92 protein-coding genes, 4 tRNA genes, 3 pseudogenes and 1 other annotated feature (2 of these 100 running past the window's edge) are annotated in these 115,343 nt (G+C 59.4%); of the genes and pseudogenes, 51 read left to right on the top strand and 48 right to left on the bottom strand.

Annotated elements, in window-relative coordinates; all coding sequences use genetic code 11:
* From ACSMDR_RS05345 to ACSMDR_RS05305, 9 genes are all read left to right on the top strand, one after another.
* Positions 1-249 carry the 3' portion of a phage tail assembly protein gene (locus ACSMDR_RS05345; RefSeq protein WP_436467497.1) on the top strand. Its footprint begins 123 nt before the window's first position, so 249 of the gene's 372 nt are visible here — the last part of the coding sequence; its start codon lies beyond the left edge, outside the window; its stop codon occupies positions 247-249.
* Positions 250-388: 139 nt separating this feature from the next.
* A complete protein-coding gene (locus ACSMDR_RS05340) occupies positions 389-2,161 on the top strand; it encodes a phage tail tape measure protein (RefSeq protein ID WP_436467495.1) in 1,773 nt (590 codons plus the stop codon).
* Positions 2,162-2,172: 11 nt separating this feature from the next.
* Complete coding sequence (locus ACSMDR_RS05335; protein WP_436467494.1) at positions 2,173-3,579, top strand: DNA circularization protein; 1,407 nt, start codon at positions 2,173-2,175, stop codon at positions 3,577-3,579.
* On the top strand, positions 3,572-4,651 hold the full coding sequence (locus tag ACSMDR_RS05330; RefSeq protein WP_436467492.1) for a phage baseplate assembly protein: 1,080 nt from the start codon (positions 3,572-3,574) through the stop codon (positions 4,649-4,651). The genes ACSMDR_RS05335 and ACSMDR_RS05330 overlap by 8 nt, the downstream gene beginning before the upstream one ends.
* Complete coding sequence (locus ACSMDR_RS05325) at positions 4,645-5,187, top strand: phage baseplate assembly protein V (RefSeq protein ID WP_336574331.1); 543 nt, start codon at positions 4,645-4,647, stop codon at positions 5,185-5,187. The genes ACSMDR_RS05330 and ACSMDR_RS05325 overlap by 7 nt, the downstream gene beginning before the upstream one ends.
* Positions 5,188-5,193: 6 nt before the next feature.
* Positions 5,194-5,646: a phage GP46 family protein gene (locus ACSMDR_RS05320; protein WP_223954549.1), complete on the top strand. Its 453-nt coding sequence runs from the start codon at positions 5,194-5,196 to the stop codon at positions 5,644-5,646.
* Complete coding sequence (locus tag ACSMDR_RS05315) at positions 5,636-6,703, top strand: baseplate J/gp47 family protein (protein ID WP_436467489.1); 1,068 nt, start codon at positions 5,636-5,638, stop codon at positions 6,701-6,703. The genes ACSMDR_RS05320 and ACSMDR_RS05315 overlap by 11 nt, the downstream gene beginning before the upstream one ends.
* A complete protein-coding gene (locus ACSMDR_RS05310) occupies positions 6,688-7,275 on the top strand; it encodes a YmfQ family protein (RefSeq protein ID WP_436467487.1) in 588 nt (195 codons plus the stop codon). The genes ACSMDR_RS05315 and ACSMDR_RS05310 overlap by 16 nt, the downstream gene beginning before the upstream one ends.
* A gap of 345 nt (positions 7,276-7,620) precedes the next feature.
* Positions 7,621-10,071 carry an SGNH/GDSL hydrolase family protein gene (locus ACSMDR_RS05305; RefSeq protein ID WP_436467485.1) on the top strand — a complete coding sequence of 817 codons (2,451 nt, stop codon included), beginning with the start codon at positions 7,621-7,623 and terminating at the stop codon, positions 10,069-10,071.
* 87 nt (positions 10,072-10,158) lie between these two features.
* Here the strand turns inward: ACSMDR_RS05305 and ACSMDR_RS05300 are convergent.
* A pseudogene (locus tag ACSMDR_RS05300) lies at positions 10,159-10,437 on the bottom strand (YbhB/YbcL family Raf kinase inhibitor-like protein); the annotation flags it as partial.
* Between the two features lie 269 nt (positions 10,438-10,706).
* Positions 10,707-11,963 (bottom strand): adenylosuccinate synthetase, encoded by a 1,257-nt coding sequence (locus ACSMDR_RS05295; protein ID WP_436467483.1) that lies wholly within the window; start codon positions 11,961-11,963, stop codon positions 10,707-10,709.
* Between the two features lie 147 nt (positions 11,964-12,110).
* On the opposite strand from ACSMDR_RS05295, the gene ACSMDR_RS05290 reads away from it, so the two are divergent.
* A complete protein-coding gene (locus tag ACSMDR_RS05290) occupies positions 12,111-13,082 on the top strand; it encodes a LysR family transcriptional regulator (RefSeq protein WP_436467481.1) in 972 nt (323 codons plus the stop codon).
* 157 nt (positions 13,083-13,239) lie between these two features.
* Here ACSMDR_RS05290 and ACSMDR_RS05285 read toward each other — a convergent pair whose 3' ends face one another.
* On the bottom strand, positions 13,240-14,502 hold the full coding sequence (locus ACSMDR_RS05285) for a TAXI family TRAP transporter solute-binding subunit (protein WP_436467479.1): 1,263 nt from the start codon (positions 14,500-14,502) through the stop codon (positions 13,240-13,242).
* A 48-nt stretch (positions 14,503-14,550) separates the two neighbouring features.
* Positions 14,551-15,693 (bottom strand): MalY/PatB family protein, encoded by a 1,143-nt coding sequence (locus ACSMDR_RS05280; protein WP_436467477.1) that lies wholly within the window; start codon positions 15,691-15,693, stop codon positions 14,551-14,553.
* A gap of 242 nt (positions 15,694-15,935) precedes the next feature.
* Between ACSMDR_RS05280 and ACSMDR_RS05275 the strand changes: the two genes are divergently transcribed.
* Entirely contained in the window at positions 15,936-17,108 is a 1,173-nt protein-coding gene (locus tag ACSMDR_RS05275; RefSeq protein WP_005899127.1) for an MFS transporter, read from the top strand.
* Positions 17,109-17,247: 139 nt separating this feature from the next.
* Here ACSMDR_RS05275 and ACSMDR_RS05270 read toward each other — a convergent pair whose 3' ends face one another.
* Both ACSMDR_RS05270 and ACSMDR_RS05265 read right to left on the bottom strand, forming a co-directional pair.
* The gene (locus ACSMDR_RS05270) at positions 17,248-18,141 is read right to left on the bottom strand and encodes a LysR family transcriptional regulator (RefSeq protein ID WP_005899124.1); all 894 of its coding nucleotides are present in this window, start codon (positions 18,139-18,141) and stop codon (positions 17,248-17,250) included.
* Positions 18,142-18,231: 90 nt separating this feature from the next.
* Positions 18,232-18,987, bottom strand: a complete 756-nt coding sequence (locus tag ACSMDR_RS05265; protein WP_436467474.1) for a YciK family oxidoreductase — start codon at positions 18,985-18,987, stop codon at positions 18,232-18,234.
* Positions 18,988-19,332: 345 nt separating this feature from the next.
* Between ACSMDR_RS05265 and sohB the strand changes: the two genes are divergently transcribed.
* Positions 19,333-20,340 carry a protease SohB gene (gene sohB, locus ACSMDR_RS05260; RefSeq protein WP_436467472.1) on the top strand — a complete coding sequence of 336 codons (1,008 nt, stop codon included), beginning with the start codon at positions 19,333-19,335 and terminating at the stop codon, positions 20,338-20,340.
* A 97-nt stretch (positions 20,341-20,437) separates the two neighbouring features.
* Here sohB and astB read toward each other — a convergent pair whose 3' ends face one another.
* Positions 20,438-21,775, bottom strand: coding sequence for an N-succinylarginine dihydrolase (gene astB / locus ACSMDR_RS05255; protein WP_436467470.1), 1,338 nt, complete (start codon positions 21,773-21,775; stop codon positions 20,438-20,440).
* Between the two features lie 362 nt (positions 21,776-22,137).
* Here astB and topA point away from each other — a divergent pair, with 362 nt between their 5' ends.
* Both topA and ACSMDR_RS05245 read left to right on the top strand, forming a co-directional pair.
* Positions 22,138-24,759 carry a type I DNA topoisomerase gene (gene topA, locus ACSMDR_RS05250; RefSeq protein ID WP_436467468.1) on the top strand — a complete coding sequence of 874 codons (2,622 nt, stop codon included), beginning with the start codon at positions 22,138-22,140 and terminating at the stop codon, positions 24,757-24,759.
* Positions 24,760-24,862: 103 nt separating this feature from the next.
* On the top strand, positions 24,863-25,030 hold the full coding sequence (locus ACSMDR_RS05245; RefSeq protein ID WP_005899115.1) for a hypothetical protein: 168 nt from the start codon (positions 24,863-24,865) through the stop codon (positions 25,028-25,030).
* 47 nt (positions 25,031-25,077) lie between these two features.
* On the opposite strand, the gene ACSMDR_RS05240 is transcribed toward ACSMDR_RS05245, so the two are convergent.
* The 12 genes from ACSMDR_RS05240 to ACSMDR_RS05185 all read right to left on the bottom strand — a co-directional run bounded on the left by ACSMDR_RS05240 (position 25,078) and on the right by ACSMDR_RS05185 (position 45,020).
* Positions 25,078-25,428, bottom strand: coding sequence for an MGMT family protein (locus ACSMDR_RS05240; protein WP_436467466.1), 351 nt, complete (start codon positions 25,426-25,428; stop codon positions 25,078-25,080).
* A 211-nt stretch (positions 25,429-25,639) separates the two neighbouring features.
* Positions 25,640-27,193, bottom strand: coding sequence for a methyl-accepting chemotaxis protein (locus ACSMDR_RS05235; protein ID WP_436467463.1), 1,554 nt, complete (start codon positions 27,191-27,193; stop codon positions 25,640-25,642).
* Between the two features lie 226 nt (positions 27,194-27,419).
* Positions 27,420-29,288, bottom strand: a complete 1,869-nt coding sequence (locus tag ACSMDR_RS05230; RefSeq protein ID WP_436467461.1) for a beta-N-acetylhexosaminidase — start codon at positions 29,286-29,288, stop codon at positions 27,420-27,422.
* On the bottom strand, positions 29,273-30,172 hold the full coding sequence (locus ACSMDR_RS05225; RefSeq protein ID WP_436467459.1) for a glucosamine kinase nucleotide-binding domain-containing protein: 900 nt from the start codon (positions 30,170-30,172) through the stop codon (positions 29,273-29,275). Before ACSMDR_RS05225 ends, ACSMDR_RS05230 begins: the two co-directional genes overlap by 16 nt.
* Positions 30,165-31,871 carry a glycoside hydrolase family 9 protein gene (locus ACSMDR_RS05220; protein ID WP_436467457.1) on the bottom strand — a complete coding sequence of 569 codons (1,707 nt, stop codon included), beginning with the start codon at positions 31,869-31,871 and terminating at the stop codon, positions 30,165-30,167. Before ACSMDR_RS05220 ends, ACSMDR_RS05225 begins: the two co-directional genes overlap by 8 nt.
* A gap of 134 nt (positions 31,872-32,005) precedes the next feature.
* Positions 32,006-32,998, bottom strand: a complete 993-nt coding sequence (locus ACSMDR_RS05215) for an ABC transporter ATP-binding protein (RefSeq protein ID WP_005899102.1) — start codon at positions 32,996-32,998, stop codon at positions 32,006-32,008.
* A 10-nt stretch (positions 32,999-33,008) separates the two neighbouring features.
* Positions 33,009-34,040 (bottom strand): ABC transporter ATP-binding protein, encoded by a 1,032-nt coding sequence (locus ACSMDR_RS05210; protein ID WP_436467454.1) that lies wholly within the window; start codon positions 34,038-34,040, stop codon positions 33,009-33,011.
* Positions 34,037-34,951, bottom strand: coding sequence for an ABC transporter permease (locus ACSMDR_RS05205; protein ID WP_436467452.1), 915 nt, complete (start codon positions 34,949-34,951; stop codon positions 34,037-34,039). Before ACSMDR_RS05205 ends, ACSMDR_RS05210 begins: the two co-directional genes overlap by 4 nt.
* A gap of 1 nt (position 34,952) precedes the next feature.
* Complete coding sequence (locus ACSMDR_RS05200; protein ID WP_436467450.1) at positions 34,953-35,936, bottom strand: ABC transporter permease; 984 nt, start codon at positions 35,934-35,936, stop codon at positions 34,953-34,955.
* Between the two features lie 117 nt (positions 35,937-36,053).
* Entirely contained in the window at positions 36,054-37,739 is a 1,686-nt protein-coding gene (locus ACSMDR_RS05195; protein WP_005902491.1) for an ABC transporter substrate-binding protein, read from the bottom strand.
* Between the two features lie 1,238 nt (positions 37,740-38,977).
* Complete coding sequence (locus ACSMDR_RS05190; RefSeq protein ID WP_436467447.1) at positions 38,978-40,657, bottom strand: ABC transporter substrate-binding protein; 1,680 nt, start codon at positions 40,655-40,657, stop codon at positions 38,978-38,980.
* 925 nt (positions 40,658-41,582) lie between these two features.
* A complete protein-coding gene (locus tag ACSMDR_RS05185) occupies positions 41,583-45,020 on the bottom strand; it encodes an ATP-binding protein (protein WP_436467444.1) in 3,438 nt (1,145 codons plus the stop codon).
* Positions 45,021-45,270: 250 nt separating this feature from the next.
* Here ACSMDR_RS05185 and ACSMDR_RS05180 point away from each other — a divergent pair.
* A tRNA-Gly gene (locus ACSMDR_RS05180) sits at positions 45,271-45,346 on the top strand.
* 59 nt (positions 45,347-45,405) lie between these two features.
* A tRNA-Cys gene (locus tag ACSMDR_RS05175) sits at positions 45,406-45,479 on the top strand.
* Positions 45,480-45,492: 13 nt separating this feature from the next.
* On the opposite strand, the gene ACSMDR_RS05170 is transcribed toward ACSMDR_RS05175, so the two are convergent.
* Positions 45,493-45,777: a hypothetical protein gene (locus ACSMDR_RS05170; protein WP_436467442.1), complete on the bottom strand. Its 285-nt coding sequence runs from the start codon at positions 45,775-45,777 to the stop codon at positions 45,493-45,495.
* A 210-nt stretch (positions 45,778-45,987) separates the two neighbouring features.
* On the opposite strand from ACSMDR_RS05170, the gene ACSMDR_RS05165 reads away from it, so the two are divergent.
* From ACSMDR_RS05165 to ACSMDR_RS05135, 7 genes and pseudogenes are all read left to right on the top strand, one after another.
* Positions 45,988-46,188, top strand: a complete 201-nt coding sequence (locus ACSMDR_RS05165) for a YbfA family protein (protein WP_005902496.1) — start codon at positions 45,988-45,990, stop codon at positions 46,186-46,188.
* Positions 46,189-46,410: 222 nt separating this feature from the next.
* Positions 46,411-46,668: a BufA1 family periplasmic bufferin-type metallophore gene (locus ACSMDR_RS05160; protein WP_436467440.1), complete on the top strand. Its 258-nt coding sequence runs from the start codon at positions 46,411-46,413 to the stop codon at positions 46,666-46,668.
* 66 nt (positions 46,669-46,734) lie between these two features.
* Positions 46,735-47,577 (top strand): MNIO family bufferin maturase, encoded by an 843-nt coding sequence (gene bufB, locus ACSMDR_RS05155; RefSeq protein WP_436467438.1) that lies wholly within the window; start codon positions 46,735-46,737, stop codon positions 47,575-47,577.
* Positions 47,570-48,370, top strand: coding sequence for an HvfC/BufC family peptide modification chaperone (locus ACSMDR_RS05150; RefSeq protein WP_436467436.1), 801 nt, complete (start codon positions 47,570-47,572; stop codon positions 48,368-48,370). The genes bufB and ACSMDR_RS05150 overlap by 8 nt, the downstream gene beginning before the upstream one ends.
* 22 nt (positions 48,371-48,392) lie before the next feature.
* Complete coding sequence (locus tag ACSMDR_RS05145) at positions 48,393-48,830, top strand: DoxX family protein (protein WP_005902502.1); 438 nt, start codon at positions 48,393-48,395, stop codon at positions 48,828-48,830.
* 139 nt (positions 48,831-48,969) lie between these two features.
* Entirely contained in the window at positions 48,970-49,953 is a 984-nt protein-coding gene (locus tag ACSMDR_RS05140) for a D-2-hydroxyacid dehydrogenase family protein (protein WP_436467433.1), read from the top strand.
* Positions 49,954-50,003: 50 nt separating this feature from the next.
* Positions 50,004-50,409: pseudogene (locus ACSMDR_RS05135) on the top strand (GNAT family N-acetyltransferase).
* On the opposite strand, the gene ACSMDR_RS05130 reads toward ACSMDR_RS05135, so the two are convergent.
* The gene (locus tag ACSMDR_RS05130) at positions 50,406-50,954 is read right to left on the bottom strand and encodes a cytochrome b (protein ID WP_005902510.1); all 549 of its coding nucleotides are present in this window, start codon (positions 50,952-50,954) and stop codon (positions 50,406-50,408) included. The pseudogene ACSMDR_RS05135 and the gene ACSMDR_RS05130 overlap by 4 nt on opposite strands.
* A 266-nt stretch (positions 50,955-51,220) precedes the next feature.
* Between ACSMDR_RS05130 and ACSMDR_RS05125 the strand changes: the two genes are divergently transcribed.
* Together ACSMDR_RS05125 and ACSMDR_RS05120 are read left to right on the top strand one after the other, a co-directional pair.
* Complete coding sequence (locus tag ACSMDR_RS05125; protein ID WP_436468199.1) at positions 51,221-51,778, top strand: DUF3332 domain-containing protein; 558 nt, start codon at positions 51,221-51,223, stop codon at positions 51,776-51,778.
* A 75-nt stretch (positions 51,779-51,853) separates the two neighbouring features.
* Positions 51,854-53,221 carry an HD-GYP domain-containing protein gene (locus ACSMDR_RS05120; RefSeq protein ID WP_436467431.1) on the top strand — a complete coding sequence of 456 codons (1,368 nt, stop codon included), beginning with the start codon at positions 51,854-51,856 and terminating at the stop codon, positions 53,219-53,221.
* A 51-nt stretch (positions 53,222-53,272) separates the two neighbouring features.
* Here ACSMDR_RS05120 and ACSMDR_RS05115 read toward each other — a convergent pair whose 3' ends face one another.
* The 4 genes and pseudogenes from ACSMDR_RS05115 to ACSMDR_RS05100 all read right to left on the bottom strand — a co-directional run bounded on the left by ACSMDR_RS05115 (position 53,273) and on the right by ACSMDR_RS05100 (position 56,709).
* A complete protein-coding gene (locus ACSMDR_RS05115; protein WP_436467429.1) occupies positions 53,273-54,334 on the bottom strand; it encodes an FUSC family protein in 1,062 nt (353 codons plus the stop codon).
* 367 nt (positions 54,335-54,701) lie between these two features.
* Positions 54,702-55,193 (bottom strand): annotated as a pseudogene (gene mobB, locus ACSMDR_RS05110) (molybdopterin-guanine dinucleotide biosynthesis protein B); the annotation flags it as partial.
* Entirely contained in the window at positions 55,190-55,834 is a 645-nt protein-coding gene (gene mobA, locus ACSMDR_RS05105; protein ID WP_436467427.1) for a molybdenum cofactor guanylyltransferase MobA, read from the bottom strand. The gene mobA and the pseudogene mobB, both read right to left, overlap by 4 nt.
* A gap of 287 nt (positions 55,835-56,121) precedes the next feature.
* On the bottom strand, positions 56,122-56,709 hold the full coding sequence (locus ACSMDR_RS05100; RefSeq protein WP_005902296.1) for a TMEM175 family protein: 588 nt from the start codon (positions 56,707-56,709) through the stop codon (positions 56,122-56,124).
* Between the two features lie 337 nt (positions 56,710-57,046).
* Here ACSMDR_RS05100 and ACSMDR_RS05095 point away from each other — a divergent pair, with 337 nt between their 5' ends.
* From ACSMDR_RS05095 to ACSMDR_RS05080, 4 genes are all read left to right on the top strand, one after another.
* On the top strand, positions 57,047-58,762 hold the full coding sequence (locus ACSMDR_RS05095) for an NAD-dependent malic enzyme (RefSeq protein ID WP_436467424.1): 1,716 nt from the start codon (positions 57,047-57,049) through the stop codon (positions 58,760-58,762).
* Between the two features lie 302 nt (positions 58,763-59,064).
* The gene (locus tag ACSMDR_RS05090) at positions 59,065-60,303 is read left to right on the top strand and encodes a uracil-xanthine permease family protein (RefSeq protein ID WP_436467422.1); all 1,239 of its coding nucleotides are present in this window, start codon (positions 59,065-59,067) and stop codon (positions 60,301-60,303) included.
* 156 nt (positions 60,304-60,459) lie between these two features.
* Positions 60,460-61,197, top strand: a complete 738-nt coding sequence (locus ACSMDR_RS05085; protein WP_436467420.1) for a dienelactone hydrolase family protein — start codon at positions 60,460-60,462, stop codon at positions 61,195-61,197.
* A gap of 106 nt (positions 61,198-61,303) precedes the next feature.
* Positions 61,304-61,870: a lipid-binding SYLF domain-containing protein gene (locus ACSMDR_RS05080; protein WP_005902305.1), complete on the top strand. Its 567-nt coding sequence runs from the start codon at positions 61,304-61,306 to the stop codon at positions 61,868-61,870.
* 91 nt (positions 61,871-61,961) lie between these two features.
* Here the strand turns inward: ACSMDR_RS05080 and pgl are convergent, their stop codons facing one another.
* Positions 61,962-62,975, bottom strand: coding sequence for a 6-phosphogluconolactonase (gene pgl / locus ACSMDR_RS05075; RefSeq protein ID WP_436467418.1), 1,014 nt, complete (start codon positions 62,973-62,975; stop codon positions 61,962-61,964).
* Positions 62,976-63,286: 311 nt separating this feature from the next.
* Positions 63,287-64,054: a helix-turn-helix transcriptional regulator gene (locus ACSMDR_RS05070; protein ID WP_005902309.1), complete on the bottom strand. Its 768-nt coding sequence runs from the start codon at positions 64,052-64,054 to the stop codon at positions 63,287-63,289.
* Between the two features lie 250 nt (positions 64,055-64,304).
* On the opposite strand from ACSMDR_RS05070, the gene ACSMDR_RS05065 reads away from it, so the two are divergent.
* From ACSMDR_RS05065 to ACSMDR_RS05045, 5 genes are all read left to right on the top strand, one after another.
* Positions 64,305-65,384 carry a substrate-binding domain-containing protein gene (locus ACSMDR_RS05065; RefSeq protein ID WP_005902311.1) on the top strand — a complete coding sequence of 360 codons (1,080 nt, stop codon included), beginning with the start codon at positions 64,305-64,307 and terminating at the stop codon, positions 65,382-65,384.
* 56 nt (positions 65,385-65,440) lie between these two features.
* Positions 65,441-66,925, top strand: a complete 1,485-nt coding sequence (locus ACSMDR_RS05060) for a sugar ABC transporter ATP-binding protein (RefSeq protein ID WP_005902313.1) — start codon at positions 65,441-65,443, stop codon at positions 66,923-66,925.
* Between the two features lie 17 nt (positions 66,926-66,942).
* Positions 66,943-67,923 (top strand): ABC transporter permease, encoded by a 981-nt coding sequence (locus tag ACSMDR_RS05055; protein ID WP_005902315.1) that lies wholly within the window; start codon positions 66,943-66,945, stop codon positions 67,921-67,923.
* A 29-nt stretch (positions 67,924-67,952) separates the two neighbouring features.
* The gene (locus ACSMDR_RS05050; protein ID WP_436467414.1) at positions 67,953-69,560 is read left to right on the top strand and encodes a glycoside hydrolase family 3 N-terminal domain-containing protein; all 1,608 of its coding nucleotides are present in this window, start codon (positions 67,953-67,955) and stop codon (positions 69,558-69,560) included.
* Positions 69,561-69,684: 124 nt separating this feature from the next.
* Positions 69,685-71,856 (top strand): carbohydrate-binding protein, encoded by a 2,172-nt coding sequence (locus ACSMDR_RS05045; RefSeq protein ID WP_436467412.1) that lies wholly within the window; start codon positions 69,685-69,687, stop codon positions 71,854-71,856.
* A gap of 93 nt (positions 71,857-71,949) precedes the next feature.
* Here the strand turns inward: ACSMDR_RS05045 and ACSMDR_RS05040 are convergent, their stop codons facing one another.
* The 8 genes from ACSMDR_RS05040 to ACSMDR_RS05005 form a co-directional block, all read right to left on the bottom strand.
* Positions 71,950-72,561, bottom strand: coding sequence for a LysE family translocator (locus tag ACSMDR_RS05040; protein WP_005903756.1), 612 nt, complete (start codon positions 72,559-72,561; stop codon positions 71,950-71,952).
* A gap of 208 nt (positions 72,562-72,769) precedes the next feature.
* A complete protein-coding gene (gene mscK / locus ACSMDR_RS05035) occupies positions 72,770-76,069 on the bottom strand; it encodes a mechanosensitive channel MscK (protein ID WP_436467409.1) in 3,300 nt (1,099 codons plus the stop codon).
* Between the two features lie 145 nt (positions 76,070-76,214).
* Entirely contained in the window at positions 76,215-77,627 is a 1,413-nt protein-coding gene (pykF, locus tag ACSMDR_RS05030) for a pyruvate kinase PykF (RefSeq protein ID WP_005903760.1), read from the bottom strand.
* A gap of 307 nt (positions 77,628-77,934) precedes the next feature.
* A complete protein-coding gene (locus ACSMDR_RS05025; RefSeq protein ID WP_436467407.1) occupies positions 77,935-79,140 on the bottom strand; it encodes a transporter in 1,206 nt (401 codons plus the stop codon).
* A gap of 74 nt (positions 79,141-79,214) precedes the next feature.
* The gene (locus tag ACSMDR_RS05020) at positions 79,215-79,877 is read right to left on the bottom strand and encodes a hypothetical protein (RefSeq protein WP_436467405.1); all 663 of its coding nucleotides are present in this window, start codon (positions 79,875-79,877) and stop codon (positions 79,215-79,217) included.
* Positions 79,878-79,884: 7 nt separating this feature from the next.
* Positions 79,885-80,562, bottom strand: a complete 678-nt coding sequence (locus ACSMDR_RS05015) for a C39 family peptidase (RefSeq protein WP_436467403.1) — start codon at positions 80,560-80,562, stop codon at positions 79,885-79,887.
* 58 nt (positions 80,563-80,620) lie between these two features.
* The gene (locus ACSMDR_RS05010; protein ID WP_436467401.1) at positions 80,621-81,730 is read right to left on the bottom strand and encodes a FapB/FapC family functional amyloid domain-containing protein; all 1,110 of its coding nucleotides are present in this window, start codon (positions 81,728-81,730) and stop codon (positions 80,621-80,623) included.
* A 127-nt stretch (positions 81,731-81,857) separates the two neighbouring features.
* Positions 81,858-82,439 (bottom strand): FapB/FapC family functional amyloid domain-containing protein, encoded by a 582-nt coding sequence (locus ACSMDR_RS05005; RefSeq protein WP_236611772.1) that lies wholly within the window; start codon positions 82,437-82,439, stop codon positions 81,858-81,860.
* A gap of 366 nt (positions 82,440-82,805) precedes the next feature.
* Between ACSMDR_RS05005 and ACSMDR_RS05000 the strand changes: the two genes are divergently transcribed.
* Positions 82,806-84,110 carry a sigma 54-interacting transcriptional regulator gene (locus tag ACSMDR_RS05000; RefSeq protein WP_436467398.1) on the top strand — a complete coding sequence of 435 codons (1,305 nt, stop codon included), beginning with the start codon at positions 82,806-82,808 and terminating at the stop codon, positions 84,108-84,110.
* 97 nt (positions 84,111-84,207) lie between these two features.
* Positions 84,208-84,396, top strand: coding sequence for a hypothetical protein (locus ACSMDR_RS04995; RefSeq protein ID WP_436467396.1), 189 nt, complete (start codon positions 84,208-84,210; stop codon positions 84,394-84,396).
* A 106-nt stretch (positions 84,397-84,502) separates the two neighbouring features.
* Here the strand turns inward: ACSMDR_RS04995 and ggt are convergent, their stop codons facing one another.
* Complete coding sequence (gene ggt / locus ACSMDR_RS04990; protein ID WP_436467394.1) at positions 84,503-86,284, bottom strand: gamma-glutamyltransferase; 1,782 nt, start codon at positions 86,282-86,284, stop codon at positions 84,503-84,505.
* Between the two features lie 136 nt (positions 86,285-86,420).
* On the opposite strand from ggt, the gene ACSMDR_RS04985 reads away from it, so the two are divergent.
* Positions 86,421-87,017 (top strand): GDSL-type esterase/lipase family protein, encoded by a 597-nt coding sequence (locus ACSMDR_RS04985; protein ID WP_436467392.1) that lies wholly within the window; start codon positions 86,421-86,423, stop codon positions 87,015-87,017.
* Between the two features lie 95 nt (positions 87,018-87,112).
* On the opposite strand, the gene rdgC is transcribed toward ACSMDR_RS04985, so the two are convergent.
* Positions 87,113-88,024, bottom strand: coding sequence for a recombination-associated protein RdgC (gene rdgC, locus ACSMDR_RS04980; protein WP_005908254.1), 912 nt, complete (start codon positions 88,022-88,024; stop codon positions 87,113-87,115).
* A gap of 180 nt (positions 88,025-88,204) precedes the next feature.
* On the opposite strand from rdgC, the gene ACSMDR_RS04975 reads away from it, so the two are divergent.
* The 5 genes from ACSMDR_RS04975 (at position 88,205) to ACSMDR_RS04955 (ending at position 95,716) form a co-directional block, all read left to right on the top strand.
* Positions 88,205-88,633, top strand: coding sequence for a GNAT family N-acetyltransferase (locus tag ACSMDR_RS04975; RefSeq protein ID WP_436467389.1), 429 nt, complete (start codon positions 88,205-88,207; stop codon positions 88,631-88,633).
* Positions 88,634-88,747: 114 nt separating this feature from the next.
* Positions 88,748-89,974, top strand: a complete 1,227-nt coding sequence (locus tag ACSMDR_RS04970; protein WP_436467387.1) for an exonuclease SbcCD subunit D — start codon at positions 88,748-88,750, stop codon at positions 89,972-89,974.
* Positions 89,971-93,723: an AAA family ATPase gene (locus ACSMDR_RS04965; RefSeq protein ID WP_436467385.1), complete on the top strand. Its 3,753-nt coding sequence runs from the start codon at positions 89,971-89,973 to the stop codon at positions 93,721-93,723. Before ACSMDR_RS04970 ends, ACSMDR_RS04965 begins: the two co-directional genes overlap by 4 nt.
* Before the next feature lie 138 nt (positions 93,724-93,861).
* Positions 93,862-94,482 carry a TetR/AcrR family transcriptional regulator gene (locus tag ACSMDR_RS04960; RefSeq protein WP_005906801.1) on the top strand — a complete coding sequence of 207 codons (621 nt, stop codon included), beginning with the start codon at positions 93,862-93,864 and terminating at the stop codon, positions 94,480-94,482.
* A 76-nt stretch (positions 94,483-94,558) separates the two neighbouring features.
* Complete coding sequence (locus ACSMDR_RS04955; protein WP_436467382.1) at positions 94,559-95,716, top strand: iron-containing alcohol dehydrogenase; 1,158 nt, start codon at positions 94,559-94,561, stop codon at positions 95,714-95,716.
* 261 nt (positions 95,717-95,977) lie between these two features.
* On the opposite strand, the gene crr is transcribed toward ACSMDR_RS04955, so the two are convergent.
* From crr to cysK, 4 genes are all read right to left on the bottom strand, one after another.
* On the bottom strand, positions 95,978-96,487 hold the full coding sequence (gene crr / locus ACSMDR_RS04950; RefSeq protein ID WP_005906805.1) for a PTS glucose transporter subunit IIA: 510 nt from the start codon (positions 96,485-96,487) through the stop codon (positions 95,978-95,980).
* 43 nt (positions 96,488-96,530) lie between these two features.
* Positions 96,531-98,258: a phosphoenolpyruvate-protein phosphotransferase PtsI gene (gene ptsI / locus ACSMDR_RS04945; protein WP_005906808.1), complete on the bottom strand. Its 1,728-nt coding sequence runs from the start codon at positions 98,256-98,258 to the stop codon at positions 96,531-96,533.
* 45 nt (positions 98,259-98,303) lie between these two features.
* On the bottom strand, positions 98,304-98,561 hold the full coding sequence (locus ACSMDR_RS04940) for an HPr family phosphocarrier protein (RefSeq protein ID WP_005303128.1): 258 nt from the start codon (positions 98,559-98,561) through the stop codon (positions 98,304-98,306).
* Between the two features lie 441 nt (positions 98,562-99,002).
* On the bottom strand, positions 99,003-99,971 hold the full coding sequence (cysK, locus tag ACSMDR_RS04935; protein WP_436467379.1) for a cysteine synthase A: 969 nt from the start codon (positions 99,969-99,971) through the stop codon (positions 99,003-99,005).
* 276 nt (positions 99,972-100,247) lie between these two features.
* On the opposite strand from cysK, the gene ACSMDR_RS04930 reads away from it, so the two are divergent.
* Together ACSMDR_RS04930 and ACSMDR_RS04925 are read left to right on the top strand one after the other, a co-directional pair.
* Positions 100,248-101,369 carry a beta-ketoacyl-ACP synthase III gene (locus tag ACSMDR_RS04930; RefSeq protein WP_436467377.1) on the top strand — a complete coding sequence of 374 codons (1,122 nt, stop codon included), beginning with the start codon at positions 100,248-100,250 and terminating at the stop codon, positions 101,367-101,369.
* A gap of 55 nt (positions 101,370-101,424) precedes the next feature.
* Positions 101,425-102,870 carry an HD-GYP domain-containing protein gene (locus ACSMDR_RS04925; protein ID WP_436467375.1) on the top strand — a complete coding sequence of 482 codons (1,446 nt, stop codon included), beginning with the start codon at positions 101,425-101,427 and terminating at the stop codon, positions 102,868-102,870.
* 52 nt (positions 102,871-102,922) lie between these two features.
* Here the strand turns inward: ACSMDR_RS04925 and tsaA are convergent, their stop codons facing one another.
* Positions 102,923-103,627 carry a tRNA (N6-threonylcarbamoyladenosine(37)-N6)-methyltransferase TrmO gene (tsaA, locus tag ACSMDR_RS04920; RefSeq protein ID WP_436467373.1) on the bottom strand — a complete coding sequence of 235 codons (705 nt, stop codon included), beginning with the start codon at positions 103,625-103,627 and terminating at the stop codon, positions 102,923-102,925.
* A gap of 166 nt (positions 103,628-103,793) precedes the next feature.
* Here tsaA and ACSMDR_RS04915 point away from each other — a divergent pair, with 166 nt between their 5' ends.
* A complete protein-coding gene (locus tag ACSMDR_RS04915; RefSeq protein ID WP_005902908.1) occupies positions 103,794-104,183 on the top strand; it encodes an MAPEG family protein in 390 nt (129 codons plus the stop codon).
* Positions 104,184-104,249: 66 nt separating this feature from the next.
* Here ACSMDR_RS04915 and rcsF read toward each other — a convergent pair whose 3' ends face one another.
* The 3 genes from rcsF to cydD form a co-directional block, all read right to left on the bottom strand.
* Positions 104,250-104,621, bottom strand: coding sequence for an Rcs stress response system protein RcsF (gene rcsF / locus ACSMDR_RS04910; RefSeq protein WP_005902910.1), 372 nt, complete (start codon positions 104,619-104,621; stop codon positions 104,250-104,252).
* Positions 104,622-104,760: 139 nt separating this feature from the next.
* The gene (cydC, locus tag ACSMDR_RS04905; protein ID WP_436467370.1) at positions 104,761-106,491 is read right to left on the bottom strand and encodes a heme ABC transporter ATP-binding protein/permease CydC; all 1,731 of its coding nucleotides are present in this window, start codon (positions 106,489-106,491) and stop codon (positions 104,761-104,763) included.
* On the bottom strand, positions 106,484-108,253 hold the full coding sequence (cydD, locus tag ACSMDR_RS04900; RefSeq protein WP_436467368.1) for a heme ABC transporter permease/ATP-binding protein CydD: 1,770 nt from the start codon (positions 108,251-108,253) through the stop codon (positions 106,484-106,486). Before cydD ends, cydC begins: the two co-directional genes overlap by 8 nt.
* A gap of 201 nt (positions 108,254-108,454) precedes the next feature.
* Here cydD and ACSMDR_RS04895 point away from each other — a divergent pair.
* Both ACSMDR_RS04895 and ACSMDR_RS04890 read left to right on the top strand, forming a co-directional pair.
* Positions 108,455-108,528, top strand: a tRNA-Gly gene (locus ACSMDR_RS04895).
* A 95-nt stretch (positions 108,529-108,623) separates the two neighbouring features.
* Positions 108,624-108,698 (top strand) — tRNA-Gly (locus tag ACSMDR_RS04890).
* Positions 108,699-108,876: 178 nt separating this feature from the next.
* On the opposite strand, the gene arcA is transcribed toward ACSMDR_RS04890, so the two are convergent.
* Positions 108,877-109,596: a two-component system response regulator ArcA gene (gene arcA / locus ACSMDR_RS04885; protein ID WP_005902917.1), complete on the bottom strand. Its 720-nt coding sequence runs from the start codon at positions 109,594-109,596 to the stop codon at positions 108,877-108,879.
* 874 nt (positions 109,597-110,470) lie between these two features.
* Between arcA and ACSMDR_RS04880 the strand changes: the two genes are divergently transcribed.
* A complete protein-coding gene (locus ACSMDR_RS04880) occupies positions 110,471-110,950 on the top strand; it encodes a putative 4-hydroxy-4-methyl-2-oxoglutarate aldolase (RefSeq protein WP_005902919.1) in 480 nt (159 codons plus the stop codon).
* A 3-nt stretch (positions 110,951-110,953) separates the two neighbouring features.
* On the opposite strand, the gene ACSMDR_RS04875 is transcribed toward ACSMDR_RS04880, so the two are convergent.
* Positions 110,954-111,436 (bottom strand): hypothetical protein, encoded by a 483-nt coding sequence (locus ACSMDR_RS04875; RefSeq protein WP_436467365.1) that lies wholly within the window; start codon positions 111,434-111,436, stop codon positions 110,954-110,956.
* A gap of 156 nt (positions 111,437-111,592) precedes the next feature.
* Here ACSMDR_RS04875 and ACSMDR_RS04870 point away from each other — a divergent pair, with 156 nt between their 5' ends.
* A complete protein-coding gene (locus tag ACSMDR_RS04870; protein WP_436467363.1) occupies positions 111,593-111,988 on the top strand; it encodes an META domain-containing protein in 396 nt (131 codons plus the stop codon).
* Between the two features lie 133 nt (positions 111,989-112,121).
* Here ACSMDR_RS04870 and aceK read toward each other — a convergent pair whose 3' ends face one another.
* Positions 112,122-113,897, bottom strand: coding sequence for a bifunctional isocitrate dehydrogenase kinase/phosphatase (gene aceK / locus ACSMDR_RS04865; protein WP_436467361.1), 1,776 nt, complete (start codon positions 113,895-113,897; stop codon positions 112,122-112,124).
* Positions 113,898-114,053: 156 nt separating this feature from the next.
* Here aceK and ACSMDR_RS04860 point away from each other — a divergent pair, with 156 nt between their 5' ends.
* The gene (locus tag ACSMDR_RS04860) at positions 114,054-114,746 is read left to right on the top strand and encodes a tRNA/rRNA methyltransferase (RefSeq protein ID WP_005902924.1); all 693 of its coding nucleotides are present in this window, start codon (positions 114,054-114,056) and stop codon (positions 114,744-114,746) included.
* A 67-nt stretch (positions 114,747-114,813) separates the two neighbouring features.
* Positions 114,814-114,948, top strand: a sequence feature (Thr leader region).
* Positions 114,949-114,973: 25 nt separating this feature from the next.
* Positions 114,974-115,343, top strand: partial view of a bifunctional aspartate kinase/homoserine dehydrogenase I gene (gene thrA, locus ACSMDR_RS04855; protein ID WP_436467358.1) — the 5' end (the start) only. The gene runs 2,090 nt beyond the window's last position; only the first 370 of its 2,460 coding nucleotides appear in the window; the start codon lies at positions 114,974-114,976; the stop codon falls past the right edge of the window.

The raw sequence follows: 115,343 nt of genomic DNA, 5'->3' as shown, positions 1-115,343 counted from the left end.
ATCGATGCCGAAAAGGTCGTGGTGCAAAGCGGCAAGGCGGTGGCGTATACCAGCGATGTGCTCTATGGCCTGAATCTGCTTTGCCGTCAGGTGGAATATATCGGTGAATTACCGGGGCCGCTCACCATCAATATGATCAAGAAATTGCATGTCGAAGATTTCGGGTTGCTGCAAAGCAAAGCCCAGGAGTTGGACATGGCACTGACCGAAGAATTAGCCAAGCGGGGGCGACAAGATTCAGCTGGCTGACCCGGTCATGGGGATCATGTTCGCTATGAGCAAATATATCCCCACAGCCGAGCTGAAATATTTGCCAGTGCGCCACTTGCTGCGCCGTTTTGACCAATTAAAGCAAGCCATCACGCCAAGAAAATAAACAGGAATCGCCATGGCCAAGCAACTCGTCACCGATATTGTCATCAACCTTGCGGGGAACTTGGCCACCAAGTCACGGCAATATTCTCAGAGCATGAGCCAGTTCGCCGCCAATAATCAGCGGGCCATGAACATGCTGAAGATGTCGACGGCGGCGGCTGGCCGGGGTATCGATGCCATTGGCAGCCGCTATGTGGCGCTGGGTGCGGCCGTGGCGGGTGGCGCAACGGTCAAAGGTTATGCCGAACTGGACCGCCGGATCTCCCGCATTGCCATCGCTGCCGACATCAGCCGCGACAAGGCCAAGGAGCTGAAAGAGGAGATCAACGCAGTCAGCAACACCAAGGGCCTCCGCATCGACCCGAGCGAGGCGACGGCCGCAGTTGAAGAGATCCTGACCAAGACCGGCGACCTGGAATACGCCATCGCCAACCTGCCCAACATCGCGGCGGTGATCCAGGCGACCGGCGCAGGCGGCACCGAGGTCGGCGGCATCTTCACCGAGTTCAAGAAGCTGGCTATCGACTCCAGCGAAGCGGCCATGCGGGCCATCGACACCCTCAACCTGCAGGGCAAGCAAGGCGCTTTCACTTTGGGCAATATGGCCAAAGAGGGCCCCAAGATCTTCGCGGCCTATGCCGCTACCGGGCGTCAAGGAGCCAGTGCCGTGACCGAACTTGGCGCCGCCTTGCAGGTGATCCGCCAGGGTGTGGGATCTGACGCCGAGGCGGTGACGGCCTTCGAGTCCGTCATCCGCGATCTGACTCGTCCTGAGACTGTCAAGAAGCTCAAGCAGCTGGGCGGCATTGAGGTGTTCGAACCCGAGCAGTTGAAGGAGGGCAAGGAGGTCATGCGCTCGCTGCCGGTGCTGATTGAAGAGATCGTCAAAAAATCAAAAGGTCTTTCTAGCAATCTGGCTGGATTGAATCTGACAGATGAAGCCAAGCGAGCATTGAAGCCAGTGATCGCCGAGTTCGTGCAGACCAGTGACGTCAAGGCCTTCGACGAGTTCCTGACCCTCTCCGGTGATGGGACCACCACCCTCAACGATGCCGCCGTGGCGGCTTCTGACTTCGCCGCCAGCCTGCAACTGGTCAGCAACAGCTGGAGCCAGTTCGCCAACCAGCAACTGGCCGAGCCCATCGCCGAGCTGGCCGATGCCATCAACAGCCTGGAACCGGATGCCGTCCAGAACTGGCTGGAGACCGGCAAGAACATCGCCCTGGTGGTCGGCGGCCTGGTGGCCGTCAAGAAGGGGATCGATGCGGTCAAGTGGACCAAGGGCGTCTGGGATGCAGCCAAGCCGGGCAAGGGCGGCGCCGGTGGGATGGATGGCGCCATGGCCGATCTCGGTGCGACACCGGTCTATGTGGTCAATATGCCAGGAAGTGGGTTTGGCGGTGGCATGGGACCCGGTGACATGCCAGGCACTGAGCCCGGCAAGGGTGGCAAGGGCAGCAAGCCTAGTCGATTCAGCCCTGCCGGTCTTGTTCAGTTCGGTACCGTGGCGGCGGGTATCAGCATGATCCCCGATTTCTCACCCATCAATATCAGCCGGGCCAATGGCATGTCGGTAAATGGCATCCCGCAAGCCCCCGGCATTCTCGATGTGTTCGATGAAATGAAGGCCTTTTTTACCAGGGACATAAGCGCCAGCCCTCGCCCGGATAATTTGTCTGGCACTCTTGATATCAACGTCAGGGATGATCGCATTACCGTCCGTACCCGTGACACTGCCCCAGGCCTCCAAGTGCGCGTGGATAACGGCCCGTCACTGATGCCGTAAGGAGGGTTTGAATGAGCTTTGAAGAGCGTTTGACCGCCTCCATCCGGGGCGTGGAATTCCTGCTGAATACCGTGGACGGCAAAGGTGGCCGCCGCGCCATCCCCCGCGAATACCCCAAGCGTGAAAGCGGCTGGACAGAAGACAACGGCGCCATCCTCACCAACGAGCAGATCACCGGCAAGCTGGTCGGCAACGATTACCTGGATAAGCTTCGCACCTTGCTGGCCGCCCTGAATCAGCCGGGTACCAGCGAGATGATCCACCCTTGGTGGGGCGTGCGCACCGTGCAAGTCGGTGATGTCAGCCATCGCCTGGACAACGAAGAAGATGGGGTGGCCTATGTCACCTTCACGGTGTGGGAGGCAGGCAAGCCGCTGTTCCCCTCTGCCGCCATCGATACCGCCGCGACCCTGGGCAATGCCGCCGATGCCGCCAATGGCGCCACCGAGCAATCCTTCCTGGACAGCTTCCTGACCGGCATCGACAACATGGGCCCCATGGTCGATACCCTGCTGGATGATCTGGACGAGCTGACCCGTGGCTTGCCCAGCCTGCCGACCCAGTTCCGAGAATGGACCGATCGCTTGATGCGGGCCAAAGACAGCGTGGGTACCTTGCTGGCTTACCCTGGCGAGCTGGCCCGCGAGGTGACAGGCATCGTCGAAGACATCAAGGGCGTCGTCACCGACCCCATCCGGGCGCTCTCTGTCTACGACCAGGTGATCCACCGGTGGGATGGGATGCGGGCAGAGCTGGCGATCACCGGTGGCCTGCCGAGCGGCATCCTCAGCGATGCCACGACAGGCAGCGCGTCGTCTGTTTCGACCCTCGATACTGCTGCCGAACAGAGCGCCGCCCTGGCCAATGGTGTGGAGTTCACCAAGCTGGTTATCCGGGCCTCGGCCACCGCCGCCACCAGTGCCATTGCCAGTGCCAACCTGGGCACAGATCGCGACTTCACCAACGACCCGGCAGGCACCGTCACAATCGGCCAATCGCTGACCGGTGACCAGGTCAACAACCCGCTGAGCCGTCCGGTCGTGATGAACGGCGTAGTGGGGGCTGATCGCAACGTGCAGCTCACGGCAGACGATCTGGAGCGCATGGCCAATGAATGGGCCAACCGGCTGGCCGAGCTGGCGGCCGAGGCCGTGGAAGCCGAAGAGAGCGAGATCTGGCGTGCCATGCGGGATCTGCGCCTCGCGCTGCTGAACGATAGCCGCGAGCGCGGTGCCCAATTGCCTCGCCGCCGCCAGTTGGTGCTGGCCACCACCACTCCGTCAGCCCTGTTGGCATGGCAGCAGTATGGCGATGCCGAATACCGCGATCGCCTGGTCAGCAGCAACGCCTTGCGTGATCCAGCCTTTATCACCCCCAGCACCCGGGTGGATGTGCTCGACGAGGTGACCAATGGCTGAGCCCATCACCCTGCGCGTCGATGGTCAAATCTATGGCGGTTGGCAGCAGGTGCGCATCACCCGCAGCCTGCGCGATATCGCCGGCGATTTCGAACTGAGCCTGACCCGAAAATGGGAAAACGCCGGCGAGATGGTCATCAAGCCGTTGAGCGCCTGCACCGTGCATATCGGCAATGAGCTGGTGCTGACCGGTTATGTCGATGACTTCATCCCCAGCTATGACGCCCGCGAGGTGAGCTGGGTGGTCAGTGGCCGCAGCAAGACCAGCGATCTGGTGGATTGCTCGGCCATCTTCAAAGTCGGTGCCTGGTCAGGTGTCAAACTCGACCAGGTGGCCCGGGATGTCTGCGCCCCCTTCGGTATCGAGGTGGTGGTGGAGTGTGACCTGGGAGATGTCTTCCCCCGCGTCACCATCGAGCAGGGGGAGACCTGTTTCGAGTTGCTCGATCGCTTGGCCAAGCAGCGGGCGGTGCTGCTCACCACCAACGAACGCGGCCAACTGGTGCTGACCCAGGCCAGCGATACCCCCATGGGGGCCAGCCTCATCCTGGGCGAAAACATCCTGGCCGCCCGGGGCAACTTCAGCATGCGTGACCGGGCATCGGAATGGATCGTCAAGGGCAGCAGCTATGCGGGCGGGGCAACCTGGGATAACGCGGCCCCCGCCACCATCGGCGGCCAGAAGGCCGTCATCAAAGACCCTGATGTCACCCGCTATCGCCCCCGCATCATCATCGCCGAAGATGTCACAACCGTGGCCGGGGCCAGCAAGCGCGGCCAGTGGCAGAAGCAGCGCAGCATCGGTGAAGGCACCCAGACCGAGATCACGGTCGCAGGATGGCGCACCCAGGGGATAGAAGGCGACCAGGGGCCGCTCTGGCGCATCAACCGCATGTGCCCCATCAAGGACGAGATCCAGGGCCTGGACGAGCGCTGGCTGATTGTCACCGTGACCCTGATGGAAAGCGACAAGAACGGCCGGGAGGCCATCCTCAACCTGACCCCGCGTGAAGCCATGCTGATCCCCGCTGAGGTCGTCAAGAAGCAGACCAAGGAGGTAACCACATGGTGACCCTGCGCGATGTGCAGAAGCTTATCGCCCCGCTCTGGCGCCGGGTGCGCTTGATCGCAGACCGGGCCATCGTCACGGCCGTGACTGACTCGTTCAACCGACAGGGGCTGCAGCTCAAGGTGCTGGCCGACGAGGCCGCCTCTGATGTCGAGCGTTTCCAGAACTACGGTCACACCAGCGTGCCGCCAGCAGGGTCTGAGGCCATCGTGCTGGGCATCGGTGGGGCCCGCGCTGGCCTTGTGGCCATCGCGGTCGAAGACAAGGGCGTGCGCCCCAAAGACTTGGAGGCGGGGGACAACTGCCTGTACCATCTGGAGGGTCACCGCATCATCCTGCGCAAGAACGGGGTCATTGAAATAGAAGCGAAAACCGTCACTCTCAACGCCACTGAAAAATTCACCATCATCTCCCCTGATAACGAAATTCAAGGTCCGCTGCATGTCACCGGCCCCATCACCTCTGATGAAGATGTGACGGCGTCAGGTATCTCACTCAGCGGTCATGACCATGAAGAGGGGGTTGGCGCCCCTGTGTGAGGGGCGATGACCACAGCAATCATCTGGAACAACGAAACCGGCCGAGGCGATATCGACATCACCTCGGCCGGTTTGCGTCAGGATGATGGCCTGGAAACCCTGGTCCTGCAGATCCTCTTCACCGATGCCCGTGCCGACGAGTCTGATGTGCTGCCTGATGGCACCAGCGATCGCCGTGGCTGGCCAGGTGATACCTTCGCGGACGAACCCTGGGGCAGCAAGCTCTGGCTGCTCGACCGCGCCAAGCTCACCACCGACGTGCGCAACAAGGCTGTTACCTACGCGCAAACCGCCCTCGACCGCCATTTAAAGCCCGATTACGCCAAGCTCGTCACCGTCACCGGGTCTATTCCGCAATTTCAGATGCTGCAGCTCGATATCGCCATCACTCGCCCAGATGGCAGCGAGCTGAGCCTGAGCATCAAGCAACGTTGGGAGGCGCAAGCCAATGCCGTATAGCGTGCCCACCCTGCGCCAACTCATCGCCAGCGGTGCGCTGGATCTCGAAGCCAGCCTGGGCGCCGTGCTGCCCAAGTTCGGTATCGAGCTGGCGCTGAACACGGCGGTCAGTGCCGCCATTCGCGACGCCTACGACCACCAGGCGTGGATCGTTCGCCAGATCATCCCGACCACCGAGTCAGACGATCAGACCATCATCGAGACGGCCCAGTCTGAAGGGGTTATCCGCAAGCAAGCCACCTATGCCGCAGGCCCCGCCACCCTCAATGGCACGGTGCCTGCGCCGGTCGGTACGGTGCTGCAACACAAGGATGGTCGTCAGTATGCCGTGACAGTCAGTGCCAGCCCCAGCAGCGGTACCGTCGCCGTGGAGGTGCAGGCCGTCGAGGTGGGTGCTGGCGGCAACCTTGCCGCAGGCGAGGTGCTGACATTGGTAACCCCCGTCCCCGGGTTGCAGTCCAACGGCGTCAGTGGCGACATCAGCAGCGGTGCAGACATCGAACCCATCGCCGAACTGCTCGAACGCCTGCTGTTTCGCAAACGCAACCCGCCCATGGGGGGGGCCGTGGCGGATTACGTGGCCTGGATGCGTGAAGTGCCCGGTGTGACTCGCGCCTGGGCTTATGACGCATGGCAAGGTGGCGGCACCGTGGGTATCGGCTGGGTTTATGATGACCGGGGCGATATCTTGCCGACCCCGACCGACAAGCTCGCCATGATGGAGTACCTCTTCCGCCATCCCGACCCGGCCACCGGTGTGCTGGTTGGTCGCCCGGGTGGTATCGAGCCGGTCGACATCGATGTCCAGCTCAAGAGCACCGATCTGGCGATCACCCCCATCCCGGATACTGCTGATATCAGGGCCGCTATTGCCGCCAACATCAGCGGTTACGAGCGCACCCTGCAGCCGGGAAACACCCTGCTGCTCAGCAGCATCAGAACGGCCATTGGGTCAGCGGCAGGCATCAAAGATTACACCCTGGATCTGGTGGTTGATGTGCCGGCCGACCCGGATGAGCTGAACGTCATCGGAGTGATCACATGGCCCACGCTGTAGAGCAATGGGGCGATGCCCTCCTGCAGCAGATGCCCCGTGGCCGCGCATGGCCGCGTGATCCTGATGCCAAGCTGCCCAAGTACGTCATGGGGTTCGCCAAGCGCCTAGCCCAGCTTGAACTCAGCGCCGACCAGCTGCTGCTTGAGATGCGCCCTGAGACGACCGTGCAACTGCTCCCGGAGTGGGAGGAATACCTCGGCCTGCCGGAGTGCGGCACCGTGAACCAGCCCTTTGAGATGCGCCGTGCGGCCGTGGTCGAGAAATACCACCGCAAGGGCGGTTTGCAGACCTGGATGGTCGAGCAGATCGCTTCCGCGCTTGGCTTCAACGTGAAGGTGTCAGAGCAGTGGCCACACCATGTTCTGCGCGGCGTTACTTATCCCATCTACCCAACATCCACCCGCTTCATCCTGCGGGTAGATGTCTACGACCTGCCAGAAGAGCGTTTCACCGTCCTGGACAACGTATTGAATCCCCTGCGCGGCAACGCCCCCCTGGTGCTCGAATGCGTGCTCAATCGCCTGAAACTGGCGGGTTTCTACTACGACGTTAACTATGTTGTTGATAATTAATGTCATCACGAATTGAAGGATATATCACTAGATTCCACCGCCATCTTGCCTGACAATGAGTGGATGTTTTACTTTTTGATGATTTTCAATGTCTTGCAAAGATCTACATCAATTTGGTGGATAAATGAAAATTAGCAGACGGAGCTTTCTTAAAATTGCAGCAGTTACCTTTGTGGCACCTTTAGGCACCATCAACAGGTTGGTCTATGCAAGTAATGATAGGAAGCAAGAATCAGAATTCTCAGTGCTGAGTTGTGTAACAACCCCGTTATCGATTCAATCGAATCCATTTTTGATAAAGCGAGATTCCTTTTTAGGTTTTAACATTTAATGTGAGGTGTAACTATGTATTGGCCTGACCGTGGAAGTGGTGTTCCTGTAGAACCGGATCGTAAGCCTGTTTTATCTGCTGTAAGACAGTTCTTCACCGAGGGTGGGCCTGGCGTCCCCCCTACGGTCCCCGGTGGTGATTGGTTTAACCAGATCACCAACGAGCTGCTTAACGTGCTGGCCGCTGCGGGTATAGAACCGAACAAGGTTGATGACAGCCAATTAGAGGCAGCGATCAGGTTTTTGTGTGAGGAGGCAAGCGAAACCCTTAAGTCTCGCCTGGCCAGTAATTCTGGTTCCTCTATTATCGGCGACTTTGATACTGCTATTGAGCTGCAAGCATCAGATGAACCCGTAAAGTTCTCTAGGGTGAAAACGCTTGGCTACCATCAAAAAAATGATGGTGGTGGCTGCGATTATGAAATAAATGACTCACCTGAATTTGGCTCAGTTACTCTTGCAAATGGCCTATTTGCTAATCCGATAAATCTCTCTTCGCCTAGGCAAATCGGTTGGACTGATATCGGAGGAGAGGACAACTACAACAAAATCTCAGCCTTTGTTCAGTCTGGGAATTGCGCTCCAAAGCGATACAAAACCTTGCTTACAATGCATCGCATTTATGCAGAATGGCTGGCTGGTCGAGGGTGTCCACTGGCGTTTTTTGGCGACAGTACTACCGATGGGGCAACCACTACAGGACATGTACCAAGTACTCCCAACGGCAATACTTGGGGGTCTTCTGTAACAATAAATCAGTCACCGAATAGCTATCCAAAGGTATTGGATTCATGGTGCAAGAAAAACGCGCCAGCAGCCAAGATATACAACGCAGGATTCGACTCAACCTCCCTAAGAGAGGGGGTGAGCATGTATGACGGCTTTGGGAACAAGTTCTTCCATCGTGTTTTCTTTGGATACCCGGACTACAACAATGTCGATTTCAGTGATGTCAAAGCGATAGCTTTGTCGTATGGCACATCGGACAGTATCAACCTGAACGACGTCAATACCATAATCGACTCTTATGAATGGAAAATGGAGCTGCTGATCGTCGAGTGTTTCGAGCGCGGTATCCAGCCCATCATCAATCACCCTGTGTTGAACACTCAGCGCCGAGGTTCTCTTGTTAACGGACGCGACAACGACGAATCTGTAACTATCATTCAATCCATCAATGAGCGTCTTTCCAAGAAATACAATTTAGAAATCATAAGTTTGCATGACGCCCTATATCACTACGTTAACGACAATGATGATCGCACAGGTGATTATCTTAATGTGCTGGCTGTTGATGGTGTTCACCCTAATGACATGGGACATCGTCAGATTGCTGGTTACTTCTATAGCAAGCTCAACCCTCTGGTCAAAACCGTTACAGACGGTGAGCGTTTTTCTGCGTCGGCAGGTAATCCATATGTATATACAGCGCCATCACTGAACGGTGTTGACATTTGGAAAGAGTATGATCATGCCATTTTAAAGGCAGACCAATCTTTTTATCATCGCTTCACACCGTCCGTCTCAAATGAGTTCTTTAATCGCTTCTATGTGTACTGTGAAAAGCCAATGGATTTGATCTATTCCGGCTTGATGGACGCGAACTACATCGTTACCGACTTCAACAAACTTCCGCAGGTTTATGTGAAACATGTGGCGGGTGATGTTACCTTCAAATGTGCTCTTTGGTCCGACTATCAGGGCGTTCTTACGTCCCTTACATCCATCAGCGCTCAAGTAATAGCGCGCCTTGGAGTAGGGTTGAATGAAATACAAGTTCAAGGGCCGCCAACCCTTGGTCTTAGGTCCTTCTTTGATTTCGGCACTTTAATGGTGGTCCCACGGAGTACAGAGGGAGTGGCCAGAGAGTACTTCGATGGGTCATCACCAAAAGAACTCAGGCTTGATTTGCTGTCTTCATTCCCTGACATATTTTATGGTCTAACTGCAGCCTCTAACGATATCTGGTGTCACTCAAAGTTTGAACGAAATGCATACTATGCCGGTCGAATCGGTACTGATACCCAGATTCTGTTCAAAGCAAACTCCCTTGACCAGCGCTCACTCTATTGGGCCGCCAATCGTCGCTTTGAAGATTTTGACTCTAAAAATCAGGTCACCTTTTCTGGCACTAGTGTTGAGCTATCAGTCATTGCGCCTAACTCATCGGGGGTACCGGTGAAGACTGTTATCGCAACAATGACAAGCTCTTACAATTTCTCTACTGTTGATCCCGACTCCACCTTTTCATTGCTTATTCAGCATCTGGTGGATGGCTCTTTGGTGTTCTGGGTTAGGAGATTGAATAAATCTACTGGGGTCTTTGATAACCTGTGCTCCACAACCATGTCGTCAGTAAGTAACACCAGGATTTTCTCTGCTGGTTACTCCTTTGGGGCTAAAAAGACTGCGTCTGGAAGCCAATATATGTATTTGGCTGGCATTTCAGTTCAGTCTCATACTTAACATTACAACCAATCATCTAGAGTATTGATCATTGCTAGTGGTGATCAATACTCTAGCCTCCAGTGTTCAATCCACCCGCCGCGCTACAGCGGGCAGGTTCACCACCAGCCAGTGCCACCAGCCGCTGCCGCTGGGTGCATCGGGATCATAGGCGGTGATGGCGAAGCTTTTGGTGCCTGCCGGCAGATCCTGCCAGCTCAGCTGGGGGGAGCGGTTCTCCCCCTTGCAGCCGAAGCCGTTGAAGCTCAGTGCCTTGTCCATCAGCTGGCCTTCCTGGATGTCCGTGCTCTTCAAGGTCATGGCGGCGGCGGGCAGGGCCACCAGGCACAGCAGGGAGAGCAGGGCAGAACTCAGGGGTAATTTCATGGTGATGCTCCTTTATGAATGAGGGGATCCCCATGGGGAGATCCTGATGACGGGATCAGTCTAGCTGCGGGGGACGAGCCAGGTTCAACCTTACTGCTCAATATTGGGTTGAAGAATGCCTATTTTGAGCCTAACTGCGCTTTGTGGGGAAAGGAGAGAGGTTGAGAGAGGGTTGGGGACGCCGCTGCGGCTAGTGGTGGGCGGCCATAAAAAAACCGGCCTCATGGAGACCGGTTTTTATCTGCCTTAGCGGCAGCGATGCGAGCGGCTTAGCGCAGTATCATCTGCTCGCGGCCCGGGCCGACGGAGACCATGGGCACCGGCACACCCAGCAGGGCTTCGATGCGCAGCACATAGTGCTGGGCAGCCTTGGGCAAGTCTTCGAACTTGCGGATGTGGGAGATGTCTTCGCTCCAGGCTTCCATGGACTCGTACACCGGCTTCAGACCGGCGGTCTGTGGCCAGATCGGGTTCTCGGTGTTGGCCCCTTCGTAGGCCACGCAGATCTTCAAGTCCGGCATGCCGGAGAGGCAGTCCAGCTTGGTCAGGGCGATCTCGTTGGCAGCCTGGATCTCCAGGCCCTGCTTGGTGGCAACGGCGTCGAAGTAGCCGATGTCACGGGGACGGCCGGTGGTGGCACCGAACTCGTTGGCGAACTTGCGGAACTCTTCCTGGTTCTCCATGGCGGTGATCAGGGTGCCGGTACCGACAGAGGTACTGAACGCCTTGGCCACGGCAATCACGCGCTCAGGGCGCAGGGCCGGCAGTCCGCCACCGATACCGGCGTAGGCGCCGGAAACGTGGGAAGAGGTCACCCAGGGGTACTCGCCATAGATGAGGTCACGGCCAGCGCCCAGCTGAGCTTCGAACAGCAGGGTGCCATTCTGGGCCTGGATGGCCTTGAGCGGCTCGCTGACGTTGCAGACGGCATCGATCCAGGGAGCGGACACTTCCAGCAGCCAGTCGGCCATCTCCTGGGCGGTCTGGCTGAACTCGAAGCTCGGGTAGAGGGCCTTGAGCTGCGGCAGCTTCCAGTCGAGGAAGAACTGGATGCGCTCGACCAGCACCTCAGGCTGTTTCAGCCAGCCGACCAGGATCGCTTTTTTCATGACCCGATCACCGTAAGCCGGGGCAATGCCCTGACGGGTGGAGCCATAGGCGCCATCACCCAGACGGACTTCTTCCAGGGTATCTTCCAGCGCATGGATCGGCAGGCAGAAGGTGGCACGATCTGAAATGGCCATCTTGGGATTGACGCCAGCAGCCTTTACTTCGGCCAGCTCGCGGGTCAGCGGCTCGGGGCTGATGACCATGCCAGGGCCAAGGACGACCAGGCAATCAGGGTTGAATACGCCACTCGGCAGCTGGTGCAGCTTGAAGGTGCCCAGGTCGTTGACGACGGTGTGGCCGGCGTTGTTGCCGCCCTGAAAACGGATGCTGGCGGCGGATTGGCCTGCCAGATAATCGACGATGCGGCCTTTGCCTTCATCACCCCAGTTAGCACCTACGACTACGATAGACGACATGTGACTTTCTCCTAAGACGTTAGGCGTTCATCCTAGGAGGCTAGTGAGGATTAGAAAAATTAATTATCTTTATAATTCCGATAAGAAAACCATATAATTGAGCTGTTTTTATCGACGGCCAGCCCCAGAGCCGCCTGGAGTCTTCTTATGCTGGATATTCACTGGCTCAATACCTTCGTTACTCTGGCTCGCTTGCAGCACTTTGGCCAGACGGCAACCGAACTGCACATGACTCAACCCAATGTCAGCCTGCATCTCAAGAATCTGGAGCAGGCGACCCGGGTCAGGCTGATAGAGCGCAGCCCATTTCGGCTGACTCAGGCCGGTGAGCGGTTGCTGCAAAGTGCCGAGCGCACCATCGCCGAACTGCAACTCTGTCAGGCCGATCTCAATGCCCTGGGCCAATTCAGCCAGGGCAAGCTGGCCATCGCCGCCAGCGACATCATCTCTCGCCTGTTGCTGATCCAGCCATTTCAACGTTTCAAACAAGCCTTCCCCGGCATCGATCTCACGCTGTTCAATACCACCTCGGATCAGGCCGCTGAGCTGGTCAAGGCCGGCAGGGCGGATCTGGGCTTCGTGATGGCGCAAAAGCGCAGCGAGCCGCTGTTCTACACCGAGTTGCAGCAGGTGACCTGGTGTGCGCTGGGGCAGGGGCTCAGCCGCTGGCAGGCCCGTGCCAAGGCCGGGGAGAGCGATCCCCTGGATGAGCCGACGCTCATCTTGCTTGGTCATGACACTCGTACCCGGGCACTGATCGATCCCTCCTTGTCGCTATTAGGACTGCCATCCTGTCGCATCATGGAGGTGGGCAGCGTGGATGCTCAGCTCGACTGGGCGGAGGCGGGGTTCGGGGTGGCCATAGTGCCGGATTTCTCCCTGCACCCGCGCCTCAAGTTGACGGCGCCGGTCACCGAATTGCACGACTTCCCCAGCACCAGTTTGGGGTATGTGGTGCGCCAGAACCAGGTGCTGTCCCGGGCTATCAAGCAGCTATTGCACTGGGTCGAGGAGGAGATACAGCGTCCTCACCCCTATCTCGGCCTGGAGCTGGCCCTGAGTGAGCAGGTCAAGGAGGGGCACGTCAAGGAAGAGGATCCCAAGGTCAAGGGGACGTAAGGAAGCAAGGGGGGCTTGGTGGCGACGTGCCGCGGGATCACCTGGCCAATGCATCACATTCGAATGAGGGGGTGTCAGCCCTTCGTGACAAGGGCCGCCCGGAGGTGGCCCTTGTTCTTATCCATGGCTGTTTTACCCGGCTGCCGGGCCTGCCAGTTCAAGGGGTGGGCTGAGCCGCCGATGCCGGTTGAATGGCGTCGCTCACCGCCGGCTCCGAGCTGGTTGGTGCTGGCTCGGTTGCAACTGATCCCGAGGCGGGTTGCTGCGCCTCTGTGCCTGGCCCATCTGGGGGCGGGAGGGCGGATTCGGTGGCCGGTGCCACCGACACGGCGCCTTCAGGCTGGATTGAGACAGCTGCGGAGACGATAGCCTCGGGGGCGGGCTCTGTGGCAGCCGCAGTCGACGCCTCCAACCCGGGCTGCAGTGATTCTGGCATCAGGCCTGGCAAGGTGCCGGGCTCGATTGCCGCAGGGGCATTGGCGTCATCGAGCATGGCGGCATGGGGTGGAGCCGGGGTGGGCGCCCTCATGCTCTCCTGGGTAAGATCGATCAGAGCCGGATGCAGGCGGGTGAACTGCTTGAGCCGTGCGTCCATGACCCGTCGCAGTTGATGAACCGTCTCGGCAGGCAAGGTATCGAGGGCCACCAGGTCCGCATATACCGTGACGGTGGGCAGTGAGATAGCCTGACCCGGGTAGAGGTTGGCCGCGATGCGACCATGCTCGTAATAGGTTGAGCCTTTAATCAGTTGATCGATCTTGGCATCCTCAATGGCAATCAAGCGTGCCTTGCAGCGCCCGGTCAGATCCGAGATAACCTGACTCGGTTGACCCGCGACCACGAAGGCGGCATCCAGGGTGCCATCACACAAACCTTGCAGTCGGTCGGGCCCCTGTGTGACCTGGCTGCTGAAATCCTTGTCCTGCCAACCCATGGCTTCAATAATGGCCATGATGGTGATCCTGTCCCCCCCGTTGGCACTGCCAAGATCGACCTTCTTACCCACCAGATCCCCCAGGCTGCTGATGCCGCTCTTCTCGCCGACCAGCAGGGCGACCGATTCTCGATGAAGCCGGTAGAGGGTGCGTAGTGAAGCATCGGGCTGCTGATCCGCGAAGGGACCCGTGCCGTGCACCGCGTGATAGAGCACATCGGATTGCACCAGGGCGAGTTGGCTTTTGTTACTTGCCAGATCGCGCAGATTGGCGAGTGATCCCTTGGTGCTCTGCACACTGCAATGCAAGTTATGTTGCGCGCTCTCTTCATTGAGCAGGCGACAGAGGGCACCACCGACAGGGTAATAGACGCCGGTGAGGGCTCCGGTGCTGATGGTGAGGTAGCGGTCAGCGGGCTGGGCGTTTGCCCCCCAGCACAGCAAGACAAGCAGGGGGGCGAGCAGGGTGGATATTCGTGGGCGCATAGATAACCAATCAGGAAAAAGGGGATGGGCCGCCTGGGCCCATCAAATTTATTTGGGCAGCTTGAGTATGGCTTGTTCCATGCGCGCCAGCGCTTTGACAAGCAGCGCCTTGGTGCAGCCAAAGTTGAGGCGCACGAAGTCGCCATCGCCGAACTGGGCGCCGGGGGAGAGGCCGACGCCTGCCTGCTCGAAGAAGGCGATGGGGTTATCCAGGCCCAGGGCACCCACATCTATCCAGGCAAGGTAGGTGGCCTGGTTGCGTGCCATGCTGACGCCGGGCCAGCGGGCGACGGCCTGCTCGATCAACACCAGGTTGTCACGCAGATAGTCCAGCTGCGCCTGGAGCCAGGCCTCGCCTCCCTCATAAGCCGCCTCGGCCGCCACGAAACCAAGCAGGTTGACGTCGGCACTGATGCCGCGCATTGCCTGTTGCAGCTTGAGGCGCAGCCGGGCATTGGGCACCACGGCAAAGGAGCAGCAGAGGCCAGCAATATTGAAAGTCTTGCTCGGTGCCATCATGACGGCGCTGCGCTGGGCGGCCTCAGCACTGATGGCGCCATAGGGAATGTGCCTGGCATCCTTGTCCAGCAGCAGGTCACAGTGGATCTCGTCCGAGCAGACCACCAGATTATGGCGTTCGGCGATGGCGTCTATGGTTGCCAGCTCTTCGCGGGTGAAGATGGTGCCACCCGGGTTTTGCGGGTTGCACAGCAGCAGCAGGTCTGCCGAGGGTGCCTGGCGCTCCAGCTCTTCGATGTCGAGCAGCCAGCGGCCATCCTGTTCCACCATGGGCACCGTCAACAGGGGCCTGTCATTGAACCCCGGCGCCTGCAAGAAGGGGTAGTAGACCGGCTTGGGAGTGATGATGCCGCGCCCGTGCTGGCTCCAGGCCTTGCAGGCCAGATTGAGACCTGGCACCACGCCGGGCAGGAACACCAGCCATTCGGCCTCTATCTGCCAGCCATAGCGCTCACTCAAGCGCACCATGATGAGTTCAATCAGACGAGGGGAGGGGCGCGAGTAACCAAAAATACCGTGGGCGACCCGCTCGGTCAGCGCCGAGAGCACGCAAGGGGGAGAGACGAAGTCGGTATCCGCGACCCACATGGGCAGCACGTCCTGGCCCTTGTATTTGTCCCACTTCAGGCTCATGGTGCCGCTACGGTCAATTTCCCTGTCAAAATCAAACATCTTCCATCCTTTTTCTGGCCAAATAGTCGTGGCGCCTGGGCATTGCCGGTCTGCCCGCCCCAGGCACCTGAGGTGCGGGAGCGGGCGGCCATGATGGCGAGTGCCGCCTGGCGACATGGCCTCTCAATGTACGGTGTCCGTGGGGGAGTCGCAAGCCTTGAGCTGGCTCTTGATAGTGTCATAAAATAGCCGCCGTCATGCTGTGCATCCGCACCTCCTTCCTCCAATTTGGTGATAGCCCTATGAAATCCCTGACTGCGGTCATCAAGCGCCCGGATCCTGTCTCTTTGTCGTTTCTGGCCGTCACCTTCATGACGGGGGTGGCGGTCGCCCTGCAGGTCCCCACGTTGAGCCTGTTTCTGGCCGAGGAGGTGCAGGTGCGGCCCTTCCTGGTGGGACTCTTCTACACGGTCAATGCCCTGGTTGGCATCCTCATTAGTCAATGGCTTGGTCACCGATCTGACAGCAAGGGAGATCGCAAAACCCTGATCCTGCGCTGCTGCGCCGCCGGTATGGCACTCTCGCTGCTGTTTGCCTGGAACCGCAACTATTGGCTGCTGGTCAGCCTTGGCGTGCTGCTGGCCAGCCTGGCGGCCACCGCCAGCCCGCAGCTGTTCGCCCTGGCACGGGAGCATGCGGATCGCCAGCAAAAGCGCGCCGACATGTTCAGCTCCGTGATGCGGGCCCAGTTCTCCCTGGCCTGGGTGATAGGGCCGCCCATGGCGTTCGCACTGGCCATCGGTTATGGCTTCGAAGTGATGTACCTCGCCTCCGCCCTGGCCTATCTGATTTGCGGCCTGGTGGTATGGCGCTGGCTGCCCTCATTGCCACTGCCGATGAGAGATGAGGCGGCTCCCAAGGTCAGCAGCTGGCGGGATCCCTCGGTGCGGGCGCTGTTCATCGCCTCCACCCTGATGTGGACCTGCAACAGCATGTATCTCATCAATATGCCGCTCTACATTACCCGCGAGTTGGGATTGGACGAGAAGCTGGCCGGGATCTTGATGGGCACGGCGGCGGCGCTGGAGATCCCCTTCATGCTGCTGGCTGGCTACTACACGCGCCGATTTGGCAAGAGGCCCATGATGCTGGTGGCGGTGTTGGCCGGGGTTGGTTTCTACATCGGTCTGGTGACACTCTCGAGCCAGCAGGCGCTGATCGCGCTGCAACTGTTCAATGCCATCTTCATCGGCATCATCGCCGGCATCGGCATGTCCTACTTTCAGGACTTGATGCCGGGCCGGGCCGGCGTGGCAACCACCTTGTTCGCCAACAGCATTCGTACCGGTTCCATCTTGGCGGGGGCCATCGCCGGCATAGTGGCCGAGCTGTGGAGTTTTCACGGTGTCTTCATGGTGGCGCTAACACTTGCCATGCTGGCCTTGGCCGCCTGCTGGCGGGTGCCCAATGTTTGAGGGAGCCCGGCCTGTGGCCTGGGGCATCAATCGAAAAAAACCGAGACCCGCCCTGTGCGGGTTTTTTATTGGCTGGCAGGGCGAGGGGGGTAATCCTGGGGGGGACTGGGGGCGCAAATTCAGGAGACTGGCGGTAACCTCAGTAGCCCGGGGTCTTATCGGTATGCTGGTACTCATCGCGTAGACAGCGTAGCAGCAATTCGGTGGCCGGGCCTAGGGAGTCCGGACTCATGGTCAGCAGGTAGGTATAGAGGTGGCGTTCGCTTCCCCCTTCCAGGGTCAGCGCGACCAGCGACCCATCGGCCAGGGCAGCGTTGGCCAGGTGGCGTGGCAGCCAACCGTAGCCGAGTCCTTGTTGCAGCAGTGCGATCGCCTCCTGATAGTGAGTGACCTTCCAGCCGGTATCATCGGCGTCATTCCAGTCCACCGAGCGATGAATGGGAGGATGCAGGCCTATCTGGTTATGGTTGGCCAGTTTATCCAGGGGCAGGGGGGCAGGCTCGCAGGCCAGGGGATGAGTGGGGGCGCACAGCGGCAACAGACTGACCTCGTCCAGTGGCAGGCCGGTGCGGTCGCTTGGCAGGTGCTCCGAGATCATCAGATCCCCCAGCTGCAAGGCATTGAAGTGGCAATGTACTCGCTCATGCAGATTGATGCGGCAACCCCGACTGCGCGGGTAGAAGCGGGCCAGGGCGCGATAGAGCCGTTCTCTGGGTTGCAAGGTGCTGATATAGAGGTTTATCTGGGGTTCCCACTGGCGTTCCAGGTTGTCGGCCAGGTTTTCGAGGTCTTCTACCTGCAGGCTGAGTTGGCGGGCACGCTTGAGGAAGATCTCTCCCGCCGGCGTCAGCACCGCTTTGCGGCCACGCACCTCCAGCAGCGCCACCCCCAGACTCTGCTGCAGCTTGGCCACCGCATGGTTGAGGGAGGACTGGCTCTTGTTCAGCACCTCGGCCGCCTGGGCATAACCGCCACAGTCGACCACGGCCTGAAAGATACGCCACTGCTCGAAGGTACTCTTGGGACGAAACATGACTCACCTGCTGGTTATTCTGCACCAAGCCCGTATCAACGGACTCTAATAACACTAACTGCTGTTGGCGGAGCGGGCCTGCTTTTGTGGTTATTTAGGTTGGGCAACGAAGGTCTGGCCCGTCTTGCCCAGGCTGTCAGCGCCCATCAGATAGAGATAAAGCGGCATGAGGTCGGCCGGCGTCTTGAGCGCCATGGCATCTTCGGCCGGGAAGGCACTGGCCCGCATCTTGGTGCGGGTACCACCCGGGTTGATGCTGTTGACGCGCACCCCGGTGTTCTCCAGCTCATCGGCCAGCACTTCCATCATGCCTTCGACCGCAAATTTGGAGATGGCGTAGCTGCCCCAGTAGGCGCGGCCCTTGCGGCCCACGCTTGACGAGGTGTAGAGCAGAGACGCCTCGCCGTGTTGCTTGGCGGTCTGGCGCACCAGCGGCAGCAGCGCCTGGGTCAGCAGGAACTCGGACTTGACGTTGACCTGCATCACCTCGTCCCACTCCTTTTCCTGGATGTGTTCGAAGGGCGACAGGGTACCAAGCAGACCCGCATTGAACAGAACGCCATCAAGGCGACCAAACTGCTCGGCGAACGTCTCGGCCATGCCACGGTAATGGCTGGCGGTAGCCCCCTTCAGATCGACCGGGACTATGGCAGGCAAGGGGTGGCCCGCGGCTTCAATCTGGTCATAGACGGCTTCGAGCTTGGCGACGGTGCGGCCGAGCAGTATGACGGTGGCGCCATGGGCTGCGAAGGTCAGTGCCGCTTCCCGGCCAATGCCATCGCCAGCACCCGTCACCAGAATGACTTTGTTGTTGAGCAAGGTGGCGGGGGCCTGATAATCGAGCATGACGACTCCTTTGATGCTGTGCGGTTGACCAGGCCGATTGACCACTCCTGCTGAGCAATCGGCTGGTGTTATCCGGGCAAGTGTACTGAGGGGGTTGGCGGTTTGACCAGTGCGGCAGGGTAAAAATGTGAAGAAAACGAGGCGCTTGCCAGTAAATAACCGCAAGAAAAGCGGGCAATGGCCCTATTGATGCACGGTTTTCCACACCTTCCCCTGAGGTAAACCTGGTGTCAAGGACGTGGCCAGCCCCCCGTGTTGCTCCGCCTGGAGGCTGGTGACAGCCTTTGCGCCCTTTGGGCAAACTCCCTAGAATGGAAAAAATTTTCACTCTCAACGGAGTTTTCTGTGGCATTTCTGAGCGAATACGGCCTGTTTCTGGCCAAGACACTCACCTTCTTGCTGGCCATCGGTGCCCTGATCCTGATGTTGGTCAGCGCGCGCCACCCCAAGTCCCGCAAGGGCGAGCTGGTGATAAGGGATCTCTCCGCCGAGCTGGAGCAGACCCAAAACCGCTTGCGAACCTCTCTGGCTGGCAAGCAGGAGCGCAAACAGCTCGAAAAGCAGCAAAAAGAGCGCAGCAAGCAGCGTGGCAAGCAGGGGGATGAGCGGCGTCGTCTGTTCGTGATGGACTTTCATGGCAGCATGGATGCCAGGGAGGTTGCCTCCCTGCGGGAAGAGGTGAGCGCCGTGATCGGCGTCGCCCAGCCTGGTGACGAGGTGTTGCTGCGTCTTGAGTCCGGCGGCGGCGTGGTGCACGGTTATGGCCTGGCAGCCTCTCAGTTGCAGCGACTGCGCGACAAGCAGATCACCCTGACGGTGGCCATCGACAAGGTGGCGGCTAGCGGTGGCTACATGATGGCCTGCGTGGCTGACAGGATACTGGCGGCTCCCTTTGCCATCGTCGGCTCCATCGGCGTGGTGGCTCAGATGCCCAATTTCAATAAGCTGCTGAAAAAGCACGACATTGAATTCGAGATGCACACCGCAGGCGAGTACAAGCGCACCATCACCATGTTCGGCGAGAATGACGAATCTGGCAGGGAGAAGTTTCGCGAGGAGCTGGGGGCCATCCATGAGCAGTTCAAAGATTTCGTGGCAGCCCATCGCCCGGCCCTTGACATAGACAAGGTCACCACCGGGGAGCACTGGCTTGCCGGCCATGCCAAGGATCTGGGGTTGGTGGATGAGCTCTGTACCAGCGATGACTATCTGCTGCGCCGTGCGCAAGAGCGGCATCTGGTTGGACTCTGCTTCCAAAAGCCCAAGTCTTTGACCCAGAAACTGGGCCAGCAGGGGGCTCTGGGGCTGGTTCAGGGGCTGGAGCGGCTCTGGCAGCAGAGTCCCTGGCGCTAATGCGCGAAGCAGGCTGGCGCGAGCATGCACCCATACAAAAAGGCCGGACACTTGTCCGGCCTTTTTCGTTGACGGCTTGGCTCAAGCCCCTGGCGGTTTAGCGCTGGAAGGGGTAGACGGAGCCGAGTTTGAGGATCTGGGTCAGCTCATCAAGGGCGGTGCGGGACTCTTGCACCAGGGCGGGATCGCGCAGGTCATCCAGGGCCAGGCTGTCGCGGTAGTGCTTCTCGACCCAGGCATCGAGGCGGGCAAACTGGCCGTCATTGATGAGGCAGGCCGGGTTGACCGCCGCCAGCTCGGCGTCGTTCATGGCAACCCGCAGTCGCAGGCAGGCGGGGCCGCCACCGTTACGCATGCTCTGCTTCACATCCATGAAGTGCACCTGCTTGATGGGGGTGCCCTGGGTTAGCAGTTTGCTCAGGTAGGCGGAGACGGCCGGATTGTCGCGGCACTCTGTGGGGGCGATGATCGCCATCTCGCCGGAGGGCAGGGTCAGGACCTGGGTGTTGAACAGATAGGACTTCACCGCATCTTGTACCGACACCTCGGCAGTGGGTACTTCGATAAAGTGCAGCTCGCCCTCGCCAAATTTGGTGCGTACCTCGGCCAGCGCCGCTTCGGTATGGAGGAAAGCCTGCTGGTGGAAGAAGAGCACATTCTGGTTGCCTACCGCGATCACGTCGTTATGAAACACCCCCTGATCGATCACCTCCGGATTCTGCTGGATGAAGACGGCGGTCTCCTCACCGAGGCCATGGAGGCGGGCGACGGCTTGACTCGCTTCCAGCGTCTGGCGCGCCGGATAGCGTTTGGGCGCAGGTTGGGATACGTCAAAGGCGCTGCGGCCATAGACGAACAACTCGACGCCCGCCTCGCCATAGGCGCGGCACAGGCGGGTGTGGTTGGCTGCGCCCTCGTCGCCGAAGTGATCATTGTCCGGCAGGTGGCTGTGGTGACAGAAGTGACGATCCCCCGGGAAGACGGCGCGCAGGATGCGCCCTGTCACGTCGGGCTCGAGGGAGCGATGGAATTTGTTGGTCAGGTTGGCCGGGGTGAAGTGGATGCGGCCATCCTGGGTGTCGGCGCTCGGCGAGACGGTGGCGGCGTTGGCGGTCCACATGCTGGAGGCGGAGAAACAGGCGGCCAGCACGGCGGGGGCCTGACGGGCGGCCTGCTCCAGCACCCGGGCATCGGATCCGGTGAAGCCAAGGCGGCGCAGGGTGGCGAGATCCGGCCGCTCCTGGGGCGCCAGTACCCCTTGAGTCATGCCAAGCTCAGTCAGCGCCTTCATCTTGCGCAGGCCCTGTTTGGCCGCTTCCTTCGGATTGGACGCCTCCTTGGCGTTGCTCTGGGAGGCGACGTTGCCATAGGAGAGGCCGGCGTAGTTGTGGGTCGGGCCAACCAGGCCGTCGAAGTTAACCTCGAAGTGCTTCATCAGAGTACATCCTTTCGATTTTTATATGGGTTGCGGTTCCTTCCGCGCACAAAGCTGCGGGATGTGGCCATTATAAAGAGATTTTGTCTGTTGTAACAAGCTGATAACGAAAGTGCTTTGTTATGTTACGAGGGCGGTTTGTTATGTTGTTTCGGATATAAAAAACGGCGATGTGCGGCATAAAAATGAAAAAGCGGTTGCGTCCGGCGGCTCGGCTTCGCATTAATAAATAAAGAAGCGATGCGGTTAGCCATGGTAAGCAAAGTTGTCGCCAAGATTGCTTTTTGGCGTCAAATCTCTTATACAGCCCCACAAAACCGCACACCAACCCCGACGGGTGCAACGAGGATAAAAGTTACAGCATGGGCAAATCACTGGTCATCGTAGAGTCTCCGGCCAAGGCCAAGACCATTAATAAATACTTGGGTAAAGACTACGTGGTGAAATCCAGCGTCGGTCATATCCGCGACCTGCCGACCAGCGGCAGTGCCAGCAGCGAACCCAAGAAACCCGTTATTCGCGGCATCAAGCTCAGCGAATCCGAGAAGGCGGCCAAGGATCGCAACGCCTTGTTTGCCCGCATGGGGATCAATCCGACCAATGGCTGGCAGGCTAACTACCAGATTTTGCCCGGCAAAGAGAAAGTCGTCAGTGAACTGCAGAGTCTCGCCGCCAAGGCCGACACCATCTATCTCGCAACCGACTTGGATAGAGAGGGGGAGGCGATTGCATGGCACCTGCGCGAGATCATCGGCGGTGACGAGAGTCGCTACAAGCGAGTGGTGTTCAACGAGATCACCAAGAGCGCCATCCAGGAGGCATTTTCCCAGCCGTCCGAGCTGAACATGCACAGGGTCAATGCCCAGCAGGCCCGACGCTTCCTGGATCGGGTGGTTGGTTACATGGTCTCCCCGCTCTTGTGGAAAAAGCTGGCTCGTGGCCTCTCCGCAGGCCGGGTACAGTCCGTGGCCGTGCGTCTCATCGTCGACAAGGAGCGCGAGATCAAGGCGTTCGTGCCAGTGGAATTCTGGGACTTGCATGCCGATTTGATGACTGCCGGGGATGAATCCCTGCGCATGGAAGTGCTCAGCCGCAATGGCGCCGACTTCAAGCCGGTGACCAAGGCCGAGACCGATGCCGCTCTGGCCGCCCTGAACGGGGTCGAATACAAGGTCATCAGCCGCGAAGACAAGCCGACCGGCTCCAAGCCGTCAGCCCCCTTCATCACCTCTACCTTGCAGCAGGCTGCCTCGACTCGCCTGGGCTTTGGGGTGAAGAAGACCATGATGATGGCTCAGCGTCTCTATGAAGCGGGTTACATCACCTACATGCGTACCGACTCAACCAACCTCAGCAAAGAGGCGGTCGAGGCGGTGCGCGAGTACATCACGACCCAGTACGGCGCCCCTTATCTGCCAAGCGAGCCGAATCACTATGGCTCCAAAGCCGGGGCCCAGGAGGCGCACGAGGCGATCCGTCCCTCCAACGTCACTCTGACTACCAGCGAGCTGGAAGGAATGGAGTCGGACGCCGTGCGGCTCTATGACCTCATCTGGCGCCAGTTTGTCGCCTGTCAGATGACCCCGGCCCAGTACGATGCCTCGACCCTGACCGTCAAGGCCGGTGAGTTCGAGCTGAAAGCCCGTGGCCGTATTCTGCGCTTTGCCGGTTGGACCAAGGCCATGCCGCCGATGGGCCGCAAGGGTGAAGATACCCAGTTGCCGGCCGTGACTGTCGGTGAGGCCTTGAAGCTTATCAAGCTGGATCCCCGTCAGCACTTCACCAAGCCGCCCGCCCGCTTCACCGAAGCGGCCCTGGTGCGCGAGCTGGAAAAACGCGGTATTGGCCGCCCGTCTACCTATGCCTCCATCATCTCCACCATAGTGGACAGGGGCTATGTGCGGGTCGAGAGCCGCCGCTTCTTCGCCGAGAAGATGGGTGAGATAGTCACCGATCGCCTGGTGGAGAACTTCGTCGAGCTGATGAACTACGAGTTCACCGCCAAGATGGAGAACAAGCTCGATGAGGTCGCTCAGGGGGAGCAGGAGTGGAAGGACGTACTCGATGCCTTCTTCGCCGAGTTCACCGAGGAGTTGGCCAAGGCGGACAAGCCCCATGAAGAGGGGGGCATGCGCGCCAACCAGATGGTGCTGACCGACATCGACTGCCCGGATTGTGGCCGCAAGATGGGGATTCGTACCGCCACGACGGGGGTCTTCCTCGGTTGCTCCGGTTATGCCCTGCCGCCCAAAGAGCGCTGCAAGAAGACCATCAACCTGGTCTCGGCGGACGAGTTCGTCTCCGCGGCCGATGGGGAAGAGGCCGAAACCGAGGCACTGCGCGCCAAGCACCGCTGCGGCGTTTGCGGCACCGCCATGGATGCCTACATCATCGACGAGACCCGCAAACTGCACGTCTGTGGCCGCAACCCGGACTGTGAGGGTTATGAAATTGAGAAGGGCCAGTTCAAGCTCAAGGGCTACGAAGGGCCCAGCATAGATTGCGACCGTTGTGGCAGCGAAATGCAGCTCAAGAACGGCCGCTTCGGCAAGTACATGGGTTGCACCAACGAGAGCTGCAAGAACACGCGCAAGATCTTGAAAAACGGCGACATTGCACCGCCAAAAGAAGATCCTGTGCCGCTGCCAGAGCTCAAATGCACTCAGTCCGATGCGTACTTTGTGCTGCGAGATGGTGCGGCGGGCCTCTTCCTCGCGGCCAGCAACTTCCCGAAATCCCGGGAGACGCGGGCACCGCTGGTGGAGGAGCTCAAACGCTTCAAGGAGCGGCTCTCGCCCAAGCACCAGTACCTGGCCGATGCCCCGGCGTCAGATCCTGACGGTAACGCATCCATCGTCCGCTTCAGTCGCAAGACCAAGGAGCAGTACGTGATGACCGAGGTGAACGGCAAGGCGACAGGCTGGACGGCCCACTACGACAATGGCAAATGGCAGGAGAGTCTGGCCAAGGCCAAGAAGGCCTGATCCCTCAATGCCGATAGGCCCCGCATAACGCGGGGCCTTTTTCGTTTATGGGGATATACTGCAAAAGCTGCAAGGTAGCGGCAGGCAAGACAAGGAGTCGAAGATGGATATCAACGAGATCCGGCCAGGCATGAGCTGCCTGACGCGAGAGGGGATTGGCTATGTGCTGGAGGTCGACCGGCAGAGCCAGCTGGTGTTGTTGCAGCGAGAGGCGGAAACCATACCCGTCCAGGTTCGCAGCGACGAGATCCTCTCATCTCGCGAGGGATGAGCCCTGTAAAATGGCTTGTCATGAGCGCCACCTCATCGCAATGGGCCCTAGAAGGGGATCAAAAACAGCAGCTCGGCGAGATCGGGCTGCCATTGCCACTCCTTCATCCTGACCCGCCCACCCATCACTGGCACTCCCTCCTGCTGCAAGCGCCCCGTCTGCTCGTCAAAACCCACCGACCCCTTGGGCAGGGATATCTTGCCCCCGGCGCCCAGCACGCGATGCCAGGGTAGGGTTTTCTGAGTCTCTCTGAGTACCTTGCCAACCAGACGAGCCCGGCCCGGCAAACCGGCGAGATCCGCCACCTGACCATAGCTTGCCACCCGACCGGCCGGTATCAGCGCCAGTATGGCCTCTATCCTGGCCTGCTTGGTGAGCCCGGTTTCCGTTTCTTGCATGGCGGTGCATTCCCCATAACGACAAAGGCGCCATTGTGGCGTCTTTGTCGTTGGCTGGGCAAGTGTGACAAAGGCTCCGTCTTGGTGGCGTCTTTGTCGTTGGCTGGGCAAGTGTGACAAAGGCTCCGTCTTGGTGGCGTCTTTGTCGTTGGCTGGGCAAGTGTGACAAAGGCTCCGTCTTGGTGGCGCCTTTGTCGTCATGGGAGCATGTTCAGCCGAAGGTCTGGCTCAGTCCTTTGAGCTGGCTGGACTGGTTGAGCAGTGCCTGACTTACCTCATCGACCTCGCGCATTTTGTGGCTGTTGTGCTGTGAGTGTTCGGAGATCGCATTGATGTTGCGGCTGATCTCTTCGACCACGGCTTGCTGCTGCTCGGCGGCTGCCGCTATCTGGGCCCCGCAGGCACTGACCTGCTCTATCTCTTCCAGCACCTGATGCAGGCTGCTCGAGCCCTGGCGGGTCAACTCGGCGCAGGTCCGGGTCTGCTGCAAGTTGGTCTGCATCATCTCCTGCCAGTGCTTCAGGGTTTGCTGGATCTGATTGATGCTGCCCTGGATCTGCTCGGTTGCCTTGTGGGTGCGGGTGGAGAGGGTGCGTACTTCGTCGGCCACCACGGCGAAGCCGCGACCCTGCTCACCGGCGCGGGCGGCCTCGATGGCGGCGTTGAGAGCCAGCAGGTTGGTCTGATCGGCGATGCCCTGGATCTCGCTCATCAGGGTACCGATCCGCGCCGACTCCTCGGCCAGACTCACGGCCGCCTGATAAGCTTGCTCGGCCTGGCCGGTCAGGGTGGTTATCTGGCGTTCGGTCTGGGTGAGCTGATCATCGGTCTGCAGGCATCGGCTGCGGGCCTCGTCCACCTGACCGTGGGAATCCTGGATGTTGCGAGCTATCTCCTGGGCCGTACTGGCCATCTGGGTCATGGCGGCCGCCATCTGCTGGGTCTGGGCATCCTGCTCGATGATGGCACTGCAGGCCTGACCCGAGGCGAGCTTGAGGGAGTGCGCGAGTTGCTGCAGCGGCTGGGTGGCATCATTGACCCGGCCCAGGACGGTATTGAGCCGCGCCTCGCCCATCTTGAGGTGGAAATCGGCAATGGCCGCCGCCTCCCCGCCCGAATAGACCTGGCGGGTCAGGCTGTCATAGTCGCGGCGCAGCCCGCGCAGATAGCGACGGGTGCCGATCAACTCATCGCGATAGAGGAGACCGAGCAGCAGCAAGGGCAACAGCATCAACAGCATCGCCGTAACCCCGGCCATTTGCCAGGCCAGCCACATCAGGGCCGCGAGACCAGCCAGCGCCAGCCAGGGCCGCAGGCTGGTAAAGGAGACTCTTATTGTCTTTGCGCCCTGTTCCGCTTGGCACAGGGTGCGGTAGATGACGCTGGCCCGCTGGATCAGGGCAGGGGTGGGTTTGCAGCGAACCGACTGGTAGCCGCTGATCTTGCCCTCCTGATAGAGGGGGGTGACGTAGGCATCGACCCAGTAGTAGCGGCCATCCTGGCAACGGTTCTTGACCATGCCGCGCCAGGGCTTGCCCGCCTTGAGCTGCTGCCAGAGATCGGCGAAGGCGGCCTTGGGCATCTCGGGGTGGCGTACCAGATTGTGGTGCTGACCAATCAGCTGCTCCTGGGTATAACCGGCGACCTCGCAGAAGTGCGGATTGGCATAGGTGATCACCCCGCGCAAGTCCGTGATGGAGACGAGCTGGACCGAGGCAGGGAAGCTCACTTCCTGGTCGATCAGGGGAGCCGGTTGACTGGACATGGGAGAGTTCCTTTCGTATGGGGCGAACGGTATTACTGATATCGGCGTCAATTGAGATAGGTTAATGGCTATTTAGGCGTAGTGCAGAAAAAGTGGATAAAATGTATCCATATGGCACGTTAAAAACCGTGCGAAGTGTATGCCTTTTGATGCAGAGAAGTAAACAAGAGGTTGGTGACGGGATAAAAAAAGGCGGCCGCGCAGACCGCCAAACAGAGTGACAACATTACCTTTGCGGTGTCCGGTAGCGCACCTGCTGCTGGTCGAGTATCGCCAGTTGGCCGGGCAACCGGGCACAGAAGTGCGCCCAATCCTTGTCACTCGGCAGACTCCAGGCGACTTCCGCCGTGGCCAGCATGCGTGGGAACAGCATATAGTCGAGTCGGTCACGGGTATGGACCAGCTCGGACCACAGGGGACTCAGTACCCCCAGGATGTTATCGTTGGCATGGAAATCGGCTGGGGCAGGGTCACAGGAGTAGACCTGCTCCAGATTGGGTGTGCCTGCCCAGTAGAGGCCAGGTTCGTCAATGTTGTCGTTGCAGGCGAGATCCAGATAGAGGTACTGGGCGGCGGCCATCAGCACAGGATAACCCTGACTGGCGGCGTCCAAACCCGCCTGGAAGCTGGTCCAGGCGCAGATGATGGCCTCTTTGCCAACCTTGTCCCCTTGCAACACCTCCTCCCAGCCCACCATCTGCCGCCCCTTGGCCGCGAGATAGTCCTGGCAGTGGCGCAGCAGGTGACCCTGCAATTCTCGGATGTCCCGATAGCCCTGCTGCTGCATCAGCGCCTGACAGGCCGGGCTGTCGGTCCAGACCCCGTGGGGCACTTCATCGCCCCCCATGTGCACCAGTGTGCTCGGGAACAGCTCGCACACCTCATCCATTACCTGATTGAGGAACTGATAGGTGCCGGGCAGCGTCGGGTTGAGCACGTTGTCGTCAAAAAATTGCACCGACAGATAGCGGGAGTGATCTCCCGGCTCGACGAGCAGGTCGGGCAGCGCCTTGATGGCGGCATGACAGTGACCGGGGATGTCGATCTCCGGGATCACCTCGATGCCGAGGTTCGCTGCGTATTGAACCAGATCGCGGGCCTCGGCCTGGCTGTAGAAACCGCCGTAGCGCGCCGCGCCGCCACTGAGTTGGGGGCCGACGGCCAAGCCATGGCCACGCCAGGCGCCCACCTCGGTCAGGGCCGGGAAGGCCTTGATTTCGAGGCGCCAGCCCTCGTCATCGGTCAGATGCCAGTGGAAGCGGTTGAACTTGTAGAGACTCATCTGCTTGAGCAGGCGCTTGAGGCTCGCCATCGACTGGAAGTGACGGCCACAATCGAGATGAATGACCCTCAGATTAAAGCGCGGCTCATCCTCGATCTCGATGCAGGGCAGGCTCTCGCCATGCTGCAGATACCATTGAGCCAGACTGACCAGGCCATGACGCCAGCCCGCAGTCCCAGCGGCGGCAATCTCGACCCCTTGAGGCGTGATGTGCAAGCGATAGGCTTCATCGGCCAGGCTGGCGTGCAGCAGGGTTATCTCGGCGTCGTGATCCTGCTCCAGGGCCAGGGAGGTCAGTTCGTTGAAATGGCCAAGCAAGACCGTGAGATTGCCCGGCCCCTTGACATGGGCACGCTCGGCGAGACGAAAGTAGCTGCCCTCAACGCGCACCAGGCGGCGGGGCTGGGGCACTATGCCGTGCTCGCTGTCGACCTCGGCCAGTTCCGGCTGCGTGGCGGCGGGGGATTCGAGGCCAAGCTCCTGGCTGGCCACTGTGACGGGGATGATCTGCGGGCCATCCTGGGATTCGGGCAGACTGAGGAAGAAACCCTGCGGCATGTCGGTGAGGTGTTTGAATGCCGTCTTGCGACAGCACAGTGCCAGCTGCCGACTCCCCGCGTGGGGGGCTATCACCTTGTAAGTGCCGCTCTGGTGGATGAGTTCTCCCCCCTGCAAGCTGCTGGCGTCTACCTGACGACCGAGGCAGAAGTGCAGCTGCCAGGGTTCGCTCGGCAGCCTGTCCAGGGTCAACAAGATCCAGATGTCCTCATCATCGCGGCGTTCGACGGCAATGGTGATCAGGGGTGTAGACATGGCAGTTCCTTCCGTTTCGCAAAGAGGATGGCGCCTTCCAGGGCGTCCGCCTGCGGGGTGACAAGGGGAAGGTGGCCGAGGCGAGGGCGCAGCCGCTCCCCTATGCCACCGAGCAGGGCGACCTGACTGGCACCTTGTGCCAGCATGCCGCCAATCAGGGTCTCGAGCTGATCCCGGGTTTCACTCAGCAGGGCCTGGGCGAGGGAGTCCTCGTCCGTTGCCGCATCGAATACCCAGGGGGCGAAGCGGCCATAGTCGGCCGGTATCGCCTGGGCCGCCCAACGAACCAGCGCCGCCTGATCCCGTCCGAAGTGGTCGAGCAGGCGCACCGCCAGCAGACTGGGGGCCAGAATGCCATCGTGGCAGAGCAGGGATTGCTGGATGGCCCGCAGGCCCAGCCAGGCACCGCTGCCCAGATCCGATATGGGGAAACCGCGCCCCGAGCAGGTGCGAATGCGGCCTCCCTGGAAAATGAGTCCGACCGAGCCGGTGCCGGCGATGAGGATGGCCCCCTCGCCGCCCCCAAAGGCGCCCAGACAAGCGCCAAAGGCATCCGATATCAGCCTGGTCTCGGCAAAGGGCAGGGGTTGGGCCAGGAAGTCGCGATAGCAGCTCTCAAGCTCGGCGGAGGCCAGCGCCAATCCGGCGCTCATCCGGGCCAGGGCCGAGTCCGGCAGCTGGGCCGCCGTCATGGCATCACGCACCGCTCCCAGCACATGGCGCTGGGCCAGATCGATACCGAGTTCCAGATTGGAGCCGGGAGCACGGCCCTCACCGAGCAGCTCGCCTTTCTGGTTTCGAATGCGAGCCCGGGTATGGGTGCCGCCGCCATCGACGCCGACCCAGTAGGCGATGTTGTCGGGCAACGCAGGGTGCTTAGTCATGGCGAGCCTCCTGCCAGCAGATCGCCAGGGCAAACCAGGCGCCGTGGGGGATCCACTGTTCGCCCCAGCGCCAGTTCTGATCCAGGCGATCCTTGTATTCATCCGGGATGAAGGCGACCTCGGCCTCATCCTCGAAACCCGAGGTGATGCCGTTGCAGATACCGCCAGGGGCGCTTGGATAGCCCGCCGTGTAGCCCGGGTTCTTGATGCCATGGCCGATGAGCATGCAGGCATCGAAGGGGTTGAGCCCCAGGATCCAGTCCAGTTGCCGTTGGCCGTGGGCGTCGAGGGATGCAGCCAAATCCGGCAGCCGGGCGGCGGCGGCAAAGGCCGCGGCGGCCAGGGATGCCAGCCGGGCGTTCTCCCCCTGCCACCAGTAACCTGATTCATTGTGATGGGGCATGAAGAAGCTGACTCTCGCCGCTTCATTGACCCCTTTCACATACTGGCGGGCGAGGGCGAAGGGGTTGCCGGGACGCCCGGTCAGGGCCAGCTCGGCGAGCAGGGCCTGGCGCACGATGAGCTCGGCCCTGGCGATGCGGTTTGGGTCTGTCTCCAGCGCCAGGTATTCGAGCAGGGCCAGCACCGGCAGACCGGCTTCGGCGGCGTGGTAGTAAGGGCGCGAGCCATCTTGGTTTGCGCTCCAGTAGTGGCCAAGTTCGTCGTGGGGGCGCAAGCGGGCACCGAGCCGCTCGGCCCAGTGGCGGGCCTCGGCCCGCCACTCATCCCCGAAGCTGTGCGTCAGCTCGACGGCGGCCAAGAGGGCGCAATACTCATCAATGATGTTCTCCTGGCCATCATCCAGATAAGCAAGATTGTGCTCGCGCAGGTGCAGGTAACCGCGCCGGGCCGCCTCGCCATACTCGGCTTGTGCGAAGTCACCACTTACAGCAGCGCGGGCGGCGCGGGCAAGGGCGGCGATGGCCAGCCCCCCTCCTTGGCGAAACCCCGCCTGCCAGCTGTCGGACTTGAGTCCCTGTTGCGTGGCATAGGCGCACAGCTCGCGCTGGTTGATGTCCTTGCTCCATTTGTCAAACAGCGTCATGTAGAAGAAGCCGGATTCATCCTGCATGCGGCACAGGAAGTCGGCGCCATGCAACCCCTCATCTTCGAGGCGCTTACCCAGATTGCGGCTGTCGATGTCACTGCGCCTGCCCAGCAGCTCGCGGCTGCGCAGCAGACTCCAGACCACCAAGGGGGTCTGCTGGGGATTGAGGTAGTTGGCGTAGGAGAGGTGGCTTAGGTACTTGCTGACATCGCCGCTGGCGTCATACCAGCCGCCGTGCACGTCACGGCGCAGCTCGCTGCCGAGCAGGGGGGCGGCCCTGTCGGCCTTGTCATATTGGCCGCTGCAACGCTGGCCCTTGAAGTAGTGAATGACGTCAGATAAGCAGTGCTGGGTCAGTAACCGCTCACCCAGCCGAAAGCGCGCTGAGCGCACTATGCCATGGGCCGTGATCACCTCGAGCCGGTAATCGCCGGCCTGGGTGACTGCGCTGAAGTCGATGGCCCAGAAGGCCCGTTGCTGCCAGCCGGGGACGCTGACCTCTTCATTGAGCTGTGCCTCAAACAGGGCAGGGCCGCCGGTCAGCGGCAGCAATCGTGCCAGGCCCCCCTGGATATGACCGGGGCGGGTCTGCAGCAATGCCTGCTTGCGGCCCTGACACTCGTAACCCACCTGATTGACTAGCAGTTCCATCGATACCTCAACATTCGGGGAAGGGCGCAGAGGGGGATGGGCTGCGCAGGCATGAGGTCATCCTCGCTCCGCGACCCTGTCGGCCTCTGTGCCTGACTAAAAAGCGGGGCGGCCCAAGGCCGCCCCGTTTGGGCTTATTCGTGCAGGTAGCAGCGCACGAAGTGATTGTCTGCAAGCCGGGTGACCGGCGGCATGGCTTCCTTGCAGCGGGTCATGACCTGGTTGCAGCGCCCGGCGAAGGGGCAGCCATAGGATTCCGGCGTCCAGAGCGGTATCTCTCCCTTGCGTCCCCCTTCCAGCTCGGCATGGATGCTCTTCTCGGGGTCGGGCACCGCCGAGATGAGCAACTGGGTATAGGGGTGCTGGGGATGGTGCAGTATCTCATCCACCTCACCCCACTCCACCATGTGACCCACGTACATCACCGCCAGGTCTTCCGCCACGTAGCGGGCGGTGGCGATGTCATGGGTGATGTAGAGCATGGAGACGCCGAGCTCGTTCTTCATCTGCTCCATCAGGTTGAGGATGCCGATGCGGATAGATACATCGAGCATGGAGGTGGGTTCGTCGGCGAGCACCACCTCGGCTTCCACCGCCAGGTTGCGGGCGATATTGACCCGTTGGCGCTGGCCGCCGGAGAGCTGGTGAGGGTACTTGGCCGCCGTTGCCTTGGCCGGGGTCAGCCCCACCTTCTCCAGCAGGTTGTGCACCATGTCGGGCAGATCTTTCTTGTCGATCACCTTGCTGTGCAGCAGCAGGGGGCGGGCGATGTGATGGTAGATGGTGTGGGTCGGGTTGAGAGAACCAAACGGGTCTTGCCACACCATCTGTACGCTCTGGCGGTAGTCGAGCAGGGCGGTGCCCTTGTTGAACTCCTCCAGGTCTCGGCCACGGTAGAGAATGCGACCACTGGAGAGCTTGTACATCTTGGCGATGATCTTGGCGATGGTGCTCTTGCCCGAGCCCGACTCACCCACCACGGCCAACGCCCGGCCCTTGTGCAGGTTGAAGGTGATGTCGGAGAGCGCCCGCATCTTGCCACTCTTGATGGCATTGGAGTTGACCGAGAAGTCTTTGTAGAGATGCTCGACCTTGATGATGGGAGCCTGGGTATCGGCGATATGCATGGAAGACTCCTTAACAGCCAGCGGCCTGAGCGAAGATCAAAGGTTCGGATGCCAGCTCGCCATCGGCCAGGCCGTCGGCGTAGAGATGGCAGGCGGCTTGTTGGCCGGGGCGGATTTCGGCCAGGGCGGTGTACTCCTGGCGGCAACGATCGTGCACCTTGGCGCAGCGTGCCTGGAAACGGCAGCCGACGGGCACTTCGAGCAGGTTGAGCGGGGTGCCGGGTATCCCTTCCAACACGGTTTTCGGGCCGTGCAGGGGCGGGAAGGAGTTGCCCAGCCCCCGGGTATAGGGGTGCAGGGGCGCAGTCAGGATCGCCTTGGAAGGGGCGACTTCGATCAACTCTCCGGCGTACATGATGCCGATGCGATCGCAGAACTCGACCATGAGCGAGAGATCGTGAGTGATGAACAGGATGGAGAAGTTGAACTTCTCCTTGAGGGCATAGACCTTCTGCAAGATCTCCCGCTGCACCACCACGTCCAGGGCCGTGGTCGGCTCATCCATGATCAAGAGCTCGGGGTTGAGCGCCATGGCGATGGCGATCACCAGCCGTTGGCGCATGCCGCCCGAGAACTGGTGCGGATAGTCCTTGAGCCGGCTCGGATGGATGTCGACGATGGCGAGCAGCTCCTGGGCACGCTTGATCGCCTCATAGCGAGTCAGACCCGGGTTGTGGGCGATCAGTACGTCGCAGAACTGCTCTTCCATGCGCAACACCGGATTGAGTGCGTTCATGGCGGACTGGAACACCACGCTCGCCTGACGCCAGCGGTAACTGCGCAGCCGCTCGTCGTCAAAATGGAGGATGTTTTCGCCCTTGAACAGGATCTCGCCCCCACTGATATACGCGGGCGGCTTGTGCAGCCGGGCTACCGAGAAGGCGACCGTGGACTTGCCACAGCCGGACTCACCGGCGAGGCCGAACACCTCCCCCGGCATGATGTCAAAGCTGACCGCGTTGACGGCGCGCACGTCGCCGCTCTCGGTGATGTAGTCGACGCACAGCTCGCGCACCGACAGCAGGGGTTGTTGCGATTTCATGCTGTCTTCTCCTGAGCGGTGATGACCGGGGCCGGGACGGCCAGCTGTTTCCAGCGACGCAACCCCTTGTGGGAGCGCAGCTGCGGGTTGGCTATCTCATCAATGGCGAAGTTGAGCAGGGCCAGGCCCGCTCCCAGCGCGGCGATGGCGAAGCAGGGGGCCAGTATTTCCCACCAGGCGCCAACCAGGATGGCACTGGAGGTCTGGGCGTTGTAGAGCATGATGCCCCAGCTGACCACGGTCGGATCGCCCAGCCCCAGGAACTCCAGGGTCGCCTCGGTGACGATGGCGTAGATGATGGAGCCGATGAAGCTCACCCCGATGATGGAGATGAGGTTGGGCAATATCTCCACCAAAATGATGCGCCAGGCCGGCTCACCCAGCACTTCGGCGGCGATGACGAACTCTTTTTCGCGCAGCGCCAGGGTCTGGGCGCGGATGACCCGGGCACCATAGGCCCAGGACGTTAGCCCTATGATGAGGGCGATGACCAGGGGGGAGGCCTCCCCGATGAAGCTCGCCAGCACCAGCAGCAGTGGCAATCCCGGGATCACCAGCATGACGTTCATCAGGAAGGTGAGGCACTCGTCGATGAGACCGCCGAAGTAACCGGCGGTGATGCCGATGCCGATGGCCAGGGCGCAGACCAGCAGACCAGCCCCGAAGCCCACCATCAGCGAGATGCGGGCGCCATTGGTGAACTGGGACCAGATATCGTGGCCCATGCGGGTGCTGCCCATCACGTACTCGGCACTGGGCGGCTGGTGGGGACGGGCAACCCGCTTGGTCGGTTCATTGCTGGCGAGCAGCGGAGCAAACACGGCCATCAACACGAAGGAGACGACGATGGCCAGACCGAAGGCGGCCTTCTTGTTGCCCAGTAAAATCTTGAGGATGGTAGGCATACGCATCTTATTTACCTCCGGTACGAAGACGGGGATCCAGGAAGACGTAGAGCATGTCGGCCAGGAAGTTAAAACTGAGCATGGTGATGGTCATGATGAGCAGCTGCCCCTGAATGAGCGGGTAGTCGCGCGCGAGTATGCCCTGGTACAGGGTCAGGCCCAGGCCCGGGTAGTTGAAGATGACTTCGGTGATGAGGGAGCCGCCGATGACGAAACCCAGTGCCATGGAGAGCGCGGTGACGCTCGGCAAGATGGCATTGCGGGCGCCGTAGTTGAAGATGACCCGTCTGTTGGAGAGCCCCTTGGCCTTGGCCATGGTGATGTAGTCTTCCCCCAAGAGGTTAATCATGTTGTTGCGCATGGTGATGAGGAAGCCCCCCACCTGCACGATGGCCAGGGTGCCGACCGGCATGATGGCGTGCAGCATGATGCTCTTGATGTGTTCCCAGCCAAAGTCAGCCTTGATCTCGGGGCTGTAGGCATAGCCGATGGGCAGCCACTCCAGACTGACCCCGAACAGGAACAGGGCGAGCAGGGAGACCACCACGGGGGGGATGGCCTGCATCACCAGGGTGAGTGGCGAGAGGATGCTGTCCATGCGGCCACCCCGGTACCAGGCGGCGAAGATGCCGACGATGGAGCCGAAGGAGAAGCTGATGATGGTTGAGGTGCCCACCAGGAACAGGGTCCAGCCGATGGCGCGACCCAGTACGTCGGCAACCTGCTGCGGGTAGTAACGCACCGAGGTGCCGAGATCCCAGGTGAAGACGCTCTTCACATAGGTCAGAAATTGAGTGCCAATCGGACCATCTACAAAGCCGAAGGTGGCCTTGAGTGCCTCGAGGGCTGCGGGTTCCATCATGGCGCCGGCCCTGGCAAACATGACGGAGACGGGATCCCCTGGCATGGCTCTGGGTAGCAGGAAGTTAATGGTGGCGGCCACCAGGAAGGCGACCAGATAGAAGGAGAAACGTCTTAGTATAAATCCCATGATGATACCTTTTACTGCAAGTCCGCCCCGCACCGGGCATAGCTACCCCAACCCCGGCAGATCCGGGAGATGAGTAGGCGGCGGGGAAGAAGGCCCCCCGCAGGGGGCCAGGAGGATTTAGCTGTTCGGCTTGAGGGACAGCACGTGCAGCAGACGCTCAGGCGTATCCGGGTGGAGCTGCGGCTTGGCGACCGGGTTGTCGGCGCTGAACCAGCCATGGAAACGCTTGGTGCTGTACTCATACCAGGTCGGGTTGTTGAACACCGGGATGATGGTCTGGTTGGCACCGACCCGTTCCTGAATGGCGAACATGATCTCTTTTTGCTTGGCAGCATCGGCAGTCTGGGTGAAGTCATCGATCAACTTGTCCAGCGCCGGGTCCTTGTAGCGGTTGGCCGCGAAGCGGTTGCCACGCTCACCCATGTTGCGCGAATGGAATGCGGTCTCGAAGTACTTGTGCGGGTTGGCACCGGCAAAGTAACCCTGCAGGGCGACATCGAAGTCACCGGTGACCAGGGCGTCTGTCCAGACGGTCGCTTCCGGGGTGGAGGTCTTGGCGTTCAGACCCAGAGCCTGCAAGCCTTCGACGCCGATCTGGACGGTGTTGACCCAGTCGGTCCAGCCGTTGGGCACCAGTACCTTGAACTCGATCTTCTTACAGGTCGGAGTATCGAGGAACTTGTCGCCGTCACAGTCTTTGTAGCCCGCTTCCTTGAGCAGCGCCTTGGCCCCTTCGACATCAAACTTGCTGTATTTGCCATATTTCTTCTCGACGTCCGGGTTGTCCCAGGACGCGAAGGCCTTGCCCAAACCTGACGGATAGTCGTTGACGGTCGGGTAGCCGTAACCGGCGATGTCCACCATGGACTGGCGATCCATGACCATGGAGAAGGCGCGACGGAAGTTGATGTCGTTGAAGGCTTCGTGGTTGCCCGGGTTTTTGCTCTGGAAGTTGACGTTGAACGCCACTGTGCCGGAGGCCGGGAACCAGTACTTGTTGTTCTTGGGATCGTTGCCGACGTAGAGGCGCTCGATGTCCGGCACAAAGGAGCCGAACCAGTCCACATCGCCCTTCATGACGGCGGCCAGCACCTGGTCATTGGTGGCCATCTGCGGCATGCGGATACAGTCGATGGCGAGGTTGGCATTATCCCAGTAGTGCGGGTTGCGGCACTGGGTATAGAGTTGGGCGGAGAAGTTGTCCACTTCGGTGAAGGGACCGGTGCCGACCGGCTTGTCGTTGGTGAAGGCAACTGGATCCTTGACGGACTTCCACTGGTGCTCAGGCACTATGGGGATCAGCACCAGATCGTTGACCACGTTGGTGTTGACTTCGGTCAGGTCGAACTTGATCTTGTGGTCACCCAGCTTCTCGATGCTCTTGATCTGGGTCCAGATAGAGCGCTCATCCAGCGCCTTGTTGGCTTTGACCAGATTGAAGGAGAAGATGATGTCGTCGGCGGTGAAGGCTTCACCATCGGACCACTTGACCCCGTCGCGCAGGTCGAAGGTGACGGACTTCAGGTCATCGCTGAATGCATAGTTGGTGGCCAGACGATAGACGGGTTTGCCCCCTTGCATATCGTTGAAGATAACCAGTGGCTCATAGATGAAATGACGGGTGGTGTGCAGCAGACCTGCCTGCAGGAAGGGGTTGAAGTTCTTGACCCAGGCGGTCTCCTGCTGGGCGACCATGGTCAGAACAGTCTTGTTCTCGGCGGCCATGGCACTGCTGGTGGCGCCAGCAATCATCAGGGTTCCCAGCATGACTGAGGTAGCTATTTTGGATACTTTGGCAAGCATATGTTTTCCTTTCTTATTGGTCTTCCATATTTTGGAATGGAGCACCGACATCGCATGCTATGCATATCGGCCCTCTGTGTTGGGCAGGTTTTGCACCCTTGTCTTTATCTAATCCAACGCCCCTAGCAAAGCAGAGTTAACAGAAGAACAACAAGGCCTGATTTCGTCGATTTCGTAAAAACCCAGATCCTTTCGTCATTCTCGTCAAATTAAATTTCAAACCCTTTAAAATTATATAGTTACATTTATTTACTCCAAATATAAAGTTAGCGCTCAAATGGGGTGAAAGCCGATTATGTGACCTCGATCGCCCCAGATTTTTCCGTTGCCTTCGAGGCTTTTTTTTACATTTGAAACAAGATGGGAAAGTGCCATTCAGGACGTGATCCCATGCACGTCATCGACCATTTCGCTGAGATTTCCATGAGTCTTTCATCGTGAGGGGACAAGACAGTCGCAGCATGCCTGTTCTGTTCTGTTCTGTTCTGTTCTGTTCTGTTCTGTTCTGTTATGGGCGGGTCGCGGCGCTGGCATTGCCTCGTTCGATGCAGTCTTGCCGGATTGGGTTGCTCGGACGAGCTAATCTCTGGGAGGGCGGCTTGTCACTTCGATGGTGTGCAAGGGATGCAGGGTCTATCTAGTCAGACAAGCGGCAGCCCTGCCGGCGCTTTCATAGGCTGAGCCCCGCCTTATTCGCAGACCCCATTGGCAGAATGGCTGATGGCCCATCCTTGAGATGCAAGGCTTGGATGTTCAGAGCCAGAGCCAATGTTAGTGCCCAGGAGCCTGGCCTCTCCTGACAGCTGAGATGGCGGAGCTCTCTTTGCTGCTCACCGGCAAGGGCGCGGCAGATGGCGGTTCGGACAGCGTGGCTGCGCTTGTGTCCCCAAGAGGGCGCGATAGCTCACTGCCATACCGGCACCGATTTTTCGCCTTTTTTTCGCCCTTGCTTATATGAGGGCTGCCTGATGGGTCGGCTTGTACGCCTTGTCATCGTGCTCTGGCAGCGTAACCCCCTGGGGCCTATTCGCTCGGCTCTGCCCTGATAGCTGAAAAGGCAAAGGGAGCTTAGCATCGCAAGTCCTGTTCGCCTGGCCTGCCGAGTCCGGCAGCAATCAAGCTCGCAGCGGGCAGGCCTGTTGGCGCACGGAGTGACCTGGATAGGGCGCTTGGCTCAAGGGATGGGGGAAATAGAAACGGGCCCCGCAGGGCCCGTGTTGTCAAGACTCAAATGGCCGTTAGGCGTTAGGTTTGAGGGCGAGCACGTGCAGCAGGCGCTCAGGGGTGTTGCTGTGTACCTGGGGCTTGGCGACCGGGTTGTCGGCGTTGAACCAGCCATGGAAGCGCTTGGTGTTGTACTCATACCAGGTTGGGTTGTTGTAGACAGGGATGATGGTCTGGTTGGCACCGACTCGCTCCTGGATCTCGTTCATGAGCACTTTTTGCTTGGCCAGATCGGCGGTCTGGCTGAAGCCGTCAATCAGCTTGTCCAGTGCGGGATCCTTGTAGCGGGGGGCCGCGAAGCGGTTACCGCGTTCACCCATATTCCGGGAATGGAAGGCGGTCTCGAAGTAGTTCTGCGGGTTGGCACCGGTCAGGTAGCCTTGCAGGGCAACATCGAAATCACCCGTGACCAGATTGTCGGTCCAGACTGCTGCTTCTGGGGTGGAGGTCTTGGCATCGATCCCCAGGGCCTTGAGCCCCTCTACCCCGATCTGGACTGTGTTGACCCAGTCGGTCCAGCCGTTCGGCACTATGATCTTGAACGCAATCTTCTTGCAGCTCGGGGTATCGAGGAATTTGTCGCCGTCACAGTCCTTGTAGCCAGCTTCCTTGAGCAGTGCCTGAGCGGCCGCCATGTCGAACTTGTTGAACTTGCCAAACTTCTGATCGACATCCGGGTTGTTCCAGCTGTCGAACAGCTTGCCAAGGCCGGACGGATATTCGTTGATGGTGGGATAACCGTAGCCGGCGATGTCCACCATGGATTGTCTGTCCATCGCCATGGAGAAGGCACGGCGGAAGTTGACATCGTTGAAGGCTTCGTGATTACCCGGGTTCTTGGTCTGGAAGTTGACGTTGAAGGCCACTGTGCCCGAGGCGGGGAACCAGTACTTGTTGTGCTTGGGATCGTTGCCGACATAGAGGCGCTCTATGTCCGGCACGAAGGAGCCGAACCAGTCCACATCGCCCTTCATGACGGCGGCCAGCACCTGATCATTGGTGGCCATCTGCGGCATGCGGATGCAGTCGATGGCGAGATTGGCATTATCCCAGTAGTGCGGGTTGCGGCACTGGGTATAGAGCTGGGCGGAGAAGTTGTCGACCTGAGTGAAGGGGCCTGTCCCGACGGGCTGATCGTTGGTGAAGGAGACGGGGTCCTTGACCGATTTCCACTGATGCTCAGGTACCAGCGGCACCAGCGCTATCTGGTTAACCACGCCGGTATTGACGCCAGCCAGCTCGAATTTGACCTTGTATTGGTCCAGCTTCTCGACCCCGGTGATCTGGGTCCAGATAGCCCGTTCGTCCAGTGCCTTGTGAGCCTTGACCAGATTGAAGGAGAAGATGACGTCATCGGCATCGAAGCCTTCGCCATCGGACCATTTGACTCCCTGACGCAGATCGAAAGTGACCGATTTCAGGTCTTTGCCAAATTCATAGTGGGTAGCGAGCCGGTACTCGGGTCTGCCTCCCTGCAATTCGTTGAAAATAACCAGGGGCTCATAGATGAACTCCTTGGTGGTGTGCAGCAGACCGGCCTGCAGGAAGGGGTTGAAGTTTTTAACCCAAGCTGTTTCCTGTTGGGCGACCAGGGTAAGCACAGTTTTGTTGTCGGCGGCATTGGCGGCCCCGGCAGAGAGCATCAGGCTCCCCAGCATGCAGGCGGCGGCGACCCGGGATACTTTGGCAAGCATATTGTTTCCTTGTTATATGGACGTCCCTGTTGATCTTGTTGAGGGGCGCATCGCTGGCGCTCAACCTCATGTCTGGGTCTGTATGACCCCCCTTAGCTAAGCAGGTTTAACAAGAAATAAACATTTAATCCTTACGTTGATATCGTAAAAATCCCCGCCCCGACGTTGAAAACGTCAATACCCTGGATTAATGATTTAAAATCATGCAATTAAGTTATTTGCGTTCGCGCAAAAAGTACTAATAAAACCCTTTCTTTGACGATAATGTGACGAAGATCTGGTCGGTTTTTATCCTCTATTTGAGTTCTTTGTTCTCTTGAAGAAAAAACCTGATGCGGTAGTTGGGCTTCTCTCCTTCAGCGGGGAGGGCCGGGTAGAAAAATGCCGTCGCCAGCCTCTGGCCTGGAGGCTCGGCCCCTGACTGGGGGAGGCCCATGAGTGGGGATTAACCTGGGCACTGACTTCCGGCGCTGACCCGGGATCGCCTATCGACGAGGTGCCTTCAGGCGGGGGGCGCAGCCAGGCCCACTCTGACCCGAGACATCTCGCCTGCGCTGATCTATGGCTGAGGCTGGTGATGTGCATCTGGCGTGATGGACGCTGCAAATGGACCCGTGCTGTTGACAGAGAAGGAGCTTGGAAGAGGGGGAAAGGGGAAAAGTGCTGCCAGGATGAAAGTCATCGGCTGCCAGGGGAGATATAGCCACTCATGGCGGCCAGAGGCAATGCAAAAAAGTGTCAATAGCGAGGGGGCAACCAGCCAGCCCCGGACTCGGTGTTGCGAAGCTGGGGCAATAGATGGGCAGTGCCATGCCGGCTTGCACTGACGCAGGCATTGAGAGGCGTGCTCAGCCCTTCAATGCCTGCATCACCGGGCACCGCGAAGTGCCTGCTCAGTGCCCGCTGGGCTACCAGAACCTGAGGGTCAGCTCTTGCGGTTGGCGAGCTGGCGCAGCAGCTGGGCGCTCTGGTGCAGGCTCTGCTGCTGGGCCTCGCTCAGGGGGCACTGCTTGATCACATACTCGGCTGTGGCGACCACCGTCTTCCAGCGCGGCGCCTTGGGCAAGGTATCCAGGCTCAAATACTTGTCCAGCGTGCGGGTCTGGGGGCTGGACCTGTCCATGTAGACTCGCCACAGCTTGCTCTTCTCCGCCAACACTATCTTGCCCTTGCCGGTGCTGTGCTGCCAGGCATCGAGGGAGAGGCGCATGGTGTCGACCAGGGCGTGGCGCAGGGGGTCATCATCTTGCTGGCGGATCAGATTGTCGGCCAGGGAGCGGAACTCGCCACCGAGCCGACTCAGCTCCCCGAGCAGGTGCTCATCTTCGATGATGGCTTGGCGTGACAGGCTCTTGAGGGCATTTTCCAGGGCCGCGACTCTGTGTTCGTCCGGCGCGCTCTGGCTGCAGATGAGGGCGTAGGCCAGACAATCGTTGAGCTGGATAGGCAGGGCGCGCACCAGGGTGAGTTCACTCTGGCCCGCCACGCAAAACTGCAGGCTCTGCTCGCCATGGTTGGCCATATCCGGCCACTGGCTATGCAGGGGCTGGCTCAGCCACTCGTCGAGGGCCTGGCCCTCCATGGCCTCCGGCTCCTGACCGAGGCGGGTGGCCAGGGCGCGGCTGGCAAAGAGCACTCTGCCCTGTTGGTCGATGAACACCATGGCATCTCCCCCCTCGCTGATGAGGGCGAGCAGGCGTTGCTGATCCTGACGCAGGCTCTCCTGCAGATTCAGTCTGTGCTCTATCTCCTGTTTGAGCAGTCGGTTTTCAACCAGGGTGGCACGGCCTTGCTTGGCTTCGAGCAGCGCTCGTACCCGGGCGAACAGCTCTTCCTTGCAGAACGGCTTGACCAGATAGTCGTTGGCCCCCGCATTGAAGCCCTCTTCGATATCCTTGGGCTGGTTGAGGGCCGTGAGCAGCAGCACCGGCAATTGATCCTTGGGGCTCTTCTCGCGCAAACGGCGACAGACATCGAACCCTGACAGGGTTGGCATCATCACATCGAGCAGCACCAGATCCACCGGCTCGGTGGCGAGTTTGGCCAGGGCATCATGGCCATCGCTGCTCGGCAGTATCCGATAGCCACAAGGTTGCAGCAGGTGGCGCAAGATGTGCAGGTTGATGGGTTCGTCATCCACGACCAGCAACAGAGGCGCATCCGGTGGCGGCGGGGGCAGATCCTCACTCTCCCATTCGGGCAGATTCAGGGGGACATGGCGCACCAGCGCATGATCTTTGGGGCGCAGTTCGCTCGGGCCGGGCAGGGCATTGTGATGAGAGAGCGGCAGGCTGAAGCAGAAAGTGGAGCCGACGCTCGGCTCGCTCTGCACCGTAAGCCGGCCGCCCATCAGCTCGATCAGCTGGCGGGTGATGGAGAGCCCCAGCCCAGCCCCCTGCTTGCCCGCTTCATGACTCATCTGCACCAGGGGCTCAAAGATGTGCTCCAGATTCTCTTGCGCGATGCCGATGCCGGTATCCGTGACCTTGATCCAGAGGAAGTGTTCATCCTGGCTGGCACTGAGCACGACTTTTCCCTGAGGGGTGTATTTGATGGCGTTGCCGACCAGGTTGTAGAGCACCTGTTCGAGCCGTTGCTCGTCTGCAAGCACGGGAGGGAGTTCCTGTGGCGTGATGTCGACCAGGGTCAGCGGCTTGGCCTGTACCAGATGCTGGCAGAGATCCAGCACCAGGCGCACCACGCCCTTGGCGTTGACGGACTGGGAGTGGATCTCCAGCTGGCCGTAGCGCATCTGATGGTAATCGAGCAGATCATCCACCAGTCGCGCCAGGCCATCGGCACTCTTGATGATGAGCCCAAGCTGTTGTTGCTGACCCTCGGTCAACTGCTGCTGACCGGCCAGCATGGCTTCCGCCATCCCCTTGATGCCATGGATGGGGGTGCGCAGTTCGTGGGAGGTGTTGGCGAGCAGTTCATCTTTGAGTTTGTCGGCCTGCTGCAGGCTGAGGTTCTGCTTGTGGGTCAGCTTGACCTGCTGTTGCAGCTCCTGAGTCTGGCGTTCAATCAAGTCAATCTTGTCCTTCACCGAGCGCTGCATATGGCGAAACGCCTGGGCGAGGCGGTCTATGTCATCTTCGGTGCGAGGAATGGCGATGGGGTGATCCAGGGCGCCATCCGCCACCTGTTCGGCGGCGGCAGTGAGGGATCGCAGCGGCGCCGTGATGGAGTTGGACAGCCAGCGGGAGAAGAGAATGAGCAACACCAGGGATCCGAGCCCGAGCAGCACAGAGAGCGTCTCCAGCTTGCGGATGGGGTCATAGGCTTCCCGGGTCGATATCTCGGCGATAAAGGCCCACTCGGTATCGTACACCTTGACCTGGGTGTAGGCGGCCAGCACCTCGTCCCGTTGATAGGATTCGAAGAGCCCGACGCCCTGCTCACCGGAGAGCGCCTTGAGGATAAGGGGGGTCTCCAGGGGGCGGAAATCGGGGGAGAAGCTCTTCTCGACGCTGAACTCCGGTGCCAGCCAGGCATTGGCCCGCATCCGTTTGTCCGGGCCTATGAGGATGGTTTCGCCGGTTTCCCCCAGCCCTTCACGCTCCCCCATGATCTCGTTGAGCTTGTCCGGACGCAGTTCGAAGACAACCACACCGCGCACATAGTCGTACTGCATCACGGGAGCCGCCAGGTAAGCGACCACTTCACCGGTCAGCTCGTTGCGGCTAAAGTCGGTGAACTCGAAAATCGTCTGGGGTGATTCACCGCTGTCCAGTCGGCGCTTGATGCGGGTGAAGGTGTCACCCAAGCCGCTCGACTGGTAGGGGCCGGAGAGCAAATTGGTCGCGAAGTTGGCTCGCTTGGTGACCGAATAGACGACATCCCCATTGATGTCGATGAGGAAGATGTCGCTGTAGTTGGACTTGCGCACCATGTCGGCATAGCCGCGATGAAACCGCTGATGGACTCGGCCGTACATCTCGTCCGCCAGAATAAGGGCGCTGATGGAGGGCTCTATGTCACTGTTTTGGGGATCGGGTTTACGCAGTTGATCCCAGGAGCCGGTGATGTAGCGATTATGGGCCCGCAGGCGCGCCTCCTGAGGGGTAGTGCCCAATTTTTCGAAGGCCCCGGTGAAGCCATAGAAGCGGCCGATACTGTTACCGGCAAAATCCTGCTGGGAGAAGCCCAGCACCTGAGCCTTGAGGTTGGCGAAATAGTCTTCCAGCTGGTTTTTCTTGATGTTGCGAACCGAGACCAGATGGTTCGAGGTCTGGGCGGTGAGATCCTTGCCGTGGGTGTGAAGGAAGAAGAGGGCGACCACCAGAAAGGGCACCATGCCCAGCATGAAAAACGCGAGCATCAGTTGTGTTTTGAGTCCGCGCGCCTTGAAGATCCATTTCATCGTATGAGGTTCTATTGAGAATCCAATTAGTAACTTGGTCAGTTTCGGGCCAAAGGCGTTGTATTTCAATGGCTTTATCCTAAATTCGCCTGCCGGGTCACAGCGGGACGTGCTTTTTTTACCCAAAGCGAATAAAGCCTGAGCAAACAGTCGTGCTCCTGGCCTTGAGGCGTAAAAAAGGGTTGTGCTGCCTGCGGGGGTACGTATAATGCGGCTCGTTGTCAGGCAAGACCGGACAGCATGAGTTCAGGCGGGAATAGCTCAGTTGGTAGAGCACGACCTTGCCAAGGTCGGGGTCGCGAGTTCGAGTCTCGTTTCCCGCTCCAAATTATCCCATCGACACCAACGATGAGATGTCAGTAAAAAATTCATGTATTGACCCTGTGGCGCGTTAGCAAAGCGGTTATGCAGCGGATTGCAAATCCGTTTAGTCCGGTTCGACTCCGGAACGTGCCTCCATTACTTCCCTCGTTTACCCCTGTTCCAACGCCGAGTCACATCGCTGTGACAACCACTGCGTATCCAGATATCTCCTCAATTCGACCATATCTTGCCGTTGCATGGGCGAACCCTGCGTCCTGATTTCATCCAGATCTGCCATGCGTTGCCTGAGCAAACCACACTGCCACAGACTAGCAGTGGGTACCCCCTTGTCATCGAAGGCGATTCTGTCATTGATATTGCTGCGCCACTCCTGCCATTCGTTTTGGGCGAACAGGCCGAGCAGGCCTATGAGCATCAGGTTGCCAATCTTCATTCTTCATCCCTCCTCTCGCGTCTGCTTTAACTCTGGTCAAGGGTTGCCGCTTGGGCAAATATTGTTGTCGCTTAGTTAAAAAACGTAATTTAATTTCATTAACACCATTGAATACGGAGTTGTGTGACCGCATGAGGATAAATGGTGTAGTAATTCAACAGTTCGTGGCGTAAGCTTCGTTTAGTGGTCTTACCAGTGAGGCGTTCAATCATGTTTCATCCCTTCTCCCTGACTCGCATCATCCTGCGTCGCACCCTGGTGCTCCTGGCTGGCGTGCTGGCGTTTCCCATCATGTTGTTTCGCCGCGATCGCGCGCGTTTTTACAGCTATCTGCACAGAGTCTGGAGCAAGACCAGTACCAAACCGGTCTGGCTGAAGATGAGTGAACGGGGCGATCGTATCTTCTACTGATGGGATAACTCCTCGGCAAGAAAAAAAAGGCAGCAGCGGCTGCCTTTTTTTATTTTTTATTTAAAACATAACCTTATTTACTGTTAAATGGATTTTTCTCCATTGGCTTTACATTTTTTCTGACATTCCCTGAAAGATTAGCGGGAGGAAGCCGGTTCTATTTACTGACCCGCGCCGCGGTTCATTCAACCCCGACGACCTCTTTTCAGAAGGAATATGAACATGAAGAAATCGATCGCTCTTGCCTCTGCCATGACTGGCCTGCTGGCCCTGGGCAGCCAGTTTATCGCAACCCCTGCCATGGCTGCCGACGAGAAAGAGAAGTGCTTCGGTGTGGTCAAGGCTGGCCAGAATGACTGCGCGACCAAGACCAGCTCCTGCGCCGGGACCGCCAAGGCTGATGCGGCGGGCGATGCCTTCGTGGTCGTGCCAAAAGGGCTGTGCGAAAAGCTGGCCGGTGGAAGCCTGCAGCCGAAGTAAGTACTCATGGGGCGGCGCTGTTCACTCGTCGCCCCTTCCTCCTTGTATGCAAGGGAGACAGGGTTAATGCACTCCTCCATCGGAATTGGCCTGCGCGCCCGTCACTACCAGACTCTGCTGGCAGAACGCCCCGATATTGGCTGGCTGGAAGTTCACAGCGAAAACTATTTTGAGCCCCACAGCCGGGCTTTTCATGTACTCAACCAGTTGGCCGAGCACTACCCCATAAGTCTGCATGGCGTCGGCATGTCCCTGGGCTCGAGCGATCCCCTCGATGAGGGCCATCTTGCCCGGTTGCGGGCCCTGGTCACGGCAATCAAGCCTGTGCGGATCTCTGAGCATTTGAGCTGGGGCAGTGTGGATGGCCGTTACTTCAATGATCTGTTACCCATGCCCTACACCCGGGCAGCTTTGGCTCAGATGAGTGACAAGATAAAGGCGGTGCAGGATCAGCTGGGGCGCGAATTGCTGATCGAGAATCCCTCATCCTATCTGCAATTTGCAGAGGGTATGCCGGAGTGGGACTTCCTGGCACAACTGCAGCAGCACAGTGGCTGTGGCCTCTTGCTCGATCTCAACAACCTCTATGTCAGCGCCTTCAATCATGGCTTCAGTTGCATGGATTATCTGGCAGCCATCGACCTCGAGACGGTCAAAGAGATCCACCTGGCCGGCTTCACCGACAAGGCACTCGAACAGGGCAACCTTTACATAGATACCCACAGTTGCCCCGTGGTGGAACCCGTCTGGGCACTCTACCGCGCTATCTGCGCCAGGCGCAGCATACCGACCCTCGTTGAATGGGATCTCGAGATCCCGGCGCTCTCTGTGTTGATCGCCGAAGCCGACAAGGCCAGCCAGATAGCAGAGCTTGCCATGGTTCGGCGCCAGGAGAATCACCATGTCTGAGCAGGTTGGCTATCGATCTGACTCAGGATCTGTCGGGGCGCTGCAGCGGGAATTTGCCGCCAGTCTGCTCGGCGAGCCAAACGAGGTTGCGGCACATCTCCAGCAAGGGCGTTTTCCTCCCGAGGCCTTGCTGCAGGTCTATCGCAACAATTTCATCCTCAGTCTCACCGATGTGCTCTCCATCAGTTATGCCGCGACCCAGGTCATGGTGGGGGAGGTTTTTTTTGCCGCCGCTGCCCGTGGTTTCATTCTGGCCAACCCGCCAGGAGAGGGCAGTGTGACTGGCTATGGCGCAGGGTTCGCCGACTGGCTCGAGGCGTTGCCGACCACGGCGCATCTGCCCTGGTTGACAGAATTGGCTCGTTTCGAGTGGCAGTTGGAACGCGCGAGCCTGTTGCCATTCGAGCATCGCCAATGGCCAGCGGAGGCGCTGGCTGCGTTGGCGCCGGATGAGTGGGACAGGGTACGTCTGCTGGTTGCCAGCAATCTTGTCTTGCTGTCGGTTAGCGCCGACGTGGTCGGCCTGTGGCGGATGGCATTGGCAGACGCCGAGACGCCCGCCCAGCTGCTGCAGCCCGGTTGGCTCGCATTGCAAAAACAGCCTGACTTCAGCGTCATCCCATTGGCGCTTGACGAAGCGCAGTATCAATTGCTCCAGGCTTGCCGCCAGGGGATCCCCTTGGCAGAGCTCGATGGCGAGCTACCGCCTGGCGCCCTTTTGCCACAACTCGTCACGCAAGGCCTGTTGGTGTCATTTTCACTCGGCGCCGAGTCGGGCCCTGGCGCTCAATAGGAAAACAGAAAGGAATCATCGGATGGAACATCTCATTGTACGTGGTCAACAACTGGCCGAGCGCTGGCAGGGAGCCCTGTCGGGCTGGGTATTGTTGCTGGCGCGTCTCTGGGTCGCCCAGGCCTTTTTTCGTTCGGGCTGGCTCAAACTCAATGCCTGGGATTCGACCCTCTATCTGTTCGAGTTCGAATACCAGGTGCCCTTGCTGCCCTGGCAGTGGGCCGCTTATATGGGGACGGCCACCGAGTTGCTGATCCCCGTGCTTGTGCTCCTCGGCCTGCTGACCCGACCCGCCGCCTTGTTGCTGTTTGGCTTCAATATCATCGCTGTCATCTCTTATCCGACCCTGTGGCCGAGTGGTTTCTTCGATCACCAGTTATGGGGGTGGATGTTGCTGACCTTGCTGGTGTGGGGTGCGGGTCCCTTCTCGCTGGATCGCTGGCTCACCAGGCATCGATGAGGCGGCAACCAACCGGAAGTCTCGCCTCTTTGGTGACTTGGGCCACCGGCGAGTCACATTGCTAAATGGGAATATTTTCATGCACCATGGTGCCGGTCATTGGCCGGCATTTTTATGGGCGAGGGCCCGGGGAGCAGGGATGAAGATAGCCATACTGGACGACTATCAGGAGGCCGCGCGCGAGCTGACCTGTTTTGCCAAGCTGGCAGACCATGAGGTGACACTGTTTCGGGATCCAGCCCGAAGCGAGGCCGAGCAGGTTGAGCGGCTAGGTCCGTTCGATGCCCTGGTGCTGATCCGTGAGCGCAGTGAGATCGATGAACGCCTGCTGGCACAGCTGCCCCGGTTGCGGCTGATCAGCCAGACAGGCAAGGTCAGCCAGCATCTGGATCTGGCTGCCTGTAGTCGCCATGGGGTCCTGGTCGTGGAGGGAAATGGCTCACCGGTGGCGCCCAGCGAGCTGTGCTGGGCGCTCATATTGGCGGCGAGCCGTCAGTTGCCCGCCTATTGGCAGGGGCTGCAACAGGGGCGCTGGCAAGATAGCGGCAGCCTGGGGCTGGGTCGCTCTTTGGCTGGCCTGACTTTGGGGATCTGGGGGTTTGGCAAGATAGGACGCAGGGTTGCGGCTTTCGGTCAGGCCTTTGGCATGGAGGTGCTGGTGTGGGGCAGTGAGGCGTCCCGCGCCCAAGCCCGCAGCGCAGGTTATCGGGCGGCGCCGAGTCAAGCGGCGCTGTTTCTCGCGAGCGATGTGCTCAGCCTGCACCTGCGATTGTGCGAGGCAACCCGCCACTGCGTTACTGGTGCAGATCTGGCGCTGATGAAGCCTGATGCCCTCTTGGTCAACGTCAGCCGGGCCGAACTGGTGGCTCCCGGTGCCTTGCTCTGTGCGCTCAGCGCCGGACGGCCCGGTTTTGCCGCTCTCGATGTGTTCGAGCGCGAGCCATCGAGCCAGGATCCCTTGCTCAGCCTGACCAATGTGATAGGCACACCCCACTTGGGCTATGTGACTCGCGACAGCTACGAACTCTATCTGGGGCAGGCTTTTGACAACCTGCTCGCGTTTGCCGCGGGGGCGCCGGTCAACATGGCTAACCCCGGTTGTGGCTGGGAGACAAGAAAGTGAGGGGCCGTCAGGCCACTCTGGCCGACATCCCTGCATTGGTGGCGCTGCGCATGGCGCTCTTTATCGAGCTGGGGGAAGCGTTGGGTGGGCAGGAGGAGGCGCAGCATCAGGCCAGCGTCGACTATTTCAGTCGCGCCATGGCCGAGGGCAGGCTCATCTCCTGGGTGGCCGAGGATGAAGAGGCGGCCAGCGGATTGCTGGCGGTGGGCAGCCTGACCCTGTTCGAGAGGCCCCCTTATCCCGGCAATCTGGCGGGCAGGGAAGCCTATCTGCTCAACATGTATACCAGACCGGCCTGGCGCAAGCGGGGGCTGGCTAGCCGATGCCATGACCGCCTATGCCGACCAGCGCGGGTTTGGCAAGCTCTGGCTCCATGCCAGCGATACCGGCCGCCCAATCTATGAGCGGGCCGGCTTCGTGGGCCATCCTGGTTATCTGGAACGGGAGCCGGGTTAGCTGCGTTTACCCGGCAGCATATTGGTCAGGGTGTTGTCCTTGAGCACATGGTGGTGATAGATAGCAGCCAGGGCATGCAGGCCTATCAGGAAGTAGCCCAGCGTGGCCAGTGTCTCGTGCCACTCCTTGATGGATCCCTTGAGTGCGTTATCTGCCGGGATCAGCGCAGGCAGAGAGAGGCCAAAGAAGGGGATGGGTTTGCCGCCGGCGCTGAGCAGCAACCACCCGAGCAGAGGGAGCGCTATCATGAGGCCGTAGAGTGCAAGATGGCCCAATTTGGCAAACTGTTGCTGCCATCTGGCGGGCGGCGGCGTAATGGCGGGGCGGCTAAACAGCAGGCGAGCCAGCAGCCGGATCCAGACCAGGGCAAATACCAGCAACCCCAGCATGAAGTGCCACTCCTTCATGGCATCACGCCCCTCACTGCCTTTGGGAAAGAGGTCCCGCAGCTCCATGGCGGCATAGACGGCGGCGATCAGTAACAACATGGCCCAGTGGAGCAGGATAGATATCCTGTGATAGCGTGGATTGACGGAGCTAGGCATAGGGATTCCTCAGCAAGGGGCATTTGCCCGCACAGTTTGCAAGGTTACGCCTCCTGGAGGCAGTAGAAAAGAGGGCAACCGGCTCTGCTTGAAACAAATACCCATCAGTGATTGAGCGTCATCCCCTGCCATTGTCGATTCATTGCGCGATCGCACCGCTAAACTGAACCCTGCCTGTACTGAACCCCCCTTGCCGATTGTGGCCATCTCCCCCCTTGTTTAGGCTGGCCGCCTTTTGATTATTCAAGATGGCGGACATGACGGATATGGCACAACAGACAGGCAAGAAGGTAGCATTGTCGCTGCTGCTGGCGATGGGCACCCTGGGGCTTGGCGGCTGCATGGGGCAGATGGGGCTCTCCTCCATGGTGACCAAAGGCAACCTCAAGGTGGTGGATAACCGTTATGGCCGCGCCGGTGTCTTCGTGCTGCTCTCTCCCGTCTATGGCCTGGCAGCGACAGCGGACCTCTTCATCTTCAATACGGTGGAGTTCTGGTCCGGTACCAACCCCATTACGGGCAAGTCTCCTGCGCTGGTCGACCATCAGGTGGATGCGGCCATCAAGGTGAACCAGCACCTGGATGGCGCCCTCAAGACAGTTCCCCTGGCGAGCCTGCCCAGCGGAGTGCGCAGCATGGACATTAGCTACCCGGATGCCGACAACGCCCTGATGGAGCTGCACTATGAGGATGGCAGCCGCAGCACGATGCGAGGCCAGCGTCGGGACGATGTGGTCGATCTCTACTATCAGGGACGCCTGGTCTCGACGTTGACCCAAGCCGACTTGGGCCGACTGGCTGCGGGGCAACATTCCCTGGGATAATGGCTCAACCGGTGCAGATTCCGGTGTAATATGCTCCCTTCGTCGCATATTGCCTGCGGGCTAGGGGAGTCGCTTATGACCATTCAGGGTCTCCAATTATCGGAATTGATGGGCTCCCTCAGCCATGCACTCGACATGACAGAGGGACAACCCAGAGGGCATTGCATCCGCTGTTGCTGGATAGGCTGCCAGCTGGGGGAGGCCTTGGGGCTCAGCGCCTGTGAACTGCACGATCTTTACTACACACTCCTGCTCAAGGATCTCGGTTGCAGCAGCAATGCGGCGCGCATCTGTGCCCTCTATCTGACCGATGATCACCAATTCAAACGCGATTTCAAATTAGTTGATGGCTCCCTGTCCGAAGTGGTCAATTTTGTGCTCGGCCATACCGGGCTGGAGGCCAACCTGCTTGGGCGCTTTCGCAGCCTGTTTCACATCTTTCGCAACGGCGACCAGATAGCCCATGAGCTGATCCATACCCGTTGTCATCGCGGCGCCGAGATAGCACGTCAATTGCGCTTCAGTGATGGGGTCGCCGATGGCATCCTCTCTCTCGATGAGCACTGGAATGGCAAAGGACGCCCCGAGGGGCTGGCGGGATCTGCGATCCCGCTGTTTTCCCGGATAGCCTTGCTCTGTCAGGTGGTGGATGTGTTCCATGCCTCGGCGGGGAGTGCATCTGCCTTGGCCGAGATCCGCTCGCGTAGTGGTACCTGGTTCGACCCAGCCCTGGTGCTCTGTTTTGAACAACTGGCCGATGACGCTTTCTGGCAGGGGCTGGCCTCGCCCGAGCTAAGTGATCGGGTCTTTGGCCACCCGGCCGGGGAGAGCGAGGTGACGCTGGATGAGGATTATCTGGACGAGATCGCCGCCGCATTCGGTCAGGTCGTGGACTCCAAGAGCCCCTACACCGCAGGACACAGCAGCCGGGTCGCGCTCTATGCCGATATTCTGGCGACCCAGCTAGGCCTGCCAGAACCCCGCCGGCGCTGGCTAAAGCGAGCCGCCTTGCTCCATGATGTCGGCAAGTTGGGGGTGAGCAATACCGTGCTCGACAAGCCGGGCAAGCTCGATGCGCAGGAGTGGCGAGCGGTGCAGATGCATGCCGCCTACACAGAAGAGATACTGGGGCGCATCGGCGCCTTCGGCGAGCTGGCCAGCGTGGCGGGTGCTCATCATGAACGTCTCGACGGCCAGGGTTATCCCAAGGGGCTGACGGCAGATCAGATCTCCCTGGAGACCCGCATCATCACCACAGCGGACATCTTCGATGCCATCACTGCCAAGCGTCCTTATCGGGATGCCATTCCGGTGCCTAGAGCGCTGGCCATGATGGAGGAGAGTCTGGGCAGTGCCATCGATCCCGACTGTTTCGCCGCCTTGCAGGCGGGGATCCAGGATTTCTCCATCTACCTCAGCCCTGAACAGCCGCAGGCGAGTTGATCCCGTCATCAATCCCTACTCGCTGACCAGCCCCGCTTCTGCGGGGCTTTTTCATTTTCGCGCCGAGGGGCTGGCGTATGGCTGCAGCACCAGCCCCAGCAAGCGCCCCAAGTGGCTGAGCTGATCGATGAGCTGGCGGTTGAGCCAGAGGTAGCCGTTGATGGCCGCGTCTCCTTCGCCACTCCCCCGAACCTGGGCTACTGCATCATGTAGCAGGACGATGGCGTGCTCGGCCTCTTGCAGCTCACCGCTCTTGAGCATGAGCGCGAGCTGGGTGATCGCCGCTTCGGTGGCCCGCTGACAGTCACGCAGCGCCGGGGTGCTCTGCATCAGGAAGTGGCTCTGGCGATCACTCCAATAGGTGTTGGCCAGCATCTCCAGGATGCAGAGGGTGTTGCGCATTGAGGTCTGGATAGCTTCAAACAGGCTGCTGTTCAGACGGGTTTCCTTGACGGCGGGGGTCAGCAAGGGGCGCAGACTGACCACTTTGGAGAGCAGCCGGGAGTGGCTCTGGGCAAGCTTTGGCCGCTCCAGAATATTGGGGGAGAGGTGGGTGTGGTAGAGGCGGTGTGCCTGGAGCAGGGTGTCATGCATCTGCAGCCGCCAGTGGCTATAGGCGCGCTGGGGATAGATGCTGCAAAACAGCAGCGCCAGCAGGGAGCCGAGGATCACATCGCCGCTGCGCCACAGCGCCGTCTCTATGTCGCCGGGCATGGCCCCCATGGTGACGCCAAGGGTGATGCCGATGAGCAAGCCGACGTAGGGGCGTTTGCCGAGTGCCAGATAGCCGCACAGAAACATGATGCAGCTGCACCAAATCAGGGTCAGCGGCAGGGAGTAGAGCTCCAGATAGAGCGCCACCACGCCACAGGCCGCCCCGAAGATGGTGCCGACTACCCGTTGCAGGGCCCGTGACAACACATTGCCCCAGAAGGAGATGGGACCCATCACCACCACTAGCGTGATGAGCGGCCAGGTGCTCTCCGGCAGCTTGAGTTCACGGGTCAGCAGGAAGGTGAGGGTGAAGGCCAGTGCAATGCGCAGGCCGTGCACCAGGCGGTAGCGGCCATAGATCAAGAGATCGAGTCGGGAGAGGGGGGCATTCAGGCGCAAGGGCATCGTCTCATGGTCAGATTGATACGCTCTCTCGGCCGCATCGCCGGTTTCAGGCCATGGGTCATGGGAGTGGGTGGATCCATACCCGCTCGCCTACCCCGGTGGTCGATTGGGCCGGGTCTGTCTCGATGAGGCAGTTGGCTGCGAGCAGGGCACTGGCAGGCTCTACTTGCAGGGTACCACTGGCGTCCTGCGTGGCATGGCCTGGCTGCTCCCCTGTGCATTGGCCCGGGATGTCTGTCATGACCCGGGCCATGAGGCGCAGCGGCTGCCGATGAATGCCCTGGTTTGCTGAGCGGGCATCATGGGGCGCTGCCAGCGATGGCGCCTTGCCATCGTCACCGCGGGGCACGGTCAACCGGGCACAGATGAAGTCGGCAATGGCGGGCAGATCGTCAACGTTGAACTGGGGCAGGGCTGTGTCTTTGGGGGTATCGCTCACCAGCGCCACTATATCCGGGTCATCCGGGAACAGCAGTGGTCGGCCAATGGCGCCGCGATGCAGCTCTATCTTGGGGAAGTGCTGATGCTTGAAGCCTTCAACCAGCAGCAGATCGAGTATCTCCCAATCGAAGCTGGCCAGCAGATCGGAAAAGCGGGCTTCCCCATTCGGGGTTTCGACGATGCGGGCATGGCGCATGCTGGAGGCGGCCATCACCTGACTGGCTCCGGCCTTGCGCAAGCGATAGCTGTCCTTGCCCGGCTGGTCGATGTCGAAGTCGTGATGAGTATGTTTGAGTACCCCCAGTCGCAGACCGCGCCGATTCAGGAGGGGAATGAGCCGTTCCAGCAATGTGGTCTTGCCGGTGCCGCTCCAGGCCACGAAACCAAGTAAGGGGAGCGGAGTGACTGTCATGACCGCGTCCCTCCCGCCAAGGGGGCGTTCGCGCGCAGCAGACGCGTTTCATAGGCGGCCAGTTCGACACTGTCATTGAGATTGATGAAGGCATCGGGCTGATCGACAAAGCTCACTGCCACCATCTGGTGTCGGGCAAACCAGCGGCCAGTCTTGCGCTCCCCCGTTGCCAGCGCCTGTTGCAGGGAAGGGAGCAAGGAGCGGTGCAGCAGAGCGACCACGGGCTGCAGATGGCTGCCATCATGGGCCACCACCAACTTGGTGGCTGGCGTCAGTGCGGCCCGAAAACGGCTCATCAGATCCAGCGGCAGCGCAGGCCCGTCACAGGGGACGAACAGTACCCAATCGTGGCGAGCGGCCGCAAGGCCTGCCTGCATACCGGACAAGGGCCCCAGGAAGTCGTGGTTGCCATCCTCGATGACGGGGGCCAGGGCCTGGTAGCGTGCCTGATTGCGGTTGGCGTTGATCAGTACCTCGTCCACCTGGGGTCGCAACCTGTCCAGCACATGCTCGATGAGCGGTTGGCCCGCCAAAGGCACCCAGCCTTTGTCCTCGCCGCCCATGCGGGTGGCGCGGCCACCGGCCAGGATCACGGCAGAGACGGGGACGTTATCAGTGTTGGTTTCGATTTCTGGCGTCATGTCGCTCTATCAGACTGGGTGAAAGTGAGTCGGGCCGCGGGCCCGTCGGGGCACCACAGCCGCTGGCAGCGGCGAGGCGACAGCGGCTGCGAACCACTTGGACGCGGCTTTTATCTTGCGTCAGGCGGGTCATCAGGGCAACGGCATTTATAACCGGATATACCCCGTCCCGCGGTGATCCAGGTCAATCTCGATGGCCTCGGCCCCTGACGGTGGCGGGTGACTTTTCAGGACAAAGGGCGAGCGGGCTCCCTTTGATAATGATGGATGGCGAGTTTGGGAGGGCGTCATGTCGTCTCGCTATCTGCCAGTATGCGCTCGATGCGGCTATCCGGCACCAGCCAGATCAGGGCGACCAGCAGATAGAGGAGCTGGGCCAGCCACTGGGCCCAGAAGGCGGCCGCTATGGCGCAAAAATAGAGGGAGGCAGATATCTTGCCCTTCCAGTCGCCGCCAAGCGCCCGCTTGAGCAGTGAGTTGGCCCCCTGAGAGGCAATGATCAACGCTTGCAGGATAAAGTAGGCGATGGCCGTCATCAGCAGCACCATGCCATAGAGCGCAGTCGGCAGGCTGGCGAAGTGGTTCTCCCCCATCCAGCCGGTGGCAAAGGGGATCAGGGATAGCCAGAACAGCAGGTGCAGATTGGCCCAGAGAATGGGGCCTGTTATGCGACGGCAGGTGTGGAGCATATGGTGGTGATTGTTCCAGTAGATGCCCAGGTAGAGAAAGCTCAATACATAGCTCAGGAACACGGGCAGCAGGGGAGTGAGAGCCTGCCAGCTGGCGCCGTGAGGCACCTTGAGTTCCAGCACCATGATGGTTATCAGGATGGCGATGACGCCGTCACTGAACGCTTCCAGTCGATTGCTTCCCATTTGGGCTCCTTAAAGTCAATGGTCTGGCATCTGAGCCTGGTGGCCGGGGCAGGAACAGCGTACCGCCATAAGGTGTTTTGCCGCTGATGGCGCGCTTGCCGTAGGGCAAGCGTGCTGATCCGCCTGGGGTCGTCATGGGCACCCTGTCAGGCAGCCCGGGCCGGGCCCCTTGAGCTTAGCCGCTGAACAGAGTTTGCCGGATGGGAGGGCAGGGCGGGGTAAGCGACTTTATGCCCGGCTTCACAAAAAGCATGGGGCAAAAGTTATATGATTGTTCGTATTGTGCGTCTCACTCCTTCGCCGCAATGGCGCTTCCCACGTATCAAAGAGAATGACTATGGCTACTGGACAATATCTGCTCTGGAAAGATGCAGAAGGCAATGCTTTTCGCCCCGTCTCCCTCACCGGCACCGACCTGCTCAACAACCGCTACCTCAACAAGAGTACGGCCTTCACCGAACAGGAGCGGGCTGACTTTGATCTGGACGGCTTGCTGCCGCCTCAGGTGCAGACCTTCGAAGCCCAGCTGGAGCGGGTCTATCAAGGCTTTCAAAGCGCCTGCAGCGACATAGAGAAGTATCAGTATCTTCGCGCGCTGCAAGACAGAAACGAGACCCTGTTCTATGCCCTGCTCTCCCTGCACGTCGAGGAGATGACTCCCATCATCTACACCCCGACCGTTGGTAAGGCGTGTCAGGAGTTCAGCCACCGCTTCCAGAAGGCGCGCGGCCTCTACATCACCCCGCAGAATGTCGAGGACATGGGCTCCCAGGCGCGCCATTTCGATGGCAAGGCCATTCGCATCATAGTGGTCACCGACAGCCAGGGCATTCTTGGCATCGGCGATCAGGGGGTGGGTGGCATGGGCATCCCTATCGGCAAACTCTCCCTCTATACCCTGGCCGCCGGTATTCATCCGGCTTGCTGCCTGCCCATTGCCCTGGATGTGGGCACCGACAATCAGACGCTGCTGGACGACCCCATGTACTTGGGGCAGCCCCACAAGCGCATTCGTGGCAAGGAGTATGACGACTTCATCGACAAGTTCGTCGCCGGGGTCCAGCGCCACTTCCCCAATGCGGTGCTGCAGTGGGAGGATTTCAGCAAGTCCAATGCTTTCAACAACCTGGCCCGCTATCAGCAGACACAACCCTCCTTCAATGATGATATTCAGGGCACGGGGGCCGTGGTGCTGGCCGGCATCATAGGGGCGGTCAAGGTCAAGGGGGAGACCCTGGGCCAGCAGAACTATCTGGTTTATGGCGCCGGAGCCGGCGGGGTCGGGGTGGCGGATCAGATCTGCGCAGGCCTCATTCGCGAGGGGCTGGATCCCCAGGCGGCGCGCGATCGCATCTATATCCTGGATACCCAGGGGCTGGTGTGTGACAACCGTGAAGGGCTCGATGAGTACAAGCGGCGTTACGCCAAGTCGGGCACCCTGCTGGCCGAGTGGGACACCGAGGCCCCTGGCCGAGCCAGCCTCACCGACGTGTTGCGCCATGTGCCGGTGACCGTACTGCTCGGCACCAGCGGTGTGGGTGGTGCCTTCAAGGAAGAACATATCCAGCTGATGCTCGAGCATTCGGCCAAGCCCATGGTATTCCCCCTTTCCAACCCGACCGCCAATTGCGAGGCGCTGCCGTTGGATGTCTATCGCTGGAGTCAGGGGCGCGCCGTGGTCGCCACCGGCAGTCCCTTTGCCGATGTCGAGTATGAAGGGGAACGCTATCGCATCGGTCAGGGCAACAACGTCTTCATCTTCCCTGGGGTGGGGCTGGCGGCCATCGTCAGCCAAATCAAGGAGCTCGGCGCCGACATCTTCACCACGGCCGCTTTCGCCCTGGCCGAGTGCGTGAGTGAAGCCGACTTGGCGCGGGGTACCGTCTTCCCCCCGATCCGCGACCTGCGCGCCATCTCGGTGCGGGTTGCCACCGCCGTGCTCAAAGACATAGTGCGCCGGGATCCGACCCATCCGCTGATTGGCCAGGATCTGGAACAGCATATCCTCAACCATATGTGGGAGCCGACTTACCTGCCTTATCGCCGTGTATAGAGGCGTTATCCGTGTCAAAACAGGCGACCTTGGGGTCGCCTGTTTCTTTTTAGGCTCGCAAAATAGACAAATAAAAATTTATCCCTTAGGCAAACGATTGGAATTTGCCAGAAATGTGCGTAAAATCGCATCCTCGATGCTTGTAGCAACGAATCCCGCCTAAAAGGTTAGTTTCACGCCCTCCCCAAGCAGTAAAAGGTAAAAATTGATGCTTTTTTGTGTCAACCCTGCCTTGAAAATATGTAGTGATGATTGAAAAGTGTGAAATATCACCCTCAGTCGTCAAAATCGTAAGGACGCTCATGTTTTCCTTAGTCAAGCAAAGTGTCGCCGGGCTGCAGATCCTGTTTGTCGCCTTCGGTGCCATGGTGCTGGTGCCCCTGCTCACCGGTTTGAATCCCGCCATGGCCCTGCTCGGTGCCGGTGTGGGAACCCTGCTGTTCCAGCTCTGCACCCGCCGTCAGGTGCCGATATTCCTCGGTTCCAGCTTCGCCTTCATTGCTCCCATCATCTATGCCACCCAGACTTGGGGTCTGCCCTCCACCATGTTCGGCTTGTTCGCCGCCGGTTTCATGTACTTCATCCTGGCGGCGCTGATCCGCGTGCGTGGCATGGGCTTTGTGCACAAGCTGCTGCCCCCTGTGGTCATTGGCCCGGTTATCATGGTGATTGGTCTCTCCGTCGCCCAGGTCGCGTGCAACATGGCCATGGGTCGTGCCGGTAGTGACCAGGTCGTAGAACCAAACACCGCCCTCATCCTGGCGGGTATCTCCCTGGCGGTCACCCTGATTGCCGCCGTGTTCTGCAAGGGCTGGATCAAATTGATCCCCATCCTATCCGGTGTGGTTGCCGGCTATGTGGCGGCCATCTTGATGGGGCAGGTGAGCTTTGAGGGCATGGCCAATGCGCCTTGGCTGGCGCTGCCTCATTTCGAGACACCTGAAATCAACTGGGCTGCGGCGTTGTTCATGCTGCCGGTTGCCATCGCGCCTTGCATAGAGCACATCGGTGGCGTACTCGCCATCGGCGGCGTGACCGGCCAGGATTACACCAAGAATCCTGGCCTGCATCGCACCCTGGCCGGTGACGGCATCGGTGTCTGCTTCGCCGGTTTCATCGGTGGCCCTCCCGTCACCACCTACGCCGAAGTGACTGGCGCCGTGATGATCACCCGCAACTTCAACCCGGTCACCATGACCTGGGCTGCGGTGTTTGCCATCATTCTGGCCTTCTTCGGCAAGTTCAACGCCCTGCTCACCTCCATTCCCATGCCGGTCATGGGCGGCATCATGCTGCTGCTGTTCGGATCCATTGCTGCCATCGGTCTCAAGACTCTGATTGAGTCTAAGGTCGATCTAGGTCTGGCTCGCAACATCGCCATCGTCGGTGTGACCCTGACGGTCGGGGTGGGGGCGCTCGAGCTCAAGATTGGTGACTTCGCCCTGGCCGGTGTGGGCCTGGCATCCATTGCCGCCATCCTCCTCAACCTGATCCTGCCCGCCCACTCGCAGGAGGGGGCGATGGCGTCGGCCAAGGATTAAGCCAGCGTCCGTTGCTAGACAGCCCATGAGAGGCCACCCCGGGGTGGCCTCTTTCTATTGGCCGGGACGGCAAGGGCTCAAGGCCCGCGGGCTTGTTCTTTGAGCGGCTACAATCAGGGGCGCAGTGAGTTGCAATGGGCTAACAAGGAGAAGGCGATGAAGATGGCATGGATTCTGGCACTGTTCGGGCTGGTATGGGGCGGTGCGAGTCAGGCGGGCCCGGTCAGTTATGACGTCGATGGTCAAGGGTTCGAGGGGTTCTACCTTGGCAGCGACAAGCAGGCTCCTCTGGTGCTGCTGGTGCATGACTGGGACGGTCTGACCGACTATGAGGTCAAACGCGCCGAGATGCTGGCGGCGCTGGGTTATAACGTGTTTGCCGTCGACTTGTTTGGTGCCGGTGTGCGCCCGACCCAGATGGAGGAGAAGAAGCGACTCACCGCCGCGCTCTATCAGGACAGACCCAGGATGCGCAAATTGCTGATGGCGGCGCTGGGCGAGGCACGGCGATTGGGGTGGCGTCTCGACAATGTGGTGGCGCTGGGTTACTGCTTTGGCGGCGCAGCCGTGCTGGAACTCGCCCGCAGTGGCGCCGATTTCAAGGGCATAGTGAGCGTTCATGGCGGCCTGACCACGCCCCCCGAGCAGGGCTACAAACAGACCAAGGCGAGCCTGCTTATCCAGCATGGCAGCGCGGATCAGTCGGTTTCATTGAAAGATTTTGCCACGTTGATAGGAGAGCTGGAGGCGGCCGGTGTGACCCATGAGGCGACCAGCTACAGCGGTGCCCCCCATGCTTTCAGCGTCTTTGGCGGCCCCAATTATCGTGCCGACGCCGATGCCAAATCCTGGCAGCGCTTGACCGAGTTTTTGAGCGAGGTGACCAAAGGTTAGAGGGGACGTGGTGGTTAACAAGAGGTCAGTTTGTCTCCGACGCCATGCTGGCATGGGAGAAGGGCGCTCTGGCCATCCCGCAGGTGAGATAGGAAGGAGTAATGATATGCGTCCATGGATTCAGATTTTAGCGGTGCTGCTGCTTGCTGGCTGCGGAGCCAAGGGGGATACCCCGGCCGAGCAGCGCAATAGTATTCAACAGATGCGTCAACAGGCGCTATCCACCTTGTATGGGCAGGATCCCAACATCAGGCAGGAAGTGACGAGATCCAAGGGCTATGCAGTCTTTACCAATGTGAACAACAACCTGCTGCTGCTCAGCGCGGGCAGCGGCTATGGCGTGCTTCGTGACAATCGTACCGGTCGTGACACCTATATGAATATGGCTACGGCGGGGATGGGGGTAGGCATGGGCATCAAGAAATTCCAGGCGTTGATCATCTTCAACGACACAACAGCGCTGGATCGCTTCATCACGACCGGCTTCGATGCGAGCGCCCAGGCAGATCTGGCTGCCAAGTCGGCCGATGATGGCAAAGTGGTAGTCAGCGAGGCGGCCAATGCCGACTTCCAGAAAGTGAAAATGTACCAGCTCACCGAGCAGGGGGTCGCGGTGCAGGCCACCATGCAGGGTTATAAATACTGGCCGGATGATGATCTCAACGGCAAGTAGTCGCCGGGTTGGCTGATCTTTCCCGCTGGCGGCGCTCGATCTGAGCGCCGCCTGTTTTTGTGGCGACTGAGGCCGCGTGAGCCTCGGGCGCTCAGGCGGGGCATCCGTCGAGGTTCAATACCCTCACCCACATGGCCCCCTTGCCCACCGGCTGGCGGGAGGCGAGGCTCAATTGCCCCGTCGCTTGCTCGATGCGGTGCAGGGCCACATCCTGGGAATCCTGCCCGGTCACAATCAGCGCGTGCCCGCTGTGGTCTATGGCAAAGCCACGGGGGCACGGCTCGGTCGGGAAGTGGGCGAGGGGGGTCAGGGCGCCGGTCTCCTGGTCTATACCGAACAGGGTGAGCAGGCTGCTGGCACGCTCGCTGGTATAGAGGAAACGCCCATCCGGCGTCGAATGGATGTCAGCTCCCCAGCGATTGCCCTCATAGCCTGCCGGCAGCATGTCCAGACTCTCCCTCGCACGGATGTGCCCATCCGCCTCTCTGTGATAGCGGTTGAGGGTGCCATCGAGCTCGTTCAGGCAATAGATATCGCCATTGGTCGGGTGTTGCGCCAGGTGACGTGGCCCGGCGCCGGTTGCGGTGTGAATGTCGCCAAGGGGATGGGGGGCCAGCAGGTCATCGTCACCCAGGGTGAAGCGGCGAATGAGATCCTCCTTGAGACAGGCGACCAGCAGCTCCTGATGACCCTGATCATCGGTCAGCAGGGTCACCGAGTGGGCGGCCATCAGTTCGTCGATACGCTGGTGGGGCGCTTGCACCCGACCGGCGGCATTCATGGGGGACACGCTGACGTGGTTGAAGGCGTAGGAGGCGGCGAAGAACAGTCTGCCCTGCGCATCGGTGCAGGTGTGGGAGGCGCTGCCCGCGAGGGGAGCCGAGCTCGGTTCGCCGAGTCGACCATCAGTCTGGATGGGATAGCTCTGCACCATGAAGTCAGGTCGCACCCCCGCATGGAGCCAGCGCTTGTCCGGGCTGATGACCAGCGGTTGCACTTCACCCCCGGTCTGCACTTGTTGCAGCGGCACCAGCCCTTCCTCCATCAGCGCAAAGACATGGATCAATCCGCTGACCGGATTGGCGACATAAACGACTTGTTGCATTGTACTTTCCTTATGCGCTGACGCCCATCATAGGGTTATTTTTCAGACGAAGTGGGCGGTTGTATCAGTCGCCCAGCAGGCTATTTCTCCAGGCTGAGCAGATAGTTGCGCAGATTGACCCCGCGCCTGGCCAGACCCGACCTTGTTGCCGCACGCGCTATTTCTCCAGGCTGAGCAGATAGTTGCGCAGCTTGACCTCGCGCTTGGCCAGACCCGACTTTGTTACCGCACGCACTATTTCTCCAGGCTGAGCAGATAGTTGCGCAGCTTGACCTCGCGCTTGGCCAGACCCGACTTTGTTACCGCACGCACTATTTCTCCAGGCTGAGCAGATAGTTGCGCAGATTGACCCCGCGATTGGCCAGACCCAGCTTGATACGCACGCTGTTGCGATGGTTCTCCACCGTCTTGCGCGCCACATTGAGGGCGCTGGCGATCTCCTGGCTGGACATGCCGCTGCGAATAAACTCGGCCACCTGCATCTCCGAGGGTGTCAGGACTTCCAGCAGGCGCTGGTTGCCCTCTTCCTGCAGGCTGCGCAGGCTCTTCTCCATGCTGGTGCGGATCAGCTCCAGGCACATCTTCAGGGCCGGATCCTGGATCTGGGCCAGTTTCTGTTCCACTTCGGGCAGGTGGCGGGCGATCAGCTGCTGATGCTGCTCGCCGGGGGCCGCCCCCTCAGTGCCGCTGAGTGCGGCCAGGGAGTGGCCGAGTTCGTTGATGAGGCGGTGATCCTGTTCTATGCCGGAGGCATCCTGGCTATCGCTCGGTTTGATCTGCAGACACCAGCTGCGGGAGCCGCTTGCCCCATCGTGAGCAAAGAGCTCGAAGGCAAGGTTGAGGATCTCGAAATGCAGGGCGGGCAGGTTGCCCCGGATCCGCTGGCGTATGGCCTTCAGGTAGTCAGGGCCGACCAGGAACACCAGGTCGTCGAGCCGGTTGAGGGTCAGGGTGTCTACCGGATAACTGGATGCCACCACCTGCTCCTGCTCATCGAAGCTGATGAAATAGATATCATTGCGCGCCAGCAGTTGATGGCAGAGCCCCTGCTCGTCTATGGGGGTCAGCTTGTTACTCATGTTCCTTCCAGTTCTGCATCTCGTTATCGGGCCCCGTATTTCACCTTTATCCATCCCTGCTGTTGTGCTCGGCTCATTCAGCCAATACCCAGGCACCCAGGTTTTTTCTTGCCATTAATTAACAAAAATTAAACGTATTGTGAGCTGCATCGCAAAAACATCGCGCTCTTTAGTGAGGTTTATCTCATTACAGACTATAAAACACCTAGATAATACCTAGTAACCACTCAATGGATATAGGGAGAATACCATGTTGGCAAAACGCTCACACTTTTTACTGGCGGGATTGACCGCCGCCATGCTGCTCGGCAATGGCGCTCAGGCCGCCGAGGCGACCACTACCCTGGGGCCCAATGGTGAACAGCCGACCCCTTATACCCAGGTAACACTCACCACTGTCCAGCAAGACAAGGTCAAGGCGCAGAACTACACGGCCGCCATCCTGATGCACACCACCTCGGACTGGTCGAGCGCGCTCATCAAGGGGGCCAAGGACAAATTCCAGGACCTGAACGTCAAGGTGGTTGCCGTGACCGATGCCGAGTTCAATGCCAACAAGCAGAAGACGGACGTGGAAACCGTGATGGCCATGGCTCCCGACATCATTCTCACCCTGGTGGTCGATCCCGTCTCCGGCGCCGCCGCCTTCCGTCCCGCGGTTCAGCAGGGCAGCAAGCTGGTGCTGATCAGCAACCTGCCAACGGGCTTTGAATATGGCAAGGATTACGCCGGCATCGTCACCGATGACTTGTTCGAAATGGGTGGCCTGGCGGCCGACATGCTGGCCAGGACGGTCGGCGAGCAGGGCAAGATAGGCTTCATCTACCACGAGGCGAACTACTACGTCACCAATCAACGGGATCAGGCGGTGCTGACCAATCTGGCCAAGCACCACCCCGGCGTCCAGATCCTGGCCAAGCAGGGCATCGCCAATGCCAATGATGGCGAGGTTGTCGCCTCGGCGCTCATCACCCAGCACCCTGACATCCAGGCCATCTATGCCCCTTGGGATTCCATCGCCGAAGGGGTCGTGGCTGCAACCCGCGCCGCCGGGCGCAGCGACATCAAGGTGATCACCATGGACTTGGGCGCCGCCAATGCCCTGGACATGGCCAAGGGCCGCAACGTGGCCGGCATAGTGACCGACCTGCCCTACGATCTCGGCCAGACCTTGGCCACCATGGGAGCACTCGCCAAGCTGGGGGAACAAACTCCCCCCTTCGTCACTGTCTCCGCCGATGCGGTCACCCGTGACAACCTGGCCGAGGCCTGGCAACAGGCGCTGCGTCGGGATCCACCTGCCGCCGTGACCAAGGCTCTCAGCCAGTAAGCCCATAGGTAGTCGCCAGGCGGCTACCTGCCCCATCTCATGGAAGGAGTTATCACATGGAGCTGTACGCCATAGAGGCGAGTGGCATCAAGAAGGGGTTTGACGGCATCCCTGTGCTCAAGGATGTGTCGTTTAGCCTCAAGCGTGGCGAGGTGCATGCCATTGTCGGCCAGAACGGGGCGGGCAAATCCACCCTGGTCAAGCTGCTCAACGGTTTTCATGGTCGGGATGGTGGCGAGGTACTGCTGTTTGGCAAACCTTGTCGCTTCACGACCCCCAAAGAGGCCCAGGCCGAGGGGATCGCCATGGTCTATCAGGACTTGAGCCTGGTGCCGACCCTGTCGGTGGCCGACAACATCTTCCTGGCGGGAGGCGGCGAGCGCGGGGCAATCATCTCCAACCGTGACCGGGTACGCCGCGCCGCGCCGCTGCTTGCCATGCTGGGTGTCGACCTGGATCCGAACTGCGAAGTGGGGCGCCTGAGCGTCGGCCAGCAGCAGTTCGTCGAGATAGCCAAAGCGCTGGCCCAGAATGCCCGCATCCTGGTGCTCGATGAGCCGACCGCATCACTGTCCAACAATGAGATCAACGAGCTGTTCAAGGTGATAGCGACCCTCAAGGGGCAGGGGATGTCCATCATCTACATCACCCACTATCTGAGCGACATCATGCGGGTTTGCGACGCCGTGACCGTGCTGCGTGACGGCCATACGGTGCTTGCCACCAACACCAGCAACACCAGTGTCGAAGCCCTGGTCGAAGCCATGCTCGGCAGCAAGGGGGACACCAGCTTGAGTTGGCCACGCTCGGGAGCTGCCGTGGATGCCCTGCCTCTGCTCGAGCTGGACGGGGTGTCGAATTCACAACTGCACGATATCTCCCTCAAGGTGATGCCGGGTCAGGTGGTGGGACTGGCGGGGCTGCTGGGGAGCGGTCGCACCGAGATCCTCGAAGCCATCTACGGTCTGACCCCCATTCAGGGCGGCGAGATCCGCATCAATGGCGAGCCGGTGCGGATCCGCTCCCCCAAGCAAGCCATCGCCCTGGGGATCAACATGGTGCCGGAGGAGCGGCGCAGTCAGGGATTGGTGCTCGATTTCTCGGTGGCCGACAACATGCTGATGGCCGCCTATGACCGACTCTCCCAAGGATTGAGCCTGGACAAACCCAAGGGGGACGCCATGGTGCGTGCCCAGATCAAGAGTCTGGGGGTCAAGACCAGCGGTCCCGAGCAGTCGGTGCGCTTTCTCTCCGGCGGTAACCAGCAGAAGGTGGTGATCGGCAAGTGTCTCTCCACCGAGGCCAAGGTGCTGCTGCTCGACGATCCCACCTTCGGCATCGACATCCATGCCAAATACGAAATCATGAAGATAGTGGACAGCTATGTCGCCGCCGGCAATGGCGCCATCTTCGTGTCCAGTGAATATGCCGAGGTCGCCAGCTTCTGCGACCTCATCTATGTGGTGAACAAGGGACGCATCGTCGCCTGCCTTGAAGGGCGGCGAATGAATGAAGAGACGCTGCTGGCGGCGGTTCAATGACAAACGAGGAGTCAAGGATGAAAGATTTAACCCTGCCGGCGGCCCCCAAGGGCAACGGTATCAACTGGCGCGACTACATCATCTACATGGTGTTCGTCGGCATCTTCGTGTTTTTTTCGGTGGTGCTCCATGACAAGGGCTTCCTGAGCTCCGTCAACCTGATGAACATAGCGCGCCAGACCGCCACCATCGCCATCATGGCGGTCGGCATGACCTTCGTGCTGAGCGCTGCCGAGATAGATCTCTCTTTCGGCGCCACGGTCGCCCTCAGTGCCATCGTCTCGGCCCTGACCCTGCAAGAGACGGACAGCATTTTGCTGGCGGTCTCGGCGGCGCTGCTGGTCGGCACCATGATAGGCGCCATCAACGGCCTGTTCGTGACCCAGGTCGGCATTCCCTCCTTCCTGGTGACCCTGGGCACCACGGGCATCATCACCGGCATAGCCCGCTGGTCCACCTCGCTGCAGTCCATTCCCATCGACAACGATCTCTATGTGTTCATCTTCGGCTCGGGGGACATAGGGCCCATCTCGGTGCTCTTCATCTGGACCATCCTGGTGACGGTGATCGGGGCCTTCGTGCTGCGCAACACCCGTTTTGGCAAACAGGTGCTGGCTACCGGCGGCAACAAGATCTCCGCCATGTACTCGGGCATCAACATCAACCGCATCAAGCTCTACGTGCTGATGCTCAACGGTTTTCTCGCGGCCCTTGCCGGCATTCTCTATTCGGGGCGGCTGCAGAGTGCCCGCTACACCCTGGGAGAGAGCGATCTCATGCTGGTGATCGCCGCCGTCATCATCGGTGGTACCAACCTCTTTGGTGGCAAGGGCATGGTGGTGGGTTCCGTCATCGGTGCCCTCATCATGGGCATGGTCAACAACGGGTTGATCCTGATGGGGCTGAACGTGGATCAGCAGCTGATCCTGCGCGGCATCATCGTCATCGTCGCCGTCACCTTCACCATGGGCCAGCTCAAACAGCTGCGTAAGAAGTAAGTTAACTTTTGAGACTTAAGGACGAGAGCATGAAGATAGATCCCAAGGTGGCGAGCATCATTTCCGGTTGGAGCTTGAAGGAGAAGGTGGGTCAGCTGTTCATCCTGGCCTTCCCCGGCAAGTCCGCCGAGCAGGCGCGTACCATGATAGCCGAGTACAACTTAGGGGGCTGCTACCTCAGCCAGGACAATGGCGATACCTTCGCCGAGGCGCAGCAGCTGACCCAGGATCTGGCAAAGATAGGCGCCGAGCAGAGCCGTCTGCCGCTGCTGCTCGGGGTGGATCAGGAGGGGGCCTGGGGGGTGCTGGTGGGGGAGTCCACCACAGGGCCCGGCAACCTGGCCCTCGGTGTGGCCGATGGCGGGCAGGGCACCGAACTCATGTATAAAACCATGGCCAAGGAGATGCGCTTTGCCGGGTTCAACTGCATCCTTGGGCCCTGCTGCGACGTCAATTTCAACCCCAGTTCTCCCATCATCGACAGCCGCGCCTTCGGCGACCGACCGGCCAAGGTGGCGCTGCACTCGGCGGCGGCGGTACGCGGCCTGCACCAGGGCGGGATCTGCGGTAGCGGCAAGCACTTTCCGGGTCACGGAGATACTCATGGTGACACCCACAGGGAGATCCCCAGGGTCGACAAGTCCCTGAGTGAGCTGCGCGAGCAGGATTTGGTGCCCTTCCAGGCGGCCATCGATGCCGGTGTGGATCTGATCATGACCAGCCACATCCTCTACCCGCAGATAGATGCCCATCATCCGGCCACCTTGTCATCGGTCATCTTGCAGGATCTGCTGCGCGACGAGATGGGCTTTGAGGGCATCATCATCTCCGACAGCATGAACATGGGTGCCATCGTTCATCACTATTCACCGGCCACGGCGGCGGTGCTGGCGCTCAAGGCGGGCATCAACATGATCATGCTCTCCGAGGAGCATTACGATCACAGCGACTCCTACCTCGACAAGCAGTTCGCCATGATCCACGGCATCATGGCTGCGGTGGCGGCGGGGGATCTGGACGAGGCACTGATCGATGCCGCCCTGGCTCGCATCGTCGCCTTCAAGCTTGCCAAGCTGGTGCCCATGGCGCTCTATCAACCCATCGACATGGCCGCAAGCCAGAAAGTGGCCAACGCTTGCGCCAGTCAGGCGCTCACCTGGCTACGTCAGGTACCCGAGCTTGGCGAGGGGCCGCTCTATGTGCTCAATGCCACACCGGCGGCCAGTTATCACAACCTCACCAATCCCCGTGGCATAGGCCCCAATCAGCGCGAACCGGCGTTTGATCACTTTCTCGCGGCCCTGGACAACGGCAGCAGACTGGTGCGCCCTGTGACCCGTGATCAGCTTGGGGCGGTGGGAGATGGCTGGCTGCTGGTGGTGACCGAAAACCACCCCCTGCCCGGCGAAGACTTCGCCCAAGAGGAGGCTCAGGCCCTGGTACGCCGACTCAGCCTTGACGTCGAGAAACTGATCGTGGTGGCGCTGCGCAGTCCCTACGACCTGCTCGGTTATCCGGATGTGCGCTACTACCTGTGCAGTCACTCGGCCCGCCCCGAGAGCGCTCGCGCCGCGGCGCAGGTATTGAATGGCACCCTAGCTACCCAGCAGAGCCGGGCGGTGAGCCTGGTCAGTTAAGTTTTTGCTTTTCCCGCCATGAGAATGGCGGGGGATTTCTCCTAGGAGTCGGTAGTTGGGAGCTCATGGGCGATTGCCCAGTTATTAATGGACTAATACGAGGGTTCGGGATTTGAAAACCACCATGAAAATAGTGTCGGCAACCGTGTTGCTGGTATTGGCTGCCCCCGCCTTGGCGGCGAAGGGCGGTACCCAGGATTTCCTGGATGCACTGCGCAACTTTGAATCAGGTATCAATCCGGCACTGGCCGATTTCTATCTGCAAAACCTCGACAACCCCGTCTATACCTATGCCCAGGTGACGGCGCCGGGTCGTCTGGTGCGGGACTGCTCCACCGGCACCATGCTCTCCGAGCCAACCACCATCAGCGGTTTCTTCAACAAGCTGGGGGTTGGCAATATCTATAACGCTTCCACCCCGAACGATGCGGCCATGTTCAGGACCATGCAGTACAACTCCTTGAACGCTTGGGGTTTCATCGGCTATCAGCTGGGTGAGGCCGTGTTGATCGATGCCGGCTACTACAGTCCGAAACAGGTGACGGTCGACGGCAAGGAGTACGACAGCTTCTACATGTTCGTGCCGGATTCTACCTGGGCGGGTTGCAAGACCGAAGCCCTGGCCGAGATCGAGGGGTCTGGCGGCAACAAGGTCTATGTGACCGATGTCAACCGCTGGCAGGGCACCTTCGTCGGCAAGAATGGCGTCAACTCCCTGGCCGATCTGCGCCTGCCCGAGAAGCAGGAGCTGGTGATGCGTGACGCCATGCATTTCAACTATCAGGTGATAAGCAAGCTGCTCAAGGACGCCAACATGACCTGGGCCCAGGCCCTGGCCAAGAGCTGGCCCGACACCGATGACAACGGTCAGCCTATCCAGGTGCAGGCCACCATGTCAGGCATCCTGGCGGCGGCGCATCTGCGTGGCGCCTGGGGGGTGGGATCCCTGCTTACCAAGGATCAGATCACCTGCGATGAGCTTGGTACTTGCATCACCAAGTACGTCTACAAGTTTGGTGATTACAACAGCCTGTTTGATACCCCGGGCGACAGCACCACCCAAGGCTCGCCTTATGATGAAGTGCTGACGGCAGGTTGGGGCAATGACACAGTCATCACCGGCGGTGGCAAGGATCAGATCCTGCTCAACGAGCAGGCAAACGGTCTGACCACTGTCAATGACTTCACCGTCGGAGACGATCTCATCGTGCTGCGTGGCTGGAGCATGGCCGACCCCTTGGCCGATCTGGTGATTGGCGATGTGGCCGATGGCGCCGAGTTGCAGTTCGCCGGTCAGCGTGTGCTGCTCAAGGGCGTCAGCGCGGCGTCGGTACAGGCCAATCCGGCTGCGGTCATCACCAAGTCCGACATCTACACCCTGGCCTGGAACTCGGGCAAGCAGGTCGTGCAGGGCTTCGATCCTGCGGTCGACAAGATTGCAGGCAGTGCGGGCATCGGCTTCAAACATCTGAAGGCTTACGAGACGGCCACTTCCGTGGTGATGGGCCCGCAGGCGGAAGATGGCGGCATCTACTCCTCCTATGAGCTGGTGGGATTGACCCTCAACGACATCCGTCCCGAGATGTTCACCAATGTCACCGGCAGCTACGATCGCCTCGGCTACATAGTGCCGCTCAGTTCTCTGAACTGGGGCTGGAACATGACGCTGGTGGCCAATCGCTTCGATCCGGCCAAGACGGTCATCACTACCCCGAGCAATCAGCCGGTGCCCTTCTCCGGCATCAAGCTGACTCAGGAAGGGAGCGACGTGGTCATCACCCTGGTGGAGCCTTATGCCAAGGGAGATGCCAAGAAGATAGTGTTGAAGAACACGGCGGTGAACAGTATCACGGCCGCCAACTTCGCCGGCTTTAGCGGCAACTACAGCGAAGCCACCATCGACATCCCTGTCTTCTTCGACATCAGCGTGAACATAGGGGCGGGCGGTACAGTCTCCCCTGCACCGGCGAACGGTATCCTGCAAGCGAAAGGCGGTACCAATTTTACCGTCACCCTGCTGCCCGATACCGGCTACAAGGTGAAATCCCTCACCGTCGATGGCGTGGCTCAGGCCGTGGCTGGCAGCTACACCTTCAGCAGCGTCAATGGAGCCCATAGCCTGTCGGTCAGCTTCGAGCAGGGCAGCAGCTGCCCGGCAAACTGGGCAACCGGCTCCGTCTATACCACGGGTAATCAGGTGACCTACAACGGCAACATCTATGAAACCAAGTGGTGGAGCAGCGGCAACGTGCCTAGTGCGGGAGATCCCTGGAAGCTGATTGGCGCCTGCAGCTAAGGCGCCGTCAGTCACCGTCAGGTGATGAGATCCACCCTATGAAACAGGCCCCGCTTCGGGGCCTGTTTTTTGGCTTGTTGTCGCAGGCGGGCATCATCCGAGTTGTGTCAGCAACTCGGTGACCACGGGGAGCACAGAGATGACCAGCAGGAGTGCCATCGTGTAGTTGAACCACTGGCGGGCCTTGCCATGCTGCAGCCAGCGCTTTAACAGGGAACCAAACAGCATCCAGACACCGACACTGGGGAAGGAGACGATGAAGAAGGTCAGGGCTATGGTCAGATTCTGGCTGTAAAAACTCGCTCCCACAGTGGTGAATGCGGCAATGGCGCCGGTGGCCACCACCCAGGCTTTGGCATTGACCCACTGGAACAGGGCACCCTTGATGAAAGAGAGCGGTTGCTGCTGCTCCTTGCTGGTCGCCATCCCGGCCGAGCGGGCGATCAGCCAGGCGAGATAGAGCAGATAGAGGGTGCCTATGACTTTGATGAGCAGGTGCAGGTCGGGCCACAGGCTGAATAACTGGCCAAAGCCCAGGCCAACCAGCAACAGCATGATGGCGAAACCGACGCAGATCCCGGCCAGCAGTGGCAGGCTTCTTCTGACACCAAAATTGAGCCCCGAGGTCATCACCATGATGTTGTTGGGGCCGGGCGTGATGGAGGAAGAGATGGCAAACAGCACCACGGCGTAGAGGTAATCCATGACAGCATCCTTTGAATAGTCCTTTATTGAAGGACCGATTTCGCAAATGCAATGGCAGTGCCCATGCTGGCATTGTCTGATTGATGAGCACGGTCTTACTGAGGATTTGCGAGCAACCGGGGCGTGAGGGCACTCGCCAACATGTGGACGGCCAAAAAGAGAGGCCCTGCAGCAGGGCCTCTCTTGGTCAGCGCGTCACCAGTCAGGATCAGACCGGTTTGCCATCCTCACGGGGGAGGGCAGGGTGAGAGGCAATCTGCTGCTCATCCCCATGCAGGTTCTTGATGTAGACATCCATCTGGTTGAAGGAGATGTCTATGCCATTCTCCTTGAACAGGCTGTCTATGGTGCGGTTGAGTTCGTCGATGGCGGGGTTGCGATCGCCGAGTTCACTCACGAAGAAACGCAGCTCGTGATCCAGGGTGCTGGCGCCAAAGGTGAGGAAGTAGACGATGGGCGCCGGATCCTTGAGCACCCGGCTATTGCTCTGGGCGGCTTGCATCAGCAACTGGCGAGTCAGCTCCAGATCCGAGCCGTAGGCCACACCGACCCGGGCGATGACCCGAGTGACGGTATCGGACAGGGACCAGTTGATCAGACGTTCTATCATCAGCTGCTGGTTGGGGATGATCACCTCTTTGCGATCAAAGTCGGTGAGGGTCGTTGAGCGGATCCGGATCTTGTTGACCGTGCCGGAGATGGTACCAATGGTGACGGTATCGCCGATCCGTACCGGGCGCTCGAACAGAATGATGATGCCGGAGATAAAGTTGGAGACGATCTGCTGCATACCAAAACCGATACCGACCGAAAGACCTGCGGCCAGCCACTGCAACTTCTCCCACTGCATGCCGAACATGGCCAGGGAGGTGAGGGTTCCCACCCCAATCAGCACATAGTTGAGCATGGTGGTGATGGCGTAGGCCGAGCCCTGGGCCAGCTTGAGTTTGGAGAGGACAAGCACCTCCAGCAGACCGGGCAGGTTGCGGGCCAGCGACCAGGCTGCCCCCAACAAGAAGAGACCGGTGAGGACATCGCTCAGACTGATGGGATACAGCACGGCATTGGCGCCGGTCCCTTCACTCTTGTGCCAGAGCACCATGCTATCTAGGTAGGTGAATACCGCGATGAGATCGGACCAGAGCCAGTAGAAGGCGACCCCGAAGATGCCAAGCAGCACTATGCGGGTCAAGCGCAGTGATTGCTGGCTCACCTCTTCCAGTGCCATGGGCTGCTCTTCGATGGCATCTCCCCCTTCTGCATCTTCTTGGGCTTTGTGTTCCCGCTTGGCAACGGCGCGGCGCCAGGCGAGGCGACGGGCTGCCAGCTCCAGGCCGCGCAGGGCGGTGCGATAGACCAGGCTCCACAGCAGCAAGAGATAAAACGACTCTATGAGGCGGCCAGTCAGCTTGAGCGCGGTGTAGTAGTAACCAAACAGCACCAAGCCCATCAGCACTATGGGGGTGAGCAGCAGCAGGAAGGAGAGCACCGACTGCACCATGCTGACACCGCTCTTCATCCTGGCCCGGAACAGGGGGTAGAGCATCCAGGCGGTAGCGCCCAGCAGGATCAGGGTCAGAGCCTGGCCGAGGGCGTCATTGCCCAGGGTCGAGGGTTCTACGACGGCCTTGGTTGACAGCATGATGAGTGGCATCAGGGTGAACCAGAGATAACGGAAATGCTTGCGCTTGCTCGCCAGCTCTTCCCTGGGCAGCCGGAAATGGCTTTCGGCCACGCCACCCGGGCGCATGACTCCGAGATAAACGCTGAATACCAGATACCCCAGCGCCAGATTGAAGGTGATCTGCATGGTCAGGTTGATGCTGAGCAGACCATTGTATGAGAGCAGCAGACCTGCGGCGCAGATGAAGAGGGCGCCCGGCAGGGAGAGCAGCGTCATCAGCAGCAGCGCTTTGGGGGTGTGCAACTGGCTGTCCTGATGAAAACGCCCAAGGTCCTTGTTGATCTTCTGCAGGCGGGTCTTGATGGCCTGACGCTTCCAGAGCAGCAGCCATCCGATGACAAGCAGCGGCAAGGCCAGCAGGCTGACGGCAATCAATACGTCTAGCCAGGCTTTGGGAGTCAGGGTCCAGTCGCTGATCTGTTTGGCTACCTGGCTCGGCCAGGAGAGGAGCCACTTGCTGTCGATGGGTTTGTTGCTGCTCACCCAGAAGATGTGTTGTTGCAGGGTCAATTCGATGGAGTTATAGATCCGCTTGATCTGCTGCTGGGTCAGTTGCAGGCTGATGGCGTTGGTCAACTGTGCATCGAGTTGGCGATTGAGCTGGTCGAGCAGCGAGATACGGGTGTCGAGCAGGCGAGAGAGGTTGTCCTTGTCTTCGGCACTGACGGCCAGGCCGCTGGTTTCGATCAGTTTGTCGAGGAACTGGTTCTTCTGGAACAGCTGATCCCGCTGCTGGCTCAGCTCGAATTGGGCAAGGTGCAGGTCAGCGATCTGCTCTTCCAGGTTGCTGACTGCGCTGGTGGGGGCAGCCTCCAGTTGCTGATATAGCTGATAGAGGATGCGGGACAGCAGCAGATTCCCCTTGAGCATCTCAACCTGTTCATTGAGATTGCGTTCGGTCTGGGTGCCGCGTTCGAGCCAGCTCTTGGCCTGCAGGTTTTTCTGCATCAGGGTGTTGAGATTATTGGTGGCGGAGATCAACTGCTTGCTGAGCTGGTGATTGGCCTCCTGCTCTTTCTGCACCAGGGGATTGTTCAGGCTGGCAACTAGTTCGCCGGTTTGTTCGGCCGTTTTTTCGGTGTTGCCGAGTCGCTTACTGCTGACCTCTTTTTGCAATAACTGCAGTTTCTGCTCTTCCTGCGTAAGGCGAGCATTCTGATAGTCCCGTTGCTTGACAGCGAGATCCTGCATGCTGGTTCTGTTATCCAGCTCCTTTTGCAGATAGGCGAGTTGCAGATCGATCAGTGTCTGCTCCGTGGTGAGCTTGCCCCGCTCGGCGCTGCTCACGGCATCTCCGGCATTGAGGCGGGAGCGGATCTCCTGGCTGCGTTGATACGCCTTGCTCATGGTGCTCTGGGCACGCTCTGGCAGGGTCTGCAGATTGGTTATCTGGCTGGCAATGGTGCCCAGAGATTCCTGGGCATCCTGCATGCTGGTCATCACCTCTGGCTGGCGGCTCTCGAGCTCTTCCAGGCTCATGGCACCATACTCTTGGGCGAGTTGCTCCGGGCTCTTGCTCTTGTTGAGAGCATCGATCCGGGCCGAGATCTCCTTGAGATCCGAGGGGAGCGTCTTGAGACGCTGGTTCTGTACCTTGGCCTTGGCATTCTCCTTGTCGATGCTGTCGAGCAGGGAGAGGGTATCACTCAGAAACTTCTTGTCAGCCTGTTGGCTGACGGTCAGGTTGTCCGATTTGGATAAGGCCTCGAGCTGACGTTGGACAGTTCCCTGCTGGGGCAGATCCTGAGCCAGGGCCTGGCCCACGGCGAGGCTGGAGAGCAGGCACAACAGAGTGACGACTCGTTTGAACGTGAGTGAGAGCATAGTGGTTCCGTTGGTGACCATATGACGGGGTGGATCCGATCACTGTAAATTGCGCGTGATTCTAGCATTCGCCTCGGTCATCCAGCAGAGGGGGAAGATAAAAAAAACGGCGCCCGCAGGCGCCGTTTTATTGGTTCAGTACCGATTACAGTACGTGAACGGAGGCAGTATTGGTGGTACCGCTCGGTACCAGGGCACCGGAGACCATGACCACGATGTCACCTTTCAGACCCATGCCGCTTTCCAGCGCAGCGTCTTTACCGATGCGATAGAAATCGTCGGTGGAGGCGATGCTGTCAACCACGTGAGCAATCACACCTTTAGTCAGAACCAGCTGGGCAGCCGTTTTCTTGTTGGTGGTGATGGCCAGGATCCAGGCTTTCGGGAAGTATTTGCGAATGGCCTTGGCAGACTTGCCGCCTTCGGTCGCAACCACGATCAGCGGGGCATCCAGCTTCTGGGACGTTTCGACCGCGCCCTTGCAGACAGCTTCGGTAATGCGCAGTTTGTTGCTGTCATTGGCAGCAGACAGGTTGGACGGCATCACGGCATCGGTACGTTCGCAGATGGTGGCCATGATGGTCACGGCTTCCAGCGGGTACTTGCCCTTGGCAGATTCGCCGGACAGCATGACGGCATCGGTACCATCCAAGATGGCGTTGGCAACGTCGCCAGCTTCGGCGCGGGTCGGACGCGGATTCTTGATCATGGAGTCAAGCATCTGGGTCGCGGTGATAACGACTTTGCGCGCCTTGTTGCACTTGGTGATGATCATCTTCTGGGCGAAGATAACTTCTTCAACCGGGATCTCGACACCCATGTCACCACGGGCGACCATGATGCCGTCGGAGACAGCCAGGATCTCGTCGAAGTTGTCCAGGCCTTCCTGGTTCTCGATCTTGGAGATGATCTGGATGGCCTCGCCACCATGAGCCTTCAGGTGCTCACGGATTTCCAGCACGTCTTCTTGCTTGCGAATGAAAGAGGCAGCAACGAAATCAACACCTTGCTCACAGCCAAAGATGAGGTCGCGCTTGTCTTTCTCGGCCAGGGCCGGCAGCTTGATGGAGACACCTGGCAGGTTAACGCCCTTGTTCTCACCCAGGTCGCCGTTGTTGAGCACCTTGCAGATGACTTCACGCTCGGTGATTTCGATAACGTCCATACCGATCAGGCCATCGTCAACCAGGATACGGTTGCCAACACGCAGGTCGCTGGCAAAACCGGCATAGGTCACGGCGACCCTGTCCTGATTGCCAACTACGGTCTGATCTATGGTGAAGGTGAATGTCTGGCCAGCGACCAGAGAGACATCGTTGCCACCTTCCAGCTTCATGGTACGGATTTCCGGACCCTTGGTATCCAGCAGGATAGCGGCGTGCTTGCCGGTTTCTGCCATGACTTCACGCAAGTTGTTGATGCGGCCGCCGTGTTCGGCGTAGTCGCCGTGGGAGAAGTTCAGGCGCATGACGTTCATGCCAGCATCCAGCATCTTGGCCAGCATTTCTTTGGATTCGGTCTTGGGACCTATGGTGCAGACGATTTTGGTCTTTTTCATGTCAGTCTTCATGGTTAAGGAGTTTCCGCCGAGTAATATACACCAGTTTCTGGATACTTTTTATGATCCAGAAACAACGTTTTGAGCCAAAAATGCCTCATTTTGCGCGATAACGTTTTCGTGACCACAAGATTTTAGGGCCTAAAATAATGGCGCTTTTGGCGTCTAGCCCCTATACGGCGTATGCGTCACGGTTCTGGCTGACAGGAAACATGTAGTTAAATGACTAGCTGGCCCGACCTCTTCCTAGGCCGGTGAAAGAGCGCTTTGCCCGGCCTGGGAGGGTGCGAGAAATGCGAAGTTGATGCTAGAAACGATAAGGGAAACGTATCCCTATGTTGTAGTCAGGAGCATCAGTGGTCAGCCCTGCCGACCAGTTGACGGCCATGGAGAGTTTGTCTGTCATGGCCCAGGTTGCCCCCATGCCGAAGCTGGCCGCATTGGCGTCGGACCCCGTGACTTTCTCCATGGGGAAACCTTCGGCGCCCTGTTCGGATTCGAGGGTGATGCGTTGATTGATGTTGAATGAGAGACTGAAACGCTCGTTGAGGGCAAAGGCAACCCCCAGACCATATTCGTACCAGTCACCAATTTGTATGCTGCCGGGCTGATTGCCGGGCTGATAGGAGATGTCATCAAAGTCGCCCTTGAGGCTATGGCCGTAGTTCAGGTTGGCAAACAAGATGGCGGGATCCAGTGTCTTGACTAGCGAGAAGCCGGTAGAGAGTTGCCATAGACCGTTGCCGGTGGCGAGCTCTTTGGGGGTGATCAGGTTGCCAGACTCCGATGTATCGACTTCTATGCCATAGGGATCCTTGCCGGTCGGTGCCTTGGCACGTATGTTCCAGACCAGATCCGGCCAATCTTCATCCTCGGCCAGCACTCGGTAGTAGACCGCCATGCTCAGGTCACCCAAGCCGCCGTCCGTGACACTCTGTTCTTCGAAATCGCGGCTGGAATTCTCCTTGCCCGTGGTCTGATAGTTGGTGCTGCGCAGCATGTAGGGAACAGCCAACTCCAGCTGCCAGCGATCGTTGAGGGTATAGCGAGTAACCAGGTCGGCGACCCATTGATCTGAACGTACCCGGTCAAGATTGATCTCGCCGAGGAAGATGGCATCGAGGGCGAGGAAGCCACGCAGGGCCAAATCCTTACGGTTGTAATGCTGATAGGAGAGGCCGAAGTCCAGCACCCAGGCACGGTCGAACACATTATGCTGTTCGATCATCAGGTCTTCCGTGCTGCGCCCCGCTTCCGGGGTACGGCGAGTCGCTTCATTCTGGGGAACGGATGCGGCTGTGCCAGCAACGGCACCAGTGGCGACTGCAGTGCCTGTTGTCTTGCTGGTCTTGACGGCCTCCAGACGCGCTTGTAGTTGGTGGAGCGCCTGATTTTGCTGGATAAGTTGCTGGCGTAGCAGATCGAGTTGTTGCTGCAGTGCTTCTTCTTCCGCACTGGCAGCCCAGCAGCTGAGCGGTGTCAGCGCAATCAACACCATGGCAGACTGTTTCATCGGATCCATCCTTGTTGTTTATTGTCTTTGTATCAGCGCCATCCAATGGAGCAGAATCAGCAAGGGGCTATTTATTAACGTGAGAGCCAGATCCGGGTCTGATTGAGAGCCTGCAAACCATCACCTCTTACTCGATTAAGCTGTAACAAGCCCCGGCTGAAGTTATCCCCTCGCAGACTCTGCTCCAGTTGAACGTGTCCATCGGCTGAGTTTAGTTGCAGTCCCGCATAATTGCCCGAGACTCGATAGCTGGCGGTACCCAGCGCCCCTTGGCTCTCATAATTGCCTGCGCTCACGCTCTGGCCCGTGGTTGGAGGCGCGGTGAACGTAATGCCCGTCTGGTTGACTGAACTATTGCCGCTGCCTTGCAGCTGCACCACCTGAACCAGGCCTGAGCCATTGATGTTGCTGGCGGCGGGCGTGGCTGAGACAGCTGTCTTGGCATCACTTTTGATGCGAATGTCGAGGTTGGGGTGATTCTTGATAACGCTCAGGGTCAGATTCATGGCTGCCGTCTGCTGCGCCTGGGCCGTGGTCAGGGTCGAGATAAATTCGATCCCGAAATAGCGGATCCCCTGAGGCCCGGCGTAACGACCGCGCAGATTGGCGAGTTCACTGTCGCCAAGCTCCGGGGCGAAGTGCTCCGACAGGTTGGCCAGTGGATCCGAGGCTGCCAGCGCAGGGCCGGTCAAGCCTGCAAACAAGCAGGCAAGCCAAACGGAATGTAGGTTGTTCATAACTGCCTCACATTAGCTCTCTGTGCTGAAAACCAAACTCCAGCAGGGAGGTCTCATTGATGGGCGCAAACAGGCCATCTTTCCCGCGCACTGACAGAGGGGGGGATGGATTGGCCAGTGGAGCGTCCGGACGGTATCCGGATCCAATTACCGCCAGCAGGATCCCGTTCCAACTTTTCTTGAACTCATCAAACGAGATAATGCGATTTCCCAGGGCGGGATCGGCCAGATAGACGCGATCTTTTCGATCAATGGCGCGCAGCACGGCGAAGTGCTGATAACCGCGAATATTGAGTAGTACTATGGTCGGCACTCTCACCTGGCGCAGTTTCTCGTCACCAAGTCGATAGCCCCTGACCCGCATGCCGAGCATTTGCAGATATTGCTTCATGTCGAGCATGGAAAAACCATAACGTTGTACCAAAGCCGGATCGGCCATGGCCATCATGCCATCCATGACCCAGCGTTCATTGGTCACCTGGCCGTAGGAGTAACGCAATATGGTTGCCACGGCAGCGGCGCCGCAGCTGAAATCTGTATGTTGACGTTCGATGTTGGCAAAGCGCCGTTCCAGTATGCTCTGCACCGGCTTGTTGAAGTCGCCAAGGGCCGGGAGATGATCCCCTATGGGCAGATTGGCAGCCCAAGCACCCTGACAGAGACACAAGAGTAGTAGCCAGCGCATTGTCTCCTCCTCGCATGTGTGTAAAAAAAGGGGGCTTGAAGCCCCCTATTCAGACAGGTTACTTGGCGAAACCTGCGGCCAGCGAGAGGTTGTTCGCTTGCAGATTGTTGGTACCAGATGCCACGTTCACCCCAATGTTGCCCACGGCGCCATTGAAGGCTCCGCCATTGATGTTGGCGTGGTTGAAGGTCTCACGACTGGTGTAGGTGTTGACCACAGGAATGTAGCCAGATACCGAACCACTCAGCTTGATATCGCCCTCTTCTTTGAACTCGAACTTGCCAGGATTTTTCGGGTTCTCGTTATCGAAGTCGATATGACCGAGTTGACTTTGCGCCCCCGGATTGTGATCCCCATCAACCCACACTTCGGGATAGACATCGTTGGACTGCTTGCTATCACCCTCATAGCTGCCGTGAGCGTTGAGTTTCAGGTAAACAGGGTTGTAGGCCACAGTTTTGGTTGCACTCAGGCTGGTGTTGGAGGTGGCGTTGTGGGAGACGTTCTGGCTGTTGGCGACAGTGGCCACGGCCATGTTGCCGGTCGAGACAGTGGCAGCCATGTTATTGGCCTGGACGTTACCCGAACCAGATACCACGTTCACCCCGATGTTGCCTGCAGCATCCTTGAAGGCGCCATCGCCGATGCCAGACTTGTTCTGATGACCCATGTTGGTGGTCAGGTTATGACTGGCGCTCTGATCGGAGAAGATCTCAGCATCAGATGATCCACCGGCAGAGCCGCTTTGACCCGGGTAACCACGACCCATGACGAACTCGGCGTCCACGGAATCGTAGGCTGCAAGGGAAGCGCTGTTGCCTTGCACGTTGGAATCACCCGCCGCCACGTTGGCGCCGACGTTACCAGACACTCCTTTGAAGGAGTTATCGATCTGGCTCTTGTTTTCGGTTCTGTAGTTGGAGGTGCCAATCATGGAACTGGATTGCTGGTTATCCACGACAGCCATACCCAGTTTATTGACATTGATGGATCCGCCGATGTTGACCTTGCCAGCGTAATCGACGTCCACTTCGACCTTGACCTTCTTGGTCAGGGTGGCGCCCGTTTCGTCTTTGTCACCGTAGCCGCCTCTTTCAGTGGCGAATGCTGTGCCCGACATGGCCATGACGACCGCGGCGGCTAATGAGCTGTAAATAAGTCCACGCATAATGAGTCTCTCCATTGAGCTTGCCATGGGGGTCTTGCCTGTGACTCCGATATCCGCGCTCCGAACCATACATTGAGTGTCGGCTGCAGCGGTGAAGTGTCAGGTTTAACCTCCAGTCCCTGCGGCATCAAGGCGATGCCGTTACTGCACCTGTCAAAGGCAGGGAAACCATGTTTACCGCTTGATTCCCCTGTCCCGTGACCTGATTGACCTGAATGACACCCTTGCTTCCTGCGAGGGCGTTGCCATCCAGATAAATGCTGTTTGTCGAGTTCGCCGGTGCCTTGCCTGTAGGCAATTTAGCGACGCTGGTACTGAGATTGATGTCGGTCACAGCGCCTATCCCGCTGTCATCCCCGAGGGAGAGCGCGAAGGCATTGACCTGTTGATTGGCTTCCCCGGCTCCCTGATTGATGCCGATGAGCCCCTTGTTTTGAGTCAGGGCCGAGTCGTAAATGGCAACACGCTGGCTCCCATTGAGGGCGGAGACCGCCTCGGTCTGTTGACTGAACTGGATGATGGCAGGGCCTGAAATCGCGATGGCGGCAAGATTACCTTGTTGATTATTACTGCCGGACACCATATTCACCCCCACGCTTCCTCTAATATTACTCAGAGCCTGCTGGCCTAAATTGACCTGATTTTCAGCTCTGGTTGGGGCTGTGAATAGCAATAAAATATAAGCAGCCAATGCAATATGTATTTTCACTCTTTCTCTCCATGCGATAAGAGGGGCGAAAGAGATAAAGCAATGCTTGTGCCAATGCTTAATATGTTGTTTTTTATGTAGAATATAATTAACTTCTGCATCATTTAATCTCAGTAATGAGATGTGAAATTTTTTCCCTCTAATAACCTTATGTTTATTAATAGGTTTGCTTCTTCTCAGGATTGAATGTCATTTCTCATTATTGCTGTGCCATTAGTCTATATCCGGGATAGGTTATAGTTATCCCGTCTGAGTTCATCGATATGGTGCCGTTTGATATCAAAACTTTCATTTCTACCTGCAAACCGATGACAAAGTGGTCGTCGGCTAGGGTTGCAATCGGCACGGACGACAGGAGGTTTCAACATGCCGGAAGAAGCACTGCTGATTATCAATCCATGTTCTGCGTTAGAGACTCTGCTTACTCAGGGAGAGTGGCGTTTATCTCGGGCTCGTTCGTTGAGCGTGGCGGAGGAGAAGTTGCGTCATGGTGACTTTCCCCTGGTTCTGGTGGCGATCGATCCGCTGCAAAATGAAACTTTGCGTGCGCTCATTGCCCAGCATCCAAATCGGCTCTGGATAGGTTTGGTCGACAGGGAGCTATTGGCATGCGAGAAGCTGCGTAGTCTGCTGGCCGCCTGTTTCCATGACTTTCACACCTTTCCCCTTGATGCTGCACGCTTGTGCCATAGCCTGGGTCACGCCTTGGGAATGGCTCGACTCATCGACGAGCGCCAGCGTCCCAAGCTACCAGCCAAACTGCGGCTCATTCAGGGCAATAGTGAGGCAATCATCCAGCTCAGGGAGCAGATTACGCGGCTGCAACACAGTCGTTTGCCGGTGCTGGTGACGGGGCCCAGTGGGACGGGCAAGGAGCTGGTTGCCCGGGAATTGCACTACGGTACCTTCGGGGAGGAGGGGCCTTTTGTGGCCGTGAACTGTGGCGCCATGCCTCATCAATTGATCCAGTCTGAGCTATTTGGCCATGTGAAGGGCGCGTTCACAGGGGCTCAGGCCCACAAGATAGGCAAGATTGAGGCGGCTGATGGCGGTACCCTGTTTCTCGATGAGGTCGGCGAATTGCCTTTGGAAGATCAGGTCACCCTGTTGCGCTTCTTGCAGGAACAATGCATCGAGATGGTCGGTAGCCATGTGTCGCGCAGCGTGGATGTCAGGGTGGTGGCGGCAACCAATATCGACGTGGAGCAGGCGGTCGCACAGGGGCGTTTTCGCGAGGATCTCTATTACCGGCTCAATGTGGTGCGGCTGCGCACCCCGGCGCTGCGAGACAGGCGGGATGATGTGCAACTGCTTGCCAACGAGATCCTGGCCGAGGTGCGGGGCAGCAGGCCCCTGACCTTTTCCCATCAGGCCCGCCAGGCCATGCAGGCCTATGGCTGGCCCGGCAATGTGCGCGAGCTGCGCAACCGGGTGCAGCGTGCTGCTGTCATGTGTGCTGGTCCCTTGATAGAGGCGCAGGATCTGGAGCTTGCCAACGCCGACTCACTGCTGTTTGATGGTTCGCTCAAGGCGGTGCGAGAGGCTGCCGAGCGTCAGGCGCTGGAGCGGACCCTGGCCCGCTTTCCTGATCGCCTGGAAGAGGTTGCCCGTCAGCTTGCCATCTCTCGGGCAACGCTCTATCGCCTGCTGGATAAACACAATTTGCTGTAACACGGCCGTCATCGGGGAGGGGCATCATAATGAGGTAACCTTGGGGATGCACTGCAACAGGCGTCCCATCAGAATAAGCGTCGCACAGGAGCCTCCCATGGCATGGTACCTTGCTAGCCTGTTTGCTTTGTTGTTGACCCTGCCTTGGTGGCCGCTGCCCAATTGGCCCGTGGCGCCCGTCGGCAGAGGGAGTTTGCAGCCTGCGGCACTGGAGCGTATCGAGCGCCAGCATTGGCAGTTGGCCCAGACAGCTGCACCGGCCGAATTGACCGCCCGTAACCCCTGAGGACTTTGACTTCCCGATAAACAGCGAGGCCACCCAAGGGTGGCCTCGCTGTTTTGGTATGTGCACGTTGTTAGCCAGAATGATGCGCGGAGGTCATGACGCTATGTCACTCACCCTTGGCTGTTCCTTCCCGGCGCGGGTCGGCGGCGCCAAACCAGCCCTGGGTATTGCGCTCTACCCCCTGTAATCCCGAGGTTTGCTCGTTCAACACCACCTCATGACCACGGGCCCGCAACGCATCGACCACAAATTGAGGGGTGCGTCCCAGCTCCAGTTCGGTAGGGCCATTGCGGCTGCCAAAGTTGGGCAGGTTGATGGCCTGCTGCAAGTTGAGGCCCCAGTCCTGAGTGCCGAGCAGCGTCTTGCCCACATAGTTGATGATGGCCGAGCCACCCGGGGAGCCCAGGCTCATCGTCAGCTGTTTGCTCTCTTTATCAAATACCAGCAAGGGCGACATGGAAGAGCGTGGCCGCTTGCCGGGCTCGACCCGGTTTGCCACCGGCACTCCTGCGGCGTCCACCGAGGTGAAGGAGAAATCGGTCAGCTCGTTGTTGAGCAGGTAACCGTTCACCATCAATCTTGAGCCAAAGCCATCCTCGATGGAGCTGGTCATGGAGACGGCCATGCCCTGGCTATCGATGATGGAGATGTGACTGGTGGAAGGCAACTCCGGGGTCGCATCCAGGCCGCGGGCCATGGCCATGGGCGGGGTGCCGGGTTTGGCCGTACCCATGGATTTATCCCCGATAAGGGCGCCCCGCTCTGCCAGGTAACCCTTGTCCAGCATGCCAGCCACCGGCACGCTGACAAAATCCATGTCTGCCACATACTGGTTGCGATCGGCAAAGGCGAGGCGCGCCGCTTCGCTGTAAAGATGGATGGCTTCCGGGCTGGCGCTTAACTGGCCGCCGGTTCCCTGCACGGGCTTGAGAGCCGCCATGTCGCGACTCTCCAGCATGCCGAAAATTTGCCCTAGCGCCAAGGTGCCGGAGGAGGGGGTCGGGAAGCCGCACACCTCGCTCTGGCGATAATCGAAGCAGAGACCGTCCCTGAGCTTGGCCTTGTAGCTGGCGAGATCGCTGGCGGCCAGTACCCCTGGGTTCTCCGGGTGCTGATGCACCTTGGCAACCATCGCCTCGGCCAGCGGGCCGCGATAGAAGGCGTCAGCCCCCTCGCTGGCGAGGGTGCGCAGCACCTTGGCCAGGGCCGGGTTGGTGAGATGAGTACCTGCCGTCTTGGGCGTGCCATCGGCCTGATAGAAGTAGGCGCGGGCGTCATCATCCTTGGCAAGATAGGGCTCCTTGGCCAGCAGGGACGCCAGGCGTGGACTGATGGCAAAGCCCTGTTCGGCCAGCATGATGGCCGGCTCGAACAGGCTGGCCCAGGGCAGCTTGCCATACTGCTGATGGGCCTGGGCCAAGGCGCGTACCGTGCCGGGCACCCCGACCGAGCGTCCGCCGACGACCCCCTCATAGAAGGCCATCGGCTTGCCATCTTTCATGAAGAGTTGATCGGTGGCGGCAGCCGGCGCCGTCTCCCGGCCATCCACGGCGCTGACCTGCTTGCCATTCCAGACCAGCATGAGGGAGCCACCCCCAATGCCGGAGGATTGCGGCTCGACCAGGGTCAGTACCAATTGCACGGCGATGGCGGCATCCACCGCCGATCCACCCGCCTTGATCACCTGATAACCGGCATCCACCGCCAGCGGGTTGGCGGCGGCGACCATGAAGGATTTGCCTTGCCAGCCCTGCTTGTCGGTCCAGCCACTGGCGGCCTCCGGGGCGAGCAGGGTCTGGGGGGGCACCGCGTAATGGAAGGCTTCCTGAGAGGCGCAACCGGCGAGCAGGCCGAGGGCGACCAGCAGGCTGAGGGGTTTGAGGGACATGACACACTCCTTGTCTGTTTTTCCTACAGGGATAAAGAATGTGACACAAGTGAGGCTCCATGGAAAGTTTGTCTTTATACTCAAATGCTTACAAATCTATCAATGAACGAGCATGGCGGCGACCAGGGAGGAGAGGATGAGAAGAGGCGTGATAGCAGTGCTCTGCCTGCTGTTAGCCGGTTGTGGTGATCCCCAGTTCAGGCCCCTGATGGCCGGGGAAACCATACTGGCCTTTGGGGACAGTCTGACCGAGGGACGGGGTGCGAGTCCCTCGCAGAGCTACCCCAGCGTGCTGGCGAACCTCAGTGGCCACACTGTCATCAACGCCGGGGTATCGGGGGAGCTGAGCCAGGCGGGCCGAGCACGGCTACCGGCCTTGCTGGCAGAGCACAGACCCGGCCTGGTGATCCTGCTGGAGGGGGGCAATGACATCTTGCGAAACAGCGGTGAGTCTGCGCTCAAGGCCAATCTCGCCGCCATGATAGAGGCGGTGCAGGGCAGCGGTGCTCAGCTGTTGCTGGTGGCCGTGCCGCGCAAGTCGTTGTTGAGCGACGGGGCTCCTCTCTATGGCGAGTTGGCTGAACGTTATCAGCTGGTGCTGGATGACAGCAGCATAGGCGAGCTGCTGCGCAGTCCCGATCTCAAGTCCGATATGGTGCACCTCAATGGCAAGGGATACGCGGTGCTGGCCGAGCGGATCCATGGCTTGTTGCAGGATCGCGGCGCTCTCTGAATCTGGGCATGGTGGCCAAGAATAATTGATGACAAATGTAAAAAAAAACCGCCCTCGGGCGGTTTTTTTACATTTATTCACACGCAGGCAGGCGCTTAGATAGATTGCTCTTCGCCACCCAGCACCGCGAACAGTGCCGGGATGAACTGAGCCAGCTCGGCGGTGACTAGGGCGAAGTCGGCATCCAGACGGGCGGCCGGATCCTCGCTGGTCACGTCATCATTCTGCTCGCGCAACTCTTCGCTGAACTTGAGGCGCTTGATGGAGAGATCGTCGCCGAGCACGAAGCTCAGGGTCTCGCTCCAGTTCAACGCCAGCTTGGTGACCAGCTTGTCGTTGGCGAGGTGATTCTTGATCTCGTCAGTCATCAGATCCTGCTGCTTGCAGCGGATGATGCCACCATGTTCCATGGCGCTGCGCAGCTCCGCTTCATCTTCCAGGGTGAAGGGGGCGGGCAGGTTCCCCTCGCTGAGCCACTCGGTCATGGTGATTTCAGGCGGATTCTTGAGGGCCACCGGCACCACAGGCAGCGTGCCTATGCTCTTGCGCAGCAGGGCCAGCAGATCGTCAGCCTTCTTGGCGGAGCCTGCATCGACCACCATCAGGTTGTCGGCCGGATTTATCCAGGCGAAGGTCTGGCTGGTGCGGCTGAAGGCGCGAGGCAGCAGGGTGTGCATTATCTCTTCCTTCAGTGCCTCCTTCTCTTTCTTCTTCAGGGCGCGGCCCTGCTCGAATTCGATCGCTTCCACCTTCTCGGCCAGCATCTCTTTGACCACGTTGCCGGGCAGCATCTTCTCTTCTTTGCGGGCGCAAAGGAGGATGTGGCCAGCGGCCGAGTGGGTCAGGGTGGCGCCGAACTTGCCGAGGGGCTTGACCCAACCGAACCGGGAGATGTCCTGGCTGCCACAGGGGGTAAAGGCGCAGGCCTCAAGCTGGGTCTCCAGCTCGTCGACACTCAGCTCGAAGGGGCGGGTAAAGCGATAAATCTGCAGGTTTTTAAACCACATGGCGTCCTCGGTCGTAAAGATTGTCCGGCGGGCATTGTACTGCAAAGCGGCGCATTGTGATCGACCAATCACTCCGGTGAGAAAAATCGGACGGCGCTCACAGGCCTGGGTGCTGGCCGAGCAAGGGGCAGACGAGGTCTCCTAGACTGCCAGAGTTGGCTGACGGATAAGGATGAAGAGATGCTCAGAGCGAGTCGGGCGCAGGACACGGATGCCATTTTGGATATCTGGTTGCTGGCTTCCCTGCAGTCCCACGATTTTGTCGATGCTTCCGTCTGGTGGCAGGCTCAGGAACTGCTGCGCAGCCGCTACCTGACCAGAGCCGAGGTGTGGGTCTATGAAGACGATGGCGAGTTGCAGGGGTTCATCGCCCTGGTCGATGACTATCTGGTCGCCCTGTTTGTTCGCCCGGATAGCCAGGGGCGAGGCATAGGCCATGCTTTGCTGCAAAATGCCAAGACTCAGGTCACCAGCCTCCATGCCAGAGTCTTCACCGAGAACGACCCGGCGGTGCGTTTTTATCGTCAGCATGGCTTCGTCATCGATGGCGAGGAACCGGATCCCCTGACCGGACATGGCCAATACCGGATGCACTGGTTCGGGGCTTGAACCGTTTTTCTTTATGGCACCCTTGAGTCCTGCCCTTGCCGAGCAGGCATGGGCTAAGGCACCATGACGTCAATATGGGCGCCTGACGCCTTCGCTTAATTGAGCCGCAACTCCATGAAAATCCTGCATACCGCCGATTGGCATCTGGGCCATCAGCTCCATGGTCATGAGCGCCGTTTCGAGCATGACGCCTTCCTCGACTGGTTGGCCAAGACCATCAAGACGCGGCAGATAGATGCCCTGCTGGTGGCAGGGGATCTGTTCGATACCGCCAATCCCCCCGCCAGCGCCTGGCAGCAGCTTTATGGCTTTCTGGCAAGATTGCGCGCCGATATGCCCAGGCTCAACCTGGTGCTGGTCGGTGGCAACCACGACTCTCCCTCCAAGCTGGATGCCCCCCACGAGCTGCTGCGTGCCTTCAATCTGCATCTGGTGGGCAGCATCAGCCGGGATGAGAACGGCGCGCTCGAGACGGATCGCCTGCTGGTGCCGCTGCATGACCATGACGGCAAGGTGGCCGCCTGGTGCGCCGCCGTGCCCTTCTTGCGCAGCAGCGACCTCAGACCCGAGGCCCTGGGGGAGGGGCAGGACAGGCTGATTGAAGGGGTGCGCCAGATCTATGATGAGCTGCTGGCCGAGGGACGGGCTCGCTGCGAAACCGAGCAGGCTCTGGTTGCCATGGGACATGCTTATCTGGCGGCGGGGCAGCTCTCCGAACTGTCCGAGCGGCGGGTGCTTGGTGGCAACCAGCATGCCTTGCCTGTCGACATTTTTGCCAGTGCCGATTACACGGCGCTGGGGCATCTGCATCTGGCCCAGCGCCTGGCGCCCGGGGTGCATTACAGCGGCTCGCCGCTTCCCCTTTCGCTCAATGAGGCCAACTACCGTCACCAGGTGCTGGAAGTCACGCTGGAGGCCGGCAAGCTGGTGGCGGTAGAGCCCATATTGGTGCCGCGCAGTGTCGAGATGATACGACTGCCCGAGAGCGAGCTGAGTGCTGCCCTGGATGCCATAGCCGCACTGGATCTGGCCGATGCCCCCCAGCAGGCGCAACCATTCCTGGAGGTGAGGCTGCTGCTACCCAAGCCAGAGGCTCGCATTCGCGAGCGCATCCTCGCCGCTCTGGCGGGCAAGCCGGTACGCCTGGCCAAGATCAGCACCCGCTATCAGGGCAGCGGGCAGGGGCTGGCCGATGGCGGCCAGCGGCGGCGCCTGGATGACATCGCGCCTCAGGAAGTCTTTACCCTCTGCTATCAACGCCAGTTCGAAGGGGAACCAAGCGAGGCGCTGCTCGCCTCCTTCGACGAGATCCTCACTCAGGTCAGGGAGGCGAAGTCATGAAGATCTTATCCCTGGCAGGGGAGAACCTGGCCAGCCTGACCCAGGCTTTTCACATCGATTTTGACAAGGATGCCCTGGGCGCTGCCGGCCTGTTTGCCATTACCGGCAATACGGGCGCGGGCAAGAGCACCCTGCTCGATGCCATCTGTCTGGCGCTCTATGACGAGATGCCCCGTTTTGTCGCCAACCGTAAAAATGTGGCCGAAGTCGGTCGTCAGGATGACGAGGAGAAGCTCAAGGCCAATGACGTGCGCGGCATCCTGAGTCGCGGTCATGCCAGCGGCTTTGCCGAGGTGCGCTTTCGTGGCTGCGATGGTCGTGCCTATCTCGCCCGTTGGACGGTGCGCCGGGCTCGCAACCGGGCTGAGGGCCGTTTCCAGCCCCAGGATCGATCCCTTACCGATTTGACCAGCGGCCAGCTTTTTTCTGGCAGCAAGCGCGAGCTGCAAGAGCGGATCGATGAGTTGGTGGGGCTCTCCTGGGAGCAGTTCCGCCGTGCCGTGATCCTGCCCCAGGGGGAGTTTGCCGCCTTCCTCAAGTCTGACGCCAACGAACGCTCCGCCCTGCTCGAACGCATGACGGGCACCGAGCTCTACTCGGCTATCTCGGTGCAGACCTATGAGCGCGCCAGGGGGGAGCTGCAGACGCTGGCAACCCTGAGCGAGCGACTCGGCGATCTCACTCTGATGGATGAGCAGACCCGCGCAGAGTGGCTCTCTCGTCAGCAACAGGGAGCCGTTCAACTCAGTCAGGCGCAGCAGGCCCGGCAGTTGTTGCAGGCGCTGCGCGATCTCAATGCGCGTATCGCCGCCCAGAGCCTGGCGTGCCAGGAGGGGGAGGCGGCGCTGGCTGGCGCGGCGCAGGCCCACGCCGAGGCGGCCCCCCTGCGGGCGGAGTTTAGCCTTGCCGAGCAGGCCCAGGGGGCTCGCGCCGACCATGATGAACTGACTCGCCTTGGCCAGGAGGCCGAGCAGCAGAGGCGGCTCATCGCTCAACTGGGCCCCGAACTTGAACGGGCCGAGCGGGAACAGCAGCAAGCCGCGCAGCGCGAGCAGCAAGCCTTGGCCGACAGGCAGGCCGCCGAGCGCCAGTGGCGTGAGCTGCAACCCGTCCTCAAGCAGGCGCAAGATCTCGATACCCGTATCCGGGAGAAGGCCGGACAGTTGCAAGAGATCCAGCAGCAGGGCGTGCAGGCGCGCGAGCAGCAACTCAAGCTGCAGCAAGAGTGGCAGCAACAAAACGAGCAGAAGCAATTCCTCGAGACGCGCCGTCAGCAGCGAGCGAACTGGCTCGAGGAACGCAAGGGGGTGGCGCCCTTGGCCCGTCAGTGGCAGCCCTTGCTGGCTGCGATGCAGGACTTGGCCGACAGCAAGGTGCAGCTGCAACAGCTGACTCAAAGCCGTGCCCGGCGCAGCCAGACCCTGCTCGACCTCAATAGCCATCTGGAGCAGGGGCAACAGGAGCGTGACCACTGGCAGCAGGAACGGGCAAGCTTGCAACGGCAGCACGATGAACTGCAGGCGCAGGAGTGGGACGCTCAGGTCGCCGGGGCGCAGGAGCTTCGTCAATCCCGGACCGAGCAGTTGGGGCAAGTGCGCGCATTGTTGGCGCTGACGCAAGAGGGCCGCCACCACAGCGAGCAGCAGGCGCGCTTGCAGCAAGAAACAAGCATGATCGAGCAGCAGCTGGACCGACTTGCCGTGCAGCATGGAGAGCGGGAGCCCGCGCTGGCAAGGCTGGTCGCCCAGCGTGATGAGGCGCGCCATGCCCTTGAGCAGACCCGCGCCGTGGCCAATTTCGAGCAGCATCGCCATGTCCTCGAGGAGGGCGCCCCGTGCCCGCTCTGCGGTGCGGAAGATCACCCATACAGCCAGAGCCAGCCTCAAGTCACGGGTATCCTGGCTTCCCAGAGCGAACGGGTTCGCCAGTTGGATCTCGCGTGGGAGCAGCTCAACCGTCAGCATCTGCAAGGGGAGGTCGAGCGCGCCGAACTGACCCGTCAGCTGGCTGCCCACCAACAACATCATCCCGAGCTGGCGGTGAGAAGCGAGCAGCTGAGTCAGCGCTGGGAAACGCTGGGAGGGCGCAAGCTGCTGGGGCACGACCTGCCGACTAACCCCAGTCCAACCGAATGGGACGAGTGGCAGACGCAACTGCTGACCCAGGAGAAGGCTCTGGCGCTGAGCCTGGCGACTGGCCTGGTGCAGTTGCAACAAGCCCAGCGGGAGCAGCAGCGACTGGCGGAGCTGCGGGATCAGCTGATCAGACTCAATGTTCGTCAACAGCAGTGTGAACAGCAGCTGCACGAAGCCGAGCGCCAGAAGATAGCACTGGAGGCCGAACTGAAGGCGTTGGCCGAGCAGGAGAGCACACTGCGTCAGCGTCTGGTGCAAGGGGAGGCACGGCTCGATCAGCAGATGGGCGCTGAGCCCTGGCGCCAGTGGGTGGCGGGAGAGCGTTGGCAGGAGTGGCGGCAGACCTGCGAGGCTTATTTGCAGGGGCAGAGCGAGTGGGAACAACTTGGCAATGAACTCGCCACGCTGACTCCCCTGCTCAGTGCACAGGAGGTGCGGGTACAGAGCCAGAATGAGCGGTTGGACAAGCTGGAAGCTGACTATAAAGAAGGCGAGCAGCAGCGCCAGGCTTTGCTGGCCAGTCGCGCTGAGTGCCTGGGAGGGCTGGCCATCGAGGCGGTGGAGGCCGAATGGCAGCAGCGCCTGGCGCAGCTGGCAGGTCAGATTGACGAAGCCGGGGCGGCTGTGCGTGGCTTGCGCGAGCGACAAACCGAGCTAAAGACCCGCTTGGCTCACCTTGAGCAGGAGAGGCAGTTGACCGAGCATCGTCGGCAGGCGCTTTTGGCGCGCTGGAGCGAGCATGCCAGTGCGCTCGGGGTCGGGGAGGATGAGCTGCGTCGTCTGCTGGCCATCTCGGCAGAGGAGCGGAAGGCCAAGCGCCAGACCCTGCAAGGGCTGGAGGAAGCGTTGGCCGAGGCGCGCACCCGGCTCGTGGAGCGCCAGCGGGCGCTGGCTCAGGAGGAGGCCAAGCTGGCCTGTTATCGTGAGCAGCACCCTGACATGGCCGGGTTCTGCGATGAGGCGCTCAGCCTGCGTCTTGCCGAGTGCGAAGCCAGTTGCCGCGAGCTTGATGAGCAGTTGTTCGAGTGTCGTAGCCAGCTGGCGCAGGACGAGGCGGCTCGCCAGAAGGCGGGTGAACTGCAGGCCGCCGTGCTGCGTCAGCAAGAGGTGGCGGATCACTGGCAACAGCTCTCGGATCTCATCGGTCAGGCCAACGGTGCCAAATTCCGTACCTTCGCCCAGAGCCTGACCCTGGAGCGCTTGCTGCTCGAGGCCAATGCCCAGCTTGGTGACTTGTCGCCTCGCTACCGGCTGGAGCGGGTTCCCGGCACCGATCTGGCATTGCAGGTGGTCGATCTCGACATGGGGGATGAAGTGCGCTCTGTCGACTCCCTCTCCGGCGGTGAAAGCTTCCTGGTCTCCCTGGCTCTGGCGTTGGCGCTCTCCAGCCTCTCCTCCAAGCAGACCCAGATAGAGTCGCTGTTTATCGACGAGGGTTTCGGGACACTGGATCCGGACAGCCTGGATTTGGCCTTGGCCAGCCTGGATTCCCTGCAAGCTGCAGGGCGCCAGATAGGCGTCATCTCTCATGTGCAGACCCTGGTGGAGCGCATCGGTGTGCAGATCCGTATCGAGGCGCTGGGCGGGGGCGAGAGCCGGGTGGTGCTGCCTTGAACACAGGTTCAGGCCATAGCCAGCTCCTTGCCAACCATCTTGCTGTGAGCTGAGTCCGGCCAGACAAAAAGGCCCCGCCCTGGCGGGGGGCTCTTAGCCAGAGGATGGTTTTTGAGTTGCCACTAGACGATTGGTCTAATGGCGGCTATCATGGCCGCCATGCACAAGACATCCGTCACTGGCGACATGCGCCAGCACATCCTCTGCACCGCCCAGCGCCTGATTGGCAGCAAGGGCTTCAGCGCGGTCGGGCTCAATGAGCTGCTGAATGCGGCAGGGGTGCCCAAAGGCTCCTTCTATCACTACTTCGGCTCCAAGGAGGCGTTTGGCGTCGCCCTGCTCGAATATTATTTCGAGCGCTACTGGCGCTTGATGGATGAGCTGTTTGAGCATCCCGATCGCAGTGGGCGTGAACGTTTGCTCGACTACTGGCAGCACTGGCTCGACAGCCAGAGCTGCACCGATGGAGAGGGCAAGTGCCTGGCGGTCAAACTGGGCGCCGAGGTGAGCGATCTCTCCGAGGGGATGCGCAGCGTGCTGGCGCAAGGCACCCGTGGTGTCATTCGCCGCATCGCAGACGTGTTGGCCCAGGGGCAGGCAGATGGCTCACTGCCAGTCTGCGGGGCACCCGAGACGCTGGCACAGACTCTCTACCAGCTCTGGCTGGGGGCCAGTCTGCTCAGCAAGATGAGCCGGGACAAGGCTCCTCTGGCCTCGGCCATGGCGGCCACTCGCCAATTGCTGCAACTCGATACCTGAATCCAGGCGTCTGCCGCTGGGCCGACGCCTTTTATTTACCCATGAACTAGACGACTGGTCTACTTTGGAGCAAGCCATGCAGAACTTTGATTTTTATAATCCGACCCAAATCATCTTTGGCAAGGATACTATCGGCCGCCTGGCCGAGCTGGTGCCGTCCGAGGCACGGGTTTTGGTGCTGTTTGGTGGCGAAAGCGCCCGTAAGAATGGCACCCTGGCCGAGGTGCTGACGGCCCTTGGCGATCGTCATGTTCAGGAGTTTGGCGGCATAGAGCCCAACCCCACCTATGAAACCCTGATGCGTGCGGTGGCGCTGGTGCGTCGCGATAGCCTCGACTTCCTGTTGGCGGTGGGGGGCGGATCTGTCATCGATGGCACCAAGTTTGTTGCCGCCGCCGTGCCGTTTGCGGGGGAACCCTGGCAGATCCTGGAGAGCTTCGGTGCCAAGGTGAGCAAGGCGTTGCCTTTTGGCAGCGTGCTGACGCTGCCAGCTACCGGCTCAGAAATGAACAACGGCGCAGTGGTCACCAACAAGGCGCTGCAGGCCAAGCTGCCATTCCGCTCGCCCCTGGTGTTCCCGTGTTTCTCCATCCTGGATCCCCAAAAGACCTTCACCCTGCCCGAGAGCCAGATTGCCAACGGGGTGGTCGATGCCTTCGTGCACGTGATGGAGCAGTATCTGACCTATCCCGCAGGTGGCCTGGCTCAGGACAGATTCGCCGAGGGGCTGCTGCAGACCTTGATTGAAATAGGTCCTAAGGCGCTGGCAACCCCCAATGACTACGAGGTGCGTGCCAACCTGATGTGGGTGGCGACCCTGGCTCTCAACGGCCTGATCGGGGCCGGTGTGCCCCAGGACTGGGCGACCCACATGATAGGTCACGAGCTGACTGCCGCCCATGGAATCGACCATGCTCGCACCCTGGCCGTGATCCTGCCCTCTCTGCTCACCCACTGCCAACAAAGCAAGCGAGCCAAGTTGCTGCAATATGCCGATCGGGTATGGCAACTCAAGGAAGGGGACGAGCAGGCGCGCATCGAGGGGGCTATCGCCCGTACCCGTGCCTTTTTCGAGCAGATGGGCATAGCGACCCGTCTTGCCGACTACGGCCTGGATCAGGCTGACATAGCACCGCTCATCAGTCAGCTTGAGGCTCATGGCATGACGGCACTGGGTGAGCACAGAAGCGTGACGCCAGAGGTGAGCCGCGCCATATTGGAGGCGAGTCTTTAAGGCGATTCAGCCACCCTGTCACCATCAGCCCCGCCATCTGCGGGGCTTTTTTGTGGACAACCGCAGTATCTCTTCTTGGAGACTGGCGGAGGAGATGAACATGGTGGTGTCCGGAGTGATAAGCCGAGCAGATCGTTTGTCATCAGGCATGGGTAGATCTGTGGGGAAAGATGCAGTGGGAGTCGAGTCTGTGGCTGGTCGTGCGGCCATAAAAAAACCGACGCCTGGGCGTCGGTTTTTATCGTCAGGCTTGGGCCAGACTTATTTCTTGATGCGGATCACCGGAGTCTCACCAACGGTCACGGCACCTGTCATCTTGATCAGCTCTTTGATCTCATCCATGTTGGAGATGACAACCGGCGTCAGGGTAGACTTGGCTTTCTCTTCCAGCAGGGCCAGATCGAACTCGATGATGGTGTCGCCGCGTTTGACCTTTTGGCCTTCCTGAGCGATACGGGTAAAGCCTTCACCTTTCAGTTCAACGGTATCGATACCGAAGTGAACGAACAGTTCGATACCAGTATCGGACTCCAGCGAGAATGCGTGGTTGGTCTCGAAGATCTTGCCGATGGTGCCGTCGCAGGGGGCAACCATCTTGTTACCAGCCGGCTTGATGGCGATGCCGTCACCAACGATCTTCTCGGCGAATACTACGTCAGGCACGTCTTCGATGGGGACGATTTCGCCAGACAGGGGGGCAAAGATTTCGATGCCACCAGTGTCAGAGCTGTCATCGGAAACTAGCTTCTTCAGTTTATCGAACAGACCCATAGTAAAAGCTCCTAAAGATGATTGTCGCTGTTTGCAGCCGATCTTAGCAGACTGCTTTCTGCTTTATAAAGTTATCTACACATGCTTCGATTTCGGCGGCGGTGGCATAGCTCAATGCTTGATCAGCCATGGCCTTCACATCTTCGAAGTTGGTGTTGCGAATGAGCTTCTTGATGCGCGGTACGGAGATGGCGCTCATGGAGAATTCATCCAGACCCATGCCCAGCAGCAACAGAGTGGCACGTTCGTCACCAGCCAGTTCACCACACATGCCAGTCCACTTGCCTTCGGCATGGGAAGCATCGATAACCATCTTGATCAGCGTCAAGACGGAGGGTGACAGCGGGTTGTACATGGCGGAAATCATCTCGTTACCACGGTCGACTGCCAGGGTGTACTGGGTCAAGTCGTTGGTACCGATACTGAAGAAGTCCACTTCCTTGGCCAGATGATGAGCCATCACGGCAGCGGCCGGGGTCTCGATCATGATACCTACTTCGATGGATTCATCAAAGGCTTTACCGTCGGCACGCAGTTCGGCTTTGAGCTGTTCTACCGTGGCCTTGAGACTGCGGAACTCTTCAACCGAGATGATCATCGGGAACATGATGCGCAGTTTGCCAAAGGCAGAAGCACGCAAGATGGCCTTCAGCTGGGCGTGCATGATGTCTTCGCGATCGAAGAAAATGCGGATAGCACGCCAGCCCAGGAAGGGGTTCATCTCTTTCGGGAAATTCATGTAGGGCAGTTCTTTGTCGCCGCCAATGTCCATGGTGCGGACGATGATCGGCTGATCAGGCATGGCTTCAGCGACTTCTTTATATGCCTTGAACTGCTCATCTTCGGTCGGCAGCGCATCGCGGTCCATAAACAGGAATTCGGTGCGGTACAGACCCACGCCCTCGGCGCCATTGCGGATGGCACCTTCGGTATCCTTGACGGTACCTATGTTGGCGCAGACTTCGACCTGATGACCATCAAGAGTGATGGCAGGCAGGTCTTTCAGCTTGGCCAGCTCATCTTTCTCGGCTTGGAACTGGGCCTGGAACTTCTTGGCCTCGGCCAGCTGCTCTGGGCTTGGATTGATGATGACCTGGTTATTGATGGCATCCAGCACCAGCATGTCGCCATTGTTGACGCGGCGAGTGATGTCATTGGTGCCCACGATGGCCGGCAGCTCCAGGGAGCGGGCCATGATGGAAGTGTGGGAAGTGCGGCCACCTATATCGGTGACGAAACCCAGCACATATTTCAGATTGATCTGAGCAGTTTCAGACGGAGTGAGGTCGTTGGCGACCAGAATGACTTCTTCGTCTATGGTGCTCAGGTTGACCACGGCGATGCCCAGTGCGTTTTTCACCAGACGGGTGCCGATGTCACGGAAATCGGTGGCGCGCTCACGCAGATAGGGATCATCCAGGTCGGCCATCATCTTCGCATATTGCTCGATGACCTCGTAGATGGCCTTGTCAGCATGGGCCTTGTTGTCCTTGATGAAGGATCTGATATCCCCTTCCAGCTCCTCATCTTCGAGCAGCATGATGTGGCCTTCGAAGATGGCCTCTTTTTCCTCGCCAAAGGTGCGACCAGCCATCTCTTTGATAGCTTCCAGCTGGGTAGCTGACTTGGTCCGCGCCTCGAGGAAGCGGTTGATTTCGGTATCTATCTGTTCGGCAGAAATCTTGCCCTGATTGATAACGATTTCATCTTCTTTGAGAAGAAGCGCCTTGCCGAATGCGATGCCGGGGGACGCAGGAATGCCAGATATCATAATCCTTCCTATTAAAACGACTGTGGGGGAGGAGTGTGAGCCGGATTACTCCAGCTCGTCCATCAGGGCGACCAGCTTCTCAACGGCTTTCTGAGCGTCCGGGCCATCGGCCTGGATGGTGACGTTGGTACCCTTGGTCAGACCCAGAGTCTGCAACTTGAACAGGCTCTTGGCGCTGGCGGACTTGCCACCGGAGACCACAGTGATCTCGCTTTGGAATTCTTTGGCTTCTTTCACGAATTGCGCTGCCGGACGGGTGTGCAGGCCGTTTTCAGCAGTGATAACTACAGACTTCTCGTACATGGTTCACCCCATATTATTGATATTTTATAGCCTAAAGGCCGCCTTGAGGCTGCGCAGTCAGACCGTTTAAGTATGCATATGTTGTAAAGTAACGAAATCAGACCTGCAATAGCTTAATCCAGGTCAATTTTCTGTTCAGTATTTGTAGTCTTGGTCGGATTTTCTGGAACACCGTGCTGCAAGCCTTGCTATACCTAGCTTGTCGTTATTTTATAACGAAAAATAACACTTTGTTACTTTGTGAAACCTGACCCGCAAAAAGTGCGTGACGCCGCACAGGATATGAGATTTATCACAGAATGTCTGCTTTTTTTGTGGCGTCTTTATTTGTTATTTTACCCCAAAAAATAAGGGGGTCGACTGGCGCTGTTTGGCGCTAAGCTTAGCGCAAACAAAAATGGCGCCCGCAGTGGGCGCCATTTTTATGGAAAATAACATCACTTACTGTTGCAGCTCTTGATCACTGAATACACCGGCAAACAGGGCGCTGGAGAGATAGCGCTCGGCGGCGCTTGGCAGTATGACGACGATGGTCTTGTCAGCAAATTCCGGCAGCTCGGCCAGACGGGCTGCGGCCACGACGGCAGCGCCAGAGCTGATCCCGGCCAGGATCCCTTCCTCTTCCATCAGGCGACGTGCCATCTCGATGGCGTCATCGCTGCTGACCTGCTCGACGCGGTCCAGCAAGGTCAGGTCCAGGTTGCCCGGGATGAAACCGGCGCCTATGCCCTGGATCTTGTGGGGACCTGGCTTTATCTCTTCACCCGCCAGTTTCTGGCTGATGACAGGAGATTCACTCGGCTCGACCGCGACCGAAATGATGGCCTTGCCCTTGGTCTGCTTGATGTAGCGGGAGACCCCGGTGATGGTGCCGCCGGTACCTACCCCGGCCACGAACACATCGATGTCGCCATCGGTGGCTTCCCAGATCTCGGGGCCAGTTGTCTTTTCGTGGATCTCGGGGTTGGCCGGGTTTTCAAACTGCTGCAGCAGTACAAATTTGCCCGGTTCGGATTCGAGGATCTCATTGGCCTTGGCGATGGCGCCTTTCATGCCCAGAGGCCCCTCGGTCAGCACCAGATTGGCACCCAGGGCCTTGAGCAGCTTGCGACGCTCCAGGCTCATGGTCGCTGGCATGGTGAGGGTGATGGGATAGCCACGGGCCGCAGCCACGAAGGCCAGAGCAATACCCGTATTACCACTGGTGGGCTCGATGATCTCCTTGCCCTTGGTCAGAACGCCGCGCTTTTCGGCATCCCAGATCAGGTTGGCGCCAATGCGGCACTTGACGCTGAAGCTGGGGTTACGGCTCTCGATCTTGGCCAGCACTCGGCCCTTGGTAACACGGTTGAGACGAACCAGCGGGGTATGACCTATGGTCTGGCTGTTGTCCTCAAAAATCTTACTCATGGTGCTATCCCTGTTTGTTACGGCGATGAAACAAGATTACTCTGAGATTCCTGAATGAGAAGTGACGTTTTGTTATAACAATATGTTATTACAAGATATAGAGCTTATACCCTCTTATCTGAATTAATCGCCGACCATCATCCGGTGATCAGTTATAACGAAACCCTGAACGATAGCAGAGTGTCGCGCTCTGGCGACTGTTCCTAGGTCGGCCCAGCCCAGCGTCACCTCGACCCTACCCGATAAGCCGGGACTGCACCCGGCACAGGAGCAAAGATGACCCAGATAGTGATCAGTGGCAGCGGCCTCTATACCCCGCCCCATGCCGTCAGCAACGAGGAGCTGGTTAAAGCCTTCAACCAGTATGTGGATCTCTACAACGAAGAGAACGCTTCCGCCATCGATGCGGGTCAGCTCGATGCCAAGCAGCACTCCAGCAGTGACTTCATCGAGAAAGCTTCCGGCATCAAGAGTCGCTTCCTGGTGAGTCGGGAAGGGGTTCTGGATCCTGACATCATGCAACCGCTCTTGGCCGAACGCCCCGATGAACAGCCGTCCATCATGGTCGAAATGGCGGTGGCCGCCGCCGAACAGGCGCTGATCGCCGCCGGTCGAAAACCCGAAGAGATCGACCTGGTCATCGTCGCCGCCTCCAACATGCCGCGCCCCTATCCGGCGCTGGCGATCGAGCTGCAACACTACCTCGGTGCCGCTGGTATGGCGTTTGATATGAACGTGGCCTGCTCCTCCGCCACCTTCGGCATCAAGACGGCGGCGGATCTGCTGGCGGCAGGGACGGCCAGGCTGGCACTGGTAGTCAATCCCGAGGTCTGTTCGGGCCACCTCAATTTTCGCGACCGCGACAGCCACTTCATCTTCGGCGATGCCTGTACAGCTGTCCTGCTGGAGCGGGGGGAAGATTGCCAGGTAGCCAACCCTTGGCAGCTGGTGGCCAGCAAGCTGGTGACCCACTACTCCAACAACATTCGCAACAACTTCGGTTTCTTGAACCGGCTCAGCCCACGCACCCGATATGGCGACGATAAGCTGTTTCGCCAGCAGGGGCGCAAGGTGTTCAAGGAGGTACTGCCTCTGGTATGCGATCAGATTGAGGGGCAGCTGGCGGCTCAGGGCTGGCAGGCCGGGGAACTTTCCCGACTCTGGCTGCATCAGGCCAACCTCACCATGAACCAGTTTATCGGTCGTAAATTGCTGGGCCATGATGCCAGCCAGGAGGAGGCTCCCGTCATCCTGGACCGCTATGGCAATACCAGTTCGGCGGGTTCCATTATCGCGTTCCATCTGTACAATCGCGACCTTCCTGCGGGTGCCCGTGGTGTGCTCTGCTCGTTTGGCGCTGGCTATTCGATAGGGAGTCTGCTGCTGCGGCGTCTGTGAAAGGCGGGGTTCTTCCCCCGCCGCCATAACAATAAACAGCGGTTTGGGTCGAATTATGCAGAACATTTCGGGACGTTGCGCCCTGCATTACGCGGTGACCTTGTCACTATTTTGTCTTTACGGTTTTCAGGTGTGTCCATTTCTTGAGCATTTGACGCTGCTCCAGTTGTTGACGCCCACCTTGCCGACCTTTGCGCTGATGTTTGCCCTGCGCGCACTTCTGCTGCGCCGATTGACGCTGTCAGCGCAAGGCGTCGCAGGCTTCGGACTGGAGTGGGGCCTCTATCTGCTGGGGGCTCTGCTGCTCTCGCTCTACAATGGGGTCGTTCATGGCTTCCCACTGGAGAGCCACCTCAAGATCCTGCTGGGCATGAGTACGCTCGGGTTTCTGGCCGCGGCAGACTTGTCGCTGACCCGGGACTGGGTGTGGGCCCGGCGGCGTGAGCATCAAGCCTGTCTGGCGCTGAACCAGCCGCAGGCCATGTCGGTTTCCCGCAAGTTTTCCCTGTTTGCCCTGGCGACGCTTATCCTCTTGGGGGGCGTCTTCTTCCTGCTGTTCAACAAGGATATGGAGTGGCTGGTGACAGTGGGTTACGAGCTGCCGAGGCAGGATGCCCAGCGTTATATCCTGCTGGAAATCGCCTTCGTGATGGCGGTGACCTTTGGCTATCTCTGGATCATCATCCGTGGCTATGGCCGCAACCTGACCTTCTCCTTGATGCACCAGACCCGCGCCATGGCACGGGTGCAGTCTGGCGATCTGGCGGCGCGGGTGCCCGTGACGCGGGATGACGAGTTTGGCCTGATCGCCGCCAGCACCAACCAGATGATCGCGGAGTTGAAGGCGCGCAGCGACGAACTCCACCTGACGCGGGACGTGGCCATCCTCGGCCTGGCCTCTCTGGCGGAGACCCGGGACAATGAAACCGGCGCGCACATCATCCGCACCCAGTACTATGTCAAGGCGCTGGCCGAGTATCTGGATAGGACTGACCCTGCCCGCTATCGTCTCGATGAGGTCACCATTGAACTGCTGTTCAAGTCTGCGCCGCTGCATGATGTGGGCAAGGTGGGGATCCCCGATGCTATCTTGCTCAAGGCAGGCAAGCTGACCGACGAGGAGTTCGTCATCATGAAGCGCCACTCCCAGATCGGCGCCGATGCGCTGGCCAGCGCCGAAGCCCAGCTCGGTTCAAACTCTTTCCTGCGACTGGCGCGGGAGATAGCCCTCACCCATCACGAGAAGTGGGACGGCAGCGGTTATCCGAATGGGTTGGCTGGGGAGGCCATCCCCCTCTCTGGCCGCCTGATGGCCGTGGCGGATGTCTATGATGCCCTCATCTCGAAACGGGTCTACAAACCCGCATTCAGCCATGAGGAGGCTGCGCAGATCATCGTCAAGGGGCGGGGCAGCCATTTCGATCCCTGCGTGGTCGATGCCTTCCTCGCCTGCGAGGATACTTTCAGGCAGATTGCCATCGAGCACAGGGATGAGCACTGATAAAAAACCACCCGCCCGGGTGGTTTTTTCATGTGCACTGCTTGAGCGGTAATCAGGCCGGTGTAATGGCCAGCACCTGGCAGTCGGGCTCGCTGATGCGAAAGCGCACGTTGAGATCAAACAGCCTGACGCCGTACTCCTTCTCGTCCGGCTTGCCTTTCTTGTAGGCGGGACGGGGATCTTGCGCCAGCACCTCGCTAACCAACAGGCGCAGCTCGGGATGATCCTTGAGCCAGGGGTGCAGCTGCTGCTCCGCCTGCGAGCTGAAGCTCACCACAAGGGGCGGGGCGGGGGCATCAGGTGCAAAACCACCCCTGGCATCGGGCAGGCTGTCGGCATAGGGGATATAGGGTTTGATGTCGACGATGGGGGTACCATCAAGCAGATCGACGGCCCCTAGCTCGAGCCAGAGCTTGCCCCGTTCACGCCCGACGCCGAGCAGTTCCACCACGGAGAGCCCAAGGGGGTTGGGGCGGAAGGTGGAGCGGGTGGCGAAGACGCCGACGCGCTCGTTCCCCCCCAGACGCGGTGGTCGTACCGTCGGGTGCCAGCCCTGGGCCATGGTCTGGTGGAACACGAAACTGAGCCAGAGATGGGAGAACTGCTCTATGCCGCGCAGTACATCAGGCTGATCGTAGGGAGGCAACAATTCGAGCCGTGCGAGGGCAGATTTGACCAGGCCGGGTTGGCGAGGTATGGCGAACTTCTCCTTGTAGGGGGAGTGGATCACCCCCAGGGTATCTATCTCAAATTTCACGCGCTAGGCCCCTGCATGGTGGAAAACCGGGGCAATCTAGCATAATCCGCCGGTAAAGGCATGAATGCGGCCATGGCGCCCAGCCTCGGGCAGCATTGGCGCAAGAATCGGACACGGCTATAGTGCTGACACCGCTTGTTCCCCAATCCTGCTTCGAGGAGTGCCCATGGTCATTGCCCCTTACGCCGCGTTGCTGGCGTGCCTGTTCGTCTATCTGAGCCTGAGAGTGGTACGGCTGCGCCACCGTTTTCAGGTGGCGGTGGGAGATAATCAGGAGCCGCTGCTTGCCCGTGCCATTCGCGCACATGGCAACTTCACCGAGTATGTGCCGCTCTGTCTGCTGCTCATCTTTTGCTTCGACAGCCTTGGTGGCCCTATTCCCCTGATCCATGGCTTTTGTCTATTGCTGTTGCTGGGACGCACGCTGCATGCCTTTGGCATCAGTCAGCCGAAAGAGAATTTCAAGTTCAGAAGCGGTGGCATGGTGATGACCTTCATCGCCCTGCTGGGATCGGCGCTGGGCATCTTGGTGCTGACGCTGATTGACCTGTTTTGAGCACGGACGTGATCACGGGGAGTGTGAGGGGAGATGCAATCACCCCGGCGAGGCCGGGGTGAGGTGTTACTTCTGCTCGGCCACTTTGAGGGCCTGACCGTAGCAGATGACCTGCTTGAGGCAACCTGGGACATCGCTGTACTCGGCACACTTGTCGATGGTGATGCCATTGCCGCCCATGTCCGCCGCCCGGCGCCGGGCCAGAGTGCGCGCCTCCCCGGCGTTGGGAACGGGCTGATTGGCATCGCTTTGGCAGGATTCGCCCTCGACGGTGCCCAGATAGAGATAGTTCAATGCGGCAAGGTCGGCCTGCTCGTAGATGGTGACGCTGCCCGGTTTGAAGTACTCATCAAAGTTCTCCTTGTCCAGGTTGCTGTTGAAGGCGAAGTTGGCGCAGCCGGAGGCGAGCAGGGGCATCATCAGGATCAGGCGTTTCATATCGGCATCTTGTTGACCAGTGAGGCAAACATTATAGGGGCCAGTCGCCACCGGCGACCAGCCCCTATTTGTCTCTGTGTGGGTGAGCGTTGACGACCCTGGTCGCCAACCAGCTCAGAGGGTCACTGCCTCAGGGCGCTCAGATCGGGGCCAGGCGCCGATGCAGGCTCTGGTAGTAGTCGTCTGCCAGCAGCTGGGCGTGGGGGGCGCACAGACGGATCTGGCCCTCCTCCATCAGCGCTATCCTGTCCATCTGCTCCAGGCCAATCAACCGGTGGGAGATGAGCAACATGGAGCGATCGGCGCCCAGTCGCATCAGCAGTGCCATGATGTCGCGCTCCGTCTGGCTGTCGAGCCCCTCGGTCGGCTCATCCAGCAACCAGAGTGGCGCGTCATGCAAGAGGGCGCGTGCTATGCCTATCCGGCGCCGCTCACCGCCAGACAGAGGGCGGCCACCGTCGCCCAGCCAGGCATCCAGACCCGCTTCATCCTCAAGCAACGCGCCAAGCCCGACCTGTTGCAGCACCTCGGCCAGCCGCTCGTCATTGGCTGCCGGGGCCGCCAGCTTGAGGTTGTCGCGCAGGGTGGCGGCAAACAGATGCACCCGCTGGCTTACCACTGAGAAGGAAGCGCGCAGCGCCCCTTCGCTGTAATCGGTCAGCGGCTTGCCATCCAGTACTATCTTGCCCGCTTGCGGGTTCCACTCCCGGGTCAGCAAGCCCATCAGGGTTGATTTTCCGCACCCCGTCTGGCCCAGTAGCGCCAGTTTCTCACCCGCCTGCAATTGCAGGGTGCAACCACGCAGCACGGGTTGGGTGTTGCCTGGGTAACCGAAGGAGAGATCGCTTATCTGCAAGGCGCCCCCCTCGGCACGCTCGCGCAGTTCTCCCCACGCCGGGGGCTGGGCATCTTGCAATATCTCGTTGAGGCGGCGGGCCGAGGCCAGACTGGTCGAGAGATGCTGAAAGGCGCCAGCCAGGGGCAACAAGGCCTCGAAGCTTGCCAAGGTGGCAAATACCATCAGCGCCGTCATGGGCCCCGGCGCAGCACCACCCACCCCGTGGCTGGCGAGCCAGAGCATCAGGGTCAGGGTCCAGCCACTGAGCAGCTGGACGCTGGCATTGGCCAGACCGCTCACCCTGGCCATGCGTGCCTGGGCACGGATCAGATCTTGCTCGGCTTGCTGCAGGTCGGACAAGGCGCGGGGGGCGGCGGCAAACATCTGCAACTCAGCCTGACCATCGAGATAATCCACCAGACGGGTACGCAGTTGGGCCTTGCCGGTGATGAGCGCCTGGCCGGGCTTGCGACCGGCGAAGAAGAACACCAGGGGCAGGGCCATCATGCCAAACAGCAAGATGGCGCCGAGGATGAGGGCTAGCCGACTATCGAAGAAGGAGAGGAAGAATACCAGACCGCCTGTGCTTAGCAGGGCAGCCCCAATCGGGGTGATCAGGCGCAGATAGACGTGGTCCATGGCATCGATGTCCGCCACCAGGCGGTTGAGCAGATCCGCCTGGCGAAAGCCTGCCAGGGCACCGGGCGAGAGCGGTGAGAGTCTCTGCCAGAACCAGACCCGCAGCCGGGTCAGCACCCGGAAGGTGGCATCGTGGCTCACTACCCGCTCACCCCAGCGGCCTGCGGTGCGGACGATGGAGAAGAAGCGCACCCCGCCAGCCGGGGTCATGTAGTTGAAGGTATCACGGCTGGCGACGGCCATGCCCGCCACTGCGGCGGCGGAGAGGAACCAGCCGGAGAGCGACAGCAGGCCGATGCCGGCGGCCAGTGTCACCAGTGCCAGCAGCAGACCGACACTCAGGCTCAGCCAGTGCTGGCGGTAGAGCCGCAGAAACGGCAGTAGATCAGTCATCGAGAGAATTCCCCGCACGTTGGGACAAGAGGCTGGCGAAAGGCCCCTGGCCCTCACTCAGTTGCCGATAGTGGCCCTGTTCGACCAGCTGGCCCTTGGCCAGCACCAGGATCTGATCCATTTCACTCAATTGATCGAGCCTGTGGGTGATCATCAACAGGGTCTGATCCACCGTGGCTTTTTCCAGGCTCGCCATGATGGCGCGCTCCGAGAGCCTGTCCAGGCTAGCGGTGGGTTCATCCAGGATCATCAATTGAGTCGATTTGAGCAGGGTGCGGGCCAGAGCCAGGCGCTGGGCCTGGCCGACTGAGAGGCCGCCCGCCTGATCGCCAAGGGGATAATCCATCCCCTTCTCCATGGCGAACTCCCACGCCTGGGCGCCCTTGAGTGCCTCGCTCAGCTCGATATCGCTGGCATCAGGCTTGGCCAACAGCAGGTTGTCGCGCAAGGAGGCATGAAACAGCTGCGGGTTTTGAGAGAGCCAGCCGAGGCGCTGTCGCCACTGACTCATGTCGAGGCTGGCCAGCTCCTGGCCATCGACTTTCAGCTCCCCACGATAGGGCGCAAAGCCGAGCAGTGCATTGACCAGCGAACTCTTGCCTGCGCCACTGATGCCTACCAGGGCGGTGCGTGAACCGGGTGCCAGGGTGAAATCGATGGGGCCGACCAGTACCTTGCCTTCGGCGCTCAATACCTCCAATGCACGGGCCTCGACCCGGATCGGCTGGGTTGCCGTGAATGCCTGATCACCGCTGGCGGGTTCAGCCACCTCGGCTTCCAGAAACTCCAGCAGCTGCTCGGCGGCACCAATGGCCTGAGCCTTGGCGTGATAGTGAGCACCCAGTTCGCGCAGGGGGGCATAGAACTCGGGAGCCAGGAAGAGCACGAACAGACCGGTAAACAGCGTCACCTTGGCGCCGTAATTGCCGAAGTTGAGGTGATCGATATAAGAGAAACCAAAGTAGACGGCGACCAGGGCGACCGAGAGGGCGGCGAAGAACTCCAGCACGGCGGTACTGAGGAAAGCCAGACGCAGCACCTCCATGGTCCTGATCCGAAAATCCTCAGATGCCTCTTCTATCTCCTTTCCTTCGGCCTGGGTACGCATGAAGAGTTGCAGGGTACGCAGTCCCTTGAGCCGATCGAGGAAGTGACCCGAGAGGCGGGCCAGGGAGTGGAAGTTGCGGCGATTGGCATCGGCGGCACCGACCCCGACCAGGATCATGAACAGGGGAATGAGCGGCGCCGTACCGAGCAAAATGATGCCTGCGGCCCAGTTGATCGGAAAGACCGCCACCAAAATCACGATGGGGATGAAAACGGCGATGGCCATCTGCGGCAGATAGCGGGAGAAGAACTCCTGCATATTTTCGATCTGCTCGAGCAGCAGGCTGGCCCAGCTCCCCGCCGGACGACGCTGTATATAAGCAGGGCCAAGGCGACTGAGCCGCGTCAGTACCAGGTTACGTATGGTCTGGCGGACCGCGGCGCCAGCCTTGAAGCTGGTCACCTCGCGGCCATAGGCGAGCAGTGCCTTGCCGAGGGTGACGGCGAGCAGGCTGATAAACAGGGGGATCTGCTGCTCGGGCAGGGTGCCCGCTATGATGAAACCGTGCAGCAGGGTGGCCAGCAGCCAGGCCTGGGCGACCATCAGGACGCCCTGACCCATGCCGAACACTATGGAGAGACCGATCCAGCGCCGGCCGTGGCTCGACTGCATGCGCAACCAGCCATAAAGATGTTTTTGGGTATTCTTGTCCATCACCAGCTTCCTCATTTCGAGTGGCGCAAGACTATCCTCGCCCCCAGGCAATGGCAACCTTGTAAATACCATGGCATGAAGCAGGGCGGTTGAAAATGCGGCTCCCTGTTCATTACTTGGTCGAACAGTTTGATTTGCTGTAAAAAATCGAAAGGGTGCCATTGCGCTTGGCGGCAAAATGCATATAGTAGAGCCCCTGACGCGGGTGTAGTTCAATGGTAGAACGGTAGCTTCCCAAGCTGCATACGTGGGTTCGATTCCCATCACCCGCTCCATATTCTGATATCAAGCAGCTTGATTAACCCCAGGGTGACAAATTGCTTGAATAGGTGGGCTGGATTCTGTTGCCCACTGCAATTTCTGATGCCAAGCGGGCATCGTATAATGGCTATTACCTCAGCCTTCCAAGCTGATGATGCGGGTTCGATTCCCGCTGCCCGCTCCAGCTTCACAGCAAAAAGCCCACTCTCGCGAGTGGGCTTTTTGCTTATGTTGTTTTATTGGCTCGCCCACGCCGCCTCCCTTATCGCTACGCGCCCATCAGGCAAAGTGCTGCCAGTGCTTGGCGCGGCCAGCAAAAAGGCGCCTTGAGGGCGCCTTTGATATGGTGGGGTAGGACTCGTTTATTCTTGCTCGAGCTCGCCGCAGAAGCGATAGCCTTCGCCATGGATAGTGGCGATGATCTCGGGGGTGTCACCCACGCTCTCGAAATGCTTGCGAATGCGACGAATGGTCACGTCCACGGTGCGGTCATGGGGTTTGAGCTCACGGCCTGTCATCTTCTTGAGCAGCTCGGCACGGGTCTGGATCTGGCCCGGGTTCTCACAGAAATGCAGCATGGCACGAAACTCTGAGCGCGGCAGCTTGAACATGTCGCCGGTCGGGCTGACCAGAGCACGGCTGTTGATGTCCAGTGCCCAGCCGTTGAACAGGTAACGTTCGACCTGCTTCTTATCCTCGCCACCGGGCAGCACATTCATGGTGCGGCTCAGCAGGTTGCGAGCGCGTATGGTCAGCTCACGGGGATTGAACGGTTTGGTGATGTAATCGTCGGCGCCTATCTCCAGGCCCAGGATCTTGTCTACTTCATTATCCCGACCGGTCAGGAACATCAGGGCGATGTTGTCATCTTCACGCAGTTCGCGCGCCAGCAGCAGGCCATTCTTGCCCGGCAGGTTGATGTCCATGATCACCAGATTGATGGTGTGGTTGGTCAGAGCCTGGTGCATCTCGTCACCATTGTTTGCTTCCAGCACTATATAGCCTTCGGCTTCGAAGATGCTCTTGAGGGTATTGCGGGTAACCAGCTCGTCTTCGACGATCAGAATGTGTGGTGTTTGCATGAGTTTTCCCAGATTCTTATCAGTTAATTAGCTAAATTTTAACACTTTTGGCGTTACCCGACCCATCAAGGACGTATCCTGAAAATTTATTACATCATCCAGGGTATGAACTCAGGATCGAGTCATCGCGAATTTGGTATCAATGCTGGCCAACATCCCTGCGCCATATGAAGGCTCTCGACCCTGACGGGGGAGAGGAGCCGGAAAGGTAGTCCATTACGAAAGTTGCCGCATTTTATCAGTTAACAGGCGCATAACAACAGTCTTTGCTGTCAGATAGCAACTTTTTAACTCTGTATTGATATAGGTCAAACCCTGAACTGGCAGCATAATAGTGGGGCCAGGCCCCTTTTTAGCCACTTATTAATGTAATTAAATGTAACATGTGATTGACATGGTTTTGTGGGAAAACTACAAAATTTTCGTGTGCTTGCCCCCTAGATCCTCCCCGCGTCATCCAGTTATGCCAGGTCAAACGTCAGTCATCCCACCAACTGCGCTGCATGAAATCGGCATAACCCAGGCTGTGCCTCGAAGATGAGGATGCACATTTTCGCGTTGTCCCTGGCTCGCATTACATAAGCAGTCGATGAGGTCGTTCTGCCCCAGACATCAATCCAGACACAGCGTTCCCATTTTTTAGCCATCAACCTTTCCTCCACTGTCAGCATTCTCTGCATCGGGTCGAGCAAGGTCATCTCAGAGGATTGACCAGGTGACCCAAGATGCAGCTATGGAGCCATGCGTCACGCAGTGTTGCGGGTGCTTGAAGCACCTCTTGAGGGCGGCGGGAAGGATGGACTCATTATGGATTGTCAGCGCCTTGTGTTGATGAAAGAATGAGCGGCATCATATCCAAGGAGAGGAGTGAATCATGCTGGATCTTTTGCCGGATCTTTGCGACCTGCACGGTGACAGCCTGCAAGTTGCCGACCCCCTGTTTCGACACTTTGGCGCCAACGCCATCTTCTATGGTGAGGCGGTGACCCTCTCCTGCTTTGAAGACAACAGCCTGGTGCGGGATCTGGTGGCGCGTCCAGGCCATGGCCGGGTCATGGTGGTCGATGGTGGTGGGTCTGTGCGTCGAGCATTGTTGGGGGATCAGCTTGCCATCCAGGCGGTCGAGTCAGGGTGGGCCGGTTTCATCATCAATGGGGCTGTGCGCGATGTGGGTACGCTCAATACGCTGGCACTTGGCGTCAAGGCGCTGGCGGCCTGTCCTGTCAAGACGCAAAAGTTGGGGGCTGGGGAGGAGGGCGCCGTGCTGAACTTTGCCGGAGTGACCATAGCGCCGGGGGATTTCGTCTATGCAGATCTCAATGGCATAGCAATCAGTGCCAGTCGGCTCATCTGAGCATCAGAAGTGGAAACCCATGCCGATGCTCAATGACTGCTCTGCCGTGAGCGGGCTGATGCCAAAGTTAGCAGTCAGTGCCAGTTGAGGAGCCAGTAACAGTCGACTATTGAGCTCGACGTGGGTCGTCGCATAGCCAATCTCCAGTTGGCTTAACTGGCTGCCAATGTTGAGGGACGGGGTGAGTTGGTAGCGTAGCCCTGAGGCCAGGTTGAAGCCCGCCTGTGCGGATTGGCCAGAGCCCGCGGGGCCCCCTTCCATGAAGAGGGCAACATCATCCATGATGTTGTACTGATAGCCGGTATTGATGAGCCAGGTGTCGAAAGGGTCGGTTCGGCCATCTCCCCGGCTGTCCTGCAAGACGCCTGAATAGCTTCTCAGATAGAGCTCTCCTTCGCCGGGATCCTGTTCGAGGAAGTCCCAGTCGGCGGCGATACAGTTGAGGCTACAGGCAGATAACAGCAGACAGATGAGTGAGTTAGCCATTCATTTCCCCTCCATGGGTCCCGAATAGGATCACAAGCATGGCACATGCTTGCATGCTGTAAAGGGACTCATTTAAATTTCCAAGGCTTTGCTTCGCTGACTCATCGTGGTAAACAGGGCCGTTCATTTTACTGCATATGACCGAGAGGGGATCCCATGAACAAGAATCTGATGCTGTTGGCCACCCTGGCCTTGGGAGGCTGTGCCATGACATCCGGCTCCAACATGACTCAACTGGAGGCCAATACCTGGCAGTTGCAAGGGGCGAGCGCGGATGCCTTTACCTTGCAAGTCTCCGAGGGCAAGGTGGCAGGCAAAGGGGGCTGCAACCGCTACTTTGGTGGCATTACCAAGCTGGATGACAAGACGCTGACGCTGGCTGGCCTCGGTTCAACCCGCATGGCGTGCATGGGGGATCTCATGGCCAAGGAGGGTGATTACCTCCAGAAGCTGACCCAGGTCGCCAGCTATCAGGTGGGTGGTAGTCAGCTGGTCTTGAAAGATGCCAGTCAGGCAACCTTGCTTACGTTCGACGCCAAGTTGGCCGAGTAAACGCCCATGGCTGGTCAGAGGTTGTCGCGTCTGATCCATGGCCGGTCTTGCCAACCTACCGGACAGGGAACTGACTCAATGGAGAGGGGCGCCGCGGCGCCCCTCTCGTTTTCCAGTCGAATGCATTCAGCGCTTATGGCGCACTAGTCCCATCAGGGGAGAGCCGCTTGGCGTCATGGCCACGTTCTCCCTGCTGATAGCGAAAGCGCTTCTTGCGTCTATAGGGGTAGACATCCTCGAAGCTGCCTCCCTGGATATTGGCCTGCAACCCTTGCCAGTAGCTGGCATCGAACAGTTCACTGTGCACTTGCATCATGATCTCCCGCACCTGGCGCTTTTGCAGCAAGAAGGTGGCGAACTCTTCGGGGAAGATATCGTTGGGGGCCACCGAATACCAGGGCTCGGCGCTCAACTCATCTTCCGGGTAGCGTGGTGGCGGGATCTGGCGAAAGTTACACTCCGTCATATAGCAGATCTCGTCATAGTCGTAGAACACCACCCGGCCATGGCGAGTCACCCCGAAATTCTTGAACAACATGTCACCGGGGAAGATGTTGGCCGCCGCCAGCTGCTTGATGGCGTTGCCGTACTCTTCTAGCGCCAGCCGGGTCTGTTGCTCGTCCGCGTTATCCAGATAGAGGTTGAGCGGGATCATCTTGCGCTCGGTATAGAGGTGTTTTATCACCAGCTTGTCCGAGGTCAGGGTCAGCGCCGAGGGGGCGACCCGTTGCAGCTCGTCCAGCAGCTCGGGGGAGATCCTCTCCAGGGGAAATTCGAAGTTGGTGAACTCCTGGGTATCGGCCATGCGGCCCACCCTGTCGTGCTGCTTGACCAGCCGGTATTTTGCCTTGACCTGCTCGTGGCTCACGTCTTTTGGGGGGGTGAACTCATCCTTTATCACTTTGAACACCACGTCATAGGAGGGGAGGGTGAACACGCTCATCACCATGCCCTTGATGCCGGGGGCGATAACGAGCTGATCCCGGCTCATGGCCATGTGGTGGCGATAGTGACGGTAGAACTCCGTCTTGCCGTGCTTCTGGCAGCCGATGGCGTTGTAGAGCTCGTAGTCGGGCTTGTGGGGCAGAATTTGCCGCAAGAAGGCAACGATGAGCGCAGGCTCGGGGGCATAGACCATGAAATAGGCACGGGCGAAGCCAAACACGATGGAGGCGAGCTCGGGCTCGAAGATGAGGGTATCAACATAGATGCTCTGCCCCGTGCTCAGCAGCGGCAGGATGAAGGGATAGACCCGCTCCTGGCTGCGGGCAAGTCCCACCAGGTAGGCGCCCTTGTTGCGGTAGAAGACCTCGCGCAGCAGTTCCAGGGTGAAGGGGGATGCACGCAGTGCCGCCGGACCGCTCTCGGTCAGGTGGCGGCAAATATGCGCAATGTCGCGCTCCTTATCCTCATAGGGCAAGGTAAAGGGGTAGTCGGCAAACAGTTGACGCAAGGTCTGGGGCAAGTCTGCCTGGCTGCTGGGATAAATGCGCAGTTGGGCCGACAAGTCCGGATGCTCACCCCGGCTGCGGAAGGGGTGTATATAGAGGTTCTCGTCGCGGATGTTGCGATGACGGAAGATGCGCCGGTAGACAGAGTTGAAGAAAGACTCGGCCACCTCGAAGTTGGCACAACCCGGCAGCAGATCGCTAAAGGCGCTCTTGACGCGCTTGAGCAAGTCCTGGGTCGCAACCTGCTCCCCCATCATGGTACGGATGAGCGCCGTGGTCGCACCCACATGATGGTCGTATAGGCGGATCCGCTCACGTCCGGCCAGCTGCACACCGAGCCAGTCGCCATGCTCGAAGCGACTCTTGCTGCCTTGGGTGATCTCGAGAAAACGGCTGTAAAATGACTCGAATCGCTGCAAAATAGTCTCTGCAACTGCCTGTCCCAGTGCCTTGTCCATCGCCACCTTCCTTGTGGTTATCGTGCTTCTGCTGGCCATTATTTCGCCGACATTTCTGGCCACTATGGCAACATTCAAACATCTGTTCAAGTGGCATTTTGCGGGGATTAACGGTAGATTTCGCCCCTTTGCAGCCCTGCCCGCGAGGAATTATCCATGAAGCTCTATTTTGTCCTGATGGCGCCTGCCCGCCCACAGAATGTCGGGGCCGCCGCTCGCGCCATGAAGACCATGGGGTTTGACGCCATGCGGGTCGTGGCGAGTCAGGTTCATCAAGAGGATGAGGCAAGCTGGGTAGCCCATGGGGCTCAGGAGATTCTGGCCAATGCCGAGGCGTTCGATACCTTGCCCGAAGCCCTGGCCGATATGGATCTGGTGATAGCGACAACGGCCCGTCAGCGTGGTCGCTATCAGTACTATCTCACGCCCGGGGAGATCCGCAGTCAGATCCGCGCCAAGCCATCACTGAACAAGGTCGCCATCCTGTTTGGCTGCGAGGAGTCGGGTCTATCCAACGAACAACTGGCCCATGCCGACTTGCTCAGCTATCTGCCCCTCAAGGTGAGCTACCCCTCGTTGAACCTGGGTCAGGCGATCATGCTGTATGCCTATGAGCTGAGTCCTTTACTCGATGAAGCGGCCCCCGTAGACGAAAATTCGGACAACAGCGGGCAGGTTCGAGTGCTAAAACAAAAAACAGCAGAAATTCTTGTGGAAGTAGGTGTTTCGCAGGATGAAAAACTGCATCAATGGGTGATGGACCGAGTGCCTATGCTGCCACAACGGGATCTGAATATGCTGCATCTGCTCTGTAAAGACCTGATGAGGCGGCTTGGCAAGCTGCTTTGAGTTGACAGCGTCCGCCGTGCAGGGTATTGCTAGAGGCCAGTCTCGTAGCAGAGTGTTCGTCATGCAGTTAATCATCAACGTCATCACCACCACCATTATTACCGGTACCACCACAGGTGGCACTGGGGCCGGTTGATGCGCTGACGAACAAGCACAGAAATCAGAAAAAGGCCCGTACCCACCCAGTACGGGCCTTTTTGTTGCGCAGTTTACAGGGAGAGAAAGCGATGAGAGTGTTGAAGTTTGGCGGGTCATCACTGGCCGATGCAGAGCGTTTTTTACGGGTAGCCGATATCGCGGTTAATACCCATGGTCAGTCCCAGGTTGCTCTGGTGTTGTCAGCGCCGGCCAAGGTGACCAATCACCTGGTGGCGTTGGTAGAACAGACAAGCCGTGGCATGGATGCCAGCCCCACCCTGTTTGAGATCAACGGCATCTTCTCCCGTCTGTTGGCTGGCCTCAAGGCCGCCTATCCGGCCCTGGATGAGAAAGCATTGCAAACCCGGCTCACCAAAGAGCTGGATCAGGTCGAGCGGTTGATGCAGGGCATCCGCCTGCTGGGTCAGTGCCCGGACAATGTCCAGGCCCACATCCTGA

The organism is Aeromonas molluscorum (assembly GCF_051376105.1).
In the GTDB taxonomy this organism is placed as follows: domain Bacteria; phylum Pseudomonadota; class Gammaproteobacteria; order Enterobacterales; family Aeromonadaceae; genus Aeromonas; species Aeromonas molluscorum.
The sequence above is the reverse complement of the archived record's forward strand: the minus strand, read 5'-3'. Positions and strand labels throughout refer to the sequence as shown.

Excerpts from the sequence above, each read along its gene's own strand:
- ACSMDR_RS05120 (WP_436467431.1), top strand. The coding sequence starts at position 51,854 with ATGACCATTCAGGGTCTCCAATTATCGGAATTGATGGGCTCCCTCAGC.
- ACSMDR_RS04970 (WP_436467387.1), top strand. The coding sequence starts at position 88,748 with ATGAAAATCCTGCATACCGCCGATTGGCATCTGGGCCATCAGCTCCAT.
- ACSMDR_RS05020 (WP_436467405.1), bottom strand. The coding sequence starts at position 79,877 with ATGAACAACCTACATTCCGTTTGGCTTGCCTGCTTGTTTGCAGGCTTG.
- ACSMDR_RS04940 (WP_005303128.1), bottom strand. The coding sequence starts at position 98,561 with ATGTACGAGAAGTCTGTAGTTATCACTGCTGAAAACGGCCTGCACACC.
- ACSMDR_RS05315 (WP_436467489.1), top strand. The coding sequence starts at position 5,636 with ATGCCGTATAGCGTGCCCACCCTGCGCCAACTCATCGCCAGCGGTGCG.
- topA (WP_436467468.1), top strand. The coding sequence starts at position 22,138 with ATGGGCAAATCACTGGTCATCGTAGAGTCTCCGGCCAAGGCCAAGACC.
- ACSMDR_RS05200 (WP_436467450.1), bottom strand. The coding sequence starts at position 35,936 with ATGGGATTTATACTAAGACGTTTCTCCTTCTATCTGGTCGCCTTCCTG.
- ACSMDR_RS05195 (WP_005902491.1), bottom strand. The coding sequence starts at position 37,739 with ATGCTTGCCAAAGTATCCAAAATAGCTACCTCAGTCATGCTGGGAACC.
- ACSMDR_RS05280 (WP_436467477.1), bottom strand. The coding sequence starts at position 15,693 with ATGTTTGATTTTGACAGGGAAATTGACCGTAGCGGCACCATGAGCCTG.
- ACSMDR_RS05325 (WP_336574331.1), top strand. The coding sequence starts at position 4,645 with ATGGTGACCCTGCGCGATGTGCAGAAGCTTATCGCCCCGCTCTGGCGC.
- ACSMDR_RS05295 (WP_436467483.1), bottom strand. The coding sequence starts at position 11,963 with ATGTCGTCTATCGTAGTCGTAGGTGCTAACTGGGGTGATGAAGGCAAA.
- ACSMDR_RS05205 (WP_436467452.1), bottom strand. The coding sequence starts at position 34,951 with ATGCGTATGCCTACCATCCTCAAGATTTTACTGGGCAACAAGAAGGCC.
- mscK (WP_436467409.1), bottom strand. The coding sequence starts at position 76,069 with ATGCTCTCACTCACGTTCAAACGAGTCGTCACTCTGTTGTGCCTGCTC.
- ACSMDR_RS05235 (WP_436467463.1), bottom strand. The coding sequence starts at position 27,193 with ATGTCCAGTCAACCGGCTCCCCTGATCGACCAGGAAGTGAGCTTCCCT.
- ACSMDR_RS05125 (WP_436468199.1), top strand. The coding sequence starts at position 51,221 with ATGGCACAACAGACAGGCAAGAAGGTAGCATTGTCGCTGCTGCTGGCG.
- ACSMDR_RS04955 (WP_436467382.1), top strand. The coding sequence starts at position 94,559 with ATGCAGAACTTTGATTTTTATAATCCGACCCAAATCATCTTTGGCAAG.
- ACSMDR_RS05025 (WP_436467407.1), bottom strand. The coding sequence starts at position 79,140 with ATGAAACAGTCTGCCATGGTGTTGATTGCGCTGACACCGCTCAGCTGC.
- pykF (WP_005903760.1), bottom strand. The coding sequence starts at position 77,627 with ATGAAAAAGACCAAAATCGTCTGCACCATAGGTCCCAAGACCGAATCC.
- ACSMDR_RS05285 (WP_436467479.1), bottom strand. The coding sequence starts at position 14,502 with ATGCGCCCACGAATATCCACCCTGCTCGCCCCCCTGCTTGTCTTGCTG.
- ACSMDR_RS05330 (WP_436467492.1), top strand. The coding sequence starts at position 3,572 with ATGGCTGAGCCCATCACCCTGCGCGTCGATGGTCAAATCTATGGCGGT.
- ACSMDR_RS05040 (WP_005903756.1), bottom strand. The coding sequence starts at position 72,561 with ATGGATTACCTCTACGCCGTGGTGCTGTTTGCCATCTCTTCCTCCATC.
- ACSMDR_RS05045 (WP_436467412.1), top strand. The coding sequence starts at position 69,685 with ATGAAAATAGTGTCGGCAACCGTGTTGCTGGTATTGGCTGCCCCCGCC.
- ACSMDR_RS05130 (WP_005902510.1), bottom strand. The coding sequence starts at position 50,954 with ATGCCTAGCTCCGTCAATCCACGCTATCACAGGATATCTATCCTGCTC.
- ACSMDR_RS05210 (WP_436467454.1), bottom strand. The coding sequence starts at position 34,040 with ATGAAATCGCAACAACCCCTGCTGTCGGTGCGCGAGCTGTGCGTCGAC.
- ACSMDR_RS05320 (WP_223954549.1), top strand. The coding sequence starts at position 5,194 with ATGACCACAGCAATCATCTGGAACAACGAAACCGGCCGAGGCGATATC.
- ACSMDR_RS05265 (WP_436467474.1), bottom strand. The coding sequence starts at position 18,987 with ATGCTCGATTATCAGGCCCCCGCCACCTTGCTCAACAACAAAGTCATT.
- ACSMDR_RS05000 (WP_436467398.1), top strand. The coding sequence starts at position 82,806 with ATGCCGGAAGAAGCACTGCTGATTATCAATCCATGTTCTGCGTTAGAG.
- rcsF (WP_005902910.1), bottom strand. The coding sequence starts at position 104,621 with ATGAAACGCCTGATCCTGATGATGCCCCTGCTCGCCTCCGGCTGCGCC.
- ACSMDR_RS05145 (WP_005902502.1), top strand. The coding sequence starts at position 48,393 with ATGGAACATCTCATTGTACGTGGTCAACAACTGGCCGAGCGCTGGCAG.
- ACSMDR_RS05095 (WP_436467424.1), top strand. The coding sequence starts at position 57,047 with ATGGCTACTGGACAATATCTGCTCTGGAAAGATGCAGAAGGCAATGCT.
- ACSMDR_RS05220 (WP_436467457.1), bottom strand. The coding sequence starts at position 31,871 with ATGGAACTGCTAGTCAATCAGGTGGGTTACGAGTGTCAGGGCCGCAAG.
- ACSMDR_RS05290 (WP_436467481.1), top strand. The coding sequence starts at position 12,111 with ATGCTGGATATTCACTGGCTCAATACCTTCGTTACTCTGGCTCGCTTG.
- ACSMDR_RS05065 (WP_005902311.1), top strand. The coding sequence starts at position 64,305 with ATGTTGGCAAAACGCTCACACTTTTTACTGGCGGGATTGACCGCCGCC.
- ACSMDR_RS04915 (WP_005902908.1), top strand. The coding sequence starts at position 103,794 with ATGGTCATTGCCCCTTACGCCGCGTTGCTGGCGTGCCTGTTCGTCTAT.
- pgl (WP_436467418.1), bottom strand. The coding sequence starts at position 62,975 with ATGCAACAAGTCGTTTATGTCGCCAATCCGGTCAGCGGATTGATCCAT.
- ACSMDR_RS04985 (WP_436467392.1), top strand. The coding sequence starts at position 86,421 with ATGAGAAGAGGCGTGATAGCAGTGCTCTGCCTGCTGTTAGCCGGTTGT.
- ACSMDR_RS05010 (WP_436467401.1), bottom strand. The coding sequence starts at position 81,730 with ATGCGTGGACTTATTTACAGCTCATTAGCCGCCGCGGTCGTCATGGCC.
- crr (WP_005906805.1), bottom strand. The coding sequence starts at position 96,487 with ATGGGTCTGTTCGATAAACTGAAGAAGCTAGTTTCCGATGACAGCTCT.
- ptsI (WP_005906808.1), bottom strand. The coding sequence starts at position 98,258 with ATGATATCTGGCATTCCTGCGTCCCCCGGCATCGCATTCGGCAAGGCG.
- ACSMDR_RS05050 (WP_436467414.1), top strand. The coding sequence starts at position 67,953 with ATGAAGATAGATCCCAAGGTGGCGAGCATCATTTCCGGTTGGAGCTTG.
- cysK (WP_436467379.1), bottom strand. The coding sequence starts at position 99,971 with ATGAGTAAGATTTTTGAGGACAACAGCCAGACCATAGGTCATACCCCG.
- bufB (WP_436467438.1), top strand. The coding sequence starts at position 46,735 with ATGCACTCCTCCATCGGAATTGGCCTGCGCGCCCGTCACTACCAGACT.
- ACSMDR_RS05160 (WP_436467440.1), top strand. The coding sequence starts at position 46,411 with ATGAAGAAATCGATCGCTCTTGCCTCTGCCATGACTGGCCTGCTGGCC.
- ACSMDR_RS04880 (WP_005902919.1), top strand. The coding sequence starts at position 110,471 with ATGCTGGATCTTTTGCCGGATCTTTGCGACCTGCACGGTGACAGCCTG.
- ACSMDR_RS04925 (WP_436467375.1), top strand. The coding sequence starts at position 101,425 with ATGCAGAACATTTCGGGACGTTGCGCCCTGCATTACGCGGTGACCTTG.
- ACSMDR_RS05060 (WP_005902313.1), top strand. The coding sequence starts at position 65,441 with ATGGAGCTGTACGCCATAGAGGCGAGTGGCATCAAGAAGGGGTTTGAC.
- ACSMDR_RS05070 (WP_005902309.1), bottom strand. The coding sequence starts at position 64,054 with ATGAGTAACAAGCTGACCCCCATAGACGAGCAGGGGCTCTGCCATCAA.
- ACSMDR_RS05305 (WP_436467485.1), top strand. The coding sequence starts at position 7,621 with ATGTATTGGCCTGACCGTGGAAGTGGTGTTCCTGTAGAACCGGATCGT.
- ACSMDR_RS04930 (WP_436467377.1), top strand. The coding sequence starts at position 100,248 with ATGACCCAGATAGTGATCAGTGGCAGCGGCCTCTATACCCCGCCCCAT.
- ACSMDR_RS05165 (WP_005902496.1), top strand. The coding sequence starts at position 45,988 with ATGTTTCATCCCTTCTCCCTGACTCGCATCATCCTGCGTCGCACCCTG.
- astB (WP_436467470.1), bottom strand. The coding sequence starts at position 21,775 with ATGAAGCACTTCGAGGTTAACTTCGACGGCCTGGTTGGCCCGACCCAC.
- mobA (WP_436467427.1), bottom strand. The coding sequence starts at position 55,834 with ATGACGCCAGAAATCGAAACCAACACTGATAACGTCCCCGTCTCTGCC.
- ACSMDR_RS05310 (WP_436467487.1), top strand. The coding sequence starts at position 6,688 with ATGGCCCACGCTGTAGAGCAATGGGGCGATGCCCTCCTGCAGCAGATG.
- ACSMDR_RS05215 (WP_005899102.1), bottom strand. The coding sequence starts at position 32,998 with ATGCATATCGCCGATACCCAGGCTCCCATCATCAAGGTCGAGCATCTC.
- rdgC (WP_005908254.1), bottom strand. The coding sequence starts at position 88,024 with ATGTGGTTTAAAAACCTGCAGATTTATCGCTTTACCCGCCCCTTCGAG.
- ACSMDR_RS04870 (WP_436467363.1), top strand. The coding sequence starts at position 111,593 with ATGAACAAGAATCTGATGCTGTTGGCCACCCTGGCCTTGGGAGGCTGT.
- ACSMDR_RS05230 (WP_436467461.1), bottom strand. The coding sequence starts at position 29,288 with ATGTCTACACCCCTGATCACCATTGCCGTCGAACGCCGCGATGATGAG.
- ACSMDR_RS04975 (WP_436467389.1), top strand. The coding sequence starts at position 88,205 with ATGCTCAGAGCGAGTCGGGCGCAGGACACGGATGCCATTTTGGATATC.
- ggt (WP_436467394.1), bottom strand. The coding sequence starts at position 86,284 with ATGTCCCTCAAACCCCTCAGCCTGCTGGTCGCCCTCGGCCTGCTCGCC.
- ACSMDR_RS05270 (WP_005899124.1), bottom strand. The coding sequence starts at position 18,141 with ATGTTTCGTCCCAAGAGTACCTTCGAGCAGTGGCGTATCTTTCAGGCC.
- ACSMDR_RS05080 (WP_005902305.1), top strand. The coding sequence starts at position 61,304 with ATGCGTCCATGGATTCAGATTTTAGCGGTGCTGCTGCTTGCTGGCTGC.
- aceK (WP_436467361.1), bottom strand. The coding sequence starts at position 113,897 with ATGGACAAGGCACTGGGACAGGCAGTTGCAGAGACTATTTTGCAGCGA.
- ACSMDR_RS05240 (WP_436467466.1), bottom strand. The coding sequence starts at position 25,428 with ATGCAAGAAACGGAAACCGGGCTCACCAAGCAGGCCAGGATAGAGGCC.
- ACSMDR_RS05190 (WP_436467447.1), bottom strand. The coding sequence starts at position 40,657 with ATGCTTGCCAAAGTATCCCGGGTCGCCGCCGCCTGCATGCTGGGGAGC.
- ACSMDR_RS04860 (WP_005902924.1), top strand. The coding sequence starts at position 114,054 with ATGAAGCTCTATTTTGTCCTGATGGCGCCTGCCCGCCCACAGAATGTC.
- ACSMDR_RS04995 (WP_436467396.1), top strand. The coding sequence starts at position 84,208 with ATGGCATGGTACCTTGCTAGCCTGTTTGCTTTGTTGTTGACCCTGCCT.
- ACSMDR_RS05335 (WP_436467494.1), top strand. The coding sequence starts at position 2,173 with ATGAGCTTTGAAGAGCGTTTGACCGCCTCCATCCGGGGCGTGGAATTC.
- cydD (WP_436467368.1), bottom strand. The coding sequence starts at position 108,253 with ATGGACAAGAATACCCAAAAACATCTTTATGGCTGGTTGCGCATGCAG.
- ACSMDR_RS05275 (WP_005899127.1), top strand. The coding sequence starts at position 15,936 with ATGAAATCCCTGACTGCGGTCATCAAGCGCCCGGATCCTGTCTCTTTG.
- ACSMDR_RS05185 (WP_436467444.1), bottom strand. The coding sequence starts at position 45,020 with ATGAAATGGATCTTCAAGGCGCGCGGACTCAAAACACAACTGATGCTC.
- ACSMDR_RS05055 (WP_005902315.1), top strand. The coding sequence starts at position 66,943 with ATGAAAGATTTAACCCTGCCGGCGGCCCCCAAGGGCAACGGTATCAAC.
- ACSMDR_RS05015 (WP_436467403.1), bottom strand. The coding sequence starts at position 80,562 with ATGCGCTGGCTACTACTCTTGTGTCTCTGTCAGGGTGCTTGGGCTGCC.
- ACSMDR_RS05245 (WP_005899115.1), top strand. The coding sequence starts at position 24,863 with ATGGATATCAACGAGATCCGGCCAGGCATGAGCTGCCTGACGCGAGAG.
- ACSMDR_RS05340 (WP_436467495.1), top strand. The coding sequence starts at position 389 with ATGGCCAAGCAACTCGTCACCGATATTGTCATCAACCTTGCGGGGAAC.
- ACSMDR_RS04965 (WP_436467385.1), top strand. The coding sequence starts at position 89,971 with ATGAAGATCTTATCCCTGGCAGGGGAGAACCTGGCCAGCCTGACCCAG.
- ACSMDR_RS05225 (WP_436467459.1), bottom strand. The coding sequence starts at position 30,172 with ATGACTAAGCACCCTGCGTTGCCCGACAACATCGCCTACTGGGTCGGC.
- ACSMDR_RS04875 (WP_436467365.1), bottom strand. The coding sequence starts at position 111,436 with ATGGCTAACTCACTCATCTGTCTGCTGTTATCTGCCTGTAGCCTCAAC.
- ACSMDR_RS05090 (WP_436467422.1), top strand. The coding sequence starts at position 59,065 with ATGTTTTCCTTAGTCAAGCAAAGTGTCGCCGGGCTGCAGATCCTGTTT.
- ACSMDR_RS05140 (WP_436467433.1), top strand. The coding sequence starts at position 48,970 with ATGAAGATAGCCATACTGGACGACTATCAGGAGGCCGCGCGCGAGCTG.
- ACSMDR_RS05100 (WP_005902296.1), bottom strand. The coding sequence starts at position 56,709 with ATGGGAAGCAATCGACTGGAAGCGTTCAGTGACGGCGTCATCGCCATC.
- ACSMDR_RS05170 (WP_436467442.1), bottom strand. The coding sequence starts at position 45,777 with ATGAAGATTGGCAACCTGATGCTCATAGGCCTGCTCGGCCTGTTCGCC.
- ACSMDR_RS05085 (WP_436467420.1), top strand. The coding sequence starts at position 60,460 with ATGAAGATGGCATGGATTCTGGCACTGTTCGGGCTGGTATGGGGCGGT.
- cydC (WP_436467370.1), bottom strand. The coding sequence starts at position 106,491 with ATGACTGATCTACTGCCGTTTCTGCGGCTCTACCGCCAGCACTGGCTG.
- arcA (WP_005902917.1), bottom strand. The coding sequence starts at position 109,596 with ATGCAAACACCACACATTCTGATCGTCGAAGACGAGCTGGTTACCCGC.
- ACSMDR_RS04960 (WP_005906801.1), top strand. The coding sequence starts at position 93,862 with ATGGCGGCTATCATGGCCGCCATGCACAAGACATCCGTCACTGGCGAC.
- ACSMDR_RS05150 (WP_436467436.1), top strand. The coding sequence starts at position 47,570 with ATGTCTGAGCAGGTTGGCTATCGATCTGACTCAGGATCTGTCGGGGCG.